This window comes from Nocardia sp. NPDC057272 (assembly GCF_042668615.1).
In the GTDB taxonomy this organism is placed as follows: Bacteria; Actinomycetota; Actinomycetes; order Mycobacteriales; family Mycobacteriaceae; genus Nocardia.
Window position 1 is genome coordinate 1 of record NZ_JBHUYK010000019.1, and the last position, 113,301, is coordinate 113,301.

At 66.6% G+C, this 113,301-nt stretch carries 106 protein-coding genes (1 of these 106 only partly in view); 51 read left to right on the plus strand and 55 right to left on the minus strand.

Features of this window, described 5'->3' with window-relative positions; translation table 11 throughout:
• Positions 1–280 precede the first annotated feature (280 nt).
• Entirely contained in the window at positions 281–529 is a 249-nt protein-coding gene (locus ACFULV_RS23380) for a peptide-methionine (S)-S-oxide reductase (protein WP_378660034.1), read from the minus strand.
• A gap of 227 nt (positions 530–756) precedes the next feature.
• Entirely contained in the window at positions 757–1,971 is a 1,215-nt protein-coding gene (locus ACFULV_RS23385; RefSeq protein WP_378660037.1) for a lipase family protein, read from the minus strand.
• A gap of 118 nt (positions 1,972–2,089) precedes the next feature.
• On the opposite strand from ACFULV_RS23385, the gene ACFULV_RS23390 reads away from it, so the two are divergent.
• Positions 2,090–2,701, plus strand: a complete 612-nt coding sequence (locus tag ACFULV_RS23390; RefSeq protein WP_378660040.1) for a TetR family transcriptional regulator — start codon at positions 2,090–2,092, stop codon at positions 2,699–2,701.
• Between the two features lie 236 nt (positions 2,702–2,937).
• Here ACFULV_RS23390 and ACFULV_RS23395 read toward each other — a convergent pair whose 3' ends face one another.
• Complete coding sequence (locus ACFULV_RS23395) at positions 2,938–3,540, minus strand: hypothetical protein (RefSeq protein WP_378660043.1); 603 nt, start codon at positions 3,538–3,540, stop codon at positions 2,938–2,940.
• A 535-nt stretch (positions 3,541–4,075) separates the two neighbouring features.
• Complete coding sequence (locus ACFULV_RS23400) at positions 4,076–4,912, minus strand: NAD(P)H-binding protein (RefSeq protein ID WP_378660045.1); 837 nt, start codon at positions 4,910–4,912, stop codon at positions 4,076–4,078.
• A gap of 177 nt (positions 4,913–5,089) precedes the next feature.
• On the opposite strand from ACFULV_RS23400, the gene ACFULV_RS23405 reads away from it, so the two are divergent.
• Positions 5,090–5,674: a S1 RNA-binding domain-containing protein gene (locus ACFULV_RS23405; protein WP_378660046.1), complete on the plus strand. Its 585-nt coding sequence runs from the start codon at positions 5,090–5,092 to the stop codon at positions 5,672–5,674.
• A gap of 12 nt (positions 5,675–5,686) precedes the next feature.
• On the opposite strand, the gene ACFULV_RS23410 is transcribed toward ACFULV_RS23405, so the two are convergent.
• The 3 genes from ACFULV_RS23410 to ACFULV_RS23420 all read right to left on the minus strand — a co-directional run bounded on the left by ACFULV_RS23410 (position 5,687) and on the right by ACFULV_RS23420 (position 10,486).
• Positions 5,687–7,099, minus strand: a complete 1,413-nt coding sequence (locus tag ACFULV_RS23410; protein ID WP_378660048.1) for a phytoene desaturase family protein — start codon at positions 7,097–7,099, stop codon at positions 5,687–5,689.
• 42 nt (positions 7,100–7,141) lie between these two features.
• Entirely contained in the window at positions 7,142–8,953 is a 1,812-nt protein-coding gene (locus tag ACFULV_RS23415) for a DUF3556 domain-containing protein (RefSeq protein WP_378660051.1), read from the minus strand.
• A 90-nt stretch (positions 8,954–9,043) separates the two neighbouring features.
• Positions 9,044–10,486, minus strand: a complete 1,443-nt coding sequence (locus ACFULV_RS23420) for a class I adenylate-forming enzyme family protein (RefSeq protein ID WP_378660054.1) — start codon at positions 10,484–10,486, stop codon at positions 9,044–9,046.
• Between the two features lie 161 nt (positions 10,487–10,647).
• On the opposite strand from ACFULV_RS23420, the gene ACFULV_RS23425 reads away from it, so the two are divergent.
• Complete coding sequence (locus ACFULV_RS23425) at positions 10,648–11,928, plus strand: helix-turn-helix domain-containing protein (protein ID WP_378660057.1); 1,281 nt, start codon at positions 10,648–10,650, stop codon at positions 11,926–11,928.
• Positions 11,929–12,033: 105 nt separating this feature from the next.
• Here ACFULV_RS23425 and ACFULV_RS23430 read toward each other — a convergent pair whose 3' ends face one another.
• The gene (locus ACFULV_RS23430; protein WP_378660060.1) at positions 12,034–12,756 is read right to left on the minus strand and encodes a PaaX domain-containing protein, C- domain protein; all 723 of its coding nucleotides are present in this window, start codon (positions 12,754–12,756) and stop codon (positions 12,034–12,036) included.
• 62 nt (positions 12,757–12,818) lie between these two features.
• Here ACFULV_RS23430 and ACFULV_RS23435 point away from each other — a divergent pair, with 62 nt between their 5' ends.
• Positions 12,819–13,682: an SDR family oxidoreductase gene (locus ACFULV_RS23435; protein WP_378660062.1), complete on the plus strand. Its 864-nt coding sequence runs from the start codon at positions 12,819–12,821 to the stop codon at positions 13,680–13,682.
• Between the two features lie 148 nt (positions 13,683–13,830).
• Positions 13,831–17,133, plus strand: coding sequence for a protein kinase (locus ACFULV_RS23440; RefSeq protein WP_378660064.1), 3,303 nt, complete (start codon positions 13,831–13,833; stop codon positions 17,131–17,133).
• Between the two features lie 14 nt (positions 17,134–17,147).
• Here ACFULV_RS23440 and ACFULV_RS23445 read toward each other — a convergent pair whose 3' ends face one another.
• The gene (locus ACFULV_RS23445; protein ID WP_378660067.1) at positions 17,148–17,552 is read right to left on the minus strand and encodes a MarR family winged helix-turn-helix transcriptional regulator; all 405 of its coding nucleotides are present in this window, start codon (positions 17,550–17,552) and stop codon (positions 17,148–17,150) included.
• Between the two features lie 77 nt (positions 17,553–17,629).
• On the opposite strand from ACFULV_RS23445, the gene ACFULV_RS23450 reads away from it, so the two are divergent.
• Positions 17,630–19,450 carry an ABC transporter ATP-binding protein gene (locus tag ACFULV_RS23450; protein ID WP_378660069.1) on the plus strand — a complete coding sequence of 607 codons (1,821 nt, stop codon included), beginning with the start codon at positions 17,630–17,632 and terminating at the stop codon, positions 19,448–19,450.
• 28 nt (positions 19,451–19,478) lie between these two features.
• On the opposite strand, the gene ACFULV_RS23455 is transcribed toward ACFULV_RS23450, so the two are convergent.
• Positions 19,479–19,991: a hypothetical protein gene (locus tag ACFULV_RS23455; protein WP_378660072.1), complete on the minus strand. Its 513-nt coding sequence runs from the start codon at positions 19,989–19,991 to the stop codon at positions 19,479–19,481.
• A 435-nt stretch (positions 19,992–20,426) separates the two neighbouring features.
• Between ACFULV_RS23455 and ACFULV_RS23460 the strand changes: the two genes are divergently transcribed.
• Positions 20,427–20,639 carry a hypothetical protein gene (locus ACFULV_RS23460; RefSeq protein ID WP_378660075.1) on the plus strand — a complete coding sequence of 71 codons (213 nt, stop codon included), beginning with the start codon at positions 20,427–20,429 and terminating at the stop codon, positions 20,637–20,639.
• Positions 20,640–20,982: 343 nt separating this feature from the next.
• Here the strand turns inward: ACFULV_RS23460 and ACFULV_RS23465 are convergent, their stop codons facing one another.
• From ACFULV_RS23465 to ACFULV_RS23485, 5 genes are all read right to left on the minus strand, one after another.
• Positions 20,983–22,059: a family 2 encapsulin nanocompartment cargo protein polyprenyl transferase gene (locus tag ACFULV_RS23465; protein ID WP_378660078.1), complete on the minus strand. Its 1,077-nt coding sequence runs from the start codon at positions 22,057–22,059 to the stop codon at positions 20,983–20,985.
• Positions 22,056–23,447 carry a family 2B encapsulin nanocompartment shell protein gene (locus tag ACFULV_RS23470; protein WP_378660081.1) on the minus strand — a complete coding sequence of 464 codons (1,392 nt, stop codon included), beginning with the start codon at positions 23,445–23,447 and terminating at the stop codon, positions 22,056–22,058. The genes ACFULV_RS23465 and ACFULV_RS23470 overlap by 4 nt, the downstream gene beginning before the upstream one ends.
• A complete protein-coding gene (locus tag ACFULV_RS23475; protein ID WP_378660083.1) occupies positions 23,444–25,729 on the minus strand; it encodes a germacradienol/geosmin synthase in 2,286 nt (761 codons plus the stop codon). The genes ACFULV_RS23470 and ACFULV_RS23475 overlap by 4 nt, the downstream gene beginning before the upstream one ends.
• Before the next feature lie 4 nt (positions 25,730–25,733).
• Positions 25,734–27,155 carry a family 2B encapsulin nanocompartment shell protein gene (locus tag ACFULV_RS23480; protein WP_378630658.1) on the minus strand — a complete coding sequence of 474 codons (1,422 nt, stop codon included), beginning with the start codon at positions 27,153–27,155 and terminating at the stop codon, positions 25,734–25,736.
• 1,136 nt (positions 27,156–28,291) lie between these two features.
• Positions 28,292–29,044 carry a hypothetical protein gene (locus ACFULV_RS23485; protein ID WP_378660085.1) on the minus strand — a complete coding sequence of 251 codons (753 nt, stop codon included), beginning with the start codon at positions 29,042–29,044 and terminating at the stop codon, positions 28,292–28,294.
• A gap of 672 nt (positions 29,045–29,716) precedes the next feature.
• On the opposite strand from ACFULV_RS23485, the gene ACFULV_RS23490 reads away from it, so the two are divergent.
• On the plus strand, positions 29,717–30,673 hold the full coding sequence (locus tag ACFULV_RS23490; RefSeq protein ID WP_378660088.1) for a helix-turn-helix domain-containing protein: 957 nt from the start codon (positions 29,717–29,719) through the stop codon (positions 30,671–30,673).
• Between the two features lie 77 nt (positions 30,674–30,750).
• Here ACFULV_RS23490 and ACFULV_RS23495 read toward each other — a convergent pair whose 3' ends face one another.
• Positions 30,751–31,887: an acyl-CoA dehydrogenase family protein gene (locus ACFULV_RS23495; protein ID WP_378660091.1), complete on the minus strand. Its 1,137-nt coding sequence runs from the start codon at positions 31,885–31,887 to the stop codon at positions 30,751–30,753.
• A gap of 493 nt (positions 31,888–32,380) precedes the next feature.
• Positions 32,381–33,052 carry a TetR/AcrR family transcriptional regulator gene (locus ACFULV_RS23500; protein ID WP_378660093.1) on the minus strand — a complete coding sequence of 224 codons (672 nt, stop codon included), beginning with the start codon at positions 33,050–33,052 and terminating at the stop codon, positions 32,381–32,383.
• Between the two features lie 122 nt (positions 33,053–33,174).
• On the opposite strand from ACFULV_RS23500, the gene ACFULV_RS23505 reads away from it, so the two are divergent.
• The 4 genes from ACFULV_RS23505 (at position 33,175) to ACFULV_RS23520 (ending at position 37,978) form a co-directional block, all read left to right on the plus strand.
• A complete protein-coding gene (locus tag ACFULV_RS23505; RefSeq protein ID WP_378630652.1) occupies positions 33,175–33,786 on the plus strand; it encodes a malonic semialdehyde reductase in 612 nt (203 codons plus the stop codon).
• A 69-nt stretch (positions 33,787–33,855) separates the two neighbouring features.
• On the plus strand, positions 33,856–36,621 hold the full coding sequence (locus tag ACFULV_RS23510; protein WP_378660096.1) for an AMP-binding protein: 2,766 nt from the start codon (positions 33,856–33,858) through the stop codon (positions 36,619–36,621).
• A gap of 11 nt (positions 36,622–36,632) precedes the next feature.
• A complete protein-coding gene (locus tag ACFULV_RS23515; RefSeq protein WP_378630648.1) occupies positions 36,633–37,568 on the plus strand; it encodes an NAD-dependent epimerase/dehydratase family protein in 936 nt (311 codons plus the stop codon).
• Entirely contained in the window at positions 37,565–37,978 is a 414-nt protein-coding gene (locus ACFULV_RS23520; RefSeq protein ID WP_378660098.1) for a nuclear transport factor 2 family protein, read from the plus strand. Before ACFULV_RS23515 ends, ACFULV_RS23520 begins: the two co-directional genes overlap by 4 nt.
• 52 nt (positions 37,979–38,030) lie before the next feature.
• Here the strand turns inward: ACFULV_RS23520 and ACFULV_RS23525 are convergent, their stop codons facing one another.
• The gene (locus ACFULV_RS23525) at positions 38,031–39,122 is read right to left on the minus strand and encodes an alpha/beta hydrolase family protein (RefSeq protein WP_378660101.1); all 1,092 of its coding nucleotides are present in this window, start codon (positions 39,120–39,122) and stop codon (positions 38,031–38,033) included.
• A gap of 383 nt (positions 39,123–39,505) precedes the next feature.
• Between ACFULV_RS23525 and ACFULV_RS23530 the strand changes: the two genes are divergently transcribed.
• On the plus strand, positions 39,506–39,961 hold the full coding sequence (locus ACFULV_RS23530) for an NUDIX hydrolase (RefSeq protein ID WP_378660103.1): 456 nt from the start codon (positions 39,506–39,508) through the stop codon (positions 39,959–39,961).
• 119 nt (positions 39,962–40,080) lie between these two features.
• Here ACFULV_RS23530 and ACFULV_RS23535 read toward each other — a convergent pair whose 3' ends face one another.
• From ACFULV_RS23535 to ACFULV_RS23555, 5 genes are all read right to left on the minus strand, one after another.
• On the minus strand, positions 40,081–40,170 hold the full coding sequence (locus tag ACFULV_RS23535; protein ID WP_378660372.1) for an alkyl sulfatase C-terminal domain-containing protein: 90 nt from the start codon (positions 40,168–40,170) through the stop codon (positions 40,081–40,083).
• Between the two features lie 113 nt (positions 40,171–40,283).
• The gene (locus tag ACFULV_RS23540) at positions 40,284–41,726 is read right to left on the minus strand and encodes an NAD-dependent succinate-semialdehyde dehydrogenase (RefSeq protein WP_378660105.1); all 1,443 of its coding nucleotides are present in this window, start codon (positions 41,724–41,726) and stop codon (positions 40,284–40,286) included.
• The gene (locus ACFULV_RS23545; protein ID WP_378660108.1) at positions 41,723–42,847 is read right to left on the minus strand and encodes an alcohol dehydrogenase catalytic domain-containing protein; all 1,125 of its coding nucleotides are present in this window, start codon (positions 42,845–42,847) and stop codon (positions 41,723–41,725) included. The genes ACFULV_RS23540 and ACFULV_RS23545 overlap by 4 nt, the downstream gene beginning before the upstream one ends.
• Positions 42,847–43,974: an acyl-CoA dehydrogenase family protein gene (locus ACFULV_RS23550; protein WP_378630634.1), complete on the minus strand. Its 1,128-nt coding sequence runs from the start codon at positions 43,972–43,974 to the stop codon at positions 42,847–42,849. Before ACFULV_RS23550 ends, ACFULV_RS23545 begins: the two co-directional genes overlap by 1 nt.
• A 9-nt stretch (positions 43,975–43,983) precedes the next feature.
• A complete protein-coding gene (locus tag ACFULV_RS23555; RefSeq protein ID WP_378660110.1) occupies positions 43,984–45,147 on the minus strand; it encodes an acyl-CoA dehydrogenase family protein in 1,164 nt (387 codons plus the stop codon).
• 56 nt (positions 45,148–45,203) lie between these two features.
• On the opposite strand from ACFULV_RS23555, the gene ACFULV_RS23560 reads away from it, so the two are divergent.
• A complete protein-coding gene (locus ACFULV_RS23560; RefSeq protein ID WP_378660113.1) occupies positions 45,204–45,803 on the plus strand; it encodes a TetR/AcrR family transcriptional regulator in 600 nt (199 codons plus the stop codon).
• Here the strand turns inward: ACFULV_RS23560 and ACFULV_RS23565 are convergent.
• Positions 45,800–46,384, minus strand: a complete 585-nt coding sequence (locus ACFULV_RS23565) for a QsdR family transcriptional regulator (RefSeq protein WP_378630628.1) — start codon at positions 46,382–46,384, stop codon at positions 45,800–45,802. The genes ACFULV_RS23560 and ACFULV_RS23565 overlap by 4 nt on opposite strands.
• A 31-nt stretch (positions 46,385–46,415) precedes the next feature.
• Positions 46,416–46,868: a MarR family winged helix-turn-helix transcriptional regulator gene (locus tag ACFULV_RS23570; RefSeq protein WP_378630626.1), complete on the minus strand. Its 453-nt coding sequence runs from the start codon at positions 46,866–46,868 to the stop codon at positions 46,416–46,418.
• Positions 46,869–46,931: 63 nt separating this feature from the next.
• Here ACFULV_RS23570 and ACFULV_RS23575 point away from each other — a divergent pair, with 63 nt between their 5' ends.
• Complete coding sequence (locus ACFULV_RS23575; protein ID WP_378630624.1) at positions 46,932–47,300, plus strand: VOC family protein; 369 nt, start codon at positions 46,932–46,934, stop codon at positions 47,298–47,300.
• A gap of 51 nt (positions 47,301–47,351) precedes the next feature.
• Here ACFULV_RS23575 and ACFULV_RS23580 read toward each other — a convergent pair whose 3' ends face one another.
• Complete coding sequence (locus tag ACFULV_RS23580; RefSeq protein WP_378660115.1) at positions 47,352–48,569, minus strand: TerD family protein; 1,218 nt, start codon at positions 48,567–48,569, stop codon at positions 47,352–47,354.
• A gap of 127 nt (positions 48,570–48,696) precedes the next feature.
• Between ACFULV_RS23580 and ACFULV_RS23585 the strand changes: the two genes are divergently transcribed.
• On the plus strand, positions 48,697–49,494 hold the full coding sequence (locus ACFULV_RS23585) for an EI24 domain-containing protein (protein WP_378660117.1): 798 nt from the start codon (positions 48,697–48,699) through the stop codon (positions 49,492–49,494).
• A 6-nt stretch (positions 49,495–49,500) separates the two neighbouring features.
• On the opposite strand, the gene ACFULV_RS23590 is transcribed toward ACFULV_RS23585, so the two are convergent.
• The 3 genes from ACFULV_RS23590 to ACFULV_RS23600 all read right to left on the minus strand — a co-directional run bounded on the left by ACFULV_RS23590 (position 49,501) and on the right by ACFULV_RS23600 (position 51,058).
• Positions 49,501–50,151, minus strand: a complete 651-nt coding sequence (locus ACFULV_RS23590; protein WP_378660120.1) for a zinc ribbon domain-containing protein — start codon at positions 50,149–50,151, stop codon at positions 49,501–49,503.
• A gap of 99 nt (positions 50,152–50,250) precedes the next feature.
• On the minus strand, positions 50,251–50,502 hold the full coding sequence (locus ACFULV_RS23595; protein WP_378660123.1) for an RDD family protein: 252 nt from the start codon (positions 50,500–50,502) through the stop codon (positions 50,251–50,253).
• The gene (locus ACFULV_RS23600) at positions 50,453–51,058 is read right to left on the minus strand and encodes a hypothetical protein (protein WP_378660124.1); all 606 of its coding nucleotides are present in this window, start codon (positions 51,056–51,058) and stop codon (positions 50,453–50,455) included. The genes ACFULV_RS23595 and ACFULV_RS23600 overlap by 50 nt, the downstream gene beginning before the upstream one ends.
• A 314-nt stretch (positions 51,059–51,372) precedes the next feature.
• Between ACFULV_RS23600 and ACFULV_RS23605 the strand changes: the two genes are divergently transcribed.
• The gene (locus ACFULV_RS23605) at positions 51,373–51,984 is read left to right on the plus strand and encodes a hypothetical protein (RefSeq protein WP_378660127.1); all 612 of its coding nucleotides are present in this window, start codon (positions 51,373–51,375) and stop codon (positions 51,982–51,984) included.
• Positions 51,985–52,059: 75 nt separating this feature from the next.
• On the opposite strand, the gene ACFULV_RS23610 is transcribed toward ACFULV_RS23605, so the two are convergent.
• Both ACFULV_RS23610 and ACFULV_RS23615 read right to left on the minus strand, forming a co-directional pair.
• Positions 52,060–52,527 (minus strand): NUDIX hydrolase, encoded by a 468-nt coding sequence (locus tag ACFULV_RS23610; RefSeq protein ID WP_378660374.1) that lies wholly within the window; start codon positions 52,525–52,527, stop codon positions 52,060–52,062.
• Positions 52,528–52,531: 4 nt separating this feature from the next.
• The gene (locus tag ACFULV_RS23615; RefSeq protein WP_378660128.1) at positions 52,532–53,251 is read right to left on the minus strand and encodes a hypothetical protein; all 720 of its coding nucleotides are present in this window, start codon (positions 53,249–53,251) and stop codon (positions 52,532–52,534) included.
• Positions 53,252–53,594: 343 nt separating this feature from the next.
• On the opposite strand from ACFULV_RS23615, the gene ACFULV_RS23620 reads away from it, so the two are divergent.
• Positions 53,595–53,816 (plus strand): hypothetical protein, encoded by a 222-nt coding sequence (locus tag ACFULV_RS23620; RefSeq protein WP_378660131.1) that lies wholly within the window; start codon positions 53,595–53,597, stop codon positions 53,814–53,816.
• A 237-nt stretch (positions 53,817–54,053) separates the two neighbouring features.
• Here ACFULV_RS23620 and ACFULV_RS23625 read toward each other — a convergent pair whose 3' ends face one another.
• Together ACFULV_RS23625 and ACFULV_RS23630 are read right to left on the minus strand one after the other, a co-directional pair.
• Entirely contained in the window at positions 54,054–54,566 is a 513-nt protein-coding gene (locus ACFULV_RS23625; RefSeq protein ID WP_378660134.1) for a hypothetical protein, read from the minus strand.
• Positions 54,567–54,758: 192 nt separating this feature from the next.
• The gene (locus ACFULV_RS23630) at positions 54,759–55,349 is read right to left on the minus strand and encodes a hypothetical protein (RefSeq protein WP_378660137.1); all 591 of its coding nucleotides are present in this window, start codon (positions 55,347–55,349) and stop codon (positions 54,759–54,761) included.
• A gap of 279 nt (positions 55,350–55,628) precedes the next feature.
• Here ACFULV_RS23630 and ACFULV_RS23635 point away from each other — a divergent pair, with 279 nt between their 5' ends.
• The gene (locus ACFULV_RS23635) at positions 55,629–57,740 is read left to right on the plus strand and encodes an acyltransferase family protein (RefSeq protein WP_378660140.1); all 2,112 of its coding nucleotides are present in this window, start codon (positions 55,629–55,631) and stop codon (positions 57,738–57,740) included.
• Positions 57,741–57,834: 94 nt separating this feature from the next.
• Entirely contained in the window at positions 57,835–58,746 is a 912-nt protein-coding gene (locus tag ACFULV_RS23640; protein ID WP_378660142.1) for an alpha/beta hydrolase family protein, read from the plus strand.
• Positions 58,747–58,790: 44 nt separating this feature from the next.
• On the opposite strand, the gene ACFULV_RS23645 is transcribed toward ACFULV_RS23640, so the two are convergent.
• A complete protein-coding gene (locus ACFULV_RS23645; RefSeq protein WP_378660145.1) occupies positions 58,791–59,699 on the minus strand; it encodes a hypothetical protein in 909 nt (302 codons plus the stop codon).
• A gap of 368 nt (positions 59,700–60,067) precedes the next feature.
• Here ACFULV_RS23645 and ACFULV_RS23650 point away from each other — a divergent pair, with 368 nt between their 5' ends.
• A complete protein-coding gene (locus tag ACFULV_RS23650; RefSeq protein ID WP_378660148.1) occupies positions 60,068–60,727 on the plus strand; it encodes a hypothetical protein in 660 nt (219 codons plus the stop codon).
• Positions 60,728–60,779: 52 nt separating this feature from the next.
• Here the strand turns inward: ACFULV_RS23650 and ACFULV_RS23655 are convergent, their stop codons facing one another.
• Positions 60,780–61,346 (minus strand): TetR/AcrR family transcriptional regulator, encoded by a 567-nt coding sequence (locus tag ACFULV_RS23655; protein ID WP_378660151.1) that lies wholly within the window; start codon positions 61,344–61,346, stop codon positions 60,780–60,782.
• Between the two features lie 86 nt (positions 61,347–61,432).
• Between ACFULV_RS23655 and ACFULV_RS23660 the strand changes: the two genes are divergently transcribed.
• The 3 genes from ACFULV_RS23660 to ACFULV_RS23670 all read left to right on the plus strand — a co-directional run bounded on the left by ACFULV_RS23660 (position 61,433) and on the right by ACFULV_RS23670 (position 63,468).
• Positions 61,433–62,002, plus strand: coding sequence for a hypothetical protein (locus tag ACFULV_RS23660; protein ID WP_378660154.1), 570 nt, complete (start codon positions 61,433–61,435; stop codon positions 62,000–62,002).
• A 41-nt stretch (positions 62,003–62,043) separates the two neighbouring features.
• Complete coding sequence (locus ACFULV_RS23665) at positions 62,044–62,841, plus strand: SDR family NAD(P)-dependent oxidoreductase (protein WP_378660157.1); 798 nt, start codon at positions 62,044–62,046, stop codon at positions 62,839–62,841.
• Positions 62,842–62,970: 129 nt separating this feature from the next.
• Positions 62,971–63,468, plus strand: coding sequence for a DUF6764 family protein (locus ACFULV_RS23670; protein ID WP_378660160.1), 498 nt, complete (start codon positions 62,971–62,973; stop codon positions 63,466–63,468).
• A gap of 192 nt (positions 63,469–63,660) precedes the next feature.
• Here the strand turns inward: ACFULV_RS23670 and ACFULV_RS23675 are convergent, their stop codons facing one another.
• Complete coding sequence (locus ACFULV_RS23675; RefSeq protein WP_378660163.1) at positions 63,661–64,596, minus strand: NADP-dependent oxidoreductase; 936 nt, start codon at positions 64,594–64,596, stop codon at positions 63,661–63,663.
• 77 nt (positions 64,597–64,673) lie between these two features.
• Complete coding sequence (locus ACFULV_RS23680) at positions 64,674–65,555, minus strand: dioxygenase (RefSeq protein ID WP_378660166.1); 882 nt, start codon at positions 65,553–65,555, stop codon at positions 64,674–64,676.
• 119 nt (positions 65,556–65,674) lie between these two features.
• On the opposite strand from ACFULV_RS23680, the gene ACFULV_RS23685 reads away from it, so the two are divergent.
• Positions 65,675–66,148: a MarR family winged helix-turn-helix transcriptional regulator gene (locus ACFULV_RS23685; protein WP_378660169.1), complete on the plus strand. Its 474-nt coding sequence runs from the start codon at positions 65,675–65,677 to the stop codon at positions 66,146–66,148.
• Between the two features lie 228 nt (positions 66,149–66,376).
• On the plus strand, positions 66,377–66,967 hold the full coding sequence (locus ACFULV_RS23690; protein ID WP_378660172.1) for a uridine kinase: 591 nt from the start codon (positions 66,377–66,379) through the stop codon (positions 66,965–66,967).
• Positions 66,968–67,099: 132 nt separating this feature from the next.
• On the opposite strand, the gene ACFULV_RS23695 is transcribed toward ACFULV_RS23690, so the two are convergent.
• The gene (locus ACFULV_RS23695) at positions 67,100–67,660 is read right to left on the minus strand and encodes an ester cyclase (RefSeq protein ID WP_378660174.1); all 561 of its coding nucleotides are present in this window, start codon (positions 67,658–67,660) and stop codon (positions 67,100–67,102) included.
• 67 nt (positions 67,661–67,727) lie between these two features.
• Between ACFULV_RS23695 and ACFULV_RS23700 the strand changes: the two genes are divergently transcribed.
• Complete coding sequence (locus tag ACFULV_RS23700; protein ID WP_378660177.1) at positions 67,728–68,363, plus strand: TetR/AcrR family transcriptional regulator; 636 nt, start codon at positions 67,728–67,730, stop codon at positions 68,361–68,363.
• A gap of 271 nt (positions 68,364–68,634) precedes the next feature.
• Here the strand turns inward: ACFULV_RS23700 and ACFULV_RS23705 are convergent, their stop codons facing one another.
• Entirely contained in the window at positions 68,635–69,915 is a 1,281-nt protein-coding gene (locus ACFULV_RS23705) for a lipase family protein (RefSeq protein WP_378660178.1), read from the minus strand.
• 420 nt (positions 69,916–70,335) lie between these two features.
• Here ACFULV_RS23705 and ACFULV_RS23710 point away from each other — a divergent pair, with 420 nt between their 5' ends.
• Together ACFULV_RS23710 and ACFULV_RS23715 are read left to right on the plus strand one after the other, a co-directional pair.
• On the plus strand, positions 70,336–70,752 hold the full coding sequence (locus ACFULV_RS23710) for a hypothetical protein (RefSeq protein WP_378660180.1): 417 nt from the start codon (positions 70,336–70,338) through the stop codon (positions 70,750–70,752).
• Positions 70,731–71,195: a hypothetical protein gene (locus ACFULV_RS23715; protein WP_378660183.1), complete on the plus strand. Its 465-nt coding sequence runs from the start codon at positions 70,731–70,733 to the stop codon at positions 71,193–71,195. Before ACFULV_RS23710 ends, ACFULV_RS23715 begins: the two co-directional genes overlap by 22 nt.
• A gap of 41 nt (positions 71,196–71,236) precedes the next feature.
• Here the strand turns inward: ACFULV_RS23715 and ACFULV_RS23720 are convergent, their stop codons facing one another.
• Entirely contained in the window at positions 71,237–72,073 is an 837-nt protein-coding gene (locus tag ACFULV_RS23720; protein ID WP_378660186.1) for an LLM class F420-dependent oxidoreductase, read from the minus strand.
• 258 nt (positions 72,074–72,331) lie between these two features.
• Here ACFULV_RS23720 and ACFULV_RS23725 point away from each other — a divergent pair, with 258 nt between their 5' ends.
• The 3 genes from ACFULV_RS23725 (at position 72,332) to ACFULV_RS23735 (ending at position 76,077) form a co-directional block, all read left to right on the plus strand.
• Positions 72,332–72,553 carry a hypothetical protein gene (locus tag ACFULV_RS23725; protein ID WP_378660189.1) on the plus strand — a complete coding sequence of 74 codons (222 nt, stop codon included), beginning with the start codon at positions 72,332–72,334 and terminating at the stop codon, positions 72,551–72,553.
• Between the two features lie 357 nt (positions 72,554–72,910).
• Positions 72,911–73,549: a hypothetical protein gene (locus tag ACFULV_RS23730; RefSeq protein ID WP_378660191.1), complete on the plus strand. Its 639-nt coding sequence runs from the start codon at positions 72,911–72,913 to the stop codon at positions 73,547–73,549.
• A gap of 239 nt (positions 73,550–73,788) precedes the next feature.
• Complete coding sequence (locus ACFULV_RS23735; protein ID WP_378660194.1) at positions 73,789–76,077, plus strand: S8 family serine peptidase; 2,289 nt, start codon at positions 73,789–73,791, stop codon at positions 76,075–76,077.
• A gap of 89 nt (positions 76,078–76,166) precedes the next feature.
• Here the strand turns inward: ACFULV_RS23735 and ACFULV_RS23740 are convergent, their stop codons facing one another.
• Complete coding sequence (locus ACFULV_RS23740) at positions 76,167–76,610, minus strand: hypothetical protein (RefSeq protein ID WP_378660196.1); 444 nt, start codon at positions 76,608–76,610, stop codon at positions 76,167–76,169.
• A 196-nt stretch (positions 76,611–76,806) separates the two neighbouring features.
• Positions 76,807–77,442 (minus strand): TetR/AcrR family transcriptional regulator, encoded by a 636-nt coding sequence (locus ACFULV_RS23745; protein ID WP_378660198.1) that lies wholly within the window; start codon positions 77,440–77,442, stop codon positions 76,807–76,809.
• A 108-nt stretch (positions 77,443–77,550) separates the two neighbouring features.
• On the opposite strand from ACFULV_RS23745, the gene ACFULV_RS23750 reads away from it, so the two are divergent.
• Positions 77,551–79,230: an alkaline phosphatase D family protein gene (locus ACFULV_RS23750; protein WP_378660201.1), complete on the plus strand. Its 1,680-nt coding sequence runs from the start codon at positions 77,551–77,553 to the stop codon at positions 79,228–79,230.
• Between the two features lie 360 nt (positions 79,231–79,590).
• Positions 79,591–80,313, plus strand: a complete 723-nt coding sequence (locus tag ACFULV_RS23755) for a histidine phosphatase family protein (RefSeq protein ID WP_378660204.1) — start codon at positions 79,591–79,593, stop codon at positions 80,311–80,313.
• 224 nt (positions 80,314–80,537) lie between these two features.
• Here the strand turns inward: ACFULV_RS23755 and ACFULV_RS23760 are convergent, their stop codons facing one another.
• Positions 80,538–81,188, minus strand: a complete 651-nt coding sequence (locus tag ACFULV_RS23760; RefSeq protein WP_378630550.1) for a TetR/AcrR family transcriptional regulator — start codon at positions 81,186–81,188, stop codon at positions 80,538–80,540.
• 109 nt (positions 81,189–81,297) lie between these two features.
• On the opposite strand from ACFULV_RS23760, the gene ACFULV_RS23765 reads away from it, so the two are divergent.
• From ACFULV_RS23765 to ACFULV_RS23780, 4 genes are all read left to right on the plus strand, one after another.
• Positions 81,298–82,725 (plus strand): cytochrome P450, encoded by a 1,428-nt coding sequence (locus ACFULV_RS23765; RefSeq protein WP_378660207.1) that lies wholly within the window; start codon positions 81,298–81,300, stop codon positions 82,723–82,725.
• On the plus strand, positions 82,722–82,913 hold the full coding sequence (locus ACFULV_RS23770; protein WP_378660210.1) for a ferredoxin: 192 nt from the start codon (positions 82,722–82,724) through the stop codon (positions 82,911–82,913). Before ACFULV_RS23765 ends, ACFULV_RS23770 begins: the two co-directional genes overlap by 4 nt.
• Positions 82,914–83,174: 261 nt before the next feature.
• Positions 83,175–84,071, plus strand: coding sequence for an SMP-30/gluconolactonase/LRE family protein (locus ACFULV_RS23775; protein WP_378660212.1), 897 nt, complete (start codon positions 83,175–83,177; stop codon positions 84,069–84,071).
• 222 nt (positions 84,072–84,293) lie between these two features.
• Positions 84,294–84,737: an SRPBCC family protein gene (locus tag ACFULV_RS23780; protein WP_378660215.1), complete on the plus strand. Its 444-nt coding sequence runs from the start codon at positions 84,294–84,296 to the stop codon at positions 84,735–84,737.
• Between the two features lie 217 nt (positions 84,738–84,954).
• Here ACFULV_RS23780 and ACFULV_RS23785 read toward each other — a convergent pair whose 3' ends face one another.
• Positions 84,955–85,689 (minus strand): flavodoxin family protein, encoded by a 735-nt coding sequence (locus ACFULV_RS23785; RefSeq protein WP_378660218.1) that lies wholly within the window; start codon positions 85,687–85,689, stop codon positions 84,955–84,957.
• A gap of 157 nt (positions 85,690–85,846) precedes the next feature.
• Entirely contained in the window at positions 85,847–86,284 is a 438-nt protein-coding gene (locus tag ACFULV_RS23790; RefSeq protein WP_378660221.1) for a VOC family protein, read from the minus strand.
• A gap of 153 nt (positions 86,285–86,437) precedes the next feature.
• Between ACFULV_RS23790 and ACFULV_RS23795 the strand changes: the two genes are divergently transcribed.
• Together ACFULV_RS23795 and ACFULV_RS23800 are read left to right on the plus strand one after the other, a co-directional pair.
• The gene (locus ACFULV_RS23795; RefSeq protein ID WP_378660224.1) at positions 86,438–87,211 is read left to right on the plus strand and encodes a hypothetical protein; all 774 of its coding nucleotides are present in this window, start codon (positions 86,438–86,440) and stop codon (positions 87,209–87,211) included.
• 126 nt (positions 87,212–87,337) lie between these two features.
• Positions 87,338–88,897 (plus strand): alpha/beta fold hydrolase, encoded by a 1,560-nt coding sequence (locus tag ACFULV_RS23800; protein WP_378660226.1) that lies wholly within the window; start codon positions 87,338–87,340, stop codon positions 88,895–88,897.
• On the opposite strand, the gene ACFULV_RS23805 is transcribed toward ACFULV_RS23800, so the two are convergent.
• From ACFULV_RS23805 to ACFULV_RS23825, 5 genes are all read right to left on the minus strand, one after another.
• Entirely contained in the window at positions 88,837–89,535 is a 699-nt protein-coding gene (locus ACFULV_RS23805; protein WP_378630533.1) for a response regulator, read from the minus strand. The genes ACFULV_RS23800 and ACFULV_RS23805 overlap by 61 nt on opposite strands.
• Positions 89,532–90,707 (minus strand): sensor histidine kinase, encoded by a 1,176-nt coding sequence (locus tag ACFULV_RS23810; protein WP_378660229.1) that lies wholly within the window; start codon positions 90,705–90,707, stop codon positions 89,532–89,534. The genes ACFULV_RS23805 and ACFULV_RS23810 overlap by 4 nt, the downstream gene beginning before the upstream one ends.
• A gap of 136 nt (positions 90,708–90,843) precedes the next feature.
• Positions 90,844–91,695 (minus strand): CPBP family intramembrane glutamic endopeptidase, encoded by an 852-nt coding sequence (locus ACFULV_RS23815; protein ID WP_378660231.1) that lies wholly within the window; start codon positions 91,693–91,695, stop codon positions 90,844–90,846.
• A 142-nt stretch (positions 91,696–91,837) separates the two neighbouring features.
• Complete coding sequence (locus tag ACFULV_RS23820) at positions 91,838–92,494, minus strand: response regulator (RefSeq protein ID WP_378660234.1); 657 nt, start codon at positions 92,492–92,494, stop codon at positions 91,838–91,840.
• Positions 92,491–93,630, minus strand: a complete 1,140-nt coding sequence (locus ACFULV_RS23825; protein ID WP_378660237.1) for a sensor histidine kinase — start codon at positions 93,628–93,630, stop codon at positions 92,491–92,493. The genes ACFULV_RS23820 and ACFULV_RS23825 overlap by 4 nt, the downstream gene beginning before the upstream one ends.
• A gap of 159 nt (positions 93,631–93,789) precedes the next feature.
• Here ACFULV_RS23825 and ACFULV_RS23830 point away from each other — a divergent pair, with 159 nt between their 5' ends.
• Together ACFULV_RS23830 and abc-f are read left to right on the plus strand one after the other, a co-directional pair.
• Positions 93,790–94,278 carry a DUF6326 family protein gene (locus tag ACFULV_RS23830; protein WP_378660240.1) on the plus strand — a complete coding sequence of 163 codons (489 nt, stop codon included), beginning with the start codon at positions 93,790–93,792 and terminating at the stop codon, positions 94,276–94,278.
• A 236-nt stretch (positions 94,279–94,514) separates the two neighbouring features.
• A complete protein-coding gene (gene abc-f / locus ACFULV_RS23835) occupies positions 94,515–96,128 on the plus strand; it encodes a ribosomal protection-like ABC-F family protein (protein WP_378660242.1) in 1,614 nt (537 codons plus the stop codon).
• 46 nt (positions 96,129–96,174) lie between these two features.
• Here the strand turns inward: abc-f and ACFULV_RS23840 are convergent, their stop codons facing one another.
• Positions 96,175–97,896, minus strand: coding sequence for an ABC transporter ATP-binding protein (locus ACFULV_RS23840; RefSeq protein ID WP_378660244.1), 1,722 nt, complete (start codon positions 97,894–97,896; stop codon positions 96,175–96,177).
• A gap of 112 nt (positions 97,897–98,008) precedes the next feature.
• Between ACFULV_RS23840 and ACFULV_RS23845 the strand changes: the two genes are divergently transcribed.
• From ACFULV_RS23845 to ACFULV_RS23855, 3 genes are all read left to right on the plus strand, one after another.
• Positions 98,009–98,569, plus strand: a complete 561-nt coding sequence (locus ACFULV_RS23845; RefSeq protein ID WP_378660246.1) for a TetR/AcrR family transcriptional regulator — start codon at positions 98,009–98,011, stop codon at positions 98,567–98,569.
• 138 nt (positions 98,570–98,707) lie between these two features.
• On the plus strand, positions 98,708–99,985 hold the full coding sequence (locus tag ACFULV_RS23850) for a serine hydrolase domain-containing protein (protein ID WP_378660248.1): 1,278 nt from the start codon (positions 98,708–98,710) through the stop codon (positions 99,983–99,985).
• A complete protein-coding gene (locus ACFULV_RS23855) occupies positions 99,986–100,777 on the plus strand; it encodes a class I SAM-dependent methyltransferase (RefSeq protein ID WP_378660251.1) in 792 nt (263 codons plus the stop codon). It begins immediately after the preceding gene.
• A 104-nt stretch (positions 100,778–100,881) separates the two neighbouring features.
• Here the strand turns inward: ACFULV_RS23855 and ACFULV_RS23860 are convergent, their stop codons facing one another.
• The 3 genes from ACFULV_RS23860 to ACFULV_RS23870 are packed head-to-tail and all read right to left on the minus strand — an operon-like array spanning position 100,882 to position 104,750.
• Positions 100,882–102,192: a QsdR family transcriptional regulator gene (locus ACFULV_RS23860; protein WP_378660254.1), complete on the minus strand. Its 1,311-nt coding sequence runs from the start codon at positions 102,190–102,192 to the stop codon at positions 100,882–100,884.
• A 41-nt stretch (positions 102,193–102,233) separates the two neighbouring features.
• Complete coding sequence (locus tag ACFULV_RS23865; RefSeq protein WP_378660256.1) at positions 102,234–103,754, minus strand: MFS transporter; 1,521 nt, start codon at positions 103,752–103,754, stop codon at positions 102,234–102,236.
• A gap of 9 nt (positions 103,755–103,763) precedes the next feature.
• Positions 103,764–104,750: an esterase/lipase family protein gene (locus ACFULV_RS23870; RefSeq protein ID WP_378660258.1), complete on the minus strand. Its 987-nt coding sequence runs from the start codon at positions 104,748–104,750 to the stop codon at positions 103,764–103,766.
• Between the two features lie 166 nt (positions 104,751–104,916).
• On the opposite strand from ACFULV_RS23870, the gene ACFULV_RS23875 reads away from it, so the two are divergent.
• The 6 genes from ACFULV_RS23875 (at position 104,917) to ACFULV_RS23900 (ending at position 112,743) form a co-directional block, all read left to right on the plus strand.
• Positions 104,917–105,966: a phosphotransferase family protein gene (locus ACFULV_RS23875; protein WP_378660261.1), complete on the plus strand. Its 1,050-nt coding sequence runs from the start codon at positions 104,917–104,919 to the stop codon at positions 105,964–105,966.
• 28 nt (positions 105,967–105,994) lie between these two features.
• Positions 105,995–107,140, plus strand: coding sequence for an acyl-CoA dehydrogenase family protein (locus ACFULV_RS23880; protein WP_378660264.1), 1,146 nt, complete (start codon positions 105,995–105,997; stop codon positions 107,138–107,140).
• 9 nt (positions 107,141–107,149) lie between these two features.
• Positions 107,150–108,235 carry an acyl-CoA dehydrogenase family protein gene (locus ACFULV_RS23885; protein WP_378660267.1) on the plus strand — a complete coding sequence of 362 codons (1,086 nt, stop codon included), beginning with the start codon at positions 107,150–107,152 and terminating at the stop codon, positions 108,233–108,235.
• Positions 108,232–109,707, plus strand: coding sequence for a carboxylesterase/lipase family protein (locus tag ACFULV_RS23890; RefSeq protein ID WP_378660269.1), 1,476 nt, complete (start codon positions 108,232–108,234; stop codon positions 109,705–109,707). Before ACFULV_RS23885 ends, ACFULV_RS23890 begins: the two co-directional genes overlap by 4 nt.
• Before the next feature lie 15 nt (positions 109,708–109,722).
• On the plus strand, positions 109,723–111,258 hold the full coding sequence (locus ACFULV_RS23895; RefSeq protein WP_378660272.1) for an AMP-binding protein: 1,536 nt from the start codon (positions 109,723–109,725) through the stop codon (positions 111,256–111,258).
• Positions 111,259–111,381: 123 nt separating this feature from the next.
• Positions 111,382–112,743 carry a helix-turn-helix domain-containing protein gene (locus ACFULV_RS23900; protein WP_378660275.1) on the plus strand — a complete coding sequence of 454 codons (1,362 nt, stop codon included), beginning with the start codon at positions 111,382–111,384 and terminating at the stop codon, positions 112,741–112,743.
• A 330-nt stretch (positions 112,744–113,073) separates the two neighbouring features.
• On the opposite strand, the gene ACFULV_RS23905 is transcribed toward ACFULV_RS23900, so the two are convergent.
• Positions 113,074–113,301, minus strand: the 3' end of a protein-coding gene (locus ACFULV_RS23905) for an NUDIX hydrolase (protein ID WP_378660278.1). Its footprint extends 243 nt past the window's final position; the window shows 228 of its 471 coding nt (coding positions 244–471); its start codon lies beyond the right edge, outside the window; its stop codon occupies positions 113,074–113,076.

The following is a 113,301-nucleotide window of genomic DNA, read 5'->3' on the forward strand; positions in this document are numbered from 1 at the left end:
TCTGGATCCCCTTAGCCTCCGGGTGCGTCGAATTCAGAGCACCGTGTGGGCCGAGTGAGGCAAGCACGATCATCGGCAAGTCCGGACGTTCGCCGCCCGCCCGCCTCGCGGCAGAAGCAGACGTTCGTGACCTCGCGATAGGCGGCAGTATCGCGCGGTCGGATAAGACCCCTCCGGGCGAAGCAGGCTATTCATTCCCCGGTTCGTCTGGCCGCCAGCTGACGGAAGGCGCCTGCACCGCGCAGCACGGATGACATGGACAGATCGGCCCGACGAGAAACTAGTGAGGGGGTTTCAGCTTCCATCGAGGTCGGGGGAAGTGACAGGTGTAGCCGTCGGGATGGCGTTGCAAATAGTTCTGGTGCTCGGAATCGGCCGCCCAGAACTCGCCGACCGGGTTGACTTCGGTGACGACTTTGCCGCCGGCGTAGCCGACGCGTGTCGACACGACACCCACCTGCTTGCCGATCAACTCCTGCATACCCCAAAAACACCCACCAGCTAAGACCGCAATCTGTAAGTCGTTCACTTGTCGCCCCTCCCTGAACCGAGACATGTGCCAAGACGCAGCGTAGCGATCGCGGGGGTGCATCAGCCATATGTAACATCCCCCGGCGGCCGATCTTCTGCAGACCCCATGGTGGCCTCGGACCGCAGGTCGCGGCACTTTCTTGCGTCCGTTGCCACTGCGCCGACCGTCGCTTGCGGCCCGGTGCTGGTGGGCAGCTTCGCAGCGATACCTGTACGAGCGTGCGCTCAGCAGTCACTCGGACCTGGTTTTCCGTCGAAGCGCTCAGCCAGATACTGCACGGCCGCTTGATGATTCACGATCTCCTCGGAGATGTGTTCGGTGATCGGACTGCGCACGATCCGAACAGGCGTGCCGCCCGAGCACCATGCGCGTATCGCCGTGTCCGCTTGTCCGACCGGGATGACTTCATCGAGATTGCCGTGGTAGCTGAAGACCGGTGCCGTGGGCGCGGCACCACCCAACGCGTGGCGGCGCAGCGCGGCGGCAGGACCCGGCTGCGCAATCGGGTCGGGCGCCTGCGTGTAGTCACCGAGCTTGCGCAGCGAGTACGAAGTAATCACCTCCACGCAGGAGGACCGCATCACCGCGAGCATGGCGCGCCCCTGCTCGTTCAACATTTCCTCGATGCCCGCTTCGGGATGCTCGGCGGACAGACCGGCGAGTCCGGCCAGCATCAGACCACTGAAGAGGTGCCCGTCCAGATTCCGGGCGACCACTGCCGGATCGGCAGGAAGCCCACCGAGCGCCACGCCTTTCAGAGCCACCTCGGGTGCGTAGGTCGGTTGTAGCTGGGCGGCCCATCCGGTGGGCTGCGCGCCACCGGAGTAGCCATCCAACGCCCAGGGGTTGGCCGCACCGATACCGCCTGCCCCGGAGTTGCGCACCGCGCGAATGCCGTCGAGCACGATGTGTCCCCCGGAAACCCCTGCCATAAAGGCTGAGCGCGGACCCTCGTGGTCGGGTATGGCCACCGCCCAGTTCCGATCCAGGAACAGCCCAGGGTTGCCCGAGGCGATCGACATCGACACCGACGGCGCGCACTGCCGACCGGCGGAATCCTGTGCGAACTGCTGCGACACCACAGGCCGTGCGCCGGGGCCGGTCCATTCGGCGATCGGAACGATCAAGGTCGTAATCGCCATGATCGCTTCGTTATCGGTGTCGTTGCTGCGATAGGAAATCTGCCAGCCTCGGGTATCCGGGATCGCCTTGCCGTCAAGCACAGGGGTTGCCGCGCGTGAGCCGATGATCTGGCCGGGCCGCAGCGAAGCCAGATCGGCCGGCGGTCGCCGAAATGGATCCTGTTCCACCGCCGCATCGGCGCCGGGGGTATCGGGGCTGGCGGCCGCGAACTGAGGCGCTACGCCGAGGATAAGCGCGGCGGTCGCGGCGGCGGCGACCCGCCGCCAGAGCACACAGACGGGGGCACTGACACGCATTTTCTACCTACTCCTCGCACAGTCGTCGGCAAGCGCCCGAGTAGTCGCACACCTGATCGACATAGACTGCCCATCATGGCAGCGACTGACATCGTTGGCAATTGCTACCGTATGCGCTGTGGCCATCAAAGACCTTCGTGAAGTGAGTCGTAGCGCGATCCGTGCAAGGGTCGCCGAGGTGGCCGAGGAGATGTTTCTGGCCGACGGCTTCGAGTCCACCACCGTCGATGCGATCGCGGCAGCTGTGGGCATGTCGCAACGCACCTTCTTCCGTTACTTCCCGTCCAAGGACGACCTGGTCCTGCACAACTTCGAGCAGCTGGGCGAGAATCTGTCCGAGCGTCTGACGCGACGCCCGCCCGAGGAATCGGACTGGGTTGCGCTACGCCACTCCTTCGACGTTGTCGCCGAGCAGTTCTCCGACCCACACAGACGCGCCCGCGGCCTGATGATTCAGCAGATCATCGACAACAGCACCGCGCTGCTGCCCGGCTACCTGGAGAAAATCGCGCGAATCCAGCACCGACTGGCAGCGGTTTTGCAAGCCCGCCGACTCGCAACCGCACCCGATGCCCACGTCGACGATGCTCTCCTCCACGCGTTGATCGGTGCGGCATTCGCCTGTCTGCAAGCTGTCGTCTCCGAAGCAGCGAATTCGACCGAGGGAACCGACTTCGTCGCACGGCTGGACTCGATAATGTCTGCGATTCACCCCGAGCCCGGCCGCTGAGCGGCAACGTCGGCGGTAGTCAGGCGAAGTCCCTGGTCTTAATCGCGGTTCCGACAACGCATCCTCGGCAGAAGAGCGCGTTTGGCGCTGGTGCCGCGGCCCTCGGGATCGCGCGGGTCGCGGCATGAGCGTGCATTGGGTTGTATGTGGAGAGCGGCTCGCCTCACGGAACGATCCTGTGTGCGGCGCCGCTTCGAGAACAGCGCCTCGGGAGCCGTTACCGGGCGTTCACCCGTTCAGGTGACGCCGAATGGTTCCCAGGGATCTACCCCCGCCTCATATGCGGCTGACTCGTCCTTCACGTGTTGGAAGCGCGGGTCCTCGATGTCTTCGAACGAATCAGCGCTGATCGGGTTTCGCGGCCACTCGTTGCGCAGCAGCTTGACCAGGAACTCGGCCATGCCGCACGGATACACCGTCCACTCGAGCCTCCCCCGCGCATATACCGCGACCGGCCATCGGTCCGGGTCCGGGTCGGTCGTGGCCCAGCACAGAGTGTCACCGGCGCACGTTCCTCCCCAAATGAGCAGGTCCTCTCGCCGATACCGGCCTCGGTCTCCCGGAGCCCACTTGCGCTCCCAGTCGAGCGGGTCCTCCCAATCGGCCATCGCCACTCTGGCGAGCGTGGGTGCATGGGGCTGGGCTGCGGTGCCGCGAGGGACGAGAATGCCGATAATGTCCTCGATCGAGCCGTCACCGAAGGCTGTCACGAAGGCCCGGTAGTCGGCCGGGAAAGAGGTTGCGCAGGTACTCCAGTCGACAGTGTCCCCGCACGTCGGCCCGATGCACGACAGCACATCCGCGAGGCCGGCCATGGCAGAGGACTGATCCGCACTCACGCCACACCCCTTCTGGTCGTCGCGACGCCCCGCCTTGCAACACCGAAACCCTACCAGCACAGAGCCTTTCGACAATCGACTATTGCGGGAGCCCTCGATGCAGGCAACCCGAGATGATCTCTGCCCGTTGATCTTACGTAGACCCGCGCTAAGCGATTCGGATCACACGGGTCGCGGGAGCTGCGGATGTTGACCGGACACAGAACCTCCACACGACAACCGGCCGCGAACACAAGCTGCTGACGACCAGCGCGAGGGCTCCGGCCCATGCCCAAGCGTCGGATCAGCCCGTATCCGCTCATCGGCAGATCAGTGCGTTCGTCAGCCGGCGCCGCCGTCCTCCGGATCGCGCAATACCGGACTACTGCTCATATTTGCCGCCTCCTCGACCGCCACTACGCATGGCCAGGTCATGGCGCCGCAGGTCCGCTGTCCTGGTGGAACAGCCGACCCGCAAACGCGGGGCAGCTATCCAAGGTTTGAGGAGCATCGGGAAGGAAGTCACACTGAGCAGGGAGGTGAATCTCCGGCTTACTCAGGAGAAATCGGCGAGGTGGTCGCCGACCCATTCGGCATAGCCGCGGGGCGCATGCCCGGTGAGTTCTTCGACGACGGTGTTGACCTCGGCGGGCTTGCCGACGGTCACGGCCATCAGGTCGAACAGTGCGTTGATGAACGCCGGGTCCATGAACTGCGCCATCTGCGCACGCACCGGAACATCATCGAGCTCTTCGAAGGTGAGTGGGCGACCCAAGGCCGCACCCAGGACCTCGACCTGCTCGACCTGGGTCAGCGATTGCGGGCCGGTGAGCTCGTAGACCTTCCCGGCGTGACCGCCGAGCAGCACCTCCGCGGCCACATCGGCCACATCGTTCTCGTGGATGACCGACGCGGCGGCCTGCCCGTACGCGGCGCGGATGACATCGCCAGCCGCCAGCTGCATGGCGAAGGTCAGTGAGTTGATGGCCGGGAAAAGCAGGCGCAGGAACGTCCATTCGATCCCGGATGCCTCGACCGCCGCCTCCACCTCGTGGTGGTACCGCGCGATCACATCGGGCTGAACCTCCGCGCCATCGACCACCGCGCCCGAGGACAGGAACACGATGCGCTTCACCGCGGCGCGTCGCGCGGCGGCGAGCAGCGGCGCGACCTCCATGCCGTAGGGCAGCACCAGGAAGATCGCCTCGACGCCCGAAACGGCTTCGGCCAGAGCGTCTTCAGAGGTGAGATCACCCGCGGTCACTTGTGCACCCGCAGGCAGTCCTGCCGTTTCGGGGCGGCGAGTCAGAGCGCGCACTGGCAGGTCCGCGGCCAGCAGGGCATCCACAGCCTGGCGACCGAAGTGAGCGGTGGCGCCGACGACGAGGTACATGGTTCTTCCCTTCGTTCCAGCGACCCGGGGAGGCCGCCTGTCAGAAACATATCAGAACGGAATGATCTATTCCACTCCAGTCTCCCACTTGGTGGGAACGGTTCAGTCTGGTCGCAGCGGGTTTCGACACGGCGGTACCGGCGATGCTGCACCCCTTGCACGGAAATGGAGCCAGATGTGGACGTTTGTGACCGCGCGCCCAGTGGCATGAGAGTGCGTCGGGCCGAGAGCCCCGAACTCTGGACGTTCCTGGGATCATTGCGGTGCGGCGAGATCCTTTCCGGCACCGTCACAGCGATTGAATCGTTCGGCGTGTTCGTGGCGCTCGACGATGGCCCCCCGCATCCGCTCTACCCGGGCGTCGGGTTCATCACGTTCCCAGAATTGTCGTGGAGGTGTTTCGAGGCTGCATCCGACGTTGTTCAGGTCGGGCAGCGCGTTTCGGGTGAATTCCTGCAGTTCGATACCTGGAATGCCGAGGCCAGGCTATCTCTACGAGCGATGCGGCCCGACCCCTTCGTTGCCTGTACCGAGCGCACCACCGTCGGCGGAGAACTACACGGGCACGTCACCCAGCTGGTGCCCTTCGGCGTCTTTGTCCGAGTGGCGGATGGGATCGAGGGGCTGATTCGTCGCCGAGACCTCACCCTGCCAGCGGACGAAGTCGTCCAGATCGGGGACGGTGTCACGGTCGTCGTCACCCATGTCGACCGAGAAAAACGTCAGCTGTTCCTCTCCCGACAAACCGCCGGTCAGCTCTGAGCTTCGAGCTGGTTACCGCAGTCGTCGCAAAGCTCGATCGGCGGCGTTGGCCCCGCACATGCCGTGTGCGCCGGGACCGGGTGGGGTCGCCGCCGAGCACAGGTAGTGGCCTGGGAGGCCGGTGTCGTAGGGCTGCAAGGTTTTTCGGGGGCCGAAGACCAGCTGTGGGATGTTCTTGGCGCCGGTCATGATGTTGCCGCCGACGTAGTTGGGGTTGTAGTCGGCGAATTCCGTGGTGGTGCGGGTGGTCAGGCCGACTACACGGTCTCGGAAGCCTGGTGCGAAGCGTTCGATCTGGGCGATGATCGCTTCGGTGGCGTCGCCGGTGTAGCCGTTGGGGACGTGCGCGTAGGTCCAGACGGGGTGAACCGATCCTGCGGATCGCTGAGGGTCGGCGAGGTATTGCTGGCCGACCAGGACGAAGGGGCGCTGGGGCATTCGGCCGACGTGGATGTCACGTTCGCCCGCGGCGATTTCGGCGAAGGAGCCGCCCAGGTGCACTGTGCCGGCGCGACGGGCGGCCTCGGTGGTCCACGGGATGCCGCCGTCGACGGCGAAGTCGACCTTGAAAGCGCCGGGGCCGTAGCGGAATCGATGGTAGGCGCGTGCAATTCGAGTGGGGAGTCGGTCGGCGAGGATCTCCGCGACCGCGGTCGGGGCGAGGTCCCAGATGGTGATGTCGGATGGCGGCAGGTCGGCCACCGAGCGCACCCGGACGCCGGTCTCGACCTTTCCGCCGTGGTCGGCCAGTACCGCGACCATGCTGTCGGCGATCTGCTGGGATCCGCCGACCGCGACCGCCCAGCCGTACCGGTGTCCCGCCGTCAGGATGCCGAGCCCGACGCTGGCGCTCAACGGGCGTTCGAGGGGCTGGAAGGCGTGTGCGGCGACGCCGCCGAACAGTGCCCGTCCCGCTTCGGTGCGAAAAGCTCGCGCGAGCAACGTGGCGGGCGCGGTCGCCGGAATGCCGAAGCGTGCCAGGCGGATCGGATGTCGAGGAATACGCAGCAGCGGGCGCATGATGTCGGCGTCGAATATGTCGTAGTCGGCGACCGGGCGCTCGAACAGCGTGCGCCACAGCCGTTCGTCGGCGCCGAGGCCCGCGGCGGTCTCGGTGACCGAGCGGTGCAGCACACCGGCGGTGCCGTCGTCGAGGGGGTGGACGCAGTCGAGTTCCGACCACGCCCACCGCAATCCGTACCGTTCCAGGTCGATGCGCCGCAAGAACGGCGAGCCCACGGCCATCGGGTGGATGGCCGAGCAGTGGTCGTGCAGCAGACCGGGCAGGATCGCCTCGCTCGAGCGGGTGCCGCCGCCGATCGTGTCGGCCGCTTCGAGGACCGTCACCTCCACACCCGCGCGGGCCAGGGTGATGGCCGCGGCCAGCCCGTTGGGGCCGCTGCCGACCACTGTCGCCGTTGTCATCGACGTGCCTTTCTCTTGTTCGGGATATCGTCCGGTGCTCGGCTATTCGGCCGGAGCCACCACGCCCTGCTGCGGTGCGGCGACCGCGCCGGTGACGTCTTCACGCCGCCAGGTCACGGTGTGGGCGATGGGACCGTCCGGCAGCCACGGCAGCGCCTCGACCGCGTCGGCCACCTCCCATGTTCCGCGTTCGATGACGCCCAGCGCCGCGTCGACCACCATGTATTGCTGCGTGCTCTTGTGCACCGGCTGCGACTCCACCCACACCACGATCCATTCTCCCGGAGCGAAGCCGACCCGTGCCTGCACCGCGTCGATCAGGTCGAGATTGTGCAGGTGACCGTCGCCGAAGTTGAAGCCGATCAGCGAGTTGCAGGCGAACTCGGCTTCGCGCACGGTCCAGCGATCGATGTCGGGAAGGTGCTTGTACAGCAGGGAGAACAGGCCGCGGCCCTGACTGTGCATGGAACGCCAGGCGATGGTCTGCTGCATGGTGATCTCGGCGACCGCGGGCGGGTAGCCCATGGCCAGCAGCTGGTCGACCTGGTTGTCGGCGGGGCGGTGCGCGATGGTGTTGAGCTTCGCCTCGGCCCCCGGTGCGAAGGCCCACAGCGCCGAGGCCCAGTTGCCGGCGTACTGACGCATGGACGGCAGGAACGACACCAGGTCGGGGCGCAGGTTACCCAGCACGGGGAAGAAGGCGAGCCCTGCCGCGATCGCCACCGTCAACCATGGCGACGACATGTCGAAGACGCCGTACCCGTCCGAATTCGGGAAGCCGAGGAACAGGAACACGGTGAGGTAGGCGAACAGGATGTTCCACTCCAGCGGCACGGCCAGCGGGAAGGTGGAGGTGATGAACAGGTGGAAGATGACCATCATCGCGACACCGGCCAGGGTCAGCCAGTGGTTCGTCGAGAACAGCAGCACGATCGGGGTGAGCACCTCCACGGCGGTACCACCGACATGGGCCATGAACGAGGCCACCCGCGACGGGCGGATATCGTGCGGAAAGTCGCGGTAGTGGGCGCGTTTGATCGACCGGAACGGCATCGCCGGGCTGTTGGACACCATCGGGGGCACCACATTGGTGAAGTGCTTGCCGAACTTCGAGACGCCCGCGCCGACCCACACGATCACGATCAGCAGCTTGGCCGCGATGATCATGTCGGTGAACGGCAGCACCGCGAAGAACAGCAGCGCGGGCAGATACTGCTCGCCGCGAGCCGCCAGGAAGATCGTCTTGTCGCGCAGCCCGCACAGGATGTAGAGCACGATCGGCGCGATCAGCAGCACCGGCCGGACCAGCCCGGAGGTGTTGTCCGGCAGCGCTTCCAGCAGTGCGACGGTGGTTCGGCCCGGTGCGACCAGGGCGATCACCAGCGAGGCGAGAAAGCCCAGGTACAAGACCACGTCGAGGGCGGTACGCGAGTCACCGTTGGTGAACGGCACCCGATACCAGGGCCGCAATCGAATACTTCCCCGTCGGGCGAAGTACAGGATCCCGCCGGTCATGGGCTTGAACTTGCCCGCCAGCGGCCCCCAGGAGCCCGCGACGCCGACGGCTTCGAGCAGCACCGTCCACAGGACCAGCTTCTGGTAGACCACCGGCTGGTTCCACCACTGCGCCACATCCCAGAACGGTCCGGTGCCCGAGGTGGCCGTCGCGATCGCGATGCCGCCGATGATGTAGAGTACGAGCACTTTCACGAGGTACACGGTGTGGATCATCTTCGGCGTACCGAATCCGTATTCCGCCCAGTGCAACGCCAGCGTCCGCATACGTTCGCGCAGCGGCAGATCCAAGAATGTCTCGGTGTCCACCGGCGGGAAATCTCCCGTCTTGAATCCCATGGCTCGATCCCTTTCTTCCGGCTTCCGGGCGCGAGGGATCGCGACCGAAAGACTGTCTTTCGTTCGAAGTGAATTGGGGTGCTGAACAGTTCAGGTGCGCGCGGCCAGAAGCCGCAGCTGCTTCTTGTCGATCTTGCCGACCGGATTGCGTGGCATCTCCGCGGTCAACACGATCGCGGCGGGAACCTTGAACGCCGCGAGTTCCGCGCGGCAGTGCTCGATCAGCTCTTCGATGGTGACCGTGGCCTGTGGCGCGACGACCACGTGGGCGACCGGTACCTCGCCCAGCACGGCGTCGGGCACACCGACGACCGCGGCTTCGTGGACGGCGGGGTGGCGGTAGAGCGCGTTCTCGATTTCCTTGGGGTACAGGTTCTCCCCCGCCCGGATGATCATGTCCTTGATCCGGTCGACCAGCACCAGGTAGCCGTCGGCGTCGAAATAGCCGACATCGCCGGTGTGCAACCAACCGTCCACGACGGTCTTCGCCGTCTCCGTCGGCCTGCCGAGATAGCCGCGCATCACGTTCGCTCCGCGAATGACAACTTCGCCGGGTTCACCGGGCGCCGACAACACGCCGTCGATATCCATGATCGCCACGGTCTGACCGGGCAGCGGAATCCCGACAGTTCCCGGCTTGCGTTGGCCCGCTACGGGATTGAGAGTCGACGCACAGGTTCCCTCGGACAGACCGTAACCCTCGACAATCGGCACACCGAATCGCTGCTCGAACCGGGCGATGAGCTCGCCGGGCATCGGCGCGGCACCGCAGATCGCCAAGCGCAACGAGGAATTGTCGGGACGAGGACCGTCGGGCTGGGCGACCAGCATCGCGTAGATCGCGGGCACCGCCGAGAAATACGTGGGTCGGACCCACTCGACCGTGTCGAAAAAGCCTGAGGCGGAGAACTTTCCGGCGATAGTGGTGCGTCCACCCGCCAGTAACGGCGACAGCACACTGACCACGATGCCGTTGACGTGGAACAGCGGCAGGATCAGCAGGCTGTGGTCCGTCTCGTTCAGGCCGAGCGAGTCGATGATCATCGAGCACATGGCGGCGAGGTTCTCGTGACCGAGCAGCACACCCTTGGGCCTGCCCGTGGTGCCGCTGGTGTAGATGATCAGGGCGAGATCGTCGGAGGACGTGGTCGCCGCGACGGGGCCGGCGTGCTCGGTCAGTTCCGCGATGTCGAGAGTGATTGCGGGCCTGCCGGCTTCACCGATGACGACGGCGGCGCCGGAGTCTTCGACCTGGTATCGGATGTCGTCGTCGGTGAGTCCGGGGTTCACGGGAGTGACCGCGGCGCCGAGTCGCCAGGCCGCGAACAGGGCCACCACGAGGTCTACCCGGTTGGGCAGCACCACCGCGACGACGTCGTCGGGCCGCACGCCCTCTCGATGCAGGACCGAGGCGGCGGCGTCGACCCGAGCGTGGAACTGCGCGTTGGACAGGGTGACGGTGTCGTCGGCGATGCAGTGTCCGTGCGGGTCGGCAGCGGCTCTGACCTCGGGCAATTCGGCGATGTGTCGCATGATTCCTCACCGGTGGCGAATGTGATCTGGGTTACATCACTCACGGTAGGGCGCGGATGAGGTGCCGACTACGGGCCAGCAGCCCAGCGTTGGACCGACGTGTTGTGCCACGGGCACAAACCGCGCCACACACGCGAGCGTCGGGGGTACTGTCTGCGGCCATGGCCCACGACAACGATCCACTGGTGCGTGCGGTGGCGGGCCGGATCAAAGCCGACCTGGACCACCTGTCACCGCGGATGACCACAATGTTCACCGAGGTCATCCCGGAATTCCGGCACGACGACGAAGTGCGCAGGCTGATGGTGGCCAGCACCGAGTCCAACCTGTCCGCGATCCTGGACATGCTCACCCTGGCCATCGGCCTCGACGACATCACCGTGCCACCCGCCGCCGCCGAATACGCCCGCCGCTTCGCCCAGCACGACCTGTCGCTCGAGGCACTGCTGCGCGCCTACCGGCTCGGCGAGAACATGTTCGTCCAGTGGACGATGACGCTGCTGGCCGAATTGAACCCGCCCACCGACGTCGCGATGGCCACCGCAGCCCGCATCGCCTACCTGGTCAACAGCTATATCGACCAGGTGATCGAGGGCTTGATCGATATCTACGAGAGCGAGCGCCGCCGCTGGGACGCGCGCACCGACGCCGCCCGCGCCGCGCAGGTGCGCGCCGTCGTCGACGCCGACGACCTGGATGTGGGCTCGGCCGAGCAGATGCTGTCGGCCTCCCTGCGCGGCTGGCACCAGTTCGCGACGTTGTGGACACCACCCGGAACCCGCGACCCTCGCGCGTCCCTGCGCGCGGGCACCGCCCTGCTGGCCACAGCCACCGGCAAGACGCCGATGACCGTGGAAGTCGACGATCACAACCGGTGGGTGTGGATCTCGTCGGTGGCCCGGCCCGTGCTCGACACCGAACAGCTCGCCCACGATCTGCGCGCCCATCCGAATCTGTCCATCACCCTGGGCGATCCGGCCACCGGCCTCGAAGGATTCCGCCAGACCTTCCGTGACGCACAGCAAGCCCGCGCAGTCGCACTGACCAGGCGAGAGCACGGACTCACCGTCCATGCCGATGTGGCGTTGACCGCCCTGTTCGCCGACCGGGTGCCCGAGATGAGGGTGTGGGCCGAGCGCGTGCTCGGCGCACTGCTGGGCACCGACGAGACAGCAGCACGGCTACGCGAGACCGTCCGCGCGTTCCTCGACGCCCGTGGCAGCTACACCGACGCCGCCGCCCGGCTCCACGTCCACAAGAACACCGTCCACTACCGGGTGCGCAAAGCCGAAGAGCTGCTCGGACATCCGCTCGGCGAGCGCAGGCTCGATATCGAAGTGGCCCTGCTGACCTGCGCCCAACTGGGCATACCCGAGGCTCCTCGCGAGCCACGGCGAAACCGTCGCAGGTCAGCCGAGACGGCAGCGGACGACGTGACCTGACGACCAGCTGTTCACCGAGACCTTCGATTTCGGCAAGGCCGTCGACTACTGCGCCGGTGAGAACAGCCCGCGCAGTTGCCCTGACCTGGCGGCGCCGGGAACGGACTACACGTCGAGTTGACTGATCCAGGCGAGATAGGCCGAGGTCTGTGCCCGGAGATCGTCGACCGGCCAGCCATCGGGCTGCAACGCTGCCGGAAGCGCGGGGTCGGAGGTGAGCAGATCGAGCGCGGCGCTCACGACCGCGAATCTTGCAGCCGGGTCGGGGTTTTCGATGTCGTCGAGCAGGGCGCGCCCGCGTGCCGACCAATCGGTCAGAGGCCACAGCGCGGCGGTTAGTTCGACCGGGTTCTCGACCGGCCGGAGGCGGAACTGGAGTGTGGTGGCGGCCAGGTCCACGGGCAGCTCGCGGACGAGGTTGGCCGGCCGCAGCCAGACTCCCTCGCGAAGTTCGGCCAGGCGAAGCGAGAGCAGCCTGGCGCGCAGGGCCGCGCGCTCGGACGAAGGCCGTCCGGCGGCCGTGATGACGACCTGCTCCCAGTCGCCGTCCCAGGGTCGAGCGGGCGGGGCGGCGAGTTCGGCCCGACGTGCACGCAGGGCGGGGTCGAGCGTGTAAGCGCGCTGTTCGCGGATCAGTTCGCCCGCGGCGACCATCCGCGACACCGCGACACGCACCGTTGCCTCCGGATATCCGACAGCGGTCGTGGCAGCGCAGATTTCGCTCGAGGTGGTCGTCGGTGACTCGGCCGCTATCAGAATCCGGATAATCGCCGAACGGGCCGACACCGGACGGACCCGTGCGTCGAAGCCGGTAGGAGCGGATTTCACGAGCCCGAGTCTACATATTTCACTATTGCCGCGACTGTCAGAGAACTGTAACGTCACAGGGTATGACCACCCCCACATCCACGACCTCGTCCTTCCCGCTGGCCGGGCGCACCATGATCATGTCGGGCGGCAGCCGCGGCATCGGGCTCGCGATCGCCGTCGCCGCCGCCCGTGAAGGCGCCAACATCGTGCTGCTCGCCAAGACCGATACGCCGGACCCCCGGCTGCCGGGCACCGTCCATACCGCCGCCGCCGAGATCGAAGCCGCCGGTGGACGGGCGCTCGCCGTGGTGGGCGATGTGCGCGACGAAACCTCGGTCGCCGGCGCGGTGGCCCGCGCGGTCGAACGTTTCGGCGGCATCGACTACTGCGTGAACAACGCCTCGGCGATCGCTCTCGCCCCCACCGAGGAACTGCCGATCAAGCGATTCGACCTGATGCAGCAGATCCAGCTGCGCGGCACCTATCTGCTCTCGAGCGCCTGCCTGCCGCACCTGCGCCGCAGCGACAACGCCCACATCCTGAGCCTGTCGCCGCCGCTGAATCTCGCACCCGAATGGCTCGGCGCCTATCCCGCCTACATGCTCGCCAAGTACGGGATGTCACTGCTCACGCTGGGCTGGGCCGCCGAATACGCCGAACACGGCATCGCCGGCAACTGCTTGTGGCCCGAGACCCTGATCGCCACCGCCGCGGTGCAGAACCTCCTCGGCGGCGACGACGCGATCGCCAAAGCCCGCACCCCGCAGATCATGGCCGATGCCGCCGTGGCGCTTTTGCGCAAGGACGCGCGATCGGTCACCGGAAACACGTTCCTCGACGTCGACGTGCTGCGTGCCGAAGGCGTCACCGATTTCTCGCCGTACGGAGGTGCCGACGGGCTGGAATACGACATCTTCGTCGACCCCCCGAACAAGCGCGGCTGAGCCGCCTACCCGCAGCGCGAGCGCAGACGCTTCCGTCGCCGCCCGAAACGCGCCTGACGTCGTCGAACACAGCCGGCTCCGGGACTATCCTCGGTAGAGCGCGGGCGCACCAGCGCACCGCCACGAGGCCGCACCGAATCGAGCCTGAATGGCCGACAACATGCCGACGCAGCGCAGCTCGGCCACAGGGATCGCCGCGGAATTGACCGCCGAGGGCTTCGAGGACGCCGAGGAGATCGGGCGCGGCGGTTTCGGCGTGGTCTACCGCTGCGCTCAGCCCGATCTGGACCGTGTCGTCGCGGTGAAGGTACTGACCGCCGAGCTCGACCCCGACGGACTGCAACGGTTCGTGCGCGAACAGCAGGCGATGGGCCGCCTGTCCGGACACCCACATATCGTCGCGGTCTTCCAAGCAGGCACCACCCACGGCGGGCACCCCTACTTGGTGATGCCTTATCACGCGCGTGGCTCGTTGGAACAACGCATCCACGCCGTCGGCCCGCTGGATTGGGCGGCAACGCTGCGCTTGGGCGTGAAGATGGCGGGCGCGCTCGAGACCGCGCACCGGGCCGGCATCCTGCATCGTGACGTGAAACCGTCCAACATCCTGCTCAGCGACTACAACGAGCCCGAACTCACCGATTTCGGGATCGCCCGGATCCAAGGCGGATTCCATACGACCACCGGGATCGTCACCGGCTCCCCCGCTTTCGCCGCGCCGGAAGTCCTGCGCGGCGCGCAAGCCACGGCCGCCGCCGACGTGTACGGCCTGGGCGCAACCCTGTTCTGCGCCCTCACCGGCCATGTCGCCTACGAGCGGCGCGTCGGCGAGCAGGTGTTGTCGCAGTTCCTGCGGGTCTCCGCGCAGCCGGGGCCCGGTCTCACAGACCACGATGTGCCCGACGAGGTCAGAGCCGTCATCGAGCACGCGATGGCGACCGATCCCGCCGACCGTCCGGACAGCGCCGCCGCCCTCGGTGCGGAACTGGTTGCGGCCCAGCGCAGTACCGGCAGCCCGGTCGATGTCCTGCGGGTCCCCGATACCCAGCGACCGGTCGCGGTGCCCATCGCCCCGGGGTCACGGGCCCGCGAACGCACCACCGCACCGCCCACACCCGCGACGAAGTATCGCCCGCCGACCCCGGCGCGCGCGACCCTCGCCAGAAAGCGTCTGCTCGAGCACCTGCGCACTACCGAAGGCACCCGGCTCACCGCCATCCACGCGCCCAGTGGATTCGGCAAGACGACCGTGGCTGCCCAGTGGCACGACGAGCTGGTCGAGCACGGCGCCGCGGTGGCGTGGCTGACCGTCGACGAGGACGACAACAATGTCGCCTGGTTCCTCACCCACCTCGCCGAGGCGATCAGACCCACGGTTCCCGCTCTCTCCGACGACCTCGACCGGCTACTGGAAGCCGACCCCGAAGACCCGACCCGCGCCGTGCTCACCGCACTCGTCGACGGCTTACACGCCGACGACCGGCGGGTGACACTGGTACTCGACGACTGGCAGCGAGTCACCAGTCCCGCCTCTGTCGCAGCGGTCCGGTTCCTGCTCGAGCACGGCTGTCACCATCTGCCCCTCGTCGTCACGAGCACCGAGCGACTCGACCTGCCGTTGAGCAGGCTGCGCATCCACGGTGAACTCGCCGAAATCGACGCCACCACACTACGTTTCAACGCCGACGAGGTACACGCGTTCCTCGCCGAAGCCGGCGGGGTACACCTGAGCACCGACGAGGTGTCCGCGCTGGCCCGCGCCACCGACGGCTGGGTCGCGGCGCTGCAGCTGACGGTTCTGTCGCTACGCGCGGGCGAAGACCCGGCGCATCTGCTCGACAGCCTCGCCGCGCACCCCGACATCGGCGCGTTCCTGGCTGAGAACGTTCTCGGCGCACTGGATCCGGACACCCTCGAATTTCTCATGACGACCTCGATCTGCGAGCGGATCTGCGGCGGACTGGCCACCGCACTGACCGGTCGCGCCGACGCCGCTGCCCTGCTCGCCGACATCGCCGACCGCGGCTTGTTCCTGCTTCCCACCGGTCCCGCCCACGACTGGTACCGCTACCACCAGTTGTTCGCCGGATACCTGTGCCGCAGACTGGCCCAGGACCGCCCGACCGAGATCACCGGGCTGCGGCTGCGGGCCGCCGACTGGTTCGCCCACCATCACCTGCTCAACGACGCGGTCGAACACGCACTCGCCGCCCACGACCCCGAACGGGCGGCGGATCTGGTCGAGCAGAGTGCGGGCTACCTGCTGGAGCGGTCGAGAATGGTGATGCTGCAAGGCATTCTGGTGAAGCTGCCCAGCTGGGTATGCCGGACCAGACCCCGTATCCAGCTGTTCGACGTCTGGATCAATCTGGTGCTGCGTAGACCCGCGGCCACCGCGTCCTCCCTCGCCCGCTTCGAGACCGCGCTGGCCGCGGCTCCACCCGCCGAACCCGAACGCACCGATCTGCGCGCGGAAGCCGATGTCGCGATCAGTGTCCGAGAGATGTTCGCCGACCGGATATCGGAGCTGGACGGCCTGATCGGTGACGCGTTGGCCCGACCCGACGACTTCTCCCCGCGCATTCCCGGGGTGGCGGCCAATATCGCCACCTTCGCGGCGATCCAGCGCTTCGACTTCGACGAGGCGCGCCGATGGCAGCTCTGGGCGGCGCCGTACCACGAGGCGACCGGCCCGTTCCTGTCGGTGTACGGGCGGTGTTTCGCGGGTGTGGCTGCCCGCGAACAGCTCGACATACCCGGCGCGGAGGACCTGTTCACAACCGCGCTCGATACCGCACGCACGACCATGGGCGCCGGCGCCCACGCAACTCGCCTCGCCTGCGCGCAGCTCGGCGAATTGTCCTATGAGACAGGCGATCTCGAAACAGCAGCCGATCTACTGGAGCAGAGCAGGGAACTGTCCGCCGAGGGTGGCGGCGGCGTGGACTTCATGCTGGCCACCTACGCGACCGGGGCGCGGGTACGCGCACTGCGCGGCGACCGCGACGGCGCCCTGGAACTCCTCGACGAGGGCATGTCCCTCGCCGAACGCCTGGACCTACCACGCCTGGCCGCCCGAATTCGCAACGAAAGGGTGCGTCTGGGTGTCGAACTCGGCCCCACCGTGTCAGCCGCGGTGATGAGCGCGCGCACGATTCGACGTGATGAGGGAATCGCCACGGCCATCGATGAATCCGATGAGGACTCCGCGATCCGGTTGTTGCTGACGACGGATCGGCTCCGGGAGGCGATCGAGCGCGCCGAGAACTTGGTCGCCGCGATAGACACGCGGCGCAGGCCGCTGGCCGCATTGCGCGCCGGGTTCCTGCTCGGCAGCGCCCTGCGCCGGGCCGACCGCGAGGCCGAGGCCGACCGGATCCTCACACCACTGATCCGGCGATGCGATCGCCTCGGCCTGGTCCGCCTGCCCGCCGACGAGATGGCGACCTAGAGGGTTCCCGTACCTCAGCGGACGAGCTTGCCGAGGATGTCCCGTAACGAAGCGCGCTCGTGGTCGGTGAGTCGTCCGAAGAAGTCGTCGGCGTCCTTTGTCCGGGCGGCAGTCAGGGTGGCGAGTGTCCGCGTGCCCAGCGTGGTCACCGCAACGAGAATCGCGCGACGGTCTGTCGGGTCGGGTCGCCGTGTGACCAAGCCGGCCTCCTCGAGCGCGTCCACCACCTCCGTGGCCGACCGGGCGCTGATCCGCAACGCGTCCGCGATGGCCGACAGCCGGAGCCCCTCGTGCTCACCTGCCACGCGAAGCGCGCGGGCCTGGTGTGGCGTCAGCCCCATCGGCGCGTACGCCGCCGACCAGCGCCGACGGAGCGTCCTGGCCACCTGCATCAGGAGGTCGCTCTCGTTGTCGGGCATAAACCCGCCTCTCGCTTTGTTTTCCCTACCAGATAGTGAGGTAACCTCAGCATAAGCACAACCCAAGGGGGTTGCATATGGAAGTGAAAGTCTCCGCCGGAGGCGGCCGCACCCGCCGACCCGACCCGGCCGACCGCGCACAACTGCGCGAGTCCCCCGTGTCCCTGCGCCGCATCGCCGCGCTCTTCGCGCCGTACCGGCTTCAGCTCACCCTGCTGACCGTCCTGATCGTGGCGGGTTCGACGATCGGCCTCGCCTCGCCGTTCCTGCTGCGACTGGTGATCGATGACGCGCTCCCCCACCAGGACGTCCCGCTCCTGCTCTGGGCAGTGGGCGGCATGCTCGCCGTCACCGTGCTCACCGCCGTGCTCGGCGTGGGCCAGACACTCATCTCCACCACGGTCGGGCAGCAGGTCATGCATGTCCTGCGTGCCGACGTGTTCCGCCATCTGCAGCGGCAGTCGCTGGCGTTCTTCACCCGCACCCGTGGCGGTGAGGTCCAGTCGCGCCTGATCAACGATGTCGGCGGCATGCAGTCCGTGGTCACCAGTACCACGACCTCCATCGCGAGCAACGTCACCACCGTGGTCGGCACCGCCGTTGCGATGGCCGTGCTGTCGTGGCGGTTGTCGCTGCTGTCGCTGGTGGTGCTGCCGCCGGCGATCTGGCTGACCCGGCGCGTAGCGCTGCTGCGCCGCGACATCACCGCCCAGCGCCAACGTCACCTCGCCGAGCTGCACGGCCAGGTCGAGGAGGGACTTTCGGTGAGCGGCGTGCAACTGGGCAAGACCCTCGGCACCGGCCCTCTCGCGTCGGCCCAGTTCGAGAAGACCTCACACGATCTGGTCGGCCTCGAAGTGCGCTCACAGCTCGCGGGCCGCTGGCGGATGGCCACCATGAGCATCCTCTTCGCGGCCATCCCGGCGCTGCTGTACCTCGCCGCCGGTCTGCCGGCGACCAGCAGCGGCATGACGATCGGCACGCTGGTCGCCTTCACCACGTTGCAGGCGGGGTTGTTCAGGCCGCTGATGGCTCTGCTCAATGTGGGTGTCGAAGTCACCAGCTCGATGGCGTTGTTCAGCCGGATCTTCGGCTATCTCGACCTTCCGGTCGAGATCGATGAACCTACCCAGCCGGTCGACCTCGACCCGCGCGATGTCGTGGGCGAAGTCCGGTTCGACGATGTCAGCTTCCGCTACGACGCCGCGGGCCCCGACGTGCTCGATGGCGTCTCGCTCGTCGTGCCTCCTGGATCGACGCTCGCGCTGGTCGGCGAGACCGGTTCCGGCAAGACCACCCTCGCCTCGCTCGTCGCGCGACTGCACGACGCGACCGGCGGCCGGGTAACTATCGACGGCGTCGACGTCCGCGATCTGGAGCTCGGCACCCTCGCTCGCATCGTCGGCGTGGTGTCTCAGGAGTCGTACCTGCTGCACACGACCATTCGTGAGAACCTTCGCTATGCCAAGCCGGGTGCGACCGATGCGGAGATCGAGCGCGCGGCCCGTGCCGCCCAGATCCACGAGCTGATCGCCTCGCTGCCCCAGGGCTACGACACGGTGGTCGGGTCGCGCGGTCATCGGTTCTCCGGCGGTGAGAAGCAACGCATCGCCCTCGCCCGCACCCTGTTGCGCGACCCGCGCGTGCTGGTGCTCGACGAGGCGACCAGCGCCCTCGACAACGAGACCGAGCGTGCGGTACAAGCCGCCATCGACATCGTCGCCCAGGGCCGCACGGTCATCACCATCGCGCACCGGCTCAGCACCATCCGCGATGCCGACCAGATCGCGGTCCTCCACCATGGCCGGGTCGCCGAGCTCGGCGACCACCGGACCCTCGTCGACGGCGGCGGACGCTACACCCGGCTCAACGGCGCCGCCGACGTCGTGGCGGCCTGATCGGCCTACCGAGGTCGAGGCCGTCGATCTACGGACAACCGCCGAGCCACCACCATCCACCGCCCAGTTCCATTGTCGGACAGATCGGATCGCCGAAACCGTCATACGGTTCGGGACCAGGCGATTCGGTGAAGTGCGCGTAACCGACGGCGCCGTCGGGGATTCCCAGGTAATCGGGCACGAACCGCACCGGAGGTCCCCCGACCGTAGTGATAGTCGCCACTTTGCAATTCGCCGACACAAAACACAGGTGCCCCGGCAAGGGACTGCCGTAGTAGCCGCCGTCGTCCGGAGTCTCCAGTGCTGCCACCGCTGTGAACGCCGGTCGCTCGAGCCAGAATCGGGTCCGCGCCCCGACCTCGGGACAGGTGACGAACAGAATTGGTGCCCCGATGCCCACCACGGCCATCGCGGCGGTGATCGCCAGCGGCCATCGCTGTGTCTGCTTGCGGGCACGGGCCATCGCGACCGCGAACAGCGCGATCACTGTCAACCACGCCATCCCGAGCACGGGTAGCGCCAGCAGCCACAATTCCGTCATCACCCAACCCCGATGCAAGCTGACCATGATCGCCGTCAACATCAGGAATGCGGCGCATGTGGGCGCAACCGCAGGAGGGGACTTCGCGAGGAGCACGACGACAACGTATCCCGCCCGCGTGGCGGTTCCGCGGTGAGAATGTGCGGAATTCGTGTGGCTGGAACTTTGAACGCGAATTCAGCCCCGCCACAGGGACCTTCATCGAGTAGCTGCTGACTCGACCCATCGACGAAGAAGATCTCGCGGAAGACCTCTGAGCCTCAGCAAGAAGCGGGCGTCAGCCGTGCAATCCGCCTCGGGTCTGGCGGACTTGGTGCCAAAATAGTCGTGTACCAACATCTTCGAATCGCAGGTGCTACCGATAACTGGCATGGCCGAGGGGTGAAAGACTTGGCCGTCCAGCGGGGTGACGGCTGCCGGTACGGGAGCGACGTGATGCTGACAGCGAGGACGCTGGCCGAGGCGACCACCTACCTGAGCCTTGTCGCCGCATCCGATGTGGCCCGGCACGGCCCACCCGAAACCTCGCTGACCGAAGGAACGCAAGCGTGGACGGTCCACTCGCAGCTCGGTGATGTCGCCGCGCACTCGAGGCGGACATGGCCTACTCCGCCCGGCCCGGTCAGGACCGCGCGTCTGTTGAGCTGAATTGGCAGTTCGCGGCCGAGGCGGTCGGTGAAGCGATGAAATTCTTGCCCGAGGGCGCGGACAGACTGCCGGAGAGAGCATTCTGGTCCGAGCTCGGCGAACAGTTCGCGCGCGAGCAGCCCGACGGGATCACCCGGGCAAAGCTCGTCGACGACCATGAGTACTACACAGGCACCCTCGACGACTTCCGTCAGCTCTACGGTGAAGCCTCAAAATCTACCCGACATGATCCGGAGGGCGCGGCTACTCCCCCGTGGAATACCGACCCAGCCTCCGCCCGACCGGCCACGGCCCGATCGGAACCGTGGCCGCGATCGGGCGGTGGCATGAGAAGCGCTCGGCGTCAGCAGTCTCGGTTCGCGGCCAGTGCCGCGAGCAGGTCCAGGTCGGCCAGGGCCTCGGCGTTCGCCCCGACCTCGCTGATCGTCGACATGGCTTGCTCGTACAGTTGCCTGGCCTGCAGCCGACTCCATTCCCGCCCACCGGCGGCTTCGACCAGCTCGGCGGCACGGACCAATTCGGCGTCGTCGAGCGGCTTTTCACGCAGGTAGAGCTCGGCGAGCGCGCCCGCTTCCGGGGTGTTCGAGCGCAGTGCGAACACCACCGGCAACGACTTCTTGCGGCTGCGCAGGTCGGAGAACACCGATTTGCCGGTGACGTGGGGGTCGCCCCAGATGCCGAGCAGGTCGTCGGTGTGCTGGAAGGCACGGCCCAAGCGCCTGCCGAAATCTTGCAGCCGCAACAGCTCACCGGAGTCCGCGTGTCCGAACAGGCCACCGAGTGCGGCCGAACACCCGAATAGCGCCCCGGTCTTCTGATCGACCATGGTGAAGCACTCGTCGAGCTCGACATCGGTGCGCCGCTCGAATCCCAGGTCCGCGCACTGACCCTCGACGAGGTGCAGCACCGAGCGGCTCATCAGATTCGTCGCTTCGACGATCGGTGTGTCCGGCTCCGCGGCGAGCAGGGAATACGCCTGGGCCACCAGCGCGTCGCCGGCGAGGATGGCAGGCCCGATCCCGAACGCGGTCCACGCTGTCGGCCGGTGCCGTCGGGTGGTGTCTCGGTCCATCACGTCGTCGTGCAGCAACGAGAAGTTGTGCACCAGTTCGACCGCGACGGCAGCGCGCACGGCTTCTCCCACGTCGCCGCCGGTCAGCCGCGCGGCCGAGAGAACGAGGGCAGGGCGAATGGCCTTGCCGCCGTCGTGACGTTCCGGTCGCCCGGTCTTGTCCCACCAGCCGAAGTGGTAGCCCACGATCGTGCGGACCGTGGCAGGCATCATCTGCACGGTGGCATGCAGGGTGGCCGCGCAGGTCTCCCGACATTGATCGAGGACGTCGGCGGCCGTGCGCGAGCTGTGCGCCACAGCGGGTGTGGGCACCGGGATCGGCGTGGCTGCGACATGCGGAGTGCTCATCGATTCACCTGCACTTCGGTCAGCGCGCCGAGTGCGTCCGGAACGAGCACTGCCGCCGCATGATTGGCGCTGATGAGGTAGGAGGCGATGGCTCGGTCGTCGATGCCGGTGAAGCGGACGTTGACGCCCGGCTCGACTTCGTCGGGCAGACCGGTCTGGCGCAGGCCGATCACCCCGTCATCCGACTCACCGATCCGCATCGCCAAGATGGTGCTGGTTCCGCTCGGTGAGATCGGGATCTTGTCCGAGGGCAGCAGCGGCACGTTACGCCACGCGTGTACCCGTCTTCCCTCGATTTCGGTGTGATCGGGGTAGACGCCCTGGGCTGTGCATTCGTGGCCGAACTGGGCGATGACGCGGGGGTGGGCGAGGAAGAACGCGGTCTTGCGACGGCGGGCCAGCAAGCGATCGAGGTCCTCGGGTGTCGGGCGGCCGGTGGCCGAGCACAACCGCTGACTCGGGTCGACGTTGTTCAGCAGACCGTAGTCGTGGTGGGTCAGCAGGTCGCGTTCCTGACGTTCCCGCAACGCCGCGATCGACAGGCGCAGCTGCTGGTCGAGCTGGTTCATCGGCTTGTTGTAGAGGTCGGTGACCCGGGTGTGCACACGCAGCAGCAGTTGCGCGATGCTGAGCTCGAGTTCGCGTGGTTGCTGGTCGTAGTCGACATAGGTCCCGGGCAGCGTCGGCTCACCCTGCTGGCCCGACAGCAGTCCGATCGCCGCCTGACCGTATTTGTCGGCACCGCTTCGTTCGGCGGCGACCGCGGCCCCGAGGCCGGCGACATGGGCGGCGAGGCGGGGTTCACGGGCGCACAGGGCGTCGAATACGGCGCGCGGCAACGCCAGAACCGTACAGGCTGTGTTCGCGGTCGCTGTGTATTCCCAAATGGCCTGCCCGCCAAGGAGTGTGGAGGCACCGAGGTGGCTGCCGTCGTCGAGCACGTCGAGCTGTACCTGCTGACCGTAGTCACCGGGGCCGGTGAGCACGACCCGGCCGTGGGCGAGCACATAGGCCGCGTCGATTTCGTTGCCGAACTCGCAGATCGTCTCCCCCGCCGCGAACTCCTGCTGCGTGAACAGGTGGGCGATCTCGCGCAACGTGTCGTCATCGTCGAAATCGCGCAGCGCGCGCAATTCGCGCAGTTCGGCGGGGACCACCTGGTACCGGCCGTTGGCCAGCGTGCAGGTGACGTAGCCGTCCCCGACGGTGTAGGTCAGGCGCCGGTTGACCCGGTAGGTTCCGCCGTCGACCTCGACCCAGGGCAGCATGCGCAGCAGCCAGCGGGGCGTGATCCCCTGCATCTGCGGAACAGATTTGGTGGTGGTCGACAGTGTGCGGGCGGCGGCGACACCGAGCGCTGTCGGTGGGTTCTGGGCGGTGCTGGTCACAAGGAGGTCCTTCCCGGCGAGGTGGCATGGGTGGCGACGGATCCGACTCGGGGTCGAACCCGGGCGGCGGCGGTGCCGATGCCCGAGGGTCCCCACGTGTGGACCGGCCGGGCGGCGGTTCGCGGTTGATGGCCGACCGGGTAGCGCAAGTTCTCGGGGCGGTAGCGGCTGGTGTCGCGATGCCAGTGCAGGATGCCCGCGATCCAATCACGCAGTTCGTCGATATAGCTGGTCAGCGCCGCGCGAGCGGCGTCGTCGAGTCGGTGATGTTCGAACAGGACGGGCAATTCGTCGTCGACGAGTCGCTGGAACTGTCGCATTCTGGCCCGCATCAGGTCGTCGACGACCGTAGCGGCGACGTCGCGGTCGCAATCGAAGAACGACTCGACCACCAGGATCGCGTTGTGCAGCTCGGATTCGTATTCGATTTCTTTTTGATAGGAGTAGAAGTCGTTGATCAAACAGCCGTAGTCCTGCGCGGCGTGTTCGATGCCGCGCATGGTGGTGGACTCGAACACCGCATCGGGGATCAGGCCGCCGCGGGCGATCTTCGACAGTGCGATCGTCAGATCCGAGCCGAACGTGCGACGGCGCATCTCCAGGTAGTCGACCGGGTCGGGGACGCGATGCTGGATGTGGTTGGCCAGCTCCCACAACCAGCTTTCGGTCATGGACTCCACCGCTTGCCGGAAGGTGCGCCGAGCCGCCGGCGACATCGGCCCCGCCGTGCGCGACCACAGGTCCACCAACGACCGTTCCAGCGGGTTGATCGGTGCGTCAACAGGTTTCAAGTCCAGCGGCATGAACGTCGACAGCCTGGCGTTGCAGGCTTTCGCGCCGGCCATCGCGGCGGCACCCTGGGTGGGCGGGAAAACGGTGGGAAAATAGTCGTCGCCCCAGGTCCCCCAGGTGAGCCATTCGGCCGACAGCGTGAGCACATCGACATCGGCGTCGGGGTCCAAACCGGCTGAGCACAGCGCGAAATCGAATCCGGTTGTATCGTCGCGAGTCCACAACTGCCGGCCACCGAGCTCGGGCAGCGGATCGTGGAATCCGACCTGTTGCGCCCAGTCGATGCTGGCCGAGCGTGCCACGGGCAGGTGCGGTGACAGACTCAACTCGAACGGTACGTCGAAGTCCGGCAGCGGCAATTGCCCGGTGCGGCGCAACGGAGTCCGGGTGTGGCTGCGCACGCCGCCCGGCCCGGCGAGACCCTTCCAGAACCCGGGTCTGGCCAGTTCGGTGCCGATTCCCGCGGGACCGAACGACATCGGCCCCGTCGCGGCGGAGCCGTTCATGTACCGATTGGACCGCAGGTGCCATTCGTGGCCACCCGACTGCCAGTCCTGCAGACCGTGCGCGTACGACAGCGCCGCCGCGCACTGCACCGGGTCCAGCCCGTGCTCGTCGAACAGCAGGGGCAGCTCGGTGAGCACGGTGTTCTCGAACTGGTGGATCCGTGAGGTGAGCTGGTCGTTGACGATATCGGCGGCCTGCTGTGGCGAACAGTCGAAGAACCGCTCTACCACCAGGACTCCGTTGTTCACCTCGCCTTCTTCCTCGGTCTCGCGCTGATACGAGAAGATGTCGTTGCGTAAGTGGACCGCGTCGGAGAACGTGTCCTTGAGCACGCGCATCGGCCGGGTGCCGACGATGGCTTCGGGAATCTCGACGCCACGGGCGTACTCCACCAGATCAGCCGACCACGGTGCGCCGCCGACCCTGCGACGCATCTCGATGTAGTCGATGGGATTGGGAATCCGGGCGGTATTGATATTGCCTATTTCCCAGACACAGTCGAGCAGCAGGTTCCGGGTGCTTTCGCGGAACCGTTCGCGCCAGCATTCCGACATCGACGGCACCGTCCTGGTCCAGAGGTCGGCGAGACCGCGTTCGTCGGGATTGGTCGGTTCGGGCATCGCGGCACCGTCGGGCGGCATGAAGGTGGCCAGACGGTCGAGATACCGCCGTGCACCGTCCATGTCACCGGTGCGTTTGAACGCGTCGAGAAAGTGGTCGTCGAAATAGAAGACCCAGGTGTACCAGTCGGTGACGGTGTCGAGCACCGGTGCGCCGGCTTCCGGATGGGTGTAGGCGCACAGGCCGGCGTAGTCCATGCCGTCGAAGCTCGCCTCGTCCCACACCACGTCGCCGCCGACGGTGTCGCCGAGCATTCCCATCTCGTAGGCCCACTGTTTGGTATGTGCCCGTGCTTGTTCCACGTGCGCGTTCAGCCGCGCGGGATGAGCGACGTAGAACTCGGGCAGCTCGAAGGGCTGCACGATGTCAGCCCTCGGCGCCGAGCTGCACGTTCTCGAGGATCGCGAGGGCATCGGGCACCAGCACCGCACCCGAGTAGTAGGTGCTGACCAGGTAGGAGATGATCGCTTTGTCGTCGATGCCCATGAAGCGCACGTTCAGTCCGGGCTCGTACTCGTCGGGAATTCCGGTCTGGCGCAGGCCGATCACGCCCTGTGACGATTCACCGGTGCGCATCAGCATGATCGAGGTGGTGCGGCCGGCCGAGGTGCCGATCTTGTTGCACGGCAGGATCGGTACCCCGCGCCACGAGGGCACCCGATGTCCGTTCAGCTCGGTGCTCGTCGGATAGATGCCGCGGCGGCTGCATTCGGCGCCGAAGGCGGCGATGGCCTTCGGATTGGCCAGGAAGAACGCGGGTTCCTTCCAGACCAGGGCGAGCAATTCGTCCATGTCGTCCGGTGTCGGAGCCCCGGTGCGAGTACTGATCCGCTGCTGCGGTGCGGCGTTGTGCAGCAGTCCGAAGTCGCGGTTGTTGACCATCTCGTCTTCCTGGCGCTCGCGCAGGGCTTCGATGGTCAGCCGCAGCTGCTGTTCGATCTGGTCCATCGGCTTGTTGTAGAGGTCGGCGACGCGGCTGTGGACCCGCAGCACGGTCTGGGCGATGCTCAATTCGTATTCGCGCGGGGACAGGTCGTAGTCGACGAAGGTGCCCTGCAACTGCGGTTCGCCCTCGTGACCGGAGGCGAGCTCGATCGAACTCTCGCCGTAGGGGTTGGCCCGCTCATCGGCGACGGCGTCGTCGAGCTGGGCCGCCCGCACGTGCTCGCGCAATCCTTCGATCCGTGCGCTGACCTCGGCCAGAGCACGGTCGGTGAGGACCAGGCAGGTACACGCGGTCACCGCCTTGACGGTGAAGTCCCATGGCTGCGCATCGGCACCGAGGATCCGTTCACCGATGAACCGGCCGTCGGTCATGATTTCGAGGACGGTCGACTCCCCATAGGCGCCGGTGCCGAGCTTGTCGGCCTTGCCGTGGGCGAGCACCACCAGCTCTTCGGCCGGTCGACCGGCTTCGGCGATGATGTCGCCGGGCGCGTACCGGCGTTCGACGAAGGAGTCCGCCACCGTCTGCAGGGCAGCATCGTCGGAGTAGTCACGCAGGTAGCGCAGTTCACGCAGGTCGGGTGCGAGCACCCGCGCCTGGCCCGCGGTGTCGTAGCAGGTGATCAGGCCGTCGCCGACGGTGTAGGTGAGTCGGCGGTTGACGCGGTACACACCACCGTCGGCCTGCACCCAGGGCAGCAGTTTCAGCAGCCACCGCGAGGTGATGCCTTGCATCTGCGGCACGGATTTGGTGGTGGTTGCGAGGTTTCGCGCGGCGACGGTGCTGAGGCTCAGCTGGGCGGCGGCGATGGTTCCAGAGAATGGTTCAGCCAGTTCAGTCATGAGTTCTTCCTGCTTCGAGAGACATGGGAGAAACGAGATGACACACCACGGGGAGCGAACGAATCAGTTATCCACCGGCTATCGATTGTGGCAGAAGCGACTGTAGCGGATCGTGCGCGATCTACGGAGCAAAATGAATCGAAATCTGTTGTGCGAGAAGTGAATTCAAATCTTCCCCACGATTCGCGCACGTGCCCGCAGCCAGGTTCGATCGGTCCTCGTGGCCTTGCCACGAGGACGCTGGATGTCTACTTCAGAGACTCATGAGCGCCTCATCGCCGCCCTCCCCGCACCCGCGCTTCCGATGACAAGTAGCAGGGCGGTAAGCGCCCAGCGTCGCTGTTCGACCGCCACGGGCTGGGCAACCACCGCCTCCGGCTCATTCTCGGGCGGCGAGACAAACCGCACCGGCGTGGGGACCGGGACGGGTGGACTCGGCGGCGGTTCCACGGGTGACGGAATCGGGGCTGGTGGGCTGACCGACACGCTCGGCGGTGGCGGAGGAGGTTCTGGTGGAGGTGCCGGTTCAGGAACAGGCGGCACTGTCGGCTGAGGGGCCGGGACCGAGGGCGGTGGCGGTGGCGCAGGCAGCGGCTTCGGCGGCGCGGGAGCAGGTAACGGGAACGGCGGAGGAGCCGGAGCAGGCAACGGGAGCGGACGCGGGGCCTCCGGAACCGGCGCTTCCGGTCCATCGAACGGGCGGGCCGGAGCGGGCAATTCCAGACCACCGAGAGGCGGTACCGGCACTGGAACACTCGGCCGCTCGAACGGAGGAACAGCCGGCTTCTCGAACGGCCTTCTCGGCGTGGTCGTCTCCGGTAGATCGGGCCGGTCGCCCTGACCGGGGAGCCCGGGTTCCACGAACGGCCGCCGGGTGACCTCCGGTTCCTCGTACCGCGGCACCGATCGAGGAAGCTGCCCGGTAGTCGCGAGAGGCGGCGGTACGCGTGGCGTCTCCGCGGGTTCCGGTGGGGCCGTGGTCAACGTCCCGATTCGCGGCGTGTTTCGCGGTACGACGATGCTCGGTGGCTCGATCGACGGTGATACCGGACCTGGAACCGCACCGACCGATCCGGGCGCGAACAGGCCCACCCCCGCCAGTGCGGCAGCCCAGATCCCTCTCCGCACAGTCTTTTTCACCTCAGCTGCACCAGCACGGCATCGAAGGCTGTCGGTGCGACAGCAGCCGCTCGGCCATAGGGGTTCTGTAGCTCGAAGATGGTGAAGATCATGAACGTCACCACCGCCGCGAAGCTGGCCACCACGACGACGTGAATGCGCGCGCTGGTGCCCGAGAACAGCAGTGACAAACCCACCGACAGAATCGCGCCGAGTGCCAGCGCCAGCCACATCATCGGCGACAGCGCGCTGCCCGCGGCCTCGATCCTGGCTTGCCTTGCCTCGTAGACCTCCCACAGCCGATCGGCTGCCGCGATCTGACGCGAACGTTGCCATTCGTCGGCGGCGGGACTGGCCGCGATGCTGGTGCGCACCGCCGACAACTGGTTCCACGCCCTGTCGTCGACGCTCCCACCGGAGCTCATGGCGGGCCATTCGACCTCGATCACCTGGCCGGTATAGGCGTGAACAGCCCTGGTGACGGTGCTGCGGGCCGGTTCCGACAATGCGTCGCCTGCCCACTGGAGCGCGAGCAGCCGGTCCGCTTCGTCCGATGCCGCCTTCGCCGCGCCGGCGTTGGTGTCGAGCACGCCGATGAGCAGGAACGACGCGAGCACCACCTGCAGTCCACCGACGAGCGTGAACACCTGCCCCACCGACTCGTTGGTGGCCTCTCCGTCGCGACCCTTGCCGCGCCTGCGCAGCAGGTAGGCGGCGGTTCCGGCCAGTCCTGCGGCGACGATCACCCACAGCAGTGCTTCCCACAGCATGTCTCAGTAGTCCTTTGTCGTCGAGGTGGGCAGGAATGCGCCGGAAATCACTGAAGATTGATTCTTTGACCACCTCCGAGCAGGGAGGACACGATGAGGAATCCTGCGACCGTTGAACGCGGAATAGCAAGGGGGCCAACGGTGTCGAGGTTAGGCCGCAGGCATGAGTGCCGCAATAACCAGGCAAACCGTCGACATGCCCCCGCGGTGACCGCCGGATGACCGAAATCGGCAGGCGGGAACCGCCTTCGAGGCAGTCCAGAGCCCGGCCCGCGCAGACCGTCCTGGCACGACATCCCGGCGAACCTGGCACAGAATGCGAGTGTCGTCCACGCGGTGACACCGAGATCCGACAGACCGTACTTTGGCATCGAATTACGCTGTTATCCTTGGCCTTTCGAGAGCAACTCCCATTGTCGACAGGTGCAGGCAACCGGTGACGGATCCGCGTCCTACCCGTTTTCCGGCGACCGCGCACCCCCAGCGCGGAGGTGGAATATGCACAGCGAGGCGGACGCGCACAGGATCGAGACCGGAGGGCGAACCGAGCGTGGCGAACAGCGCTCCGACCGAACGGAGGCCTATCCGAGGGTCTCAACGCGAGAAAAGTCCGTTTTGTTCGAATTGGGGCAATCGGCGAGCGAATTGATTCGACCGGCAACTCTGTGCCCCTTGGAACGACCAGGCCGAGCCGACGACCAGGGTGTGCCCCTCCGCGGGACGCGCGATTTGCAGCGGGTGGCGTTCGGCTGCCGCCTGCGCGCCCGGGAGGATTTCGCTGCCACGCTGTGGACCTCGAGCACCGGCTCGGTGCTGGTCGCCCGGCTGCGATCCTCGGACATCACCGCCGAGCGCGGCGCCGGCGTCGGCGACGACCACTACAGCCAGTACCTGCAACTGGGTTTGGTGCTGGCCGGGCGGGCCACGCTCGAGCAACGGGGCCACCGGTCGACCGCAGTGGCCGGTGAGGCTTTCGCGGTCTGCCTCGACAGTCCGTTCCGGTCGACACTCGCGCGCTGTGAGGCTCCGGCCACCGATGTGCTGTACCTCTACCTACCGGTCGATTCGCTGGCCGCGTGGGGACTGGACGCGGCCGCGGCGGGCGGCTGGTCCTGGCCGCTCTCGCGCGCGGCGGTGTCGGCGCTGATGTTCGGCCGTGATATCGCTTGTGGCGCAACAAGTCCCGATCATCTGCGGATTGTGGCGCGCATCGACGAGATCTTGTTCCGGGCGGCGATAGTCGCGCTGCTCGAACGTGATCTCACGGATGCGACGAGGGAGCTGACGACCGAGGATGTGCTGCGTCGCCGCGCGGCCGACTTCATCGACCGGAATTTCGCGGACCCGGCGGTGAATCCCGATGCGGTCGCGGTCCGGCTGCACGTGAGCAGGCGGACCCTGTTCCGGGCGTTCGAACTCCAGGGTCTGTCCGTGGGGCGGCTGATCCGCACCCGCAGGCTGGCTGCCGCGGCGAGCGCGCTCAGCGATGACACCCGTGGCCTGCGCGACATTGCCGACAGCTGCGGTTTCCGTACGGTCGATCAACTCTCCCGAGCATTCCGCGCCAAGTACGGGGTAACCCCGGCCGCCTACCGCGCCGCTCGGCGCAAGGACGCCATGGCCGGATAGTGACTCCGGTAGCTCCACGGCTGACGACAGCTGTGGCACCTGAAGTATTGGACGACAACCGATCTCGACCGAGGTGATCAACTGCTCGGCGGCGGCGCACCGGCGCCGAGCACCTCCCGGCCGATCTCACCGGCCAGCACCTCGGTCGAGTACGCCATGAGCTGCCCCGCCTCGGCGTCGCGCAGGTGCCGCTGGATCGGCGACTGACGCAGATAACCCGATGCTCCACCCACGCGCACACCCAACTGGGCGACGTCCACGGCCACCTTGTTCGCCAGATACTTCGCCCGCGACAGCGTGGAGAAGAAGGCAGGGCTCGCGCTGTCGGCCTCGCGCAGACCCTGGTCGTAGAGGGCGTGGGCGGCGGCGAGCCGAACCTGCACGTCGGCGACCTCGTGTTGCACCCACTGTTGCTCGGCCAGCGGATTGCCCAGGATCATCCGCGACCGGGCGTGCGCGACCAACGCGGCGAGCGCCGCGTCGGCGATGCCGAGGGAGATGGCGGGCAACCCGGCCGGGATCACCGCGAAATCACCCGGTCCCGGTGCTCGACCACGGTATTCGGCGCGCAACACGGTGTTGTCGAAGGCCAGCAGTTGACTGCGGGTCGCGCGCAAACCGAGAGTGTCCCAGATCGGGATGATCGATACGGACTCGTCCGGTATCACCCCGAAGAACGTCGGCGCCCCCGAGACCAGCGCGTTCACCAGCAGGTAGTCCGCGATCTCACTACCGGAGACAAACCGTTTCGCGCCGGTGAGCGACCAGCCGCCCACCACGGGGTCGGCCACCTGCTGTGGTTGCAGAAACCGGTTACCGCTGCCCGGCTCGGACAACGCGTTGGCGAACCGTTTACCCACGAGGAACTCCTCGGCGAAGAACGACCCCGCCGAATCGCCGGTCAGCTCCGCCAACGCGACGCCCGCACCAGCGTGCATCACCCAGATCGTCGCGATGGACGGATCGGCCTTCGCCAGAATCCGGACCACTGTCCCGAACGACTGATAGCTCAATCCGAGCCCACCCAGCCGCCGAGGCAACACCGCCCGATCAACCCCGGCATCGTGCAGCGCGGTCAACTCGGCGACCGGAATCTCGGCCCGCTCGTCATAGCCGGCCGCGTCGGCGGCAAACCCCACCGCCAGTTCGGCCACCCGATCCAGGATCTCCTGTTCGCCCACCCCTCGCGACGACCCGACCTGCGCGCTGCTCACGAATTACCCTCCGCTCGACAGGAATTCGATCACCGCGGTGACAACTGCGGAGATCATCCGACCAGGATACGCAGCGCGCCGGGCCGGAAGAAGCGGCGAAAGCATGTCCGCTCTCAACACGCTCCGTCAGCGCCGCGCCATCACGATGGGATTCTTGTAGCTCAGCTGCTCGGACAACGGCAATGGTCGCTGTCATGCTGTTCTCGCTGATCGGATGGATCCCCCTCCGATCTCTCAACGATCAGCGAGCGATGCGACTCGCCTCGACCGATCAACCGGCCGAGGCGAGTCTTCCCCGTGCACCCACGCGCCGCCGCCACGTCGCGGGGCAGGATCCATCTTAGGCGCTATAGCCTCGCGCACATCGATGCCGCGCCCATCCACGTTCGATCCGAGGATCGAATCCCCTGTGCAGCTCAATGGCAAGCGACACAAGCCCTTTGCCTACATATTCCGCACAACCGAGACCGCCGTCCCGACAAAGTCACGACTATCAGTTCGGATCCGCGGCCGGGCGGTAGGCGCGGACGACGAGGTGGGCGGCCTCGGTGCAGATCGTTGCGGTGTCGGCGGCACGGAGTGGGATCGTGCCGTACATCGAGGCGTGCAGACCCTGCTGAACGAGCAGTGAGACGAACTGACGGGCGGCGGTCGACGGATCGTCGACGTCGAGCTCGCCGCGTTCGCTGCGGCGGCGCAGCAGGTCGGCGATCTGCGTGACGAGCTGTTTCGGTTCGCCGTCCGCGCAGGCAGGTCGCAGCGACGGGATGCGGGCGACCTCGCTGATGACCAGGCGGCGTAGCGCGGAGGCGCGCTCGTCGAGCAGGACGCGCAAGACGAGGTGGCCGATCTCGACGAGAGCGGTGGTGGCATCGAGGTCGTCGGCCTGATCCGTGCCGGTGATGTCTGTGCCGAAATTCGCGGCGACACGGCTGCGTTCGTCATCCACGGCGGCCAGGAACAGGGTTTGTTTGTCGCCGAAATGGTTGTAGGCGGTTTGTTTCGCCACGCCGGCTCGTTCGGCGATCACGTCGAGGGTCGCCCGCTCGTAGCCGTCTCGCAGGAACGTATCGATCGCGGCATCGAGGATGGCTCGACGTTTACCCGGGTCGCCGCCGTGTGGGCGGCCACCGGATCCACTCGAGCGTATGGCCGATGTCGACATGTCCGTCTGCGCCTTTCGTGGTGAGTGACCCGCGTCACCAACAGTACGGGTGGACGAGTCAGTCTATCTACTATTTACTGGACTGGACCGACTAGTCTAATCAACTCACCCTGGAGGTTTTCATGGCGGCGACGGTATCGACCGAGCAGCTGGCACTGGACGCGGAAGCGCAGGACTTGTTGTTCCGCACCGCCCGCACGGCCAACACCTTCACCGACGAGCCGGTGACCGACGAACAGTTCCGCGCCATCTACGAACTCGTGAAATTCGGGCCGACCTCCATGAACCAGCAACCCCTTCGCGGGGTCCTCGTGCGCTCCTACCAGGCGAGGTCGCGCCTGGTCGAGGCCATGACAGATCGCAACAAGGACAAGACCGCGCAGGCGCCGCTCGCGGTCGTCCTCGGGGCCGACCTCGATTTCCACGACGAGCTGCCCAAACTGGTTCCCTTCATGGAGAACCCGCAGAACGTCTTCGCCGACCCGGCGGTGCGCGAGAAGTCCGCCACGTTCAACGCGGCGTTGCAGGTGGCGTACCTGATCATCGGAATCCGGGCCGCGGGTCTCGCGGCAGGCCCGATGGTCGGATTCGACGCCGATGCCATCGCCCGGGAGTTCTTCCCCGACGGCAGGCACGCACCGCTGTGCGTCATCAACATCGGCAAGCCAGGCCCGGACGCCTGGATGGGCCGCCTTCCCCGGCTGGAGTACGACGAGGTCTTCGGCACTGCCTGAACATCGCGGTTCGCCGCACGTCTGATCAGTGGTTAGGTGAAAATGACTGCTACATCGATTCTTTCGACGGTGCCTGTACCGCATGCGGTACGCGACGCCGAGTCGGTACCACAAATTCTCCTGCACGCCGCGCGCCATCATCCGACCAGCGGCACGACCTATCTGCAACGCACCGGCGACACACCCGCGGTGCGCGTCCACCGTTCTCATCCACAGCTGCTCGACGACGCCTTGCGGCTGACCGGCGCGCTGCGCGACCAAGGACTGCGACCACAGTCGAAAGTCGTTCTGCTGCTCGATGATCACGAAGACTTCGTCACCGTGTTGTGGGCTTGTTTTCTCGGCGGGTTCGTCCCGTGTCCCATGGTCGCCCAGCCCGCCGACCCGACTCGCTGGGCGAGCGCATTGCGCCACGTCGACGAACTCCTCGAAAGCCCACTGGTGGTGACATCGCTCGCGATGCGCGACACCATGCCCGCCGTGTCAGGATTGGCGCCGGTGACAGTGGAATCCCTGCGGTCAGGCGAACACCAACCGTTCGTGCACCACGCGAGCACCGACGACCTCGCGCTGCTGGTACTCACCTCCGGTTCCACCGGAAACGCCAAAGCGGTGTCACTCACCCATGGCAATCTGCTCAGCTCCATGGCCGCCAAGTCGGCTGTGCAGCACCTCGCCCCGGCCGATATCACCTTCAACTGGATCTCGTTCGATCACGTCGCGGCACTGCTGGAAACACATCTGCTTCCGCTGTATTCCGGAGCGCAGCAGATCCATGCTCCGAGCGAGATCGTCGCCGACGACCCGATGCAGTTCCTGCGGACCATCTCCCGCCACCGGGTGACCATGACCTTCACACCGAATTTCCTTCTCGGTCAGTTGAATTCGCTGTTCGAACCGGAAAGCGACGGTGACCTACTCGATCTGTCCTGCCTGCGCCACATCGTGAGCGGTGGCGAAGCCAATGTGGTCGCGACGGGACAGACGTTCTTGCAGACCTTCGCCGCCTGCGGCCTGCACGACGCCGCGCTGTGGCCCGCGTTCGGGATGACCGAGACCTGTGCGGGCAGCATCTACAATCGCGACTTCCCCAGTGCCGACGCCGGGCAGGAGTTCGCCGCCGTCGGGCATCCGGTGCCCCGATTGCGGCTGCGGGTCACCGATGAGGAAGACCGCCCACTACCCGACGGTGCGACCGGCGAGGTGCAGCTGCGCGGACCGATGGTCACCCACGGCTACTTCAACAACGCGGACGCCACCCGCGCCGCGTTCACCGCCGACGGCTGGTTCCGCACAGGCGATCTCGGGCGGCTGGCCGACGGCAGGCTCACGCTCGTGGGGCGCAGCAAGGACAGCATCATCGTCAACGGCGTGAACTATTTCAGCCACGAGATCGAAACGGCGATCGAGGAACTCGACGGCATCTCCCCCGGCTATGTCGCCGCGTTCCCGACGCGGCGCCCCGGCAGTGACACCGAACAGCTCGTGATCGCCGTCCACACCGAGACCGGGGCCGACGAAGCCGATCTGCATCGTCTGCTGACCGCGGTGCGTTCCACGGTCGTGTTGCTGTGCGGGTTCCGGCCCGGATTCATCCTGCCGCTGGACAAGGCCGACTTTCCCAAGACGAGTCTGGGCAAGACCCTGCGGCCACGCATGCGCCAACAGCTCGAATCGGGTGGCTACGACCAGGTCATCGCCGACACCGCGGCTGTCACAACGCGTCAGCTCGGCGGATACTCGGCACCGGAGGGGAACACCGAGTCGATCCTGACCGGCGTCTACGCGGAGCTGTTCGATCTTCCGGTCACCGACATCAGCGTCACGGCGAGCTTTTTCGATCTGGGTGGCACCTCGCTCGACATCCTTCGACTGCAGCAGCAGGTCACGCGCCGCTTCGAGGTGGCGCCCCTGCCGATCATCGCCATCCTGACCGCCCCGTCGGTGCGGGAGCTGGCCGCCATCGTCGACGGCGGCGGCGACGGACCGCGCCGATACGATCCGATCGTGGCGTTGCAGACCAGTGGCGACAAAACGCCGCTGTTCTGCGTCCACCCCGGCGTCGGGGAAGTCCTGGTCTTCGTCAACCTGGCGAAGTACTTCGTCGGTGATCGGCCGTTCTACGCGCTGCGCGCCCGCGGATTCAACAGCGGTGAGGAGCCGTTCCACACCTTCGACGAGATGGTCGATGTCTATCTCAGTGCCATCCGCCGACGGCAACCGCACGGACCCTACGCCCTCGCCGGCTACTCCTTCGGTGCCGCAGTGGCTTTCGAGATCGCCAAGCGACTCGAGGCCGAGGGTGAGCGGGTCGATTTCCTCGGCAGCTTCAACCTGCCACCGCATATCAAGTACCGCATGGACGAGCTGGACTTCACCGAGACCGCGGCGAATCTGGCGATGTTCCTCGACCTGATCAGCAAGCGGCAGGCCGCCGAATTACCCGCCGAACTGCGCGCACTGCCCAAGAGCCAGCAGCTCGCACGCCTGATCGAGCTCGCCCCACCCGAACGGATCGCCGAACTCGATCTGGACCTGACGAAGTTCACGGCATGGGCCGAGCTCGCCGACGGTCTCACCGGCCTGGGACGCACCTATTCGCCCAGTGGTGCCGTGCGCTCGATGAGCGTGTTCTGCGCGGTTCCCCTGCGCGGCACCAAACAAGACTGGATCGACAACGAACTCAGCCGGTGGGACGAGTTCACCACCGAACCCAACCGCTACATCGACGTCCCCGGCGAGCACTACACGCTGATGGGGCCACGGCACGTCACCGCGTTCCAGTCCGTTCTGCGCAAGGAACTCGACCGGGCGCTCACCGACGCCGACCGATAGGGAGAAACACGTTGCACGGCAAGAAGATTCTGATCACCGGCGGGACCGGGCAGGTCGCCAGACCTGTCGCCGAGGCGCTCGCCGCACACAACGAGGTCTGGTGTCTCGGCCGCTTCGGGACACCCGGTGTCGAAGCCGAACTGCGCGAGGTCGGGGTGATCACGCGTCAGTGGGACATGAACGACACCACCACCGCGGGCTACGAACAGCTGCCCACCGATTTCACCCACGTGCTGCACTCCGCGGTCCATCGCGGTGACGGCAGCGATTTCGAGGACGCGCTCGGCATCAACGCCACCGCCTGCGCGCGGCTCATGACACACTGCCGCACCGCCGAGTCGTTCCTGTTCGTCTCGACCGGCGCGCTCTACAAACGGCAGACCCTCGACCACGCCTATCGCGAATCCGACCCGATCGACGGCGTCGCCGACTGGCTGCCCACCTACCCGGTCGGCAAGATCGCCGCCGAAGGCACCGTGCGGGCGATGGCCAACGTGCTCGAGCTGCCGACCACGATCGCCCGGCTCAACATCGCCTACGGTCCCGGCGGATACGGCGGTGTGCCGATGCTGTATTTCCAGCGGATGCTGGCCGGGGAACCGATTCCGGTTCCGCTGGAGGGACAGAACTGGTGTTCGCTGCTCTACACCGACGACCTCGTCGCCCATGTTCCCGACCTGTGGAACGCGGCGTCGGTGCCGGCCAGGCTCGTCAACTGGGGTGGTGACGAATCGGTGGGTATCACCGACTGTGTGCGATACCTCGAAGAGCTCAGCGGCATCGAGGCGAAGCTCGTCCCCGCCGAGGTCACCCGTGAGACCTACCAGTTCGATCCCGAACTGCGCCGGTCCCTCACCGGCCCGTGCGCGGTCGACTGGCGCGACGGCATTCGTCGCACACTCGCCGCGCACCACCCGGCGCACGTGCGGCAGGTGACGTCGTCATGAGCCGCGCACAGGTGACGACGCCGAACATCGAGGCCATCCGCACGTCCTACGACGGTTTCGCCACGCGCGATGTCGGCAAGATCTTGTCCGTCATGCACGACGACGTGGAATGGGTCCACCCGGACGGCATGCACAAGTACGGCCTCGGCGGAACCAAGATCGGCCACGACGGGATCAAGCAGTTCCTCGCTCATGTTCCGTCGGTGCTCGGCGGCATGGCGCTCGATCCGGTCGAGTTCATCGAACAGAACGACCGCGTCATCGTCATGGGAACCCGCAGGGTCACCGCCCGCAGCGGGACGATCACCACCCTGCCGTTCCTGCACTCCTGGACCATGCGCCACGGCAAAGCCACGCGGATGGAAGACATCTTCGACACCGTGGCCTTCCACGCCGCCATCGAAAGCTGACACCGGCCGCGCCGTGGGCTCCCCACGGCGCGGCCAGTGCAGGTGTAGCTGTCTATCGAGGACCGGCGACTTCGGGTTGATCCAAGTTGTCGATCGCCTCGACGACGCCGCTGGTGCTGCGGCCGAACACGGCGTCGAAGAATGTGCGTAGCGAGGTGCGCTGCAGGTCGATGGATCGTTGTGGGTCGATCCCACCGACCGCCTTCGCTGTTGTGGCGGCGGGCAGTAGTCCTGCGGCGGTGAGTTGGGGCAGGATCGTTTGCTGGTCGCTGAAGGACATGTGCTCGGTGCCCGCGACGCGCAGGGCAATCTTCACCCCGGAGTTGTTGGGCCAGTTCGGTTCCCAGCCCGCGTTTCCGTACCAGGGCGAGGCGCCGCTGGCGAGCATCAGTACCGGCTGGACTGTCCCGTCGGTAGCGACCGAACCCAGAATCGGCCCGTCGAAGTTGACGCCGGCGCGAATCCTGGGTTCGTCGTGCAGCGACTGCACAGTGGTGGATCCGCCGAGCGAATGTCCGAACATTCCCACGTTGGACAGGTCGAGTCGCTCGCTCAGCCCGACGGGCAACCTCGCCGCCGACTGCCGGTCGGTCGTCGCAGCGGCGAGTTCGTCGAGGACGAAACGAGTGTCGGCCACTCGGGTGGGGACCAGAAGGTCTCGCAGGACTTCCTGGGGCGAATCGAGCGGAACGACCGTGTGCTCGACCCGGCCATCAGGGAAGTGAACAGCGAAGGCCTCATGAGTGTGGTTGATCGCGGCAACGACGTAGCCGTGGCTGGCGAGATCCTCGGCTTGCGCGGTGCTCCAGCCGGTGGAATCACCCATGCCGGGAGAGTTCAGCAGGACCGGGAACGGCCCGCCTGCTTCGCGAGCCGGTCGGTTCGGGTAGCTGTGGCCCGGCCCCAGGGACCATCGAGCTTCGGGCACCCCGAGTCCGGCGAGGTAGGCCTCCTGCGCTGAGCGGCCGCCGGGCGGCATCCACGCCGCCGTGGTCGCGTCACCGGCGGCCTGCGCCGGGTACCAGATCTGTACGAGGAGTTCGCGCGTGGCACCTGTCCAGGGATCGGTGCGGCGAGAGTCGGTCACCTGGAGTTCGGTGACCCCGACTGTGTTCGGCCCGGTCGGCGCCGGCAGCGACACCATGACAGATGCGCCCGGCGCAGCCGGTGGTGTGCCGCAGGATGACACTCCGGCAGTGGCGGCCGCCGTGCACAGTGCCACTGCGATGGCCGCGAGACCTCGGGAACCTTTGCCTGTCAACACAACCCCCACCCCTGGATCCGGTATCGGTCCCCACCCTATTGGACGCAGTCCCCCATGCTGCGCCCCGCAGGCCCGTCGACCGCTCGACTGTTCCCAGCATCGACTGGATCAGCGGTCAATTGTCCAGTTTCGCTGCAGCAGAGGCCAACTCAAGCTACCCTCCGGTTCGCCTACATCCGCGGCGTCCGGCAAGTACCGTAATAATCGGCTGTGTTCGTCGAATCCGGCCATTGGTATCGAGTGGGTGTAGGAGTGAAGAGTCGGTGAGTCCTACGGTATCTGAGTCGGAGTTCGAGGATCTGTCCCGCCGGGCCGCGATCGACGGCACCGCACCGCGAGTCGGCGCGATCATCGATCGTGGCGGGCAGATACTACTTCTCGAGCGCCACGACACCGGTCCGATCAAGGCACCGTTGAAGCTGCCCGGCGCGACGGTGATGCACGGGGAATCCCTCGCAGCGGCGGTCGCCCGTGGCGTGCTCGAGGAAACAGGGCTGATGGTCACCGGCATCCGCCACCACGTCGGGGATTTCGACTACCTGTCCCCCGACGCACACCCGGTTCGCCGTCTGCATTTCGCCGTCGATGTCGCCGCGACACACCCGATCCACCTCACCGCGCACGCCCGCTACGTCTGGGCACCACTCGACGGTGAGCTGCGGGTGACATCGTCCATCCGCGGCATCCTCGATACCTACCGCGACCTCGTCCTCGGATGAAAGCCAGGTCTCGGCGTCACTGAACAAGATCCGGGAATTCGTGGCCCGTAGTCCGGTTGTGCCAACTCATCGACACCGCCGATCAGGATCGGTCCATCTCGCGGACCTCTCGCGGCGGATCAGGGGGTGACGATCGGGAAAGCCGGATCGAACTCGTCGAGGAGCGTGCCGAAGGTGGCGAGGACCGCCGGATCGCCCGTGATCGTAATCTTGCCGCGACGAGTCGAACAGGATGTGGATCGGCATGGCCAGGATAGTGTCCTGGCTGGCGGCCGACCGGCGAGAACGCCGCGTCATCGAACTCCGCCGCGTGCTCGGCCCGTCATCGGTCGATGGCCAGGTACTGCGATTCCTGGTATTCCTCCAGCCCGGTGCTGCCACCTTCCCGGCCCAGCCCGGAGGATTTCATCCCGCCGAAGGGTGCGGCCGGGTCGGAGATCGCACCGGTGTTCACGCCGACCATGCCGGTCTGCAGGCTTTCGGCGAATTCGAGGGTGTCGCTGAGGTTTTCGCCGAAGACATATCCGGCCAGGCCCGAGTCGGTGTCGTTGGCCAGTTGCAGGGCAACGGCCGGGTCTGTGAAGGTGCGGATCGCGGCGACGGGGCCGAACACCTCCGAATCCCAGAGACGGGTTCGGGTATCGACGTCTGTCAGGACCGCGGGTTGCAGGAAGTGGCCAGCACCTGCGGTGTCGGTACCGACGGTGTGCAGGTGTGCGCCCTGGCCGACCGCTTCGTCGATGAGCGCGGTGATCCGCCGCACCGCCGCGTCGTCGATCACGGGTCCGATGCGGGTGGCGCGGTCGAGGCCATCGCCCACCGGCAGCGCGGAAACGGCGGCGAGGAACCGCTCGGTGAACTCCGCTGCCCGCGATTCGTGGACCAGGAAGCGGTCGGCGGCCACGCAGGTCTGGCCGGCGTTGCGCAGTTTGGCGAGCACCGCGCCGCCGACGGCCTTGTCCAGGTCGGCGGACTCCAGGACGACGAAGGGAGCGTTGCCGCCGAGTTCCATCGAAACCCGCAGGACTCCTTGCGCGGCTTGCGTCAGCAGCGTTCGGCCGACGGCAGTGGAACCGGTGAAGGTGAGCTTGCGAAGCCGCCGGTCGGTGAGAATCCGCGCCGACACCAGCGGCGCGCGCGAGGTGGTGACACAGTTGACGACGCCCGGCGGCACGCCTGCCTCCGCCAGAATCTGCATGAATGCCACTGCGGTGAGCGAGGTTTGGGGTGCGGGCTTGAGAACGACGGTGCAGCCCGCGGCGAGTGCGGGGGCCACCTTGCGGGTGACCATGGCCAGGGGGAGGTTCCACGGTGTGATCGCGAAAACCGGGCCCACCGGTTGTTTGCGGACCGCGATCCGGCGACCTCCGCTCGGTGCGCGGAAGTACGCTCCGCTGCCACGGGTGGCTTCCTCGGCGAACCAGCGCAGGAATTCGGCGCCATAGGCGACTTCGCTGCGTGCCTCGGCAAGCGGTTTGCCCATTTCCAGGGTGATCGTGTGGGCGATCCGTTCGGTGTCGGCATGTAGCAGGTGGAACGCGCGCGCCAGGATGTCGCTGCGGTGGCGCGGATCGGTGGCCGCCCAGTCCTGCTGGGCGGCCGCCGCGGCGTCCAACGCGGCCGCGGCTGTCCTGTCGTCGCCGTCGGCGACGGTCGCGATCTCTGCGCCGGTGGCGGGATTGCGCACTGACATTGTCGCCGTGCCGTCGACCCAGTCGCCGCCGATGAACTGGGCGACCGGCAGGTCGGAAAGGGTGGATGTCATCGCGGCTCCATGTCGGGTTCGAAGACGATCACCTGACGCACCGCCGCGCCGTCGGCGAGTTGATCCATCGCCTCGTTGAGGTCGTCGAGTCCGATGCGGGCGGAGATCAGTTTCTCGACCGGCAGCCTGCCTGCCCGCCACATCTGCTCGTAGCGCGGGATATCGCGCGCCGGTACCGCCGAGCCCAGATAGCTACCGACCACGGTGCGGGCCTGCGCGGTGAACAGCAGCGGCGACAGCGTCACGGTGGCCGACGGAGCCGGCAGACCGACGGTGACAGTGGTTCCTCCGGCAGCGGTGGCCAGGAAGGCGGTTTCGAACGCGTCGGGATGACCGGCGCACTCGATCACGTAGCGCGCCCGAATTCCTTGCACCGCAACCTGTTCGGGCGTGTAGGTTTCGGTCGCGCCGAGGTCGCGGGCGGCCGTGAGCTTGGCGGGCAGACGGTCGACCGCCACGATGCGCCGCACCCCGATCGCGGAGGCGGTGAGCAACGCGGCCATGCCGACGCCGCCCAGTCCCACAACCATCAGGTCGTCCTCCGGCCCCGGGTCGGCGACATTGAGCACGGCGCCGCCGCCGGTCAGGACGGCGCACCCCAACAGTGCCGCGACCTCCGGCGGCACGTCGCGGCCGACCGCGACGACCGAAGCCTGGTCGATCACCGCGTGCGTGGCGAACCCGGAGACGCCGAGGTGGTGACGCACGGGCCGGCCGGCCCTGGTCAGTCTGCCGGGGTGGTGCAGGAGCTCGCCTGCCGTGTTCGACCGGGTTCCTTCGGTGCAGGGCAGTTCACCGCCGCGGGCACACGCAGCGCAGCGCTCGCACCGCGGCAGGAACGACATGACCACCCGGTCGCCCACTGTCAGGTCGTCGACCTGGTCGCCGAGTGCCACCACGATGCCCGCCGCCTCGTGGCCGAGCAGCATGGGCAGCGGCCGCTCCCGATTGCCGTCGACCACACTGAGATCGGAATGGCACACACCGGCCGCTTCGATCCTGACCAGTACCTCGGTCGGACCCGGCTCGTCGAGTTCGAGGTCGTACACCCCGATCGGGCGCGACGACGCGAAGGGCCGCGGCCGGTCGGGGTGGTCGAGAACGGCGCCACGGATACGCATCAGATCTCTGCTTTCCGGTGCTCGCCCAGGGGGCCCGACAGGTAGCGCAGGTGATCGTTCGTGTCGCCCAGGGTGTGTTCGATGGTGGTGAGCCGGGCGGTGTAGTGCCCGACCGGGTATTCGGCGGTCATGCCGATTCCGCCGTGCAGCTGGATGGCCTCTTGGCCGATGTGTTTGCCGGAGAGGTCGATTCGCCGTTTCGCACGGGAGGCCACCGTCGGATCGACGACGCCGTCCGCCAAGGACATCGCCGCGTACAGGTTCATGCTGCGGGCCAGTTCCAGCGAGACGTACATGTCCGCCGCCCGGTGGGTGAGGGCCTGGAAGGTGCGCAGCGCGACACCGAACTGCTTGCGGGTCTTCAGATACTCGGTGGTGAGTCGCAACGCCTCGGCCATCGCACCGACCGCCTCGGCGCCCAGTGCGGCCTGCGTCGTGATCACGGCTTCGTCGATGATCGCACCGGCATCGAGATCGGTGCCGAGCAATTCGGCGGGTGCACCACGGAATTCGATCTCGGCGCCGCTACCTCCGTCGTAGGTGCGGTAGGCGGTGCGCACGACCGCTGTCTCCTCGGCATCGACCAGGAACAACGCGGTCTCGCCGGTGGGTACCACGGCCGAGACGATCAACCGGTCGGCCCGATCTCCGGAGGGCACAGGACTTTTGCGACCGGTCAGCGTCCACCGGTCACCATTGGCGACGGCCAGGGTTTCCGAACGCGTGTCCGGCCAGCGGACGCCGGGCTCGGCGTGGGCGAAGGCGAACAGCTGCTCGCCGTCGACGATTCCGGGCAGCAGGGACGCACGCTGGCCTGCCGTGCCGGCCCGGCCGATCACGAGGGCGGGCAGCAGGGCGCAGTCGAAGATCGGCTCGGGGGCCAGGGTGCGGCCGATTTCCTCGAGGGCAAGCATCGTTTCGATCGGGCCGCCGCCGACGCCGCCGTCCTCGGCGGACACGGTCAGCCCGAGCAGACCGACCTCGGCGAAGTCCGCCCACACCTTCGGATCCCAGCCGGGAGCGTCGGCGATCACCTCCGCGCGGCGTCCGGGGGTGTAGTGGCGGGTCAGCACGCTGCGCACCGTGTCGCGCAGCAGGGTCTGCTCAGGGGTGAAGGTGAAATCCATGGCGGTTACTCACAGTCCGAGGATCGTCGAGGCAATGATGGTGCGCTGCACTTCGTTCGATCCTCCGTAGATGGAAGTCTTGCGGTAGTTCAGGTATCCGGCGATGGTGCGACGCGCCCAGTCGTCGGTCTCCCCTACCCGGGCGACGGCAGCGGGGCCCGCGATATCGACGAGCAGTTCGGTGACGGCCTGCTGCAGTTCGGTGCCGCGCAGTTTGAGGATCGACGAGACGGGATTCGGAGCGCCGCCACTCGAACTCGCCGCGACCCGCAGCTGCACCAGCTCCAGCGCCAGCAGCTCGTTGTCGAGATCGGCGATCCGGGCGGCGAAGCTCGCGTCGTCGAGGATCGTGCCGGTGCCGAGCCGGGTCCGGGCGGCGTATTCCTTCGCCAGCTCCAGGCGGACCTTGGTCTGCCCGACCGCGGCAATGCCGGTGCGTTCGTTGCCGAGCAGGAATTTGGCGTAGGCCCAGCCGTGGTTCTCCTGGCCGACCAGCTGATCGGCCGGGACGCGCACGTTCTCCAAGAAGACCTCGTTGACCTCGAAGCCGCCGTCGATCAGCTCGATCGGCCGCACCGTCACGCCGGGGGTGTCCATGGGAAACAGCAGCATCGAGATGCCTGCCTGCTTCTTGGGCGCGGTGGGGTCGGTGCGGACCAGGCAGAACATCCAGTCCGCGCTCTGGGCGGCGGTGGTCCAGGTCTTCTGCCCGTTGACCACATAGTGATCACCGTCGCGCACCGCGACGGTACGCAGCGAGGCCAGGTCGGATCCGGCGTCGGGCTCGGAAAAGCCCTGGCACCACCAGATGTCGAGGTTCGCCGTCGCGGGCAGGAATCGCGCCTTGAGCTCCGGCGAACCGAACTCGGCGAGTACCGGGCCGATCATGTTCGTGTTGAAGGTGAGTGGCTCCGGCACCGAGGCGAGCTGCATTTCGTGATGCCAGATGTGGTGCTGCACGGCCGACCAGTCCCGGCCACCCCACTCGACGGGCCAGTGGGGTACGGCCAGCCCGGCGGCGTTGAGGATGCGCTGAGTGGTGACGAAGTCGTCCTTGCTCAGCTCGTGCATGTGTCGGTTCCGCCCGCGGATGTCTGCGGGAATCTCACGGCGGAAGAAGGCGCGCAGCTCGTCGCGGAAGGCGAGCTCGTCCTCGGTGAAGGCCAGTTGCATGGTCCAGTATGTTACATAGAGTTCCCTGTGTATCAAATGGAGGTAGGGACCCGGCCATGAGCACTTCCTTCGCGACGTCCCGATCCAGCAGCATGCAGCGCGGTCGGCTCGTCACCGCCGCGCGGACAACGTTCACCGCGCACGGCTATCACGGCACCACGATGGACACCGTGAGTGCCGCCGCCGACGTCACCAAACCTGTTCTCTACCGCCACTTCTCGACCAAGAGCGAGCTCTATCTCGCGGTGATCCTGGAGTACCTGGACGACCTCGCCGGCAGGCTGCGCAACGCCCACGACGCGGCGACCTCAGACGTCGACCGGGTCCGGCATTGCGTGGGGGTTCTCTTCGATCTCGTCGAGTCCGGCCCGCACTCCACATCAGAGCTGGTTTTCGGTGCCGGTGCCGTCGGCGACCACACCGTCGAGTCCCGAATCGCCACGGCACGGGCGGAGTTCGTCGATACGCTGGCCACCCACCTGCACCCGAACGAAAATCGGCCGCAGCGGACCCGCCTCCTCGCCGCCGGACTCATCGGCGCAACCCTGACAGCGGCAGACGAATGGCACCGCCTGCGGCAACCGATATCGCGACAGACGGCGCTGGACACCCTTGCCGGGTGGTACTGCGCGGGCCTGCGCGACAGTGGCGACTAGGCCCGAAGCAGGGCAGCCTGGACGCGACTCAGCCGCTCCACGTCACCTTGGAATCCAGCCACCGCGTCGTTGTACAGGAACGCTTCCCACAGCCGGACCAGGGCATAGGCGAGGGTGGCGCGATCGATCGGCGGCTGATAGCCCTGCTCCTCGGCGCGCTCGAGCAGACCTTCCACGATCGAGACCGCCGCCGGGTGCACCACCCCGTCGCTGCGGGTGATCACGCGCAGTGCCGACGTGGATTCCTGATCGAAGTAGGTGCGCAGCGAACCGTCCTCGACCAGCCAGTGAATGGCGCTGTCGAGGATCTGCACGAGCCGCTCCCCGCCGGTGGCGGTGCTGCGCCGTTCGGCGTAGGCGACCATACGCTCGAGCTGGCGCGCCAAGGCCGCTCCGAGCAGCCCGTCCCGGGAACCGAACCACCGGTAGATACTGGTGCGGCCCAGGCCGAGTTGGGCGGCAATGGCATTCGCGTCGACTCGATTACCCGCCAGGAAGACCTGCACGGCGGCGTCCAGCACGTCGTCACGGCTCGCCGCGGCCGGGCGGCCGGGAGCTCGGGTTCCTTCGGTGCGTGCCACGCCGACAGCATAGAGCGCGTCAGGGAACGGGCTATGCGCCGTCGCTGTCATCGCGCAGAGAACGGATCATGCTCCGCAGAATCCGGAACGCGCCCGACTGCTCGGCTTCGGTCATGCCGGCCAGCATTCTGACCTCGACGGACCGGACCGCCACGCTCGCCTGCTCGAGGCTTCTCCGTCCGCGAGGTGTGAGCCGCGTGGGAAGAACCTTCCCGACGGGCGCCTCCGCGGGCCTGGTCACATAACCGTCTCGTTCTAGGGTCTGGAGCAGCACGTTCATCGTCTGCCTGGTGACGAACGCGCCCCGCGCGAGCTCGGAGTTCGACAAGCCCGGTCGCTGAGCCAGCAGCTCGAGGCAGGAGTAGTGCGTCACGCTCATCCCGAGCGGGCGCAGCACTTCCTCCATGGCGATGCGGAGCGCGCTCGACGCCTCTTTCAGCAGGTAGCCCAGTGACGTCTCCAGATCGACTCCGTCTTGACTCATGTCAGTATTCTGACATAGATTGGTTCGTGTCAGGATACTGACACGACCGCAAAGGAGTTCACCATGCCCGCCACCGGCCCCGACTTCCTCTCACTGCAAGCACGCGACCTCGGTGTTTCCCAGGCGTTTTACGAGCAATACCTCGGCCTCGTCCGCTCACCGACCGGCCCTCCGCACGCCGTAGTCTTCGACACGAAACCGATCGCGTTCGCACTCCGCGACATCGTTCCCGGCACCGATCTCGCCTCCGTGCCCCAGCCCGGCATCGGTGCCGCGATCTGGCTCCACGCCACAGACGTCCAGGCCGTTCACGATGCTCTCGCCGCCGACGGCCACACCATCGTCTCCGCACCGATCGACGGCCCCTTCGGCCGAACCTTCACCTTCGCCGACCCCGACGGCTACCACATCACTCTCCACGACCGCACCTGACGGCCGGCCGATCTCCGGCTCCCGGAGCCCTGGTTCACCCCAGGAGCTGGGTCATCCTCGTGTGACGAATCGCCCGAGCAGGGGCACCGCTTCGCCGGGATGCTTGGCGTCGAAGCCCTCGCCGAGGGCTTGCAGCTGCCAGTCTCCGTCGCCGCGAAAGACCTTCGCCATGGCCATCGCGGTGCACCGCATCCCGCCGGTCAGCGAATATCGGGCCAGTTCGGTATCGGTCGTGTTGTCCACCAGGCGACAGAACGCGTTGACGACCTTCTCGAAAGTGTGTCCCTGGTAAGAAGTCACGATGAACAGCAAGGTGGTGACGTGCGCCGGGACGCGGGTCAGGTCGACCAGGATCACCTCGTCATCGCCCTCGCCCTCACCGGTGAGGTTGTCACCCTGGTGCCGGATCGATCCGTCCTTGGACACGAGCTGCCCGTAATAGGCGACGTCGACCAGATTTCGGTCGGCGAACATCGCCACCCAGGCGTCGAGGTCGATCTCGATCGCACGGCGCCCGAACAGCCCGCCACGCCGGATCGGATCCCAGCCCAACCCCATCCGAATGAAAGTCAACGCGACGCCTCCGTCTTTGCGCAGCGTGACCCGCTGCCCTTTCGACAGGCTGACGGGTCGATTCTTCGACAGCCCGACCTCACCGGCGGAGACCGGTGGCGTCGCGCTCGGCGGTGGCGGGTAACCGGCAGACGCTGGAAGTGGCGGCGGATAGCTCTGGTCTGGTGTGGCGGGGTGGGCCGGCGGCGGAGGGTCATCGACTGTGACGCCGTGGTCGGTGGCCAAGGCGGCGAATCCCCCCGCGTAGCCCTGTCCGACCGCGCGAACCTTCCAGCTGCCTCGGCGACGGTAGAACTCGACCGCGATCACAATGGACTCGATCGTCAACCCGTCGATCCTGTACTCGTACAACCGAATACCGGTTCCGTCCGTCACGAACACCGACGGGGCCGCGATCCGTCCGAACGTCGCACTCGCGTCGTCGAGGGTGATCACCACTCGGATCTGGGCGACATCGGCCGGGACCTGATCCAGCGAAACCGCCAACCCTGAGGGTCGCCCCGGCGAGGTCGGTTGCAGGCGAACACCGGGCCCCGCCGGCTGGTTGTAAAAGACGAAGTCTGCGTCCGAGCGAACCTTGCCCTCGTCGGTGACCAGTAGCGCCGACAGGTCCGCGGCCGCATCGATCTGCACCGCGACCACGACATCGTGGACGGTCAGCGGGCTGTTCTGCCCTTTCGACAGACTCGTCGACACCGTTGCGCCTCTCACCCCCGACGAATACTTGCTTCCACTGTACGAGAAACCATTTCGCGACAAGGGGTGAAAGCTCAACGCCCACAACACCGCCGAGGCGTCGATCGATCGCGGATAGGCTACGGCCATGCATGAACTGGGGACAGGGTTCGGTTACTTGTGGAGCGGGCAGCGGTGGGTCGCGAGCCACGGTCGCTGGTTCGGCTTCGGGCTGTTGCCCGGACTGGTCACGTTGGTCCTCTACGTCGCGGTGTTCACCGGAGCGGCGTTCGGTGTCGGGGACTTCACCGCATGGATGTCGCCGTTCGCCGACGACTGGAACTCGCCGTGGCGCGGGCTGTTTCGTGGGTTGCTGGTCGTGGTGTTGTTCGGGTTCGGCGCCCTGGTCGCGGTGGTGGCGTTCACCGCGATCACGTTGGTGATCGGGCAGCCGTTCTACGAGCGGCTGTCCGAGCAGGTCGACAGGTCGGAGTCGGCGAACGGCACTGCGCCGGAGTCGGGCAACGGGTTCGGGCGGGATCTGTGGATATCGACCCGCGACAGTGTTCGTCTGCTGATCAGAGTCCTGGCCTGGGCCGTGCTGTTGTTCGTTCTCGGGTTCATCCCCGTGCTCGGCCAAACCGTCGTTCCGGTGATCGGGATCGGCGTGACCGCCTTCTTCCTCGCCCAAGAACTCACCGCGGTGGCGTGGCAGCGTCGCGGCGTCGAGCTGCGCGAACAACTGGCCGTCTTGCGCGGACGACGCATGCTCGCCTGGGGCTTCGGTGTTCCACTCGCCATTGTCTTCCTGATCCCGTTCGTGGCCGTGCTGCTGATGCCCGGCGCCGTCGCGGGTGCGACGCTCATGGTGCGCAGCCTGAGCGAGGAGAACCGAGCGGACGGTAAACCACTGGTCGGCGAAGCGATGACGACACCGCCCCGATAACCGCGCCTATCGGGCGCGACCGCAATTCGAGCAGAACAGCGCGCCTGGACCGACCTGGGAACCGCAACCTTGGCAATCGCTGCGGATGTCGAGCGCGCTGCCACAGGATGGGCAGAACCGGCCACCGTCAGTGGCCGCGGCGCAGGTGGGGCAGGCGACCCGCGCGGGAGTACCGAGGTCGTGTTGTCCTGCCCACTCCTGACGTTGAGCCGCCTGGTGGATCTGCGCGCCACGGGCGGCGGCCTGCGCTTGCGCGATCTGGTGCCCCACCTGCGGCGAACAGTTGGTGCACTGTCCGACATGGTCGTTCCAGCAGATCCGCGCACACGTCCACGAACCGCAGCCCGCGCACAGACGGAACTCGCGCGCTACCTCGTCGACGGCCTTGGCGAACGCAGCGTCCTTGGTGCTCGACGCGGAGCCGCCCCAACTGTTGGAGTAGCTGTCCGCGGCCGAAGATACCTTGTGGAGGAGAGGGATTCGGTCCCCGAGCAGATCACGCATCGAGCGCAGCACACCGCGACCCCGAGACAGGTAGTTCTGCTGGAACGCTGACCGGTGGACGGTAGTGCAGCGTTCGCAGCGGAACTCCCACTGGAAACCGTTGTCGTTGGACTGGTCGGAACAGTTGCTGGTGAAGACCACCGGTGCGGCCATGTGTGTTCGGTTCCTCTTCCGGCGCGGGAGTTTCGGCGTTCGCCGATTCCTTATCGCCGGGGGCCGCGAAGAACGCAACACAACCGCACGACGGCCGGATCAGTCCTTGACCAGCTGGGTGCCACCCGCGAACTTGTCGTGCCAGCCTTGTTTGCTCGGGCTCGAGCTCACCGTGACCGCGATGCCGATGGCCGCGATGAACCACAGCAGCCCGCCCAGCCAAGGAATCAGGTTCAGCAGCATGTAGGCGTTGCGCTTGGCCGATTCGACGAGATCGGGCTCGGCCGCGCCGCCCGCACCGTCAGCGGGTGCTGACGCAGACCACGTAGCGGCGCTGGTCGTAGACGACACCGCGGTCGCCGATCGTGCAGACGTTCACATCCGTGGTGTCATGCCGGATCTCGAGGACGCGGACCCGACCAGGGATGTCGGCGGCGCAGTCCACGTGTCTCGCCGCGTCCCCCTCCATGTCCAGGCATTCCCCGACAGTCCAGTCGATATCCAGGCAGAGGGTCTGGTCCACGCCGCCGGGCAGCGTCCGAGGTTGGGCGCGGTCGACATCGCCCGGGCAGTGTCCGCCCGCCGACGCCAATTCCGTCACCTTGTAGCGGGAGTGGATGTCGCCGCACGAGACCTGGCGAATATCGTCCGGACTCGCATTCAAATCCACACAATCGCCGGCACGCAGTTCCACCCAGGGAATCTTCGTCGCGGATTTTGTCAAAGTCGACACGACGCTGCCAGAAACATCGGTAATAGTTCCCAGCGGTTGAGTTGCCGAAACCTCGGTCGGCGAAGTTTTTTCAGCGGAGGCATTGTCGGGCTCGTCGGGCTGCTCGGCCGCGAACCCCACGACGACGGAAAGCGCCAGGTAGAACACTCCTGCCAGGGCAAACACTGCCCCCATGGACACACCGAGCAGGGCTAGGTTTCTCCGACGTGCCATCTGTGTTGTCCTACTCATCCGCTGGACATCCCCGACCGACGTCCCACTCGCCTGACAGTTCTTACACGGCACACACGAACGTGTCGAATTGTGAATATTAGTATTTTAACAATGCGAATTACTGGTCCACCGCCCAATTCGGCACGGTTCACCGACTGCCGGAAAAGGGTGCTATTGTCTGCCCGATCTCACTGGCGGACAACACGGTTCGTGCCCCGAGCAGCGGCATGCCGTTTTGCCGCGCAATCTTTCGTGATGCGTAAAGGAATTCCCTGATGAAACTCGGTTACTTCCCCGCTGCCACGCTCCTGGTCGGCGCCGCCGTCTGGATCACCGCGGGGACCGCTGCCGCGCAGCCGGTCGCACCCCCGACCCCTGAGGCCACCACATCCGGGGTCGACCAGTCCGTGCACTACGAAGCCACCCTCACCGAGTTCTCCCGGGTGCTGACCACCACCGTCGCCGGCGGCACCTTCACCACCACCGAAGACAACACCGCGGTCACCCTCGTCGCCGACTCCGGTGCCGTCGTCACCCGTATCCCGCTCACCTACCAGATCTCCGGGAAGGAGATGCGAGTGGCGCAAACGATCTCCGACAACGGCCATCATCTCGTCCTCGCCCCGCAGGCGAGCGCCACCGGCATCGGCGAGATGCAGACCATCAGCCCCATGTCCCAGCTGACCAACGAGATCAACCGCAACGTGGTCGGCGTCGTCGCAGGCGGCATCCTCGGCGGCCTCATCGGCACAGTCCTCGGTTTCGGCTTCCTCAGCATCATCACCGGCCCCGTCGGCCTGGTCCTGGGCGCCATCGCCGGCGGCTACGCCATGGGCGGCCAGCCCTTCCTCGACGCCGTCACCGCCGCCGTCAGCGGCCAGCCCTGATCTACCGACGCTCCCGGCCGCGGTATCCCGCGGCCGGGCGTTCTGACCAGCCGAGTCGTTGTGGTCGGGTACCGGTCAACGGATAGCCGGGTACTGGCCAGAGCGCCAATCGGACAGGCGTAGACGGATCGCGTCGACCATCGGGAGCGCGTCGGTGTCCTCGGGAACGAACCAGGCAACCTCGTGCGACTCATCCGACGAGCGCAGCTGACCCCCGGTCGCCTTGCCGAGCAGACAGATCGAGAACTCCTGACGCACTTCGCCGTCCTCATAGGCAAACACGTGGCGGGGGTCTGTGTAGGTGCCGACCAGCCCGACGACTGCGATATCGATCCCGGTCTCTTCCCAGGTCTCGCGGATGCCGCACCCGGCCAGCGACTCACCGAGTTCCATCTTCCCACCCGGCAGTGCCCACATGCCGTTGTCGACCCGGCGTTGCAGCAGCACGCGCCCCCGGTCGTCGACAACGACTACAGAGGCGGCAGGAACCAGCGAGTTCGCAGCTGGCGCGTTGGGATCATCTTGGTAGTCAATCCTGCCCATGTCTTCAGCCTTCCCAAATGTCGCGACCACGAGACCAGAGTTCTTCGACGTGCTCGGTGAATCGGTCGAACATGCCGTCTGGTTGCTCGCGCCGCAGGTGCATCATCGGCGAATCGTGGCCCACCCGCCGCGCGAGGATCGGCGTGACGATCATGTCGTTGTCGAACCTGAACACCGAGATGTTCACGTGCCCTGTCTCGTATCGGGCTTCGAGATTGTCGGTACCCCGGATCCTTCCCAGTTCGCCGACGGTCACCGCGATACGTGCCGACAACGTCAGCGGTACCGACTCCTCACCTTCACGGTCGCGGGTTACCCGGTGTTCCGGATCGCCAATCAGGAACCGCACGTGGCAGCCATCGGCAGCCTTGCGCTGGAGAACCCGTCCGAAATTGGCGTGCTCGAGCCACAGGAAGTAGTTGGTGTATCCGGCGAATGTGAGTTCTGTTCGAGCGTTGCTGATCAGCGACCGCCATAGCGATGCCGGAGCGGCAGACCGGTACGGGTACACCTGCACGACCTCGCGGTCCGGGCCTGATTTCACTTGCAGCCGAACCGAAGAGGGCCATAGTTCGCTCTCGCTCGCTCCGAGCAGCTCGCACACCCGCCAACGGTGCTTTGCGTGCGGAACTCGGGCAGAGTTCGATATCCACCGAGCAACTGTCTTCGCGTCGACGTCGCACGCTTCGGCTAGCTGCTGTTCGGTGAGCTTCGCCGCCGACATCGCCTGTCGTAGACCGTGGTTCATGCTCTCCACTCCACTCAGAGGGACGAACTGGTGGACGTATCGTAAACGTCCCAAACGTCCCCAGGGCGCGGTGTAAACGACCCTTTCACTGATTGACCCTTAGAGCGGAGCGAGGAGATCTCGCAAGACTGGGCCGCCCGGATGATCTGACTGATCGGTTGTCCGGGCGGAGCCCGCCACCAGGACGAGGGGGAGCCATGCCACTACCCGAACGTACACCCGAGACCAAACGCCCGTACCCGACCGATGTTGCGCCACCGACCGTGATCCGTCGGCTACTCGCAGCGCTCGACGCCTGGCCGACCAACAAGCAGACCTCATGACCGGCCCGATGAAAGCCAGGCTGGACGCACTGCGCGAACGTGCCGCGCTCCGTTCGATGATCGTCAAGCCAGCGCCGGAGGGCTGGGTGCTCGCGACCCCATTCAGGGTGGTCTGCCTCGGCACCCTGGCCAATGTCGCCGACTGGCTCGAAGCTGCCGAGCAGCGCGATCATGCGTCGCTCCCGCTTACCGCGATCGGTGAACGAGCAGACGGATGACCGCCTTCATGTGGGTTCTTGTGTTCGGCATTCCGACGGGTGCCCTGCTGGCTGCGATCTTGTGGCCACAGAGATGACTACCTACGCCACCGCCCTGAAGAGCGACCCAAACGGGGGGCGGACCGGATACTGGACGCTGCGCGTTGGTCTTCGGCTTGTTCTGGGATTGGGCACCCACAGCCGCGTCGATCATCGCAACCCGATACGGCCAGCCGTTCACGCACAGAGGCTCACAGATCAAGGGTGAGCCGAGGGAAAGTCGACAACAACTATGCATTCGCCGTCGTAACTGTCGAGGTCGTCGGCCAGCCAGCTCTCATCGGGCCGGATCTTATGAAACCTGAACGTGCCATTGGTTTCGTTGGTCGCGATGATGCATCGCAGCGGAATCGACGCGTCGAGTGCACCAGCCAGTCGCCCGACCTCCCGAGCCAGTGCGATCCCATGCCGAAGCAGGGTTCGCTGCGCCTCGACGCTGACGATCGACCCTTCGGCGTACGCAGTCTCAACGGGCACAAAGTCTTCGAGATGGAAGCTGGTATATGTACATTCCCAACCGGTTAGATCGAAAGCCTGCCCCGGCGCGTTGTCAGCGTGCGCGGGAACCGGACCCCAGCACACCACCTCGCCGCGGCATTCGATCCCACCGTCCACCCTCTTCCGCAGGCCGGCCGCCAAGCCCTCCTCTGGGTCCAGGCCGCCGAATCCGCCCCGAACACCGAGCACCCTCGTCGCTCGGTCGTTCATCATCACCGTAAGCACAACCAAAGCTATCGCTCTGACCGACGCCGACGGCACGCCGCCGAACGAAATGCTGGACGGTACCCCGTCGCACGAAGCCAGCGACGTTCCGAGTCGACTCAACAAGATTGGTAGACCACCGCTGCGCGGAGATGACGCTGTGGCCGAACTCGCGCGCTGGACCGGCAGTTCGGCCGGACATCAGTTCTCGAACTGGCCCCGGATGTGCGCGAATTCGCGTGTCGCGTCAGCTAGCGAAGCGCCCACCCATACGATCTTGCCGAAACTGTTGTCGGCCACCCACGAACACAGGGCCGTCGCGCCCTGAACGGTTTCGGCGGTGGCGCACTGGGCGATACCGCCCAACGGGCCCGCGTCGACCCTCGTCACGTCTCGGGGCGTGGTGCCGAGCGTGTCGGTCAACAGCCGGTCGAGGTTGGTCTCGGGGTTCTTCAAAGACGCGGCCACCACATGGACCATCAGCTCGGGCTGCTCGCTGGAGGCGCCGTAAGCGGCGACCACCGAGTCGACGTCCGCACCGTAGGTGCTCTTGACAGTCGCGGCCTCGCGCTGAATTTCGGGACCGGTGAGGCGCGGAAGACCCTGCAGGGCATCAGGTTCGGTCAACCGTACCGAATCGCTCTCGATACCGAACAGCGGTTTCAGGTGCTGGAGGCCACCGCCGGCCAACGTCAACCCGATCACCGCGCCGACCGCGCTCGCGATGACGATCCACCGATTCCGGCGGACCCAGGAGCGTTGATCGGGTGTCGTTCGGTCGGTGGTGTCCATGGACGTCCCTTCATGACGACGGCACCCAGACCATAACTGCCCGAGCGGAATTCAGATCATGCTTACCGAACTACTATCGGTTCGGCGACCTACCGCCACCACGATCGCCGCGAATATCGACGCCCGATGGCATGGCCCCCGCTCAAAGCGAGCGCCGGCGAATGGACCTGGTGGATTCGACCGTGGTAGGAGAGTTGTCATGTCCTCGTCATCGTCCGTTCTCCGGAGAACCGGCTCACCTGTACCCGATGTGAGCGCGGCGGGGCGGTGTCAGGGGCTGTGACCGATGTTGACGCCGATTCGACCGAGCAGACTCGTCTCACCACCGCCACGCGAACCAACCACGGGTTGGGGTACCGCTTCGATCTGGACGGGTTGCGGGGTCTCGCGATCGCGTTGGTCGTCGTCTTCCATGTGTGGTTCGGTCGTGTTTCCGGTGGTGTAGACGTCTTCCTGGTGCTTTCGGGGTTCTTCTTCACGGGCTTGCTGCTGCGTCGGGCGGAGTCGCCGGAGCCGTTCTGGGCTTGGTCGGTCGTGCGCCGCACTCTGCGTCGGCTCGGCCCGGCCATGACGGTCGTGCTGGCGGCGGTCGTCGTCGCGACGGTGGTATTGCTGCCGTACACGCAATGGTCGACAGCGGCAGCGCAGGTTCTGTCTTCGCTGTTCTACTACCAGAACTGGCAGCTCGCCCTGACCTGGTCGGACTACCTGGCCGCCGATCCTTCGGTCAGTCCGCTGCAACATCTGTGGTCGATGTCGGTGCAGGGGCAGTTCTATCTGGCCGCGCTGCTGACGGTCGCGGTTATCGCCTGGTTGTGCGCGCGGCTCTCACGACCTGGTCGGATTCGCGCGACCACCGGCGCTGTCGTGGTCGCGGTGTCGGTGGTTTCGTTCGTCTACGCCGCCGACGGCGTCGCCACGAACCAGGGCTGGAACTACTACGACAGCTTCGCCCGTGGGTGGGAGTTGTTGGTCGGCGCCGGGCTCGCCGTCGTCGCGCCGACTCTGATGTTGTGGCGACAGGTGCGCGTCGCGCTCTCGGTGTTCGGTGTTCTCGCTGTCGTGCTGTGCGGGTGGCTCATCATCGACGGCGCCAACCGGTTCCCCGGCCCCGCGGCCCTGCTCCCTGTCTGCGCGACGGCTGCGGTGATCCTCTCGGCGACCCAGTTGCGGGTCGCCGACTGGCCGTTGCCGAACCGGCTACTGGCGCATGCGGCCATGCGGTGGCTCGGCGATATCGCCTATCCCCTGTACCTGTGGCACTGGCCGATCCTGATCTTCTTCCTCACCGAACGCGGGAACACCCACGCCGGTCTTGTGGGCGGCACCGGGGTGATCGGGCTGTCTGTTGTGCTGGCCTGGATGACACACCGCTGGATCGAACAGCCACTGCGGCAACGCACTTCACCCGCGGACAGTACCGGTGCCGGGGACGCACGATCGCGGCATCTGGTCGCGTCTGCGGTCGCGGTGTTGCTGGTGGCGACCATCACCGTCACCGCCGGTTGGCAGTTCGCAGTGGTCCAGGTCAAGCCACCGGTCGCGGCCGGGGAGCTCGACCCGGCAAGGTACCCGGGTGCGGAGGCGCTGGCCTCCGGCGCCGCGACACCCGACGAGCCGATGCGACCCACCGTCTTCGCCGCGCCCACCGAAGTCCCCCCGCCCACGGCGGACGGATGTATCGCCGACTGGGACACCCGCGACGTCGTCACCTGTACCTACGGCGACCCGGATGCCGATCGGACACTGGCACTCGTCGGGAGCTCCCATGCCGAACACTGGCTGCCCGCGCTCCAGGTGCTCGCCACCGAACACTCGTTCCGTATCCAGGTGTACTTGAAGATGGGCTGCCCGCTCACGCTCGCCGACGACGCCACCTACAAGGGCGAGCCCATCCCGGATTGCCGGGACTGGTCCGCCGAAGTGATCGACCGCCTCGACGCCGACCGCCCCGACTGGGTGTTCACCACCGGTACCCGGCCCCGCGACGAGGGCGGCGACGAGACGCCCGCCGACTATCTCCACGTCTGGGCGGCACTGTCGGACCGCGGTCTCAACGTGGTCGCCATCCGCGACACCCCCTGGCTGCGGCGCGGAACGATCCGATACAAAGCCACCGATTGCTTGGCCGGCGGCGGGAACCGAACCAGCTGCGGCATGCGCCGCGAGGACGCGCTCGATCCGGTCAACCCAGGACTGGAACCTGCCTCGGCTTTTCCCAGCGTCTTCCCGATCGACCTGACGGACGCGGTCTGTGAACCCACGCTCTGCGCGGTGGCCGAAGGCAACATCCTGATCTATCACGACGAACACCATCTGACCGCGAGCTACTCCCGGTCGCTGGCCGGACCACTCGGACGGGAGTTGCAACCGATCCTCGGGTGGTGGTGAGGCACGCCCCCGATCCGGCTGTCCCACCTCACCGTTGACCGGCCGTGGGGGCGATACGGTGCAGATTCAGAGGCGATCGAGAGGAGAACTACCGGTGACACGTGGAGGCAAGCGTCGCAGTGCCGGTCTCAGCGTGCTCGCGGTGTTCGTCCTCGCCCTCGGATATCGCGCCACGGATCTGTCGGTACCGGCCGAGACGGTCGCCGCGGAAGCCGTGGCGATTCCGCAATCCCCGATGCGCATCAGCTACGGGAGCTCACCGGAGACATTCGGCGACCTCTATCTGCCGCCGGCATCGAACACGCGGCTGCCCGTGGTGGTGCTGATCCACGGCGGCGGATGGGCGCAGAACCGTACCCTCGCACAATTCGACGCCCATGCCCGTGCGCTGGCAGGCGACGGCGTCGCCGTGTGGAACATCGAGTACCGCCGAGTGAACGGCGGCGGCGGATGGCCGGTCACACTCACCGATGTCGACGACGCCGTCGACGCGCTGGCGAACCTCGTCGCACCACGCCTCGGTAACCTGCTCGACCTGCAGCGGGTTCACCTCGCCGGGCACTCGGCCGGCGGCCACCTCGCCGCGTGGACCGCCGGACACCGAGCAGGCGAACCACCGAGACATCCCGCGATTCGCATCCGCAGCCTCACCCTGATGGCCGCGGTACTCGACTTGGATCTGGCCGTCACCGAGAGCCAGGATTCGTTCGTCCCGAAGCTCCTCGGCGGTACGCCGGCGGAGGTACCCGACCGCTACCGCAACGCCTCCCCCATTCACCGCCTCCCGGCGAACGACACTCGCATCACCGCATTACACGGCGAGAACGACCGAGTTGTGGCGCCGCTACAAAGCCACCGCTACGTCGAAGCTGTCACCCGCGCCGGCGGCATGGCCGACCTACGAATCCTGCGCGGTACCGGACACGGTGAATTCGCCGACGCCGAGTCTTCCGCGTGGAACACAGCGCGCGACACCATCATCGGCTACGTCGGCACCAGCAACTGACGCTCCACTCGCACGACCTCCGGCACACCGTGGTGCTGACCACGTCACTCGAAGTAGACCGCATAGTCGCCGAAAGGGACCTGGCCGGTCGGGCTCGCCTTGATGGCGTCGGCGACCTGCGGGGGTATGGGAGCCCAGTGGGCCGGCATCTCGGCCGCCAGGGCCGGGTTCAGGATGTAGATCAGCGCGAAGTTCACAATCCACAGCGGCGGGGCCATCGACATGCCGACCTCGGAGCTCACTCCGCCCTTGGTGTTGGTCACCAGCTGAGCCGCGCCCGAAATCTGTTGTGCCGCGAAGCCGTAGGCAGCTTGCACTGTGTAGGCCGACCGGTAGAGCGCGACCAGAGTGCGAAACGCACCGTTTTCCCGCAGCCAGGTGCCGACGTAACCGCCGGGCGCGAGCAAGGTGTTCACCTGTCTGGTCGGCGCGTCCACGTTGGCCGGGCTCTCCAACAACCCGCCGGGGTTCACGTACAGTCCGTAGCCGGCCAGCACCGACGGCGTGCTCTGTCCGTTCACCTCGGAATAGAGAGGGCGGCCGACCGTATTGGTGAGGATCTCGACGCAGGCGACGATCACCTCGGCCGCCTCGCGGCTGCCGCCGACGCCGCCGCCGGTGCTGAGGTCACGATACTGCTGCTCGGTCAGCGCGTCGGCTCTGTCGAGACCCACCTGACCGGCGATCGTGTCGGCCAAGGCCTGACCGAGCGGCTGGTTGAGCTGGTCCGGACTCGTCAGCAGCGGTGGTGCGACGTGTTCGTAGGCGGGCGCACCGGCGAAGGGGATCGCGAATCCGGTGTCGGAGGTGTTTGCTATAGGTTGCCCGGAGACGGCCTGGGTAGCCGTCAAGGAGAGCAGGCACGCACCGATCAGTGCCAGAACCGAGATGACTCCGCGGCGGGCGGACGATCCGCGCCGATGCCCCGGCCTCGCCATCCGCGTGTTGCCCATCGTCGACCTCTCAGAGCACTGTCGTAGGAGGTGGAACCCATTTTCAAATCAGTCAAAGCCGTGCCCGGCACCCCTGTCAAGCCCCGCGCCACGTCGCGAAGAAGACGCGCGCGTCCCCCTGACCGGATCGACGGACCGGCTCACCCACTCGCGGCGATATGCCTTTGCGGATAAATTGCCGTCGAGACTTCTACTCGAGGGGAGCAGCAGCGTCTGTGTCCGGATCGCGCTGAGCGCGCTGCCGTCCGACCGAAACAATATCGGCGATGGAATCCGCGGCGGGCGGTGGCAAAAGGCGCTCGACCAGCATTATTCACGTCGCTGGCGCGCAGCCCTTCACAGAAGTTGAACATCGGTACTGTGCGTGCATGAAGCAGGAGCCATCCGGTTACGAACTCTATTTGTCGCGCACCGCCCCTGCGCGGCGCTGGGACGATCGAGACAGGGCGCTGCACAACGATTCCCGGATTGTCGACCGCTCGACTGCGGCGTTTCGAGAGGCCTACTACGCCGAGGACTCCCGGCGAGCGCGGCGAGCACAAGAGGAATTCGACGCGCGGAGTTGGGAATTCGTCATCGATCCGGCGATCGACGCGTGGGCGCGAGCATGGGTCGTCGGCGCACCGGCGGCCTTGCAGCTACGCCGGTCGACGTTTCCGGACTGGGCCGATCTGCTCGGTTTCCGCACCCCCGACTTCGAGATCGAATCGGCACTGGAAACGCTGATCAACCGTGCGGCGGCCGGCGGTCTGGTGCGCTCTCCCCACCCGGGCGTTCTCGCTACGGCCTACTCCAGTCGTCATCCGTACACCGAACTCACCGACGGAGTGGGCTACGGCTTCTATCCGGCGGACACCGAAGAGCTGATCGTCCACGGGTCGGCCGCAGTGCGATACGAGGACTTCGACAGCAGACCCGAACACGGTCCGGGTGCCGTCGTTGCCGCGATCCGAATGGTGATGGACACCTTCCGACAGCCTCGGTCTGGGCATATGCAGCCGGGGAGGTATTGGCAGCCCCCAGGTTGACGATGTCGGGGCAAACGATCCGCTCGTAACACCCGATCTCGACGACTGCCGGTCAGCTTGTCCCGGTTCGGCTGGAGGCGGCGGTGAGGCTGTGGACGAGCAGGTCGATGACGGCTCGCTTGCCCGCGTCGTCGCGCCGATGGGTGAGGAGGCCTTCGATGACGAAGGTTCCGATGGCGGTCATGGCGGCGAGGTCGGCCTCGGCGGCGCCTGCCCTGCGGAGGTCGTCGGCGAACAGGGCGTCAGCCAGCTGATGGAACCCGGCGTGCCAGGTGTCGATGACGGGAGAGACCGGGGCGCGGGTGTGCACGGTGTTGACGAGCCCGTGTAGCCGTTCCAGCTGGTCGACCACCCACAGCAGCCGGTCGTTCAGCGGCAGGCCGTCGACCGACGCGTAGGTGGCGAGCGCTTCGGCCAGGACGCGATCCAGGACAGCGATGAGCAGCTCGTCCTTGTCCTGGAAATACCAGTAGATCGTATTGACGGCGACTCCTGCGCTGCCGGCGATCCGTGCCGTGGACGCCGACTCGAAGCCGTCGTCGATGAACAGCCGTTGCGCGGCGACGATGATCTCCTCGCGCTTCTCCTCGCGGTTCTGCGGGCGTCGATTCCGGGGCACCCCATCATCTTATCTTGAGTGGTGCTCAAGAAAACGCTACGCTTCTTGAGCACCACTCAAGAACCGAGAGATGAGGTGGGTTTCCCTTGGACACCGACAGTGTGGCCGCCGAACTGCGAGAGCTGAACACCGACGGCCTGCTTGCCCTTTTCACCACTCTGGAAGCCCCCACGATCAGCGAGCTCAACGGCGAGTACGCCGCCTGGCTGCTGGCCCAGCCGAACCTGTTCGCCGAGGTGACCGGAAAGGTGGCCGTGGCCAACCCGCTCGGTCCGTGGCTGTGCAAGGCATTCCGGCCCGTCGACGAGAACGGCGGGCGCGGCTACAACACTTTCGGTGAGTTCGGCCGGGTCCGGCAGCGCTACCCGATGCGCACACTGCTGGCCCCGTCCCGCTACGACGGCGCTCCGGCCTACACGCTCATCTATCGCGCCTACACCTCGATGTGCGGGTCGCTCCATATGGTGGACGAGGTGCGGCGTGCCGCGCCCGGCGTCTACCTGGGCATGGGCACCTGGGGATTCACCGACGCCCAGCGCCGCGTGCCCCGCCCGTTCGTGCTGACCGGCCCGGTCGGCCCCTACCGCGGCGACATCGGCAATGCCCGCCGTGACTTCACACCCGGTCCCCGCGAGCTGCCCGGCCCACCCGCCTGAACACCGCCCACCTGTCGGCCCCCATCCGAAACGAAGGACCCATGACCACCTCCCCCCGCACCGCCCTGATCACCGGCGCGTCGGCCGGCATCGGCGCGACGTTTGCCCACCATCTGGCCGCAAGCGGCTACCAGCTGCTGCTCGTCGCCCGCCGAGCCGACCGGCTTCAGGAGCTCGCCACGCAGCTGACCGAACGCCACGATGTGCGCTGCGAAGTGTTCGCCGCCGATCTCACCGACCCCGCCGCACCCGCCGCGATCCTGGACTACGCCGCCCAGCAGGGCTTGGACGTCGACGTCCTGATCAACAACGCGGGCCTGTCGGGCAAGACCGCGTTCGCCGACACCCCATGGAACGCCCTGGCCGGGGAGATCCAGCTGATGGTGACCGCCCCGACCGAACTCGCTCGCCTGGTCATCCCTGGCATGAAGGAACGCCGCTGGGGCCGCATCATCAACCTGTCCTCGGTCGCGGCGTTCGCCCCGCCGGGAGCCGGTCTGCTCTACACCGGCATCAAGTCCTACGTCCTCAACACCTCACAAGCCCTCGACATGGAACTCAAGCCCCACGGCATCCATGTCACCGCGCTGTGCCCCGGCTTCACCCGCACCGAATTCCACGACGTCATGGGCACTCGCGACGCAGCCGACCACCTGCCCCGGATCCTCTGGCAGCAGCCCGAAGCCGTCGTCGCCGAAGGCTGGGCCGCGGTGATGAAAGGCAAACCCGTGTGCATCCCGGGCATCGTCAACAAGATCTCCGCCGCCGCCATGAAGCCCCTGCCCATCCGCCTGGGCTACCTCGCAGGAAAGACACTCAACCCGTTCAAGAACAGCTGAGCCTCATGCATCGAATTTGCATCGTTAGGTGCGTAGGCTGAAGGTTGTCCAACTCAGATTTCAGCTCGGCCGGGCAGCCTCGTGGGTTGTGGGGTGCGAGCGACACGATCGAGAGCGAGGGTGACCCCAATGTTCAACTTCACTGCTAGGCACGCCGCGGCCCTATTGGTAGGTGCGGGTGCGGTTTCACTGTCGGCTCTGGCCGGCGGCCCGACAGCGAATGCCGCGCCGGTCGCGGCCTGTCCGGCTCCCGGCGCTACTGCTACCCAGGCAGGCGAGGAGGGTGCGTCCTGCGCCGCGGAAAGCGAGGCCATGGGGGCGGCCGCGGCGTACGGACTCGGCGGCAACGCCGACGCCGACGCCGCGCCGACCAGCCTGTCGCTCGCGATCGCGGCGAACGGCGGCGAGGCTGCCTCCGCCTCGCAGTACCTGTCCGGACCGGCCGCGATCGCGGTGGGGCCAGGTGCCATTGCGGCCGTCACCGGCGTGCGACCGGGACTGTCCATCGGCATCGCCGGTCCCGGAGCCACGGTGACTGTCACCGGGACCTCGACGCCCACCTGCACGGGCGGGCCCGGATTCGCGGGTGACTTCCAGACCCTGCAGGGATGCGTGTCGATGGGCTGATGCCCTCGATCCGGCAAGACCCGACCAGGATCTTGCATTCCACCTGGTCGGCGGCGGGCTCGCCCGGGCGGGTCGTTCGGCGGTATTCACCGAAAGATGCAGCAGGACAGGCAACTCCAGGCAGTGCGGTGTGCTCGATGGAGAAGGTGCTTCCCGCTCCAGCGGGAAGCACCTCACCTCGGTCGAGCGCGATCAGGGGGCGAGCACGATGGTCTTCCCGGTCAGACGGCCGGCGCCCGCGTCCGCGTGCACCTCGGCCAGCTCCGCGACCGGGCGACGGTCGGCAATGTGGAGGTGGAGCTTGCCGGCGTCCACCTTGGCGACCAGCTCGCCCAGTTGGGCCCCGTCACTACGGACCCACAGACTCTCACTGCGGACCCCGCGGGCGGTGTCCTCGGGAATCGGGCCCGCCGAGCTTACGGCGATCCCGCCGTCGGCGACATAGTTCGTCAACTGTGCGAGTTCCTCGGGGGAAACGCGCACATGATTCACCACGACCTGGAACGGACCACCCACCGCGTCCGGACCGTCGGCGAGGCTGAGCGGGCCTTCGACCCGGACTGCGCCGTAGCCGCCGAGTCGGTCCGCGTGCTCCGGCGCGTCCACCGCGGTCACCTGCGCTCCCGCATCGACAGCGAGCTGCACCACCAGGCTGCCCACCGCACCCGCCGCCCCGTTGACCAGCACCGTCTGACCCGGCTTCAGCTCGGCGAGCTCGAACGCCAGCTGCCAGGCCGCGAGGCCGGTCAGCGGCAGCGCCGCGGCGTCGGCCAACTCGATCGTCCGCGGTGCCGCGGTGAGGGACTCGGCGGGAACCAGCGCGAATTCGGCTGCGCCGCCCGCGGAGTCGAGGGGCAACATCGCCACGACCCGGTCGCCGATCGCCAGGCCTGTCACGTCCGCGCCGAGTTCGACGACGGTGCCCGCCAGGTCGATGCCCGGCACATACGGCAGCACGATCGGGAGCATCTGCGCCAGATGCCCCGCGCGGATGTGATCGTCGACCGGGTTGAACGAGGTGGCGACGACCTGCACGAGTACCTGCCCGGGCGCGGGGACCGGACGTTCGACGTCGTCGTAGCGCAGGACTTCGCTGGTGCCGAACTCGTGAAAACGGATGGCCTTCATGGAACTGTCCTCCAGAGTGTGCGATCTCGTCGCCGCGGGGATGAGGCGATCGAGCGGGAAGGGAAAGTCGAACCGGCTCAGGTCAGTTGGACCGAGCGGATGGAGTTGCCCATGACCAGGCGGTCGATGGCGCTCACCGCGCTGGCGGGGTCCGCAGCGGCACCGACGGTCAGCAGCAGCGGAACGAAGTGTTCGGCCGTCGGGTGGGCGACCGCGACACCGGGCGCCTTCGTGCGGTAGTCAGCCAGAGCATCGACGTCGCCGCGGGCGAGAGCATCGACTGCCCATTCATCGAAAGCTGTTGTCTCGGTGGCGAGCTCTGGACGGCGGAAGACGGCGAAGCTATGTGTCATGAAGCCCGAGCCGAGCACGAGGATGCCTTCTTCCCGTAGCGACCGCAGGCGTGCGCCGAGTTCGAGGAGCGCGCGGGGATCGAGGCTGGGCATCGAGAGCTGGACGACCGGGACATCAGCAGCGGGGTACATGGCCATGAGCGGGATGAAGGCGCCGTGGTCCAGGCCGCGGTCGGCGAATTCGTGCACGGGTGCTGGGCCCAGCAGACCGGTGAGTCGGCGGGCGAGGCCGGTGGCGTCCGGGGTCGCGTAGGGAAGGGTCTTGTAGTGGGGGTCGAAGCCGCTGAAGTCGTAGTAGAGCGGAGTGCCTGCCACGGCCGCGGTGACCGCGGCCGGTGCTTGTTCCCAGTGGGCCGAAACAACAACGATGCCACGGGGTTTGGGCATCGACTGGGCCCAGGCGAAGAGGTCGCCGAGCCACTGCGGATCGTCGAGGGTGAACGGGGCACCGTGGCTGACGAACAGGCTCGGCAGCGGCCCGTGGGCCTCACTCCACAGGGGTTGTTCGCGCGCCTGTGGCATGACACGGGCGAGGAGGTCCGTGTAGGCGGCAGCAGGCTCGCCCGAAGCTCGGCCGTTCGCGGAGAAGCGGCGGCTTGTTGTCATCAATATCAGCTCCTTAAGTTGCCCTGGAAAGTATTTTCACTTGCCTGGGCAAGTAATAACGTAGCGCACAATGACTTGCCCAGGCAAGTACATGTTTCCTGGGCAAGTACGATGAGCGCATGAACACCCCGTCACCCTGGCTCGATGAGGACCAGCAGGAGCTGTGGCAGGCGCTCCTCACGGTCGTCACCGCCCTCCCCGCAGCGCTCGACCGTCAGCTACAACGCGACGCGGGCATCTCCAACTTCGAGTACGGGGTGCTGGCCAGGCTGTCGATGGCCGACGACGACACGATGCGCCTGAGCGACCTCGCCCGGGTCTGCGACAGCACCCAGCCCCGGCTGTCGAAAGCCATGGACCGCTTCGAAGCCCGCGACTGGGTCACCCGCCGACCCGATCCCAGCGACGGCCGATACACCTTCGCCACCCTCACCGACGGCGGCCGCCGCAAGCTCGCCGACAGCGCCCCGGAGCATGTGGCGCAGGTGAAGCGGCTCGTGTTCGATCCACTGACCGCCGCTCAGCGCCGCAACCTCGGGACCGCGCTCACCCGCATCGCCGCCACCGTGCGCGGGGAACTCGAACAGGACTGAACCGCCTCAGTCCCCCATCCCGCAAAACCCGATGGGACGACCGGCCCCAACCCGACACCGGTCCTTCGGACGAGCCACAACCCGGACCACCCGACAGGCCGAACCCCACACCCGCCTCCGCTATTGCCGTCGGCCCCGGCCGCTGCGCCGGGTTTGATGCGCTCCCCCGCCTGCCACACCCAGCATGGCCACGACGACCTCGTGTGAAGTTCGGCGAGAATGACTCATATGCACATTGACGACCTCGCCGCACTCGTGGAGCGCACGACGCCGCGGCTGGGCTCGACCAAGTTGGTCGCCGTGGACGGCCCCGGCGGTGCGGGGAAGTCCACCCTTGCCGCGCAGCTCGCCGCCGCGTGCACCGCGACACTGCTCCATACTGACGATTTCGCGTCTTGGGACAATCAATTCGATTGGTGGCCTCAGCTCGAGCAGCAGGTCTTGTCGCCGATCGCTCTTGGACGAGCCGGCAGGTACCAGCGCTACGACTGGGACACCAAGACTCTGGCGGAATGGCGTGACGTCGCCCCGCCTGCTGTCCTGATCCTCGAAGGTGTATCGGCCGGCCGTGCCAGTGTGCGCGAACGATTGTCGCTATTGGTCTGGGTTCAGACCCCGCCCGCAGTGAGACTCGCCAGAGGGCTCGATCGCGATGGAGACGGTGCGCTATCGCAGTGGCAACGTTGGATGGCCGAAGAGGACGTGCACTTCGCCGCCGACCGAACACAACAACACGCTGATGTCATCATCAGCGGACAGGCAATTCACCTACCTGAACCGTCGCAGGTTGAAGACCGCTTCCTTCCTCGAGGACGATGATCACCATGTCCAGGCGAGTCCGGAAAGTCCGCTGCCGCAGTGAAGACCGCCGAGCAGCTCGGGGTCGAACAGGTGCGTCGGGAGAACAGAGAACGCCTCTCGGCAGGCGTCCAGGTGAGGTCGAGGGCGTGCTCAGCTACCTGTAGGCGGCTGGCCGGAGCGCGCTTCGCGAACTGCTCGACGCTTGAGCAGCGCGCACCGCAGCAGGTACACGGGGCTGGGTGGCAGCCAGCCGAGTTGCTTGGCCATACCGAGGTCGTCGCGATTGGCCCAGTGTTCGATGATCTTGCCCGCACGCAGGCGGAACCAGTGCGATTCGGTCATCGCGAAGGATTTGCCGGTGGGTGCGAACGCATTCTCCACCGCACCGGATTCGGTGTAGAAGACGAACGGTCCGATCTGGCGGCCGTGCATCGTCGCGTAGACGGTCACCAGATCGTCTTCGACTGTCGCGGAATGTATGTCGTAGGACATGTCGGCGAACGCGTCGCGCAGCCACTCGGCCAGCGCGTAGAGCCCCTCGGGGCCGTTGCCGCGGGCCCAGGGCGGTGCCGCTCTGCGTTCGTGGCTGAATCCGTCGGGGTGGGTGACTTCGGCGAGGTCAGCGATGCTGCCGTCCACCATGAGGTGGATGCCGTGGATCGCCACGGACTTCGGGTCGCTGGTCACTGCGGTGGGGTTGATGGTGTTCATGACGGCTCCCTGCTATACATCTCCAATTGGGTAAAGTCGAACTGTATCTAAAATTATTGGACTGGTGATGACGGAAGTCAAGAGGCGTTACGACGCATCGCGCCGCCGTGAGCAGGCACGGGCACGCCGCCATGCGATGGTGACAGCGGCCCGGGAATTGTTCGACCGTGATGGTTTCCGGTCGACGACGGTCGCTGCGATCGCGGAGCGGGCGGGGGTGTCGGCGGAGAGCGTGTACAAGGCGTTCGGCACCAAGGCGGCGCTGGCCAAGGCGGTTTTCGATGTCGTGATCGCCGGCGACGACGAGGAGATTCCCGTCTATCAGCGGCCGGAGCAGCAGGCGATGCTCGCCGAACCCGACGTGCGCCGCAAGATCGAGATGTTCGTTCACGGCCTGGCCCAGCGGCAGGCGCGGTCGGCCGGCGTGCAGTTCCTGATCCGCGATGGTCGCCACGTCGACGACTCGCTCGTCCCGGTGTGGGACAAGCTGGCCGAAGAGGGACTGGTCGGGATGACCATGCTGGGCAGGCACCTGCTCGAGACCGGGCAGTTGCGCGACGGGATCGACCTGGACGAGGTGCGCGACGTCTTGTGGAACTACCTCGCCATCGATACCTACGAACGGCTGGTACTCGCTCGGGGGTGGTCCCAGCAGCGGTACGCGGACTGGGTCGCGCGCGCCATCATCGCCGCGATCACCTGAGGTGAGTACTCAGCCGACGCCTTTGCCGGCCGTGCCGCCGTCACCGCGCTCGTCGAAATCGACTGCGCACCCAGGCAGGTCGACTCGGAGCTCTGCCACGGCGCCGGATTCGTCGTGGCGCCTGTACCTGGAGAACCCCGGTGTCGAATGTCGGATCCCACCCGATCGCATCCTCACCTGACCGCATCGCAGCCACCGATGTCACCGGAGTTACTCGTGGAGCGATGCGGTCGACTGGCGAGGTCCCGAGGATCGAGGGAGATCGGCGCGGCTAGGGCAGCGACGCGCAGTTCACCGGAGCCGGCACGCCGGCGAGGCGATCGACCATCCACGGCTGCGAACTTGTCAGCGACGGGAAGAAGCCCAGATCGTGGGTGCCCAAGAAGCCCGACATCGCGGGCACCGTGCTGTCGGCGTCCAGTTGTACCGCCGCGCCGCCGCCGCACCATCGCGCGACCAGATCGCGCGCGGCGGGGTAGGTGGCCTTGTCGTCGTGCCTGGCCGAATAGACGCGCACCGGCGCCGCAGGAGTGGACCCGCCGAGCCGCTGCTCGTCGAATGCCCGCTTCAACTCGGGGGAACCGTCGATCACGGCCGTGAGCGGCCGTCCGCTGGTCGTCCACCGCGACGTGTCCTGGGGCTGGACGAAAGTCTCGGAGAGACCGCCCCCGCACGTGCCGATGGAGCTTTGCAGGATCGCCTTACCGGTGTCGTTGAGCTCGGCGTCGAGTACCGGGCGTGTCTCGGGGTAGTCCGCGGCGATTCCGTTGAGCACCCACGCGATGGCAGGCGCGACGCCGGGATTGCCGTCACTGCGCACGATGAAATCCTGCGGCCCCACCACCGGCCCGCCCACGTGTACCCCGCGCACAGCGAGTTCGGGTGCGTACTCGGCCTGCAGTTCGGCGGCGGCAGCGGAGGCCATCCCGCCCTGGGAGTAGCCGTAGATGATGACCGGAGAGTCCGGGCCGAGCCCCGAACCGGGCAGCCGCAGCGCGGCCCGCGCGGAATCCAGCACCGCGTGTGCCTGCGTCCTGCGGTTCAGGAAGTCGTGCACTCCCGGTACCCCGAAGTCGTGATAATCGGTCATCACCACCGCCATCCCGCTCGCCAGGAGTTGATAGATCGCGATGATGTCGTATTCGAAGACCACGTCGGCAGGCGGCTCGTACCGGATCACCTGCGCCAGCATCGCCGACGGCGAGCAGTCGGCGTTCTGCCCCTGTGCGCCGCCCGCGTATGCCACCAGTGGTCGCGGGCCAGGGCCGGTCCAGGGCTGACTCGGCTCCAGATAGGTGCCGACCACCGTGTTCGGCGCGCCGTGGGTGTCGTTGCTGGTGTAGACGAGGCGGGTGGATCGTGCCGGTATCGGCCCGGCCTGGCCTGGGATCGTGATCGCCGTCGCCGAACCATCGGCACGGACGATGTCACCCCCCGCCACCCGCAACTGCGGCGGCTGGGCCCCTACCGTCGGTGTGGCCACGACTCCGACGCAGACAACCACGAGGGTTCCCGTGAGTGCTGCGATCCACGCGCGTTTTCCGCTCTTCATACCGATCCTTCGTGCGAGGTGATCCGTCCAGGGCAGCTGTCGAACCGAACAGCACGATCGCCACGGATGGAGCGCAACACCGCTTGTCAGCGGATCGTGAGCAGAAAGGCGTGATGTTCGACCCGAGAGATCTTGATCGAAACTGCGGGCATCTCCGTCGAGCACAGAACCAGGCACCGATATCACGTTGCCGGGGCCACAGCATACGCCATGGTGCCGACATCGCTGCGCGGGCTACTGCTTCGGATCACCACCCGATCCAGAGGCCGGGTGCCCCCCTCGGGAGTAGTAGTCGCCTGTCCTCGCCCAGCAAACCTGAATCGACCGACCAGGCATCGAGCGCTCAGCGTTGCGCCGGTCGTCAGCGGCGCCGGCGGCCGAGACGTTCCCGAGAGAAGCGCTTAGACCAGCGAACCATCGGTGACATTCGACACCTATGCGTACGTACGACTGCACCAACCACATGGCCTATTCACCGCGGGCAACATCAAGTGGACACTTGGCGAGGATCGCTCCTACCTGGCAACCAAGGACGAGGTGCTCGCACACTTCGAACACTGCCTCGAGATCGTCGAACAACGAGTGCAAGTAGAGGAGTACTTCGGCTGGGCACTGGAGTCACATGTCGAGTCCGGCAACATTATGCGTCTCAACTGCAAGTCGTCGGACGGCCGGCTAATGATTATCGAGGCGAAGCGACTGATCAAAGCCAGCGGATTCGGGATCGTGCCCAACGGCCCGCTCGAGCTTTCCAGCACACGTGTCGTATCGGTGTCACCCGACTTCTGCGACATCGTGGACGGGGAAAGATCGCGATGGATACCGCTCACGCGCTGATCACGCAATACCCCGGCCGGGAAGTGAATCTCGTGGCAGGTTCAGGCACGTTCTTTTCTGACCGTGACCGCTTGTTCCCTACAGGCGGCCGACGATGGTGGGGCGGCACGCTGGCAACCCGCATTTTCACGGAACTGGGCCGGCGCTTCGACGGGACCAACGAGACAGATGTCGCGACGTGGTTACGCACGACTTACGGCACGTGGTTGGCCGTGCACAACCTGAGCCTCGTCCTCGACAGCATCCCGAACAAAGTGTTCCTCGATTGCGGAATCGATCTCGATCGCTGGTACCCGCTGCCTCGCCGCATGATCGAAACGACGCGGTTCATGCTCACCCACCGCCGCGGACGCGAACACCTCCGGCAAACCCTGGACACTGTGCGCACACGATTCGATGTTCGCTGCGGTCCACTGAACCAGGCGTCACCGTCCCGGCCGTAGTCGTTCGTCACCGCGCGCAGCCGCCGTGGCGTGGTCAGCCTTCACCGAGTCAACGGCAGTACCGCGGCCAGCGCGCGTAGCGCCTCCAGGTAGTCCTCGTTCAACGGCTGGATCGCGACATGGTCGGCGCCCGCGTCCAGGTGGGCCACCAATCCGGCCGCGACTTCGGCAGGCGTGCCGTTCACGGCGAGAACATCGATCAGGCGATCGCTTCCCGGCTTGGTGATGTCCTGCTCCGAGAAGCCCACGCGGCGCAGATTGCTCAGGTAGTTCACCAGCCCCAGATACATGGAAACCGTGCCCCTGGCGAGCTCGCGCGCCCGCGCCACATCGTCATCGAGGACTACCTTCTGCTCCGCGACCAGAAGCGCGTCTGCACCAAGCGTTTCCCGGGCGCTCTTGGTGTGCTCGGGCGGGGCGAGGTAGGGCAGCGCACCCGCGGTCCGGTCACGGGCGAGTGTCAGCACGCGCGGTCCGAGTGCCGCCAACGCCCTGCGCTCCTTCGGCACACCCGCGGCGTCGAGTTCGTCCAGGTAAGCCACCAGCGCGTCGTACGGCTTGACGGCCCCCGCACCGTTGGCCTCCCGATGACCCACCCCGATGCCGAGCAGGAATCGGCCGGGAAATCTCTGTTCGATGCGGTGAAAGGACTCCGCGACAGCCTCCGCAGGCGCTGTCCAGATATTCACGATGCTGGTGCCGACAGTCAGCGATTCCGTTGCCTCCAGCAGCGATTCGACGACTGGCAACTCGGCAGGCGGCGATCCGCCGAGCCACAACGCGCCGTACCCTAGTTCTTCGATCTCGCGAGCTGCCGCTGGGGCGAACCCCTTGTAGTGGCGCCACACACCGAATTTCCCGAGATCACTAATGGTCATGCCGGAGGCAACGCGGGTCCCGTCGCGACTATTCCGAGGCCTCCGCGCCGAGCACTGTCAACACGACGTCGAAACTCCGGCGCGCCTTCATCAGTCCGCCGGGTTCCGCAGTTCAATCGGAGTATGTGCTCGAATTCGCCGAGCAGGGCGACTGCCTGTTCCGCGGACAGCGGCGGATGAGCTGCGAGCTGCGGCCCAGCCTCGAATATGGGGTGCGAACCTCAGCGTCGGATACGAATCGATGCCGAGATGTAGCCCGTGTTCCCGGCGGCCGCCACGACGACCACGCCCGACTGGACCAGCCGGTCGACCTCGGCACAGTTCGGCTTTGGCCGCAGGCGAACCATCCGGCGCGAATTCATCGGCAAGCCCCGCGATGTGAAGCGAATCTGCACTTCCACGGCCTCGCCGCTCGGTCGTGAGCGCTATTTCGAAGGGCACGGCCTGGTGGACCTCGTCCGTGCCATCCGATCCGTCTGATCGGAGCAGCGGCCGTGCACAGTTTCGATGTCGAGTTCACCAGTGGCGGAACGCTTTTCGATGCCGGCCAACTGCAGGATCTGGTCAATGGCCTGGACGCCACCGACCTGATCGTTGTTTCGCACGGATGGAACAGCGACATGCGGGAGGCCGCGGACTTGTACGACGAGTTGCTGGGCAACGTGCAACGCCTGCTGGACTTGCGCGCCAATCCTCAGGCGCCGACAACGCTTCGCCGTCTCGACGGCGGCGAACGACGCGGCTCTCGAGCTGGTACTGGACAGACTGGCCGAGGACCCGACGCGACCGGGCGACACAGCCAAGTCCCCCGCGCGTCACCAGAAGGTCACCTCGGCGATGTCGCTCGTCCCGCGCCTGGCCTCGGATCCCGACGCTCGTGCGACGTACGTCGATCTCCTGAGATCCCTTGTCAGTGTGGACGACTCAGCAGATGACGACGGCGCGGCCGCGTTCTCCGTCGCCGACGCCGAGGATCTGTTCGCAGCCATGGACGGTCCCGTTTCCGCGCCGGGCGCCGCAATCGGCGGCGCCGCAATCGGCGGCGGCGCAATCGGCGGCGGCGCAGACGATCGGGGCGCCGACAACGGCGGTGCCGCCGGCGTGCTGGATCGCCTCGATGGGGTGATCGCCGCCGCGCGGCGGCTGGCGAACCTCACGACATATCTGCAGATGAAGTCACGGGCCGGAACAGTCGGGGCCAACGGCCTTGCCCCGATGATCCAGCGGGTCCGCGCGGAACACCGAGACGTGCGCGTCCACCTCGTCGGCCACAGCTTCGGCTGGCGGCTGGAGACCGCCGCTGCCCATGCTCTGGAGGACAACACACCGCAGGTCAGGGGCTCAGCTTGTTGCAGGCGGCGTTCTCGCACAACGGGCTTCCGGCGACTTCAGCGGCGGGAAGGCCGGCGCATTACGCGATCCTGTCCGCGGCGTCCGTGGCGTGCGATCCCCAGCCGCTCGACTTTGCGGCTGTAACACTCACAACCCGGGATGCCCAGGTGCGGACTTGTGCGAAACTTGCACTCGTACTGCCGTCCCGCACTGAGCCGAGCGCTGCGTGAATCCATCGATCTCCCCAGCTCACCGAGCATTCTTCTCATTGCTCTACGTTCACGAACCCGCACGTCGGCGGATCGAGGCCGAGTCCGCGGACTCGGCGCGACGGTTCACACCGCTCATCGGCTTCGGACATACATTCGTGGAGGGAGTCGGACATGGACCGCACGCTCAAAGTGATCGCGACGAAATCTGAGCAGGCCGCGCTCGCACGGGACCACACCGTGACAGCCAACTACGACGCCTTCGCGTTGGTACAGGCCGATGAGGCCGAAGCTCGGGAGTTGAGCCAGCGCTACCTCGTCGAGGACATCACCGCGCAGTACGAGATTCCACTCGGACCGACTGCGACAGACGCGATCGACACCACCCTGCCTCGAATCACCGGCGCAGCACGGCCTTCGGCCCATCCCGCCTACCAGCGCACCCGGCGCCTGGACGCCGGACCGCACCACTACCTCGTCCAGTTCGTCGGGCCGATCAAGCCGCAATGGCGCGCAGCGGTCGAGCAAGCAGGTGGATCGATCGTCGATGCCCATGCTGGTTTCACGCTGGTCGTGCGCGCGACGGCCGAGCAGATCGCGGCGATCGCCGCGTTGCCGGAAGTGCGCTGGGCTGGTCATCTGCCCGACCGCGCACGCCTGGACGTGACCACCGAACCCGCACTCCCCCGAACGAAGTTGCTCCCCGACGTCCTCACGGTCGAGTTCTTCACGCCGGCCACCGCACGCGCCGCCAAGGCGAAGATCCGCAAACTCGGACTGAAGATCATCGGAGATGGCCCGGCGACGCTCATCGTCGAGGCGCCCGAAGGCACCGATGCCGCTCGGCGCAAGCAATTGGCCGCCCTGTCGGCTGTCCACGGTGTGCGGATGGTGCGCAACCGGCCGATCAATCGCATCAGCAACGACGTCGCCGCGACCATCATGAGGGGAACGGCGGCAACGCTGGGCGGGGTTTCCACCCTCGACGGTGAGGGCGAGACGATCGCGGTGTGCGACACCGGGTTCGACACCGGCACCACCTCGCCGGTCCATCCCGATTTCGCCGGCCGCGTCAAAGCCGTCATGAGCTTTCCGATCACCTCGGAATTCGCTCCCTACATCAACAACGCCGGCGGCGACGACGGAGCGGCCGACCTCGACTCCGGCCACGGCACCCACGTCACAGGATCAGTGCTCGGCGACGGCGTCGCGAGCACGGCGGTGCCGGGGCAACCGGCGATCCGCGGTCTGGCCACCAAAGCGAAGCTGGTGTTCCAGGCCGTCGAGCAAGCCTTGGACTGGAAGAACCCCGCCTTCGTGGCGAAGTACGGTCGCTACCTGCTCGCGGGAATCCCGGTGGACCTCGCCGACCTGTTCACACCCGCGTACAACAAAGGCGCGCGCATCCACACCAATTCGTGGGGTGGCGGCGACCCCGGGGTCTACGACGACCAGTGCCGTGCCGTGGACAAGTTCATGTGGGAGCACCCGTCGTTTTGCATCCTGTTCGCCGCGGGCAACGATGGCAGCGACTCCGACGGCGACGGCCGGATCAACCTCGGATCCGTCACCTCACCCGGCACCGCCAAGAACTGCCTGACCGTCGGAGCGAGTGAGAACCTGCGACGCTCCTTCGACAGCGAGCGCTACGGCACCTGGTGGCCGGGCGACTACCCGGCACCGCCGTACAAGAGCGCGGCGATGGCCGACGACCCCGATCAGGTGGTCGCGTTCTCCAGCCGTGGTCCGACCGCGGACGGGCGCATCAAACCCGACGTCGTCGCCCCGGGCACATGGATATTGTCGACGAAGTCGACGATGCTCAGCCCCACCGCAACCGGCTGGAAGCCGTTCCCCGGCTCTTCGAAGTACTTCTACATGGGCGGCACGAGCATGGCCACGCCACTGACCGCCGGCGCGCTCGCGCTGCTGCGCCAGCACCTTCGCCGCGACCACGGCATCGCGACGCCCTCGGGGGCACTCCTCAAAGCGGTAGTGATCGCCGGCGCTCGTCGCCTGCCGGGCACCGCGCCCGCGACCACGGTGGCCGACAACCACCAGGGCTTCGGTTGCGTCGACGTGGCTGGGGTCGTTGCCCCGACGGCGCCGTCCGCGCTGCTGGTTCGCCAGGGCAGGAAAGTCTCGACGGGACAACTCCACACCCTCGAGATCGAGGTGACTTCGGCAGCTGTTCCGTTGCGGATCGTGCTCGCCTACAGTGACTTTCCCGGCGAGACGTTGGTCAACAACCTCAATCTCGTTGTCCGGGGCCCGGACGGAGCGCCCAGAGTCGGAAACGGCGGGCAGGGCCCCGGATTCACGATGGACTCGATCAACAATGTCGAGGTCGTCGAAGTCGGTGCACCCGCCGTCGGTACGTGGAAGATCGATGTCATCGGCTCGAATGTCCCGCAGGGGCCTCAGCCCTACGCGCTGGCGATCCTCGGCGCGGCGGCCGGCTGATTCCTAGGACAGCCACCCTCTGGCAATCACGAACGGCGCCTCCGGAATTCCGGGGGCGCCGCTCGGGCACTTCGCACCGCGTCAGCGGATCAGGCTTCGTGCACCGCCGTGACGATGGCGACAACCGCCGCGGACAACGCCCCGATCACCACCCCGCCGAGCACCACCGCTGCGGCGGCGACCGTGAACTGATCCCAGCCCACCATGAGCGCGGCCACGCTGAGGACCACGAGGATCGCGTCGACGCCGACGGCGGCCAAAACAGCGTCGTCGCGGCTCAGCAGCCGAGGAGTCAGCGCAACGGTGGCCAGGCCGAGCAGGACGGACACCAGGCCGACCACGACGAAGACAGGGACGGCCATCCCGGTGCCGACATCGGTCCCCAGGATCAGCGTGGCGAACAAGACGAGGCCGTACAGGACACGGATCGCGCCCACACCGCGCAGCGTCCACGAGGACACATCGACGGGGGCGCCCCCGGTGGAGGTCTTGGTCGCGTACGCCATGCGCACAGTTGCCACCTGGCTGGTCATATCCCGCTCCTTCGACATTTTCACACCTTCGTGCAATTGCACGTAGCTGTGAAACTACGTCCCTTGCACACCGATGTGCAAGAACTCGTGAAGGGACTCACACCCCACCCGGGTTCGTGCCGGCGAGCACACCGTGGATCCATTCGGGGACAGCATGTTCGACGAGCGATCGCCCGCCCGACGAGCGCACCTGCGATCAGTGCTGCGCGGCCTCGGCGGCGGACCGGGCGATCTCCGCGGCGGCGGAACGGTCGACGCCGACCGCGATCAGGCAGGCCAGGGCAGCGTCGCGCGCGGCTTCGGCATCGACCCACTCACCGTCGCTGTGTGCGTTCAGCAGCTCGAGCACCAGCGCCGTGAGCACCCTGGCCAACGCCGCGGGCGGAAGGTGACCAGCGAAGGTTCCGTCGGCTTGACCAGCCGCTATCAACGTGATCAGCCGCGCGCGGACGGGCGCGAGCCGGTCGGCCATCCGGGCCCGCGACCCGGCTTCGTCCAGGCGCAGCAGCAACTGGAACTCGTCGCCGACAGCCCACAGCGCGACCGTCATATCCGCGATCGCCCGGGCCGGAGGTTGCGCGGTGTCGATACCGTCGAGTGCGCGACCGACCTGTTCGAAAGCCTCGTCGAGCATGCCGTCGATCAGCGCTTCCCTGGTGGGGAAATGACCGTAGAGGGTGCGGCGGACCATCCCCGCGGCGACGGCGATGTCTTCCATACTCGCCAGTGGGTTGCGCAGCAACTCGTCCCCGGCCACCGCGACGATGCGTCGCCGGTTGGCAAGTGCGCGCGGCCCGAGGCCGACGGTGGTCGAGTGCGTCGTCGCAGTCACGTCCGTCCTTTCACCCACCACCATCCCACACCTGCGCAAAGGTGTGCAAAGGGCCGGCTGCGGCTCACCGGCCTGCTCGACAGCCGGTCCACGGCATATTCTGGACAGATGGCACGGCTGCCGGAAAGTAGGACCGAACTGGTTCTGGGTCCGTTGCTGCGCCATGTCGGCGAATGCGACGCCACCGTCTGGGTCGAGACGTCCGCGCCGTGCACTGTCGAGGTCCTCGACCACCACGAACACACCTGGACCATCGCCGGACACCACTACGCTCTCGTCCTGATCGCGGGACTGGCGGCCGGTTCCGTCACGCCGTACGAGGTCAGTCTCGACGGGAAGCGCGTCTGGCCGCTGCCCGACGCTCCGCACCCGTCCGTCATTCGCACGCTCAGAAGCGACGCCGATCTGATCCTCGCCTTCGGCTCGTGCCGATTCGCCACACCGACCGCGACGCAGGACGACGACAACTTCGACGCCGACGCTCTCGACGCCTATGCGCGGCGAGTCATGGAACGCCCACCCGAAGATCTGCCCGACGCATTGTTACTGCTCGGCGACCAGGTCTACGCCGATGAGCTGTCGCCCGAGATCCTCCGTCGCATCGACGAGTTGCACGACCTCGACCAACCGCCGGGCGCCCAGATCCGCAACTTCGAGGAGTACACGTGGCTCTATTCCGAGTCATGGTCCGACCCGCAGGTGCGCTGGCTGCTGTCCACGGTTCCGTCGTCGATGATCTTCGACGACCACGACGTCATCGACGACTGGAACACCTCGAAATCGTGGCGTGACGAGATCGAGGCCACCGGCTGGTGGGAGGAACGCATCGTGGGCGCGTTGTCGTCGTACTGGGTCTACCAGCACCTGGGCAACCTCTCGCCCGCAGCCCTGGCCGACGACGAGCTCTACCAGCGGATCCGATCCGAGGGCGGCGACTGCGCGGAGTTGCTCCGCGAGTTCGCATCCGCAGCGGACGAAGAAGCCGACGGCGCCAAGGGAGCGCAATGGTCGTATCGCCGCGATCTCGGCACCACCCGGCTGCTCGTCATCGATTCACGGTGCGGACGCATACTCGCCGGCGGCACGCGGTCGATGGTCTCCGAGCCCGAGTTCTCGTGGATCGAACGCCAGACCGAGGGCGACTACGACCACCTGCTGGTGGGGAGCTCGCTCCCGTGGCTGCTGCCGCGCGCCCTCCACGACCTGGAGTCGTGGAATGAGCGCATGACCTCAGGGGTGCGGGGCAGACGTGTGGCCGGATGGTCCGAAAGATTGCGGCGCTCAGCGGATCTGGAACATTGGGCTGCCTTCCGCGATTCATTCGACCGGCTCGCCCGGCTCATCGCCCGCGTCGGGCGCGGACAGTGCAGCGGCCCGGGAGGACGGGCGCCCGCCACGATCTGCGTGCTGTCCGGCGACGTTCACCACGCCTATGCCGCGCAAGCGCAGTTCCCCGACGCCGTCAGGTCCCAGGTCTACCAGCTGACCTGTTCGCCGATGCACAACTACGTTCCGACCGCCATGAAGGTAGTTTTCCGGGTCTCGTGGAGTCGGGCCGCAGAACGGGTGACGCGTTTCCTCCTGAACCGGGTGTCCACTGTTCCCCCGGTGCCGGTCGAGTGGAGTCGGGTCACCGGCCCCTTCTTCGGCAACCAGATAGCGACGCTGCATCTGCGCGGCCGGACCAGCCGTCTCGTACTGGAGCAGGTGAGCACCGACGGCGGCCGTCCGCATTTGACGACGGTCGCGGACGTGGTGCTGTCGACCGAGACGGACGGCTCGCCTTGAAGCGGCATACGCCGAGATCCATGAAGGACCAGGTCGCTGCGGAGCCGGCCAGCATCGAGTGGTGACCGGCTTCCGACGCACAGCACGCGCTGCGGCGACGTCGTGGCCATCGGGCACCCTCCGGAAGCGGTCCGGCTAGCCGAACGCAAAGGGCGACTCGCTCGCACCTCCGCTACCGGAGTTTCGCCTGCGCGCGGTCCAATGCGAAAGCTCCCGATCAATGGGATACCCCGTATTTGATTCGGGCAAATAGCTGCTTCTGTGAGACGCGACACCCCAAATTCGGGTTCTTCGACATATCCGAATTGGCGTTCGCCACAATGAAAGGCATTCCCACCCATGCGAATCCGATCTCTTCGATTGCCCATTACGGTGATGGCGGCCGCGGTCGCGGCCACAACCGCTACCACCGGCGTCGCGTCCGCCGATATCGACTTCGGAAACTCCGGCAGCAGCTCCGGCAGCAGCGGCGACATGGTCATCACCCTGGTGCGCCATGCCGAGTCCCTCGGTAACACCTCCGGCCTGATCGACACCAAGGTGCCCGGACCCGACCTGACCTCACGCGGCCGGACACAGGCAGACAAGCTGGCCATCCAGCTGGGCGACAAGAACTACGACTGCGCCTTCGCGTCCAACATGGTGCGTACCGAGCAGACCGCGGCACCGACCGTCGCCAAGCAGGACCTGAGCCTCGACATTCAGCCCGGTTTCCGGGAGATCGAGGCAGGCCAGTACGAGGGCACCCCGGAGGCCGAGGCGCTGTCCGGGTACCTTCAGGCGCCGATCAAGTGGCTCTCCGGCGACCTGAACGCTCGGATTCCAGGCTCCATCGACGGCACCGAGTTCGACGGCCGTGTCGATCAGGCACTGCTCGATGTGCAGCGCCGCGGCTGCGCCAACCCGGTGATCTTCTCGCACGGCGGCACCATCATGTTCTGGTCGATGATGAACGCCGACAACGCCGACAAGAGCAAACTCGGCACCGATCCGATGCGCAACGGCGGCCGCGTCGTCCTCGAGGGCAGCCCGCAGAAGGGCTGGACGATTGTCGAGTGGGTCGGCCACCCGGACCTGGGCTGATCCACCCTTCCGCGCCCCGGATGTCATCGACACAATCGATGGCACCGGGGCGCGGTCGTCTCTCAGCCCAAGGCCCCCGCAGCGCAGTCGTCCAGCGCACCCGCTGGGATCACCGTCGTCGAACTGCTCGCCCGCGGGAGGTTCCCGCACCAGCGGCTGCTGGGCCTGGTCACGCGCCGACGAAGGCGCTGGCGAAGCTGAAATGCGCAACGCGTGTGCGCATTTCAATGCGCCAATCGGGCGGCCATAGTGGTCAGGTTGTCGGCGAAGGTCAGCACGAATTCGACGCACAGGTTGATCAGTTCGTCGCGGCTGATGTCCATACCGCCGTCGAGCCAGGCCAGGACCAATTCGGCGGCGCCGCCGGTGATCATCAGAGAGACCGCACGGACCAGGGTTTCACTGCCGGCCGGCGGGTCCAACAGTGCGCGTTCCTGTTCGGCGACGACGTCGGCGATAGTGCGCATGCCGGCGGCGCGGCGTCGCATCAGGATTTCGCTGCCGTGCGCCTCGGCGAAAGCGATGCGGGCGCGGCGGGGGTCCTCGACGACGGAATTGAGGATGGCGGTGACGGCTGCCCGCGTTTTGGCCGCGATGTCATCCGGCGCGGCGGTGAGTGCGTCCAATGAGCTGCGGATCGCGGTGTCGATGATCTCGTCGTGTACAGCGGCGGCGAGTGCGTCGAGGTCGTCGAAGCTCTCGTAGAAGAACCGCGGACCGACCTTGGCCTGTTCGCAGACTCCGCGCACGGTGGTCGCGGCCCAGCCCTGGGTGCCGATGATGTCGAGGGCAGCGTCCATCAGCCGCTGGCGGCGTTCGTCGCGTCGCTGTTCGGCCGAGGTGCCGCGATAGATGCCGGTCGCTGCCCGTGTCACAACCCTCAGTATGCCGCACCAGAAACAGGAATCAATCGTTTACGGAAACGACTGATTCCTATATGCTCCAACTCACACCACATCGCAACGGTGCGAGAGGACAACGAACATGATGTCGACCCTGGGCCGACGGGCCAAGTCCGCCGTATCCGCTATTGCCGAGCGATATCCTTCGCAGACCCGCGCGCTGGCAGACCCACTGCCCGGCAGCGGATTACGTCCGATCATGGGCGATTACGGCGTCCCGCTGATCGGGCACGCGATACCCGCGATGAGCGACAGTCTCGATTTCGCCCGCCGCCGTTTCGACAAGTACGGGCCGGTGCACTGGGCCGGACTTGTCGGGCGACGCGTTGTCATGGTCGCCGGACCGGAGGCCACCGAAGAGGTACTCGCCGACCGCGACAAGGTGTATTCCGCGCAGCGCGGCTATACCTTCTTCATCGGCCCGTTCTTTCGCGGCGGCATCCTGCTGCGCGACTTCGAGGAACACCGCTACCACCGTCGGATTCTGCAGCAGGCCTTCACCAGACCGCGGTTGGTCGGCTATCTCGATATCACCAGTCCGGCCATCGAGCGCGGTATGCGCGACTGGACGCCGAATCGCGATTTCCAGCTCTATCCGGCGGCCAAACGCCTGCTGCTCAGCTTGTCCTCAGAAGTATTCATGGGGGCGAATCTCGGGTCGGAGGCCGCCGAGCTGGAGCGGGCGTTCATCGATGCGGTGCGTGGCGGCCAGGCGCTGGTGCGCACGAATCTGCCCGGCGGACTGTGGGCACGCGGACTGCGCGGGCGCGCAGTGCTGGAAGATCACTGTCGTCGCGAGCTGCCTGCCAAACGCGCGGGAAACGGCGAGGATCTGTTCAGCGTGTTGTGCCGCACCGCTTCCGAGGAGGGCCATACATTCACCGACCAGGATATCGTCGACCATCTGATCTTCGTCCTGCTCGGCGCGCACGACACCAGCACGATCGCGGTGTCGATGATGGGGTACCAGCTCGGATTGCATCCCGAATGGCAGGACCGGCTGCGCGCCGAATCGCAGGCGTTGGGCAAGGAGTCACTCGACTATGCAGATCTGGACCGGCTGCCGACCCTGGATCTGGTCTTCAAAGAGATTCTGCGGATGTACTCCCCTGTCGGGCAGCAGATCCGCGAAACCGTGCGGGATACCGCGATTCAGGGTCAGTTCGTCCCCGCCGGCACCTTGGTTATGATCGGCTCGTACTCGGCCATGCGTCAGGCCCGCTGGTGGAACGACCCCGACGTGTTCGATCCCGAACGATTCACGGCCGAACGGCACGAGGACAAAGCCCACCGCTATACCTGGGCGCCGTTCGGTGGTGGCGCACATAAATGCATCGGACTCTATTTCGGCGGTATGACAGTCAAGGCGATCATGCACCGCATGCTGTTGCACTACCGCTGGACCGTGCCCGCCGACTACACGCCGCCGATGGGCTGGGCGACCGGCCCTGTCCCCCTCGACGGCCTACCCATCCGGCTCGAACGCCTCGGCGCCTCGGTGTCCGCATGAAGATCGCCGCCGACCGCACCCGGTGCGAGGGCCACGGCATGTGCGAAGCATTGCTGCCCGACATCTTTCGGGTCGACGACGAAGGCAACGTGACGGTGCTGACGGACCAGGTAGCCGATGCCGACCTCGACGACGTGCGGCTGGCGGTCGACAGCTGCCCGGTGGCGGCTCTGCGCCTGTTCGACTGAAGTACCCTCGCGCCGCCGATGACGCCGCCGGCGCTCTGGGGAGAACGAGGCGAGTTCGGCCGCGTGGCGATCGGCGACCCTGGATCGCACGAATACGATCGACGCTGTGCAGCCGTCCTCGTCCCCGGCAACTGTGACCGAAGTCGGTAGGCAGGTCGACAAGTAGTTCCACCTCATCCGGACCGATGAGCCACCCGACATAGCGAGGTACGCGTGCAGGCCCTGCATCGAATTGTCCTACCCGTCACAGCAGCGGCGTTCATGGCCGCGACAGCCATCTCCGCACCGCACGCACAAGCTGCCGCCGACTGCCCGGGCGCCGGTCAGTCGGCGGTGCAGGTAGGTGCTGTGTCGGGTGCCCTGGAAGGTCTCACCGTCGATTCCCAGGGCCGCGCGTACGCCACAGACCTGGTGAGCGGACACGTCTTGCGGATCGACGCCCCCGGCGCCCCCGCGGTAGTCATCGCCACCGTGCCCAGCGGCGGCGCCGGTGCACTCGCCTGGACCCGAGACGGCAAACTGCTGGTCGGTTACGGCGCGGACGCCCGGGTCGTCATCGGCGATCTGGTGCACCTGGCAGGCATCGTCCAGGTCGACCCCGATACCGGTGCGGTGACGCCGTTCGCCGCGGGCCTCAGCGCCGCCAACGGCATGGACGTCGCGGGCGACGGAACCGTCTACGCCACCAACGACTTCGGCAACCTCGTCGGCCGTGTCAGCCCGAACGGCGCGGTGCAGGCGGACTGGGCGAGGTTCCCCAGCGCCAACGGTGCCGTGCTCGACACCGACGACGAATACCTCTATATCTCACGTACTTTCGTCAACCCTGGCGTCAGCCGGATACCCACCGCGAATCCCGGTGCACCACAATCGCTGCTGGACCTGTCCGGTACCGACACCTTCGGTACACCCGACGGGCTGACCTTGGACTCACAGAATCGACCCGTCGTCCCCTTCAACCTCTCTGGCCGCATCGTCCGCATCGACTCACCCGGCCAGTACTGCGTCCTCGGCACCGCAGCCCCGTCGACCAGCGTCGTCACCTACGGTCGCGGTACGACCGGCTTCTCCGCCGGCCGCCTGTTCGCCGCCACCTTCAGCGGCGCGATCTACGAAATACCGGGTGCCTTCGACTCCAATGCCCGAACCGCCCCCTGATATCTAGTGCCTCGTCCAGGAAGGTTGCTGCGGTAACGGATGTCGAGTTGATCGTGTGCCCGTGACCGGTGATCCTCCCCGATGAAGATGGTACCGACGGCCGAGAAGACGGAAGTGTTCGTGCGAGAGGTGGCCCCCGTGCACGCCGACATCACCATGCGCGTCTCCGCCAAACCGTCCCGGTCCCAGCCGGACCGTGGTGAACCGAAGGGATTTCTGTCCATGACAGTCGTGAAAGTGCAACGCAGCATCGACGCCCCGATCGAAGTGGTGTTCGACGCCTACACCGACCATGCGGCGCTGGCGCTGGTGCCCGGCATCGTGTCGGCCGCTGTGGTCCGGCCCGGCGACACCGAACCGAACGGGCTCGGCGCGATCCGCGAGGTGAACGCCGGCATCGCCTGGTTCCGGGAGGAGATCACGGTCTTCGACCGGCCCGTCCTGATGGAATACAGGATCCGCAAGGCGCGGCCACCGTTGCAGCACAGACTCGGCCGTGTCGAGTTCGAGCCGACCTCGCCAGGCACGACCCTGATCACGTGGACATCGGAGTTCGATTCACCCGTGCGGGGTATCGGATTCGTGTTCGGTCCCGCCAGCAAACTCATCGCCTCGGCCGCGTTCAGCTGGGTCTTGAAATGTCTCGACGACCGCATCGGGTCCTGACTGTCACCAGCCTCGCGGAATCCGGATCCGGCGTCGCTCGTCGTGGCAGCGACCGACGCGTTCTGCATCGACATGCACACCACCGGCCTCGACAAGCACGGGGTGCCTCCTCCGGTGACCTGATGTCTGTCGGCGGTGGCCGCGCGCTCACCGGATCAGCGCCGGTATTCGGCACGCGGGCAGGCCATACCGCGCTCGATCCATTCCTCGGTGCGTTTCATCGGTGCTCCGGATTGTCGAAGTCGGGCCTGCATCCGGCGTCCCACTCGCTGCGCTGGTTTCCGAAGGCCGGGATTCCGCCGTTGCGTCGCAGCATGGCCGCCACGTGCATGAGGTTGAAGGTCATAAACGACGTATTGCGGTTGGTGAAGTCGTTGTCCGGTCCGCCCGAATCCGGATCGAGATAGGACGGTCCCGGACCGACCGACCCGATCCATCCGGCATCAGCTTGCGGCGGAATGGTGTATCCGAGGTGCTGCAGGCTGTAGAGGATATTCATCGCGCAGTGCTTGATACCGTCTTCGTTACCGGTGATCAGACACCCCGCTGCCCGCCCGTAGTAGGCGTATTGACCGGCATCGTTGAGCATCGACGAGCATCCGTAGAGGCGTTCGATCACCCGTTTCATCACCGAACTGTTGTCGCCCAGCCAGATCGGTCCGCACAAAACCAGGATGTCGGCGTCGAGCACGCGCGAGAAGATCTGCGGCCATTCATCGGTCGGGGCTCCGTGCTCGGTCATGTCAGGCCACACTCCGGTCGCGATATCGTGGTCGACCGCGCGCAGCTCCTCGACTTCGACACCGCGCCGGCGCATGATCTGCGCACTCAACCGCACCAGCCCGTCGGTATTGCTGGGCTCGGGCGAACGTTTGAGCGTGCAATTGATGAACAGCGCGCGCAGATCGTCGAAGCGCGGGCCCGGTTCGATCACCGCCTCGGGCCCGGTCATCGCCTCGGCCCGACTCGAAGGCCGAGCACCCGGCACAGCAGTGGGCGGGGGTTGTGTTGCGGCACTGGTGCTCCCATCTCTTTGGTGTGACTGTCGATCACTCGAGTCGCTGGAGCGCGGTGGATTTCGTCGCGAACGAGCGACGGTAGCGTGTCTGTCAGTCGGCGAAGATGCCTTTCAGCATCCCGGTGGCCTGACCGACCTCGATCAGGTAGCCGTCAGGGTCGCGCAGGTAGCACCGCAGTTCGGCTTTGCGGTCCAGCGGCTCGGTCAAGAACTGTGCGCCTTTGGCGGTGGCGTCGGTATAGAAGGCAGCGATGTCGGCGACCCGCACGTTGAGAAACGACGAGACCACCTCGCCGGCCGTCGGCGGTGCCAGCGTGATGTCGGGCTTGTCCGGGGTGGGTCCACCGCCGGGATTCATGATGATCCAGCTGTTGGCGACCTTGACGATAGCCGGATTTTCCGCGAGAACGACCTGGCCACCAAGGATGTCGGCGTAGAAATCGCGCGAGCGGACCACATCGCGCACGGTCAGGAAATGGGTGAGGATCAGACCCTGCTCGGGCGCGGGGAGGTCTGGGCGATTGGTCACGAGGGCTCCCTTCGGTTCGAGTTACCGTGCGCGTTCCCACTCCCGATCTGTTGACACACTCGCTGCGCCGCAGTGCGACCAGCGACTCCCCGGCCCCGCTGACAACCGCACAAGACGGCTGTAGGCAGCGAGGACCGCTAGGCTGCGACGGCTATGAGCATCCGCACCCCCGAGCGGAACGTTCTGCCGGACGAGCCGCGGATCCGGCAGGTCTTCCGGGACGTCATCGCCGAGCGTCTGACAGACCCGCGGCCACCGCAGGCCGCGATGTTGTTCCAGTCCTCGGTGGACCCGTACTGGACGGACGACAGGTTCTTCCTCGGAGACTTCTACGACGGGTTCCTCCATCAGGACACCTGCCAGCCGCATACCGCCGAAGGCGTCCCTGTGCTGGCAGCGCTGGCCGTCGATGACCGGGTGCCACCGCAGCAGCGTTTCCGGGCGATCAGCCTGCTGTTCAGCATCGCGACTGTCGCGGACCGCCGCCTGGGCGACTGCTGGCCCGACACACCGCGGTACGCAGATCCCGGCAACGAGGACCGAGCCCGCGAGGCGGTCCGCTCTTGCACACCGGACCTGCTCGCCCGGTGGGCACCCGAATGTCCGGCAGTCCGGCTGGCACTCGCGGGCCTCGCCGTCGTATTCCCTACAGCCAGCACGCTGCCCGCTTTGACCCCGCGGCTTCAGGGTTTTGTCGAGCAGCACCCCCGAGGCACCGACATCGGCGACTACGTGCGTTTCATTCTGGTATTTGCCGCCGGGAACGACGCCCAGACGCTCGCAACCGTCGAGTCGTTCACCACCGCCTACTGGAAGAGCACCTCCCCCCGGAGCGCCGACACCAGCCCGAACTCTCCACCTGCTCGGCCAGATGCTGAACCGGGTCGGGATGGGGCTCACACGATCACATTCTGGAGGATGACCTGACCGTCGGGGTGATGGTGTGAAGGGTCATCTGGCAGTACAGCTGTTCTTTCCGGAGTAGGTCGGCGGGGCCAGATCTCGTTCGGAGGGTAGACGCCCGGACGGGTTGCCGAAAATACCGTGGAACGGGTGACTATCTCCAGAAACGAATTCGCCACGGTGGCAGTGGCCTCGATGGTGTGTGCCGCTGCGATCACCGGGTGCGGACCGTCCGAAACGCCCGACCCGACCGCAGGGCACCGGATCGGCTTCCACGACCAGACCATCGCATGGCACGACTGCGAGGCCGGCGTGGACGACGAGGTCGGGCGGCGGCTGGCGGCCGCGGGCGCGCAGTGCGGTGAGTTCAGCGCTCCCCTGGACTACGCGGCGCCAGCCGGGAAAACGATCACCGTCGCAGTGGCACGTCGCCCCGCCGGTGATTCCGCGCGGCGCCTCGGCACGCTCGTGGTCGAGACGGGAGGGCCCGGACCGTCTCGCGATGGGGTCGCGCTGCTGATCGACGGACCGGAAGGGGGTCATGGCGCACCGGAGCTCGCCGAGCGTTACGACGTGGTCGGCTTCGATCCACGATTCTTCGGAGCCAGTACCCCGTTGGAATGTGGTTGGCCGACAAGCGAGTATCTGAACGTGGCGCAGGCGGCACCAGTCGACCGAGCCGGATTCGATCGCGTTGTCGTCGCCGCCCGCGATCTGGCGTCGGGGTGCGAACCATGGCGGGACCTGTTGCCGCACGCGTCCACACGCACGGTGGCGCGGGACCTGGACCTGCTGCGCACACTGCTCGGCGAAACGTCGCTGTCGTATCTGGGGTGGTCGTGGGGCACCTATCTGGGTGCGGTGTATGCGCAGATGTTCGGCGAGCACGTCGACCGCCTCGTTCTCGACAGCCCACTCGATCCCCGTGCCGCCGGGCCCGATCTCACCCGCGACACCGCGCCGGCCGATGCCGCGGCCTTGGCGGACTGGGCTCGCTGGGCCGCCGAGCAGGACATCGGTCTCGGTACTACCTCCGCAGCGGTATCGGGCGAGATACACGACCTCGTCGATCGCGTGCGCGACGCGCCGATCACGCTTGCCGGGATCACCCTGACCGCGGACCTGATCCCCGGCCTGCTGCTCACCGTCGACGACTCCGCCGAGTCGTACAGCGCCTTCGGTGATCAAATCCGAGCATTGATCGATGCGTCGCGAGGAGTGCAGGTCGAGCCGCCGCCCGGCCTGGCGATCAAGTTGGGCCTCTACGCCGACACCGCCGTGACACCCGAGTTCGGCTTCAGCGCAACGGTCGCCAATCAGTGCGCGGACCGTCCGGCCCGCGCGGTGGAGGACTACTTCACCGATATCGAGCTGCATCATGCTGAGGAGCCCCTGTTCGGCGCGCTGGCCCGTCACCTCGGCCCGTGTGCGATGTGGCCGGTATCGCCGAGCGAGCCGCCGACCGAGATCGACAACCAGATCCCGGCGTTGCTGGTCGGCGCCGACGGCGACCCGGTCGCCCCGTCGGCAGGACTGCGGGCGTTGCGGACGGTCATGCCCGCGGCGCGATCGCTGACCTTGCGACCTGCATTCCGGCACGGTGTCTATCTGTTCGACAGTTCGGCCTGTATCGATGACACCGTGACGGCCTACCTCCTGGACGGCGTCCTTCCGTCCGGCGACGCGACCTGCGACCGGGCCGAACCATGACCGGCGAGGCCCGCCTCGTGCGCCACGATCACCGCCCGTACTCGATCCCGGACCGCGAGCTTGGTCAGAATATGGCGCACATGGGTTTTCACCGTTCCCGCCCCGATGCCGAGTTCCGCGGCGATCTCGGCATTGGACAGGCCGCGCGCCATGACCCGCAGTACCTCGACCTCGCGGGTGGTGAGGGCATCCACCAGGTGGCGCGCGGTGGGGTCGACGGGCGGCGCGAGGCGACCGAGTAACCGACGGGTGGTCGAGGCGGCCAGCACCGCGTCACCGGCGTGCACCGAACGGATGGCGGACAGGAATTGTTCGGCCGGTGCGTCTTTGAGCAGGAAGCCGCTCGCACCGGCTCGAACAGCGGCCAGGGCGTAGTCATCGAGGTCGTAGGTCGTCAGCACCAGCACACGCGGAGGCCCGGACAGCGCCAGGAGTCGGCGGGTGGCTTCGATACCGTCGGTGCCGGGCATGCGCACATCCATGACGACTACATCCGGGAGTAGCCGTGTCGCGGCTTCGACGCCTTGTGATCCCTCACCCGCCTCACCGACCACCGTCAGGTCGGGCTGGGAGTCCACGACCATGCGCAACCCTGTGCGCACCAGTTCTTGATCCTCGACCAGCAGAACTCGGATCATCGTTGCTCCGTCAGCGGAATCATGGCTGCCAGGTGATGCCCTCCGCCGTCGCGGTAGGCGAGAGTGACGGTGCCGCCATAGGATTCGACCCGTTCGCGCATCCCGATCAGGCCGAACCCACCCGGGCTGCCCGTCGACCCGGCGTGCCCGTCGTCGGTGACTTCGACTCTCAGCCACCTGGCATCGGTGCGTACCGAGACCTCGGCGCGCGCTGTCGGACCCGCGTGTTTGACAACATTGGTCAAGCCTTCCTGCACGATGCGGTAGGCGAGCAGTCCCAGCCCGGTATCGAGCGGATCAGCGGGCAGATCGGTGGACAGGGTGACCGACAGCCCTGCCGCGCGCAGGTCGTCGGTGAGGTCTGTCAGCTCGGCGACTCCCGGGGTGGGCGCCGGGTTCGGTTCCCCGTGGGTGTCTTCCCGCAGGACGCCGATGGCGCGGCGGGTATCGGCGAGTGCGGCCCGGCCATGGTCGCCGATCGCTCGCAACGCATCGATCGCGCGGTGGGGTTCGGCCAGGGCCGCGTAGCGACCGCCATCGGACTGAGCGATGATCACCGCCAGCGAGTGAGCCAGGATGTCGTGCAGATCGCGCGCGATCCTGGTGCGCTCCTCGAGCACAGCGAGCCGTGTGCGCTGTGCGCCTTCCCGCTCGAGCAGCGCCGCGTGCGCCGCCAACGCGGCGAATTCACTGTGCCGGGATCGTTGCCATGCGCCACCGAGCCAGGCTGCCGCGACAGTTCCCGCCAGCGCCGACCCGACCAGTAGATGGGCCACCGCAGGCATGGGCAGTTGCGGCCAGCTCCAGCCGCCGAGCACCGCGCCACCCAAGCCCGCGACGAGCGTGAGCCTGCCTGCGTCGCGGCTACCGTGTGCCGCGACGGTATAGACGACGACCGGCACGGCGAGATCGGCGGGCAGCGCGCCGATGGTGTCGCGCACGGTCAGCCATTGCACGCCCGCCGCCGCCGCGACCGCCACCGCTGTAGCCGAGGGCCACCGTCGCCGCCCGATGAGTGGCACCAGCAACGCGACCGTGAGCCCGAAGTACACGACCCCGCCGTTGACGAGCAAACCCATCAGCACACACACGCCGAGCAACGCGAACGCGGTCCCTGCGTCGGCCGCCACCGGATGCGCCCGCCACCAACGCACGAGCCCTTCGTCCACCATGTGCTCACCCTAGATTTTCCGACCTGACCGGCGCGTCGCTCTCAGGAGTGACAACCGGGCACATCGACCACGACTTCGGGTAGATGTTCTGCGCGGATTACTCGCCGGGCCAGGGGTTTCCGTGGGGCGCTACCGTTCAGCCTCGCGGAAGGGCGTGAACTTCAGCGGCTCCCTGGACGACCGGCGCCGGGCTCGTGCGCATCAGCCACAGCGCAGCGGCGAGCGTCAGCACCCAGCCGATCACCTCGATGAGCAGATGATCTGTCGCATCGGGGACCGATTGCAGCAGGTACACCCGGACGCTGTTGATCGCTCCGTGCGTCATGACTGCCGGCCAGACACTGCCCGACCGCCAGCGAAGCGCGAGCAGCAGCGGCGCCCACGGCAGCATGCCCGCGAAATAGATGACGATGTCCCACGGTGGGCGGTCTCCGATGACGGCGAGCACCGGCAGGTGCCAGACGATCCAGACCACACCGCTGACAAGGGCCAGCGGCCAGAATCCCCATGACGCGGCGCGGGTCGCCAGCCAGCCGCGCCAGCCGAACTCCTCGCCGATCGCGAAGACCGACTGCAGGAGGAGAACCGGAATGACCCATACTGTCGCCGCCAAGATCTGGTCGAGCGGGTTGAGCGGCCAGATCCCCGATGCCAGTGCGATGCCGGCCTGGATGGCGGCGATCGCGGTGATGAGGCCGATGCCGATGCCTGCCCACTTGGGCGTGCCGCGCCACCCGGTGGCGAATGTTTCTCCGAACGTTCCGGGTCGTCGGACGAGCCACATGATGATCGCAGCGAGCAGCGGGGTCATTTGCAGGATCGGAACGATCAGGTTGTCGAAGTCCGTGGAGACCAGCCGAAAGACCATCGGAACGGACAGCGCGTAGCACAGCACGATGGCGATCGCGAAGAACCACGCGACTTCGATGACATTCGATCCGGTAGCACTGCCGCGCGCACGGACTGTCCTGCAGGCATCATGGTTCATTCACGGACCGTAGCAATACGTTTCGGTCTCCGAATCCCGGAAATACCCGGAGTTTTACCCTGAAAAGCTCCCCTACCCGACACCCACGACCGGCCGCACTCATCGTTGGGCGAGCGGACCTCACGGGTGTGATGTGGACCCGCTAGTCGGCTCGCACGCGTCTGGTGTCGTATGCCCACATCGCGATCTCGACGCGGTTGCGGGCGTCGAGCTTGGTCATCAAGGATGCGACGTGGGTCTTGACCGTGCTCAGGCCGACGAATAGCTCGGTGGCGATCTCGGCGTTGGTCCGGCCCCGTGCGACCAGCGCGAGCACCTCCTCCTCGCGCTCGGTGAGCGGGTCGATCGGCTGGACCGGTACCACCGGCGCCTGGCCGGCGAAGGTCGCCAGCAGCCGGCGGGTGACGTTGGGGGCGATCAGCGCGTCGCCGTTGGCCGCCGCGTGGATGGCCTGCACGAGGAGCTGCGGCCCGGCATCTTTGAGCAGGAAGCCGCGAGCGCCGGCGCGTAGGGCGCCGAGGACGTACTCATCGAGGTCGAAGGTGGTGATCACGACGACCGCCATCGGGTCCGTGACGCCTGGCCCGGCCAGGCGTCGCGTCACCTCGACGCCGTCGAGCCCGGGCATCCGGATGTCGACCAGGAGGACATCAGGACGCAGCCGGGTCGCCAGGTCGAGTGCTGCGAGCCCGTCTGCCGCCTCTCCCACGACCTCGAGGCCGGGTTGCGCACCGAGGATCATCACCAGCCCGGTCCGGACCAAGTCCTGGTCGTCGGCTACGAGCACACGAATGCTCATGCCGGCGCCTCCACCGGCAGCACGGCCTCGACCACCCAGCCGCCCCCGGGCCCCGGCCCCGCGGAGAGCGATCCGCCCAGGAGCTGGGCGCGTTCGGCCATGCCGCGCAGGCCGAATCCAGGCTCCGGGACCGGCCCCGGCTCGGTCTGTCCATCGTCGCTGACACGCAGCCTGACGGCGTCACCCTCGCGGCGTACGTCGATTCCGACGCGGGTCGCACTCGGGGCGTGCCGTACGGCGTTGGTCAGCGACTCCTGCGCGAGCCGGTAGAGCGCGGCGTCCACGGGCCGTGCCAGCCGGGTCAACGAACCGGACAGCGAGACCTCGACGGTGGGCGTCGCGTCGGCGCGCGCCAGAGCAAGCAGGTCCGCGACACCCAGCTGCGGTGAGTAGGCGACGGCGTCCTCCTCACGCAGCACCCGCACCATGGATCTCATCTCCGCCAGGGTTCGCGACGCTTCGGACTCTATCGCCGCCAGGACCTCGGCAGCCTTCTCGGGCTGGATGGCGGCGACCACGCCACCGGCCTGCGCCTGCACCGCGATAGCCGAGACGTGGTGGGCCACGGTGTCGTGCAGCTCGCGCGCCAGCGCTACCCGTTCCTGATTGCGGATCTCGCGCTGTTGGCGATGCCAGAGGTCCGCCCGGTAGCGGAACACCGCCGCCAGGGCGACGAGCAACAGCAACAGGACGCTCCCGCCGAAAACATCGGACCAGCCCGCGGAGGAGGCGTACATCCCCAGCGCGACAACGACTGTCACGAACGCCGTGCCCACGACGATCTCCCGTCCAGAGCCCCACCGCACCAGGGAGTAGAGCAGGATCAGGACGGCCATCATGGAGTCGAGGCCGAGATCCCCGGTGTGCGTGGTCAGCTGGAGGATCGAGAGCAGACCGGCGACGCCCCACCCGAACAGGGCGGCCATCAGGGGGCGGCTTCGCCGCCAGAGCAGGGCCGGCATCAGCGCCAGGGCGAGCACCACCACGAGGGGTCGCCACGCCAAGCCCGGCGCAACGATGCCTTCGACCAAGGTGGCGCCCGTGAACACCCCCACCAGCAGCCAGTCGAGACGACCGATGGGTGGGGCGTCAGCAGGCCGAGGCTCGTGCCAGATGGAGCGACGGACAGTGACCACGGCTCCAGCCTAGGGATCGGCGCGCCTCGGCGTATCCGCCGAAAGTACGAGACGGAGACCATGCCATCGGCCAGGTGAACTCCAGCCTCCGGGCGGGTGTGCCCGGCGCCGGGCTCAGCGATCGTGGACCTACCGATCCGCCCCACCACGGAGACCATGATGAAATCACGTCAACTCACCACCACCCTGGAAGACCAGCCGATGCCGGTGCGAGCCAAGCTCGCCGCAGCATGGACGAGCTTCATGTTCCTGTACGCCTACGTGGACATTCTCAACTTCTTCACGCCCGGCGTCGTCGAGGACATCCTCGACGGCAGGGTCTTCGAATTCAGCCTCTCCCAAACCTTTTCGACCTCAGCGCTGATCCTCATGGCTATCCCGATCTTCATGGTCGTGCTGTCGATGACGCTGCCCGCCGGGGTCAACCGCATCGCGAACCTCATCGTGGCTTCGCTCTACGTCCCCGTCACGGTATTCAATGTGGTGGGCGCGTCCTGGCTGTACTTCTACGGCCTCGGCGTCGTATTGGAATTGATCCTTCTCGCCCTCATCCTGCGGTACGCCTGGACCTGGCCCCGCACCGCACCTTCGGCGACCATGGCGACCGGCCCGGACCTCGAAACCGTTCGCGCGCAGCAGCAAGCGTGAACCAAGAGTGAAGCCGGGTTCGCAGGCGTTGATCCGTACCTGCGGGGAAGGCATTCGCAGACTGGTCGGTCACCATGTCCACGAGGACTTCGAGCGGCCGTGATCAGGCCATCGTCGTCTTGCTACCGTGGTGCGACAGTTGCCGTACGCAAGCGAGGTTGCCCGATTCTTCCGAGCTTTTCACCCGGCCCCGCGGTCCCCCGACTGCGTCGTCCTCGAATGCTTCGGAGTGTGCCATGCCAACCCAGATCACCGCGCTCGCGGTCAGCAAGTCTTACGACGGCGATCCCGTTCTCACGGATGTGACATGTTCGCTCGACGTCGGCGAGCGCACCGGGATCATCGGCGAAAACGGCTCCGGCAAGACCACCCTGCTGCGTCTGTTCGCCGGGCGGGTGCAGCCCGATCGCGGCGAGATCGTCGTCCACGCCGAGGGTGGTGTCGGCTACCTCGCGCAAGACGAGCAACTCCCCCAGCACCTCACTGTGCAGCAGCTCATCGACCAAGCCCTTACCGAGCTGCGAGCGGTCGAAGCCCGGATGCGCCGCCTCGAGATCGCGATGGCCGACGGCGACGAGTCCGGAATCGACGAATACGGTGACCTGACACTACTTTTCGAACATCACGGCGGCTACGGCGCCGATGCGCGAGTGGAACAGGCTATCCACGGACTGGGATTGGGCCTGGTGGATCGCGACCGCACGATCGGCGAGCTGTCGGGCGGTGAGCAGGTCCGGCTGCGCCTGGCCGCGGTGCTGGCGGCAGCTCCGGAACTGCTGTTACTGGACGAACCAACCAACCACCTCGACGACGTCGCCCTGACCTGGCTCGAAGACCACCTGCTCGCCCGGCGGGGCACAACGGTGGCGGTCTCTCACGATCGGGCCTTCCTCGAACGGGTGACGACCAGCCTGCTGGAGGTCGACGCGGACCGCCGGCGCGTCGTCCGATACAACGACGGTTACCCAGGATTCCTGGCGGAAAAGGCAGCCGAACGAGCGCGATGGGTGCAGGCGCACGCGCAATGGCTGGCCGATACCGAACGATTCCGCGAGGCCGCCGACACCACCGCCCGCAGGGTCGCACCGGGCCGGGCGATGGCCGACAACAACAAGATGGCCTACGGCCGAGCCGGTGGACGGGTGCAGCAATCAGTGGCCAGCCGGGTTCGCAATGCGCAGGAACGGCTGCGGCGCCTGCTCGCCAACCCGGTGCCGGCACCGCCGAAACCCCTTCGATTCGCGCCCACCCTGGCGACCACACGCCCACACGGGGCCGGGCTCGAGGCCACCGGGATCTCCGTCGCAGGCAGACTCAAGCCGACCAGCGTGACGCTCGCCGCGGGCGACCGCCTGCTGATCACCGGCCCGAACGGCGCGGGCAAGACCACCCTGTTACGGGTGCTGGCCGGCGAGCTCGCACCCGACACCGACACCGGCACCGTCGCCCGGACCGGCAAGATCGGCTACCTCGCGCAGGAACCACCGCCCGCCGTCCGCGGACGCATGATGTTCGTCGCCTTCGCGCGCGATCGCCCGGGTGACCCAGAATTCCACGGCGACCAACTGCTCTCACTCGGCCTGTTCGACGTCTCCCAGTTCACGACGCGTGTGGAGGACCTGTCCACCGGCCAGCGCCAGCGCCTCGCCCTGGCGCGCTTGGTCACCGAACCCGTCGACGTGCTGCTCCTCGATGAGCCGACCAACCATCTGTCGCCAGGTCTGGTCGAGGAGTTGGAAACCGCGCTCGCACACTTCCCGGGAGCCATCGTGGTCGTCAGCCACGACCGGCGACTGCGCAGCCGCTGGGAAGGCACCCACCTCGCCTTACAGGCGTCGGCCTCCGTGTGAACTGTGTAGACCTACCGCGGCCCACCATGGCCGAGACGACATGCGATTATCCGAATCCACCGGCACGGACCATCCGCGCGTAGAGGTCGTCGGCGCGCATCAACTCGTCGTGCGTCCCGACCGCGCGTACGCTGCCGTCGTCCATCACGACGATCCGATCGGCGTGCCGCACGGTCGACAAACGGTGAGCAATCGTGACGACGGCGTGGGTGCGCGCCCGCACGGCGATCGCTTCGACGATCGATGCCTCGGTCAGGGTGTCGATCTGCGACGTCGCTTCGTCGAGAAGCAGCACGTCGGCGTCACCGAGCATCGCGCGTGCCATCGCGATCCGTTGCCGCTGCCCGCCCGAGAGGTCGGTGTCGCGAACGTGGGTGTCCAGGCCTTTCGGCTGGGCCGCGACGACCGAGTCGAGTCGGAGAAGGCGAAGAACCTCGGCCACCTCGTCATCGGTGGCACCGTGCCGCAGGAACCGCAGGTTGTCGCTCAATGTGCCCGGCACCAAAGGGGATTCCTGCTCGACATACGCGATACGCGCGCGAACCTCCGACATCGTCAGGTTCCGGTACGCCACGCCGCCCACCGAGATGGTCCCGGTGTCGGGTTCGACGAATCGCAGGATCGTCGAGAACACCGTTGTCTTGCCCGCGCCGGACGGACCCACGATGGCTGTATGGCCGGTCGCCGGAATCCGCAGCGTCAATCCCTTCAATGCGTGCGGTGCGTCAGGTGCGTAGCGGACAGTGACGTCGTCGAAACGCAAGGCGGCGTCGGGCTCGGCGGTCGTCGCCGGCACAGGCTCGTGCGCCACGTCTGCTTCGGAGTGCAGCGTCTCCATCTCCCGGATACGCATGGCGGCCGCGATACCCGACTGCATGGCCGTGATGTGCGTGGTCAGTTCTTGGATCGGTCCCATCAAGGTGAACGCGTACAGCAGGAACGCGATCAGCGTCGAGACGGTCAGCGAACCGTTGTCGACGCGCCAGGCGCCGATGGCCAGGATCGCGATGATGGCGCCCTGCACGCCGGTCCACGCGACGGTCCATGCCGTTGCCGAGACGCGCACCGACTCGATCGCGTGTGTCCGGGCGTGGCGTGCGTCGGCGCCGATCAACGTGGCGATGCGATGCTCGGCGCGTGCCGCCTTGACGGTGCGCACCGAACGCAGGCTGCCTTCCAGCACGCCGCCGAGGCGGCCGAGCGATTCCTGGGTTTGCGCGTCCGCCTTGGCGATTCGCGGCATGAGCGTTCCGAACAGGATCCCGACGACGACGATGGCCAGCACGGTGACGCCGAGGAGCATCATGTCGAGCACACCCATGAGGATCACGGTGCCCACCGTCAGGAAGGTGGCGTTGATGATGCCGATCACCGCAGACGACGCGGCCTCCTTCAGCAGCAAGGTGTCTGCCGTGACGCGCGTGACCAACTCGCCGGTGGGACGCGCCTGCACCGACGGAACCGTCGCGCCGAGCAGTTGTCGAACGAGCATGGTGCGTGCGTCGAAGACGATGTTCTCGGCGACAGTCCCGAGCAGAATCCAGTAACCCCATCCGAGTGCGGCGCCGATGACGAGCAGCACCAACAGGGCACCGGTCGGGCCCATGATCGACGCGCCCGTGCCGAGTGCGTCGAGGATCGACTTGGTCACCATCGGCGTCGCCATCACCGTCGCGGAACTGCCGAGGGCGAGTACGAGTCCGATCAGCAGGGTGCGTGTGTGCGGTCGGGCATAGCCGATCAGGACACCCAGGTTCGACATGGTCATCGGTGGAGCGGTTTCGATGGGAGGCGCTATCGTCGTCACCCCATCAATGGAACATCATTGTTCCATTTTAGTAAAGTGAATATCCAGGATGGACCTCGTTTATGCTGCCTCTGTGGAGGATGTCGAAGAGACCAGTGCCCGCGAACGCACCCGCCGCGCGATTCTCGATGCGGCAGTGGCGACGTTCGCGAAATCGCCCAACGCGTCGCTGACGGAAGTCGCCGCGAAGGCGCGCGTCGGACGTACGACGCTGCACCGCTATTTTTCCGAACGATCCGACCTGATCGCTGCCGTCGGGCGGCTCACCGAACAGGCCGTGGCCGACGCCTCGAAGCGTGCGTGCCTGGCCGACGGGACAGGGCTCGACGCGGTCCTTCGGCTGTGTCAGGAGTACTTCGAACTCAGCGATGTCCTCACGGTCATGTTCTTCACGTCAGGCGTCTACGACGAGACCACGTCGTGCCTGTCCGACGACGCCGCGATCGCGGCGATAGAGCGGGGGCGCGACGACAGCTCGATCGACGCAGCGCTCGACGCCTCGTGGATCCTGAACATGATGTGGGCGCTGCTGTATGCCGCCGTCGACCACGTCAACCGTGGGTCGGCCAGCCGCATGCATGCGCAGACACAGGCACTGACGAGCCTGCGCAAAGCGATCCGCTCGCCCGGGTGACCGATATCTGGGCCACCTGCTGCGGCTCGACCCGCCCGAACACCCCAGCCACGCGTCCGAATTTCGGGGTCACCGCGGCGTAGAATCGCCTATTCGGTCGAACCACATTTCGGGGGACGGTAGCCAGGAAGGTGACCAATGTCCGTTTCTCGGAACGCTCTGGTGTTCGTCTGCACAGTGGGTCTGCTGGCGGCGGCCTGTTCATCGAACGAGACCGCGCAGGATTCCCGATCGGCCTCGGGCGCGCCCTCGACGTTCACGAGTGAAGACCCGGTGCAGGCCGAGGCCGTCATGAAGATCGTCGACGATTACATGGCGCAGGCGCACCTGAAGTCGGTGATCGTGCGCGTGACGGTCGACGGGAAAGAGATCGTCACCGCCGCCAGGGGCGAGTCCATGACGGGCGTGCCCGCCACCACCGCGATGCATTTCCGCAACGGTGCCGTCGCGATCTCCTACGTGTCGACCTTGCTGTTGATCCTGGCCGACGAGCGGAAACTGAGCCTCGACGACAAGCTCTCGAAATACCTGCCCACCATTCCCAACGCGGACCGGGTGAATCTGCGCCAACTGGCCCAGATGACCTCGGGCTATCACGATTTCGTGCTCGGTAATGCGAAATTCGCGGAGATCGCTTACGCGGATCCGTACAAGGCGTGGACCACCCAGGAACAACTCGCTCTCGCGATCGACGACCCCCTGTGGTTCGAGCCCGGAACCAACTGGGCCTACGCGCACACCAACTATGTACTCCTCGGCCTGGCGCTGGAGAAGGTCACGGGTAAATCGCTCGCGGATGCCCTGCAGGAGAAGGTTCTCGGCCCGCTCGACCTGAAGAACACCGAGCCGAACCTCACCCCCTACATCCCCGAGCCGGTCCTGCATTCCTTCACCTCGGAACGCCGCGAGTTCTTCGAATTGGCACCCGACGTTCCGTTCTATGAGGAATCGACCTATTGGAATCCCTCGTGGACGCTCAGCCACGGCACTATCCAGACGAGCGACATCTACGACCTGGAACGAAGTGCCGTCGCCATCGGCAGCGGCGAATTGCTGTCCGAGGAGTCGTACCGGGCGATGACGACAACGGACCTGCGAGGGAAGACGACAGCGGTCCCCGGCTGCGTCAACTGCCGGGCGCTCGACGATTTCCAGACCTATGGTCTGGGCCTGTGGCTCACCGGCGACTGGTCCTACCAGAACCCACTGTTCTACGGCTCTGCCGCGGTCAACGCCTACCTGCCGTCGAAGAAGATCGCGATCGCGGTTGCTGTCACCTACCAGCCCCAAGCGTTCAGCGCGTCGGGCGGCTACTCGAACGGCGGTGACGCTCTGTTCCGCAAGATCGGCGCGTACCTCGCCCCGGACGACGCCCCGCCGGTCAAGAAGGATGTTCCGTCGCAGGGCGGGTCGTAGATGCCCGACTGGGACGGCGCAGGCTATGCCCACATCAGCGGACTCCAGCGCGCGATGGCGACGGACGCCGTGGAGTCCGTCTCGCTCGCGGGGGCCGAGCACGTCCTCGACGTGGGTTGTGGCGACGGCTATGTGACACGCCTGATCGCGGCGCGGGTGCCCGCTGGTTCCGTGCTCGGCATCGACCCGTCGCCGCGGATGATCGAGGCCGCCCGCACGGCCGACGACCAGCTCACGAACGTCGACTTCGCAGTCGCCGATGTCACGACGATGACCTTCCCCCGCGACTTCGACCTCGTCGTCTCGTTCAACGCACTGCACTGGGTGCTCGACCAGGAGACGGCCTACCGGCACATCGCCGCGGCACTCGCACCCAGCGGGCGGGTGCTCGTGCAGTATGTCTGCGGCGGGCCTCGCCCGAGCATCGAGGACGTCGCGATGGCGGTCACCGCCGATGTGCGCTGGTCGCCAGCGTTCGCCGGATTCGCGCGCCCCTACGTGCATATCGACCCCGGCGCGCTGCCCGCGATCGCGGCGAGCGCCGACCTGGAGGTCACCACGTACTCCGTGACCGACCGGGAATGGGACTTCGGCTCACGCGAGGCCTTCGCACAGTGGTGCACGGTCGGGTTCGCGGACTGGACAGCCCGCGTTCCCGCCGCCGACATCCCCGTCTTCGTCGACGAGGTCGTCGACCGCTACGAATCCGTCGTCGGCCGGCCAGGACTGTTCCGATTCCAGCAGTTACGGGCCGAGCTCTCACGCCGGACCGCCTCCCTGGAACCCAGGTAGAGGACTACTCGATCACTGCGCCAGTGCCGCAGCGGCGGCCAATCCTCCGAATCGGATCAATGAGACACGGGCTGCCCCAGATGGTCTGGGGCAGCGCGACAGCCTTACGGTCCGCCGACAGGGCCGGAAACACCGAGCAGTGTTGTCTGCATCTCCAGCAGGTGGTCCATGTCGCCTTCGACATCGGCAACCGCGTTGCCGTACAGGAAGCTCTCGCCGAGGCGGACGAGGGCATAGGCAAGAGTGGTTCGGTCGATCGGGGGGCGGTAGCCGTCTTGTTCTTGCGCGCGCTGGATGAGCTTTTCGACCAGGGCGACGCTGCCGCGGTGGACCGGCCCGTCCGCCTGGGTAACCAGACGAAGGGCGGCCGGTGATTCGTTCTGGAGATAGGTGCGCAGTGCACGATCAGCCGACAACTGGCGTATCACCTGATCGAACACTTCACAGATGCGATGGACGCCGCGGCTGGTGCAGCGGCTGTCGATCGCGGTGATCACCTGCTCGAACTGGCGGGCGAGAGTGAGACCGAGCAGCTCTTCTCTGGTGCCGAATCGGCGGTAGATGGTCGTTCGGCTGATCCCGAGCTCGGTAGCCACCGCATGCAATTCGACCCGTTCCCCGCGTTGAAAGGCACGGATCGCGGAATCCAGCACGTCGTTGCGAGGAGCCGCACGAGAAGAAGCAAGGGCGGGAGCGCGAGGCCGTGACACCCCCTCCGACGCGCCGACACGGATCAATTCCCCTGACGCTCGAGCGGCGCCGGCGTCGACGGCACGCACGGCCGCCGGGTCGAGGTGGCGCATAGCCGCGACGATGATCGAGATCGTCAGATTCGCGGCCGCGGTGAAATCGAGGTGCTGGACGAGCGCTTGCTGCACCCCACGTACCCCGATGTCGGTAATTGTCGCCGCGCAGAAATCGGCGCTGGCACCCCACGTCAGATCGGGGCCGCCGTATTCGTGCCGAATCAGTTCGGCGACGGTGTCGGTCACCGACTGGATCGTGGCGGTCCGCACTGCGTGTGAGCGCCCCGCGGTCGCCGAACCGAAGAGGATGTGGAAGCCCTCGGCGTGGGTGGCGGCGAAGTCGAACAGTGCGCGTGTGGTCGTCGCGATGTGCCGGTCGAGTTCGAAACCTTGTGCGCGCCGGTAGCTTTCCCGCATCCATTCCAACAGCCGCGCCGCCTCCCGGCGGGCACACGCATCGAAGATCTGGTCTTTGGATCCGAAGTGCGAGTACAGCGTCGGCTTGGAGGTCTCGGCGGCGGTGGCCAGTTGGTCCATGGTGACATTGTCGAAGCCGTGAGCGGCGAAGACGGTGAGGACGCCGTCGAGCAATGTGTCGTCGGACGGCCGCACCGCTGTGGAGCGGCGGTGGGGCCGGGCGTCGGCCGGTTTCGAATCGGACCTGGTCATGATGGCCGAGACTACCTTCTCGTCCGTCGCGGGAATCGCGGTCATTTCCGAACCACGAGCGTGAACAGCTCTTCTTCGACCGACGCCCGGTGCCGCTGCGCGTCGGCACGCGCCGATGATGGTCGCCACCTGCCCGCGAGCAGCCATACCGAGGGTAGGAACACCAGCTGTGCCGCGAGGCATACCCACCACAGCTGTTGCCACTGCTTCGGGGCGTTGTGGGCGGCGCGGCGGACGTCCTCGCCGTGTAGCGCCAGAAATCGCAGCTCCGCTTCGGGCACAGTGGCCCCGGCCTTCAATGCCGCGGAGGTGTGCGTTACGTGTGGGCCGAAGTCGGCGAGCACCCCGGCGGCGGGAATCGCGAAGATCAGCGCGGTGAACGACAGCGCGACAACAACCCGTACGCAAGCGCCCCATACCGCCAACCCGGTTACTGTCGCCGCCGGATTGCGCGCCTCCACCGTTTCGGTGAAGGCGGCCATCCAGGTGGCGAACGTCATTCCGGTGCCGAGGGCGATCACCACGATGATCACCGCGAACAGGCGGTAAGTGGTACTGCTGTCGCCGGTGGCGACAGCGAACCAGCCGATCCCGAACGCGCTGATGAGCCCACCGACGATCATGAAGGGTTTGCGCACCCCCAGTACGTCCGACAGCACCCCGAACACGATGAGGCTCAGTGCGTTCACGATCCAATACCAGGTGGCCAGGCTGTTCGCACGGGCGTCGCTGTAGCCGAAAGTGGTGACCAGGAACAGCACCAAGAATCCGACAGCGACGTAGTAGAACAGCAGATAGCAGCTGATCGCACCGGCCGGAACGAGGATCCGGCTGGTCATCATCTGCCGCCAGTGCCCGCGCGTCGACTGATCTTGGTCGATATCGCGTGCCCGCGCTTCCAGCAACGCACGGTCACGCAGGCTCACCATCCGCTGATCGCGCAGCTGGGGTGCGAGTTCGCGCAGCCCGACGAACGCGACCAGCGAGATCCCCGCCCCGACTACTCCGGCTACCTGGAACTGAAATTGCCAATCATGGTGAGTATCCAGGGTGTTGCTCGACACGACCGTGACGAGCAAGCTGCCGAGCACCGGCCCGAGGGTCCAGAACCCCATGGCCGATGCACGGCTGAGCTGTGGTGAGAAGTCGCGGATGAGGGCGGGAGTCGCGACCAGCACGACCCCCTCGACCCCGGCGATCAGCCCGAAAACCACCATGTAGGCAAGGGAACTATGGACGTTCGGCGCCGCGATCCCGACCAATAGCGACACCACGATCAAGCCGTAGACGACCAGATTTGCGCGGCCCCAACGATCGGCGAGGCCGGCCGCGAGCGAGCCGAGTACCCCGATCAGGCCACCGACGACCTGGCCGAGGATGAAGTAGGTCAACGACATGTCCAGGTCGGCGAGGACTTTCGTCGCGACCGCGCCTTGAACGTAGAGCTGGTAGTACAGCACCACGGTCGCGCCGACGGTGATCGCCAGATACATCGCTCGCTTTCCGTTGGCGGGGAACCGATCCAGTTGTCGATTCCAGATCTCGAACGGAGAACTCGTCATGGTCGCGGGTCAGCCGTTGCGGGGGCGGCCGAAGCAGTTCATCGGGACCCGGTTCGCCGGGTCCAGGGCGTTGAGGATGTGCTGTGCGACAACAGCATCCCCTGCCGCACCCGCGTGTTCGAACAGGGCGAGCGGGCACTGGTCCTGCACAACGATGTTGGTCACGTTCGGGGCGATCGGTCCCATGCCGCTGGTGTGCGGAACCACGACCTGATCCCAGCGGGTCATGATGAAGGTGTAGTCGATACCGGCCGGGTAGGCGTCACCGGAGTTCACGTCTTCGAGGTAGTCCGAACCGGTCGTCATCTGCAGGCTGGCCCCGAATCCGTAAGCCTCGGCACGGAGTTGGAGGTCATCCCATACGCCGAGCGCGTCGAGGGCAAGCGCGATCAGGCCTTGCCCCCCTGCCTGGGTGCCGTTGTTGAGCGGGGTCAGGTTCACCGACTTGGCGACTTTGGCAGCTCCGCCGCCGTGCTTGATGTACCAGCGCGGCATCACAGTGCCTTCGGAGTGGCCGACAATGTCTACCTTCTGTGCGCCGGTGGCCGCCAGCACACGATCCACGAACGGCGCCAGCTCATTGATCGAGGATTCGCGCATCGACTTGGTTGCCGGGATCAGGTTCAACGGCACGGGTGCGGCCGGGTCGAAGCCGTAGTTCAGAGCGAACACGCAGTAGCCGTTGTTGGCCAGCAGCGGTGAGATGGTCTGCCAGTTGGCGGCCATCGTGGCAGTGAGGCCGTGAACCAGAACCACCGGCTCTGGATGTTCGGCACTCGGACGGCAGCTCCAGTCGTTCGCGGCGGGCGGGGAGGACCGGTCGACGAAGTGGGCGATTCCGTCGATCAGCCCGTACGGGACGGGGTACTGCGGTGCGGCCTGCGCGGTGGCGGGCGTGCCGGCAGCAGCGAGACCGGCCAGTGTCGCGGCCAGGACCAGCCGTTTCAGGGAGCCGAGGCGACGGCGAGGGCAAGCGATTCGGACGAGGGAAGACATGTGGACTCCTAGGACATCGTTGTTCTGCCCCAGTTCTAGCATCGCTTTACTCTCAATAAAGCTGGAATCGTCATTTTTCAGGCAAATGCGCTCGAACTGTTGACACAGCGCCTCGTTTTGATGGAACGTCGTAGAGCATTCGTTCCATAGCAAGGAGTGATACGACGTGTTTCCGCCATCCGCGCACAACACCGGCAGCGCTGCCGAGTTGGCCATCGACCGCCCGTTCTTGGGTGAGTGGCTGATCTCGCTCGGCGTGCGATGCGCCGGCCCAGTCGAGGTCGCTCGGATCGGGGCGGGCAATTCCAACCTGACGTTCCTGGTCACCGACACAGCCGGTCGACGGTGGGTGTTGCGCCGACCACCGCTGGGCGACCTGCTGGCCTCCGCCCACGACGTAGTCCGCGAGGCGCGGGTCGTGGGCGCCCTGCGGGGCACAGGCGTGCCGGTGCCGCAGGTGCTCGGGGTCGGTGCACACGAAGGCGTCCCGATGGTCTTGCTCGAGCACATCGAGGGCCAGGTCATCGAAGACGTGGCTGTCGCGCAGACCCTGACCCCACATCAGCGCCGTGCAACCGGGCTGGCGCTGGCGCGCGCGCTCGCCCAAGTGCATGCCGTTGACCTGGCCGCCACTGGACTGACCGACCTGGCCAGCCATCGCCCTTACGCCGAACGCCAGCTACGCCGCTGGTCCAGGCAATGGGACCGATCCCGCACCCGGGACCTGCCACAGGTCGATCAGCTCACCCAGCGACTGAGCGCCGCCATACCTCAACAGCACGAACTCACCCTGGTACACGGTGACTTCCACCTGCGCAACATGATCACCTCGCCGGCCGATGGCACCATCACCGCGGTCCTGGACTGGGAGCTGTGCACCCTCGGCGAACCACTCGCCGACCTCGGCAGTCTGCTCGCCTACTGGCCGGAACCCGGCGAACCCTCGATCGCCGGGTTCGAGATGACCACGCTGGCGGGGTTTCCCACCCGGCAAGAACTCGTCGACGAATACCTCGCTCACACCGGCCGTGACCCCGCCGCTCTGGCCTTCTGGCACGCGCTGGGGCTCTGGAAGCTGGCGATCATCGCCGAAGGCGTCCGCCGCCGAGTTCTCGACAACCCGGACAACAGCACCCATGCCGGGGCACCGGCGACCGACCAGATCGATCACCTCGTCGACCTCGCCGACGTAGTGGCCACTACTACCGGCATGTGACCATCAGCGCAGAAAGTGAACAACGACAATGCAATTGGCACTGACCAGCGATGAGATCACCTTCCGCAATCACTTGCGATCGCTGTACCGCAAGGAGATCCCGCCCGAGATCCGCGATGGCGTGCGCGAAGGGCGCGAGCTCAGCCGCGAGGCGCTCATCACCACCCAGCGCATCCTCAACGCCCACCACCTCGCGGTGCCGAACTGGCCCCAGCAATGGGGTGGACGGAACTGGACACCCATCCAACTCCACCTCTGGTACGACGAGATGGCCCTGGCCTCGGTACCCGAGCCCCTGACCTTCAACGTCGACATGATCGGCCCGGTCATCGCCCGGTTCGGCACCGAGGAACAGAAGGCCAGGTTCCTCCCACCGACGGCCAACCTCGACATTTGGTGGTGCCAAGGCTTTTCCGAGCCCGAAGCCGGTTCGGACCTCGCCTCGCTGCGAACCACCGCGACGCGCGACGGCGAGACCTACCTCGTCAACGGGCAGAAGATCTGGACCAGCGCAGCCCAATACGCGGACTGGATGTTCTGCCTCGTCCGTACCGACCCCGCTGCGGCGAAGAAGCAAGCGGGGATCTCGCTGCTGCTGATCCCGATGGACACTCCCGGTGTCACCGTGCGCCCGATCGAGCTCGTCGGCGGCAGCCGCGAGGTCAACGAGGTCTTCCTCGATGACGTCCGGGTGCCTGCCGAGCATCTGGTCGGGCAGGAGAATCACGGCTGGACCTACGCGAAATTCCTCCTCGGCAACGAGCGCACCGGCATGGCCGCAGTCGGACGCACCAAGGTCCGGTTGTCCACGATCAAAGCGCGCGCCAGGCATACCCGTGTGGGCGCGGGCACCCTGCTGGACGACCCGATCTTCGCGGCACGCCTGGCTGAACTCGAAAACGAGACTCTCGCACTGGAGTTGGTCCAGATCGGCGCAGCCTCCGGTGTGAAGGCCCCCACGTCATCGGTTCTGAAACTGCGCGGCAGCGAACTTCAGCAAGCCGCCACCGAACTGATGATGGAGCTCGCCGGTCCCGGCGCGTTGCACTCCGATGTCGACCGCTGGGCCGGTCGTACCACAGCCGCCTACCTCAATTGCCGCAAGACATCCATCTACGGAGGATCGACCGAGGTGCAGCGCAGCATCATCGCCTCGACGATCCTCGGATTGTGAGCCCAGGCCATGAAATTCGAACCGACAGCCGAACAGGCGATGTTGCGCGACACTGTCAACAACGTCTTGGCCGACCATGTCCCTACGGCAGCGGATGATCTCTGGGCCACCTTCGCCGATCTCGGATTGCTCGGGCTGACCTTTCCCGAATCCGACGGCGGCCAGGGCGCTGGCCCGATCGAGGCGATGATCGTGATGTCGGAACTCGGCGCTGGTCTGGCCCGGGTACCGGTGCTCGACTGCGCCTATCTGCCCGGCGGCCTGCTCGTCGAAGCGGCCAGTCCCGCGCAACGTCGTGACCTGTTGCCGAAAGTCGCGGCCGGGGCGCTGCGGCTCGCGTTCGCCCACGAGGAGCCGCGCTCGCGCTGGCCACTGCGAACACTGATGACCGCTGCGGGACGAGAGGGCGACTCGTGGCGGGTGAGCGGGCACAAATCACCCGTTCTCTACGGCGACGAAGCGGACCTGCTCATTGTCAGCGCGACCGGACCCGATGGCATCGGCCTGTTCGTTGTCGACCCCACCGATATCGGCGTCTCTCGACGCGGCAGCGCGACCCACGACGGAGGCCGTGTAGCCGACATCGTCCTCGAACACGCCGCGGCCGAACCGCTTGCTTCGCGCCGCGCCGAGGACGCGATCGAAGCCGCACAGGTCGCCGCACAGGCCGCGCTGTGCGGCGAAGCGGTGGGCGCGATGACCGAGGCCCTCCGGATCACTGCCGAATATCTCTGCACCCGAACACAATTCGGTGTACCGCTGCGGACCTTTCAGGCACTCTCCCACCGCGCGGCTGACATGCACATCGCGGTCACACTGGCCCGCGCCATGTCGATGTATGCCTCGACGGCCTTGGCCGACGGCCTGATCGATCAGACGGTGGCCTCGCGCGCGAAGCTGCGGGTCGGTCGGTCGGCGCGCTTCGTCGGCCAGGAGGCTGTTCAGTTGCACGGCGGCATCGGAATGACCACGGAGCACCCGATATCGCACTACTTCGCCCGACTCACCGCCATCGAGCAGACGCTGGGTAGTTCCGACGACCATCTGCGGTTCCTGATGGATCGCGTCGCCGACTACGACCTGGTGGGCCTGTGACAAGCATCGACCGACCGGTGGTCAACGTGACCGGTGGCAAGGTGCGGGGTGCGACCGTCGACGGCGTCAGCGCGTTTCTGGGGGTGCCCTATGCCGCACCCCCGGTGGGGCCGGCGCGGTTCCGCGCGCCCGAACCGGTCGTGGGCTGGGACGGGATTCGCGACGCGGACACACACGGGCCCACCTGCCTACAGGGCCATTATCCGAACGGGATCGACGAGATCCTCGGCACTCACATCGTGGCAGGCGCGGAATCGCTGAACGTGAATGTCTGGACGCCCGGTGGTGGCGGGCTGCCGGTCATGGTGTGGATCCATGGAGGTTCGTTCGTCCACGGCGCCAACGCGGTACCCGCCTATGACGGCGCCGGTTTCGCCCGCGACGGCGTGGTGCTCGTCTCCATCAACTATCGCCTCGGCGCCGCGGGATTCGCCGTGCTCGGCGGCGCCCCGGCCAACCGTGGCCTGCTCGATCAGTTGTTCGCCCTGGCATGGGTCCGCGACAACATCGCTGCGTTCGGCGGCGACCCCGATAAGGTGACCGTCTTCGGCCAATCAGCGGGCGCGATGAGCATCGCGGCACTGCTGGGCTCACCGGCAGCGCGCGGCCTGTTCGCTCGCGCGATCATGCAGAGCGGCAATCCCGCGATGGCGGCGACTGTCGAGGACGCCCGATTGCTCAGCGGCGAACTCGCCGCGGCACTAGGAGTACCCGCGACCGCGGAAGCCTTTGCCACAGTGTCGCCCTCGGCTCTGCTGCTCGCGCAGGAGGCGGTGCGCGTGGACTTCGCCCGCGACCCGAACCCGACACGTTGGGGTGCGTCGGTGCTGACCGTCGGCGCCGGCATGAGCTTCTTTCCCGTCGTGGACGGTGACGTTGTTCCCACGGTGCCGGTCGAGGCGATCGCGGCGGGCTCGGCTCGCGGAATCGCCCTGCTCGCGGGCTACACCACCGAGGAGTTCCGGCTGTTCACCGTACCGACCGGGCTCGGTGACGCGATCACCGTCGACACACTGCCGTTCGCGCTCGCACGCTTGGGCATCGGCGCTTCGGCGATCACGCCCTACGCGACCAATCGCCCTGACGCAACCGCCGGAGACTTGCTGTCAGCAATTGCCACCGACGCCGTGTTCCGTAATCCGACCAGGCAACTCGTCGAGCTACAGGCCGCTGTCGATACTCCCGCATACCTCTACGAGTTCGGCTGGCGGCGCGAGGGCTTGGGCGCGATGCACGCACTAGAGGTGCCGTTCGTGTTCGACACCCTGGCCGTAGCCACCAGCCTCACCGGCCCGAACCCGCCCCAGCGGATCGCTGACGAAATGCACTCGGCCTGGATCGGCTTCGCCACCAACGGCGACCCCGGCTGGCCTTCCTACGCCGAGACCCAGCTGGTCATGACCTTCGACGAGCCCCGGTCGGCCTTGGTCGGTAATCCGCGCCCGGATGAATGCGCGACCCGGTACCCCTGACGACAGGACACACCCATGCCAAACCTTTTCGATCCCGTCCGCCGACACGCGGACTCCCACCCCGACACAGTCGCGATGCGCGGCGAAGGCGCCGCCACCGGCGATGTCAGCGCGTGGACCTACCACCAATTACGTTCGGTCAGTATCAATTACGCGGCGGCACTGATCGACTCCGGCCTTCAGGTCGGCGATCGAGTCCTGCTCATCGCACCGTCGGTTCCCGAATTCGTCGTCGCGTACATGGGTATTCAAGTCGCCGGTGCTGTCGCTGTTCCGGTCAACACGATGTCGACTCGACACGAAATCGACTACGTCCTCAGCGACGCGGGATGCGCGCTCGTGATCGCCTGGCACGCACTGGGTCCCGCCGCGTCCTCGGCCGCGATCGCGCGTGGCCTTCCGATACGGACACTGCGACCGGGAGCTGACTCGGGTCCGGCGACGACACCGGTCCGCGACCGCGACCGCGACGACACAGCGGCGATCCTCTACACCTCGGGCACCACCGGACGACCCAAAGGCGCGCAACTGACCGTGGCCAATCTCCTGGCCGCAGGCGAAATCGGCGTCGCATGCAGCCGGTCGACGCGATCGGACCGCACAGGTACGGCTCTACCGCTGTTCCACGTCTTCGGCCAGGCCTCGGTGATGATGACGACCTTCACCGCGGGCAGCTCGTTGTCACTGCTGTCCCGGTTCGACGCGGCGGCGATGACAGCGATGCTGCGTCGCGACCGGCTCACCGTGCTGGCAGGGGTGCCGACCATGTGGAACGCGATGCTGCACACGGCGGGCGAGGCCGACCCCGCCGATTTCGCTCAACTGCGGATCGCGATCTCCGGTGGCGCGTCCCTGCCCGCCGCGGTGACGAAGGAGTTCCAAGCGCGATTCGGTTGCACCATCCTCGAGGGCTACGGACTCACCGAAACCACGGCGTTCGGCACCTTCACCGACATCGACCGTGGCGCCAAGGTCGGCTGGGTCGGCAGCGCGACACCGTTCACCCGGATAGAGGTCCGCGACGAGGCAGGCCGGCCGTGCCCGCCGTCGAGGATCGGCGAGATATTCATCCGCGGTGAGACGGTGATGAAAGGTTACTGGCAACGGCCCTCCGACACCGCCGCCGTTCTCGATGACGACGGTTGGTTCCGCACCGGTGACCTGGGCACCACCGACACTGACGGCGACCTGCGCATCGTCGACCGGGCCAAGGACCTCATCATCCGCGGCGGGTACAACGTCTACCCGAGCGAGGTCGAGGAGGTCCTCTTCACCCATCCCGACGTCGTCGAGGTGGCCGTCATCGGCATTCCCGACGACTATTACGGCGAAGAGGTAGCCGCCGTCATCGTGGGGCGCCCGGACTCGACGCTCGGGGCCACCGAGGTGTCGGACTGGGCGCGCGAGCGACTCTCCGCCTATAAGGTTCCGCGCGTGATCGAGTTCGTCGAGGCCTTGCCGAAGGGTGCGACGGGCAAGATCCTCAAGCGGGCCATCGATCGCGAAACGCTCGCTCGAACTGTATCTGACAACCCTCGAACAACACCGTGACCACAGCGCCTTCTTCTGCACTGACACGACACCGTTGGCTATCGACCAGTAGATAGACACACCGATTCGGTTGGAACACCGACAACCCTGAACCCGGACTGCTCGAGGTAATTGAGGAAGACGATGCCCGACGACGCAAGCAGCGAACAGTTCGCCAATCCACGGCTGGCTATCCCTGCCGATCTCGCCGAGCAATGGTGTGAGCAGCTGATGCGCGATATCGCCAAGCTGGCCACAGCTTTCGCCGATCGTATGGTCGACGAGCTGACCGGCTTCGGGTGTGAGGCGACTGTCGCGCACCGCGCTCTGAGAACCACTGCGCTGACAGCGATGACCACCGTCCTCCACACCCTGGCGTCGACGAGCGCGGTCGATCTGGAAGTGCCCAAGGCGATCGGTCGGCTCGGTGCGGCACACCAGCTTCCTGCTGCGACGGTCGGTCGGGCGTTTCGCCTCGGTGCGATCATGCTGTGGGAGGCGATGGTCGGCTACGTCACCGACGACGCCGACGCAGGCTCGAAATTGCTGGCAGCGAGTCCGAGCTTGTGGGCCGCAGTCGACGACTGCGTGCGCGCGATCTTGCTCGTCTACCCGTCAGCATCCGTGGCACGGGTCAGCGACTACTCACCAGCGCATCGCACAGCGCACGAGGCACTGCTCACCTGCCACACCATGACCGAGGCCGAAATCGTCGAATGCGCAGCAATCCTTCGGTTTCCGCATCACGGGCAATTCGTCGTCGCCGCCGCAGCGGCTGACGCCGGAGTCATCGGTATCGCTGACCTTGTCGGCGAACTCGACAGCCACGGTGTTCGCTCATCGTGGGTTCTGCGCTCAGATGGACTCAATGGAATTTTGTCACTACCCAACGGTTGTGCGCTGAACACGACGTGCGCACTGATCGGAGCGCGATTGGAAGGCGGCGTCGGCATCAGCTCGATCTATGAGCGCCTCGCTGCCACTCCGAAGGCACATCGCCAGGCGAGGACGGCCGGCAGCGCCGCCTACCCCACCGAGAACGCGGTGGTTCGCTACGACCGTCCGTCGATCGGCGTGCTGTTGGCCGCGGCGCCCGAGGCGACGGCCGAGATCCAGCTCTCGGTGCTCGGACCGATCCTCGAGCTCTCCCCACCCATGCGCGATGTCTTTCTGAAGACACTGCGCTGCTGGTTCGATGTTGGCGGTGACACCCGCATCGCTGCCGAACGGCTCTTCTGTCACCCGAACACGGTGCGCTATCGACTCAATCGGGTCGCCGAGCTGACCGGATACAGCACGGCGACACCGATCGACGCCGGACAAATTCTTGTGGCCCTCGAGGCCTACCGGATCTCAGGGCAATGGCGTGCGCAGCGCTCAACCACGGAGTATCGGTTCGGGATCACGGAAACGGCGTCGACCGGTCATTCGATGTTCTCCCCATCTCCGCGGGCCGGCCGTGATCGCCGTCTCGACATCTCAGGCCCCGGATCGCGCAATGGGTAACCCGACAGTCGGGTCGATGCCCGCGGTGGCGCAATCGCTGCGGCCCCCGAGGCGAATTGCCTCCCGGTGACAGCGGGATAGCGTCGCAGCCGATCGAATTGACGCCCGGTAAGACCCACTGATCAGTGGTCAGAAATCGGACACAGCGGTTGACCACTTCGAGAATGTGCCGAACGGGCGCGGTCACGTCCGAGGGCCGCACGAACTGACCCGCGCGCACCGGTCACACCCACAGGTGGCGAGGTCGGGCAGCTGACACGCGCAGCTTCAACCGTCGCGAGCAATGCGCGCGGCCATCTGACGCACTCACGCGCGGTTGTCGCCGAATCGTCAGCCAAGATATGGCGCGCTTCGCCCCTCGAGGTAGTGGATCAGCCTGAGCCGCTGCGTGTGGTGCATGTCGAGGCTGTCCAGTACGGAGGGGACTACGAACCTCAGCTCTGTGGACTCGTCGGGGATGGCGAGGTCGCCCCCAATGATGCGAGCCAGGAAGCACACGTTGAACTGGCGCCGGACCTCACCGTCGCTGTAGACGATCACGTGACGCGGATCGGTGTA

What these genes read in the sequence shown, in the direction of transcription:
- ACFULV_RS23385 (WP_378660037.1), bottom strand. Translation starts at nt 1,971, where the DNA reads ATGCGTGTCAGTGCCCCCGTCTGTGTGCTCTGGCGGCGGGTCGCCGCC.
- ACFULV_RS23400 (WP_378660045.1), bottom strand. Translation starts at nt 4,912, where the DNA reads ATGTACCTCGTCGTCGGCGCCACCGCTCACTTCGGTCGCCAGGCTGTG.
- ACFULV_RS23410 (WP_378660048.1), bottom strand. Translation starts at nt 7,099, where the DNA reads ATGACAACGGCGACAGTGGTCGGCAGCGGCCCCAACGGGCTGGCCGCG.
- ACFULV_RS23415 (WP_378660051.1), bottom strand. Translation starts at nt 8,953, where the DNA reads ATGGGATTCAAGACGGGAGATTTCCCGCCGGTGGACACCGAGACATTC.
- ACFULV_RS23420 (WP_378660054.1), bottom strand. Translation starts at nt 10,486, where the DNA reads ATGCGACACATCGCCGAATTGCCCGAGGTCAGAGCCGCTGCCGACCCG.
- ACFULV_RS23425 (WP_378660057.1), top strand. Translation starts at nt 10,648, where the DNA reads ATGGCCCACGACAACGATCCACTGGTGCGTGCGGTGGCGGGCCGGATC.
- ACFULV_RS23435 (WP_378660062.1), top strand. Translation starts at nt 12,819, where the DNA reads ATGACCACCCCCACATCCACGACCTCGTCCTTCCCGCTGGCCGGGCGC.
- ACFULV_RS23440 (WP_378660064.1), top strand. Translation starts at nt 13,831, where the DNA reads ATGGCCGACAACATGCCGACGCAGCGCAGCTCGGCCACAGGGATCGCC.
- ACFULV_RS23445 (WP_378660067.1), bottom strand. Translation starts at nt 17,552, where the DNA reads ATGCCCGACAACGAGAGCGACCTCCTGATGCAGGTGGCCAGGACGCTC.
- ACFULV_RS23450 (WP_378660069.1), top strand. Translation starts at nt 17,630, where the DNA reads ATGGAAGTGAAAGTCTCCGCCGGAGGCGGCCGCACCCGCCGACCCGAC.
- ACFULV_RS23455 (WP_378660072.1), bottom strand. Translation starts at nt 19,991, where the DNA reads ATGACGGAATTGTGGCTGCTGGCGCTACCCGTGCTCGGGATGGCGTGG.
- ACFULV_RS23460 (WP_378660075.1), top strand. Translation starts at nt 20,427, where the DNA reads ATGCTGACAGCGAGGACGCTGGCCGAGGCGACCACCTACCTGAGCCTT.
- ACFULV_RS23465 (WP_378660078.1), bottom strand. Translation starts at nt 22,059, where the DNA reads ATGAGCACTCCGCATGTCGCAGCCACGCCGATCCCGGTGCCCACACCC.
- ACFULV_RS23480 (WP_378630658.1), bottom strand. Translation starts at nt 27,155, where the DNA reads ATGACTGAACTGGCTGAACCATTCTCTGGAACCATCGCCGCCGCCCAG.
- ACFULV_RS23485 (WP_378660085.1), bottom strand. Translation starts at nt 29,044, where the DNA reads ATGCTGTGGGAAGCACTGCTGTGGGTGATCGTCGCCGCAGGACTGGCC.
- ACFULV_RS23500 (WP_378660093.1), bottom strand. Translation starts at nt 33,052, where the DNA reads ATGTCGACATCGGCCATACGCTCGAGTGGATCCGGTGGCCGCCCACAC.
- ACFULV_RS23505 (WP_378630652.1), top strand. Translation starts at nt 33,175, where the DNA reads ATGGCGGCGACGGTATCGACCGAGCAGCTGGCACTGGACGCGGAAGCG.
- ACFULV_RS23520 (WP_378660098.1), top strand. Translation starts at nt 37,565, where the DNA reads ATGAGCCGCGCACAGGTGACGACGCCGAACATCGAGGCCATCCGCACG.
- ACFULV_RS23525 (WP_378660101.1), bottom strand. Translation starts at nt 39,122, where the DNA reads ATGGTGTCGCTGCCGGCGCCGACCGGGCCGAACACAGTCGGGGTCACC.
- ACFULV_RS23540 (WP_378660105.1), bottom strand. Translation starts at nt 41,726, where the DNA reads ATGACATCCACCCTTTCCGACCTGCCGGTCGCCCAGTTCATCGGCGGC.
- ACFULV_RS23545 (WP_378660108.1), bottom strand. Translation starts at nt 42,847, where the DNA reads ATGCGTATCCGTGGCGCCGTTCTCGACCACCCCGACCGGCCGCGGCCC.
- ACFULV_RS23550 (WP_378630634.1), bottom strand. Translation starts at nt 43,974, where the DNA reads ATGGATTTCACCTTCACCCCTGAGCAGACCCTGCTGCGCGACACGGTG.
- ACFULV_RS23555 (WP_378660110.1), bottom strand. Translation starts at nt 45,147, where the DNA reads ATGCAACTGGCCTTCACCGAGGACGAGCTCGCCTTCCGCGACGAGCTG.
- ACFULV_RS23560 (WP_378660113.1), top strand. Translation starts at nt 45,204, where the DNA reads ATGAGCACTTCCTTCGCGACGTCCCGATCCAGCAGCATGCAGCGCGGT.
- ACFULV_RS23570 (WP_378630626.1), bottom strand. Translation starts at nt 46,868, where the DNA reads ATGAGTCAAGACGGAGTCGATCTGGAGACGTCACTGGGCTACCTGCTG.
- ACFULV_RS23575 (WP_378630624.1), top strand. Translation starts at nt 46,932, where the DNA reads ATGCCCGCCACCGGCCCCGACTTCCTCTCACTGCAAGCACGCGACCTC.
- ACFULV_RS23585 (WP_378660117.1), top strand. Translation starts at nt 48,697, where the DNA reads ATGCATGAACTGGGGACAGGGTTCGGTTACTTGTGGAGCGGGCAGCGG.
- ACFULV_RS23590 (WP_378660120.1), bottom strand. Translation starts at nt 50,151, where the DNA reads ATGGCCGCACCGGTGGTCTTCACCAGCAACTGTTCCGACCAGTCCAAC.
- ACFULV_RS23600 (WP_378660124.1), bottom strand. Translation starts at nt 51,058, where the DNA reads ATGGGGGCAGTGTTTGCCCTGGCAGGAGTGTTCTACCTGGCGCTTTCC.
- ACFULV_RS23605 (WP_378660127.1), top strand. Translation starts at nt 51,373, where the DNA reads ATGAAACTCGGTTACTTCCCCGCTGCCACGCTCCTGGTCGGCGCCGCC.
- ACFULV_RS23610 (WP_378660374.1), bottom strand. Translation starts at nt 52,527, where the DNA reads ATGGGCAGGATTGACTACCAAGATGATCCCAACGCGCCAGCTGCGAAC.
- ACFULV_RS23615 (WP_378660128.1), bottom strand. Translation starts at nt 53,251, where the DNA reads ATGTCGGCGGCGAAGCTCACCGAACAGCAGCTAGCCGAAGCGTGCGAC.
- ACFULV_RS23620 (WP_378660131.1), top strand. Translation starts at nt 53,595, where the DNA reads ATGACCGGCCCGATGAAAGCCAGGCTGGACGCACTGCGCGAACGTGCC.
- ACFULV_RS23625 (WP_378660134.1), bottom strand. Translation starts at nt 54,566, where the DNA reads ATGATGAACGACCGAGCGACGAGGGTGCTCGGTGTTCGGGGCGGATTC.
- ACFULV_RS23630 (WP_378660137.1), bottom strand. Translation starts at nt 55,349, where the DNA reads ATGGACACCACCGACCGAACGACACCCGATCAACGCTCCTGGGTCCGC.
- ACFULV_RS23645 (WP_378660145.1), bottom strand. Translation starts at nt 59,699, where the DNA reads ATGGGCAACACGCGGATGGCGAGGCCGGGGCATCGGCGCGGATCGTCC.
- ACFULV_RS23650 (WP_378660148.1), top strand. Translation starts at nt 60,068, where the DNA reads ATGAAGCAGGAGCCATCCGGTTACGAACTCTATTTGTCGCGCACCGCC.
- ACFULV_RS23665 (WP_378660157.1), top strand. Translation starts at nt 62,044, where the DNA reads ATGACCACCTCCCCCCGCACCGCCCTGATCACCGGCGCGTCGGCCGGC.
- ACFULV_RS23670 (WP_378660160.1), top strand. Translation starts at nt 62,971, where the DNA reads ATGTTCAACTTCACTGCTAGGCACGCCGCGGCCCTATTGGTAGGTGCG.
- ACFULV_RS23675 (WP_378660163.1), bottom strand. Translation starts at nt 64,596, where the DNA reads ATGAAGGCCATCCGTTTTCACGAGTTCGGCACCAGCGAAGTCCTGCGC.
- ACFULV_RS23680 (WP_378660166.1), bottom strand. Translation starts at nt 65,555, where the DNA reads ATGACAACAAGCCGCCGCTTCTCCGCGAACGGCCGAGCTTCGGGCGAG.
- ACFULV_RS23685 (WP_378660169.1), top strand. Translation starts at nt 65,675, where the DNA reads ATGAACACCCCGTCACCCTGGCTCGATGAGGACCAGCAGGAGCTGTGG.
- ACFULV_RS23690 (WP_378660172.1), top strand. Translation starts at nt 66,377, where the DNA reads ATGCACATTGACGACCTCGCCGCACTCGTGGAGCGCACGACGCCGCGG.
- ACFULV_RS23695 (WP_378660174.1), bottom strand. Translation starts at nt 67,660, where the DNA reads ATGAACACCATCAACCCCACCGCAGTGACCAGCGACCCGAAGTCCGTG.
- ACFULV_RS23700 (WP_378660177.1), top strand. Translation starts at nt 67,728, where the DNA reads ATGACGGAAGTCAAGAGGCGTTACGACGCATCGCGCCGCCGTGAGCAG.
- ACFULV_RS23705 (WP_378660178.1), bottom strand. Translation starts at nt 69,915, where the DNA reads ATGAAGAGCGGAAAACGCGCGTGGATCGCAGCACTCACGGGAACCCTC.
- ACFULV_RS23715 (WP_378660183.1), top strand. Translation starts at nt 70,731, where the DNA reads ATGGATACCGCTCACGCGCTGATCACGCAATACCCCGGCCGGGAAGTG.
- ACFULV_RS23720 (WP_378660186.1), bottom strand. Translation starts at nt 72,073, where the DNA reads ATGACCATTAGTGATCTCGGGAAATTCGGTGTGTGGCGCCACTACAAG.
- ACFULV_RS23730 (WP_378660191.1), top strand. Translation starts at nt 72,911, where the DNA reads ATGTCGCTCGTCCCGCGCCTGGCCTCGGATCCCGACGCTCGTGCGACG.
- ACFULV_RS23735 (WP_378660194.1), top strand. Translation starts at nt 73,789, where the DNA reads ATGGACCGCACGCTCAAAGTGATCGCGACGAAATCTGAGCAGGCCGCG.
- ACFULV_RS23740 (WP_378660196.1), bottom strand. Translation starts at nt 76,610, where the DNA reads ATGACCAGCCAGGTGGCAACTGTGCGCATGGCGTACGCGACCAAGACC.
- ACFULV_RS23750 (WP_378660201.1), top strand. Translation starts at nt 77,551, where the DNA reads ATGGCACGGCTGCCGGAAAGTAGGACCGAACTGGTTCTGGGTCCGTTG.
- ACFULV_RS23765 (WP_378660207.1), top strand. Translation starts at nt 81,298, where the DNA reads ATGATGTCGACCCTGGGCCGACGGGCCAAGTCCGCCGTATCCGCTATT.
- ACFULV_RS23770 (WP_378660210.1), top strand. Translation starts at nt 82,722, where the DNA reads ATGAAGATCGCCGCCGACCGCACCCGGTGCGAGGGCCACGGCATGTGC.
- ACFULV_RS23775 (WP_378660212.1), top strand. Translation starts at nt 83,175, where the DNA reads ATGGCCGCGACAGCCATCTCCGCACCGCACGCACAAGCTGCCGCCGAC.
- ACFULV_RS23780 (WP_378660215.1), top strand. Translation starts at nt 84,294, where the DNA reads ATGACAGTCGTGAAAGTGCAACGCAGCATCGACGCCCCGATCGAAGTG.
- ACFULV_RS23785 (WP_378660218.1), bottom strand. Translation starts at nt 85,689, where the DNA reads ATGACCGGGCCCGAGGCGGTGATCGAACCGGGCCCGCGCTTCGACGAT.
- ACFULV_RS23795 (WP_378660224.1), top strand. Translation starts at nt 86,438, where the DNA reads ATGAGCATCCGCACCCCCGAGCGGAACGTTCTGCCGGACGAGCCGCGG.
- ACFULV_RS23805 (WP_378630533.1), bottom strand. Translation starts at nt 89,535, where the DNA reads ATGATCCGAGTTCTGCTGGTCGAGGATCAAGAACTGGTGCGCACAGGG.
- ACFULV_RS23810 (WP_378660229.1), bottom strand. Translation starts at nt 90,707, where the DNA reads ATGGTGGACGAAGGGCTCGTGCGTTGGTGGCGGGCGCATCCGGTGGCG.
- ACFULV_RS23815 (WP_378660231.1), bottom strand. Translation starts at nt 91,695, where the DNA reads ATGAACCATGATGCCTGCAGGACAGTCCGTGCGCGCGGCAGTGCTACC.
- ACFULV_RS23820 (WP_378660234.1), bottom strand. Translation starts at nt 92,494, where the DNA reads ATGAGCATTCGTGTGCTCGTAGCCGACGACCAGGACTTGGTCCGGACC.
- ACFULV_RS23830 (WP_378660240.1), top strand. Translation starts at nt 93,790, where the DNA reads ATGAAATCACGTCAACTCACCACCACCCTGGAAGACCAGCCGATGCCG.
- abc-f (WP_378660242.1), top strand. Translation starts at nt 94,515, where the DNA reads ATGCCAACCCAGATCACCGCGCTCGCGGTCAGCAAGTCTTACGACGGC.
- ACFULV_RS23840 (WP_378660244.1), bottom strand. Translation starts at nt 97,896, where the DNA reads ATGACCATGTCGAACCTGGGTGTCCTGATCGGCTATGCCCGACCGCAC.
- ACFULV_RS23850 (WP_378660248.1), top strand. Translation starts at nt 98,708, where the DNA reads ATGTCCGTTTCTCGGAACGCTCTGGTGTTCGTCTGCACAGTGGGTCTG.
- ACFULV_RS23855 (WP_378660251.1), top strand. Translation starts at nt 99,986, where the DNA reads ATGCCCGACTGGGACGGCGCAGGCTATGCCCACATCAGCGGACTCCAG.
- ACFULV_RS23860 (WP_378660254.1), bottom strand. Translation starts at nt 102,192, where the DNA reads ATGACCAGGTCCGATTCGAAACCGGCCGACGCCCGGCCCCACCGCCGC.
- ACFULV_RS23865 (WP_378660256.1), bottom strand. Translation starts at nt 103,754, where the DNA reads ATGACGAGTTCTCCGTTCGAGATCTGGAATCGACAACTGGATCGGTTC.
- ACFULV_RS23870 (WP_378660258.1), bottom strand. Translation starts at nt 104,750, where the DNA reads ATGTCTTCCCTCGTCCGAATCGCTTGCCCTCGCCGTCGCCTCGGCTCC.
- ACFULV_RS23880 (WP_378660264.1), top strand. Translation starts at nt 105,995, where the DNA reads ATGCAATTGGCACTGACCAGCGATGAGATCACCTTCCGCAATCACTTG.
- ACFULV_RS23885 (WP_378660267.1), top strand. Translation starts at nt 107,150, where the DNA reads ATGAAATTCGAACCGACAGCCGAACAGGCGATGTTGCGCGACACTGTC.
- ACFULV_RS23895 (WP_378660272.1), top strand. Translation starts at nt 109,723, where the DNA reads ATGCCAAACCTTTTCGATCCCGTCCGCCGACACGCGGACTCCCACCCC.
- ACFULV_RS23900 (WP_378660275.1), top strand. Translation starts at nt 111,382, where the DNA reads ATGCCCGACGACGCAAGCAGCGAACAGTTCGCCAATCCACGGCTGGCT.